Below are 115,343 nucleotides of genomic sequence, written 5' to 3'. Positions count from 1 at the left end.
CCATGCCGAGGCAGCTCAGAGTATTTCAAATCTACTTGCGAAATTCTAAAATGAAATGGTAAGCTCCCTAAATGAAAAATCCCCTCAAGTTAGACAATGCCTTAGACCTCTTATCGAGGTCTGAGGCGTTGTAAACCTTGAGGGGATTTATTCGTGTTATACCCTAAGATTTCAATTGGCTTCCGCAGGACTCGCGCACAACAAGTACTGGCTCCACAACAAAAGAACCGCCACCTGACTGATTGTTAATCAAGTCATAGAGCATATGGGCAGCGAGGATGCCAAGTCGTTGTTTGTTCTGACGGATGGTAGACAGTCTTGGTGTAGTATATTTGCAGGCTTCGATGTCATCGCAGCCGATGATGGCGATATCCTCAGGGACACGGAGGCCATGTTCTTTTAATGCACGGATGGCTCCTAAAGCCAGCAAATCAGAGGCAGCAAAAATGGCCTTTGGTAAACTGCCGCTTTGAATTAATTGTTGCATAGCCGTATATCCGCTGGACTCAAAGAAATCGTCGCCATGTACAAACCAACGCCGGTTCAAAGGGAGACCGAAACTTTCGATAGCTTTGGTATATCCTGCTTCCCGTAGATTGGATATTTCTGAATCCGCAGCACTTCCTATAAAACCAAGCTCCCTATAACCAAGGAGGTAAAAATGCTCCACGACCTTAGAGGATATTTGGAAGTTATCTGACATAACAAAGCCTGACTTCTTCCCTTTTAGTTCGAGATCTACCCCGATACAAGGGATACTGCTCATGTCCAGATCGTGGATCGTTGGCTCCATCTTCTGTCCAGATATAATGACACAGCCATCCACATTAAAATGAACAGCGCGCGCGAAGTAATCTCCGCTGCTAATAAATTTTTCGTTTGAAAAGAAGATGAGATCGTATCCCAGTACACCCATTTGTTTTTTGAAGGAATTTAATACCTCGACGAAAAAAGGGTGCGTAAATTCTACATTAAGCTCACCTGCAAAAATCACACCGATCAGATTTGATTTTTTGGTTGCAAGTGTCTTGGCGGAGTTGGATGGTGAATATCCAGTTTGCTCGATGATCTCCAGGACTCTTTTCTTGGTCTTTTCCGAAACATCGCTGTAATTATTCATAATTTTCGAAACGGTCGAGACAGAAACGCCTGCCATTTCGGCAATCATTTTGATATTCATATGTAATATAAGCCACCCTCCGCTTAATAGTTGGAATATGGGGGAAAGACTGTGGTAGAGCGGTTATTTATGAGTTTTTTTGAATGGAGTGAAGAGTAAAACAGTTATTTTAAGTCTATTCTTATTGCCGAAACAAGTCAAACGGATATTTTAATCCTGAGATATATTCCGAAAAAAATAATGTAAAAAAATTCAAAATTATATCTTTACAAATATGGAAATCTAAGCAACAATAACATTGTCGAAACCGATTTCGATTCTTCGCTTGAATTACGAATATTACGAAATTCGAGGAGTGATGTTTAGGATGAAGAGGAATTTCACGGCAGCAATAGCTGCTATGCTCCTTGTCACCGGGCTGCTATCACCGGTTGGGAGCATGAATGCTTCAGCGGCAGAGCCATTAAAGGGAAACTCACCTGATTCAGCGGTAACGAAAGTGGAAAATGAAACAATCGATGTATTGAAAGCGTTTACGGATGTATCTCCAAGCCATTGGGCTGCAGGTCCATTACAGCGTTGGAGCGCAAATGGGATTATAAGTGGATATGACGACGGATCGTTTCAACCGGGCAAGGAAGTCACAAAGGCAGAGTTCGCGGCAATTATGAATCGTATATTTAATTATCAGGAGCAATCGGATAAGCTTCCAGCGGATGTGCTGGCTACAGACTGGTATAAGAGTGATATTGCCAAAGGGATTGCAGCTGGATATTTGAGCAGTGATAAGAATAACAATATTTATCCTTCCCATGCACTCTCGCGTGCTGAGGCGGCGTTATCCTTGGAGAAAGTGTTTCGTTTCAATACGGACAAAAGTAGCACAGCAGGATTCACTGATTTGAACGGAATCAGTGATGAAACTGCGAAAGCGATAGCAGCCCTATCGAGTGCTGGCTTTATTAAAGGTTATCCTGGAGGTTTGTTTAAGCCTGAGGGCGGAATTACACGTGCAGAGCTTGCTCAGCTTGCTGATCGAATGGTTTCGGGACTCATCTTAAAATCTGGAGAGACTTCGCTTGGAACAGTAAAGGGCAATGTAATCATTAATCATGCCGATGTGGTTCTTAAAGATACTGTCATCCAAGGCAATCTTTATTTAACGGAGGGGATTGCCGAAGGGAATGCGAAGCTTGAAGGTGTTAAGGTAACAGGGACTACGTTTGTACGAGGTGGCGGTGAGCAAAGTATTGGCTTACACAATGCTTCTATTGGGCCGCTTCAAGTAGCCAAACCTAACGGTAAGGTTCGAATTTATGCCAGCGGTTCAACAACTGTGGATACTGTGCAGCTGCAATCCGGGGCTATCTTGGAAGAGAGCAGCGATCTTACGGGAGCAGGCTTTGGGGATATTGAGATGAACGTCGTTCCTCATAATATCTCACTTCGAGGGATATTTGGAGCGGTTCGCTCGGCAGACTCAGTAGTCAGCGGCTCTTTGCTAAGAATCTCAGGAACTATTGCCAGTCTTACGGTGGGCAGCCCAACTCAATTGACTCTGGAGAATAATGCATATGTGTCTGCGTTAATCCTGACTGCAAGTGCCGGAGGCACAGTGATTCAAGGCAGCGGAAGCGTAACCTCAATAGATAACAAAGCCGATGGAGTAACGATTGGCGGCTCACCAGTACAAAAAGGAAACACTGGGAAAACGACATTACCAGTAGCAACTTCTGCTCCAAGCAATTCTGGTAATGTAGGTCCAACAGTGACGCCAACCGAAACACCTGAAGCAACAGCTACAGCAACTACTACACCTACCGAAACGCCAACGGCGACATCGACACCAACGGCAACGCCTACAGCCACACCGACATCGACACCAACGGCAACGTCTACAGCCACACCGACATCGACACCAACGGCAACGCCTACAGCCACACCGACATCGACACCAACGGCAACGCCTACAGCCACACCGACGCCAACACCAACGGCAACGCCTACAACCACACCGACATCGACACCAACGGCAACGCCTACAGCCACACCGACATCGACACCAACTGCAACGCCTACAGCCACACCGACATCGACACCAACAGCAACGTCTACAGCCACACCGACATCGACACCAACCACCGATCCATGGACGCTGGTTTGGGGAGATGAATTTAATGAAGGGACCATTGATCCTACGAAATGGACCTATGACCTTGGAGATGGTTCGCAATTTAACAATCCAGGTTGGGGTAACAACGAGAAGCAATGGTATACAAGTGATGAGAAGAACGCAAAGGTACAAGATGGTAATTTAGTGATTACGGCGCATAAAGAAGCAGTAAGTGGCAAGGAGTACACTTCTGCGCGACTTAAGACAAAAGGTCTGTTCAGCAAGAAATATGGGAAATTCGAGATTCGAGCTAAAGCACCTACCGGAAAAGGGTACTGGCCGGCGATCTGGATGCTGCCCGAGAACTACGAGTACGGAAATTGGGCTTCCTCTGGTGAGCTTGATATTATGGAGGGCTGGGGCAGCCGTCCTAATACGGTAGCGGGTACTATTCATTACGGCGGCGAGTGGCCTAACAATGTGTACTCTGGTAAAGAGTATGTGTTCCCGGAAGGTTCCACGATAGAACAATTCCATACGTACTCCATTGAGTGGGAACCGGGAGAAATTCGCTGGTATGTAGATGGTGAGCTGTTCTTGACCAAAAATGACTGGTACAGCATCAGCAATGGCCAGCCTGCGAATAATGCTTATCCAGCACCATTCAATCAAGAGTTCCACCTGCTGTTAAATCTGGCTGTTGGCGGCAACTTCGATGGCGACCCAACACCTGAGACTGTGTTTCCAAAGTCAATGCAGGTTGATTATGTCAGAGTCTATGAACTGACAGGCCGTGAGTATCGTGAGCCGATACCCGTAACGCTGGAGAAGGAAGCTTACTTAGAAGGCTCAAAGCTTGCACTTCCTGATGGCAATCTTGTCTATAACAACAACTTCACGGAGCAGGTTCCGGGAGATAATGGAATGGGAATACCGAATACTTCACATTGGGTTTTGTTTAAAGAACCAGGAGCCGATGCTACAGTATCCACTGTGCCGATTGGGGGGCACAACTTCGTAAAGGTAAATATCAGTAATGCTGGAGGCAATGTGTATTCCGTTCAACCTCAAGCGATCGTATCCGTTGCTAAAGGCAGATTCTATAAGCTCAGCTTCGATGCGAAAACAGACGTATCACGTAATATTAGCGTTAAACTAACGGGGGGAGAATCACGGGGCTTTGCCGCTTATTCTCCAGCGCTTAAGGCAGAGCTGACTTCCGAGATGACCCATTACGAAACGATGTTTCAAATGAAAGAAAACTCTGATATTGCAACACGGATAGAGTTCAACATGGGTACTAATGCTTCACCAGTCTGGCTCGGAAATGTCCGTCTGGAAGAGGTAGATCGTATTCCTTTTGACCATGACGGAATAAAGACACCGCTCGGTAGCGGTAATCATCTGTACAATGGCACTTTCGATCTTGGTGAGCCGAATCGGATGAGCTATTGGCACGTAGAAACAGCCAAAGGTGCAACGGCCGCGGCTAAAGTAGATGACAAAGGCAAGCTGAATGTGAAAATTGGCGGCAGCGAAAGTGGCGAAGTCCGATTGCTTCAGAAGGGAATTCAGCTTATACAAGGCCAAGACTATGAACTTGCCTTTAATGCTGCAGTATCCTCTGCACGTACAACCACAGTTCAGCTTCTTGGAAAAGACGGCAGCGTACATGCGCAGCAATCGGTTAACTTAGCCCAAGGTGAACAAGAAATAAAAGCCAGCTTCACTAACCTTGCAGGTGCAACGGATCATGAGGGACAATTCATATTAATTCTGAATGGTGCTGCGGATACCGTCATCTTGGATAACTTCAAGTTGCTGCGCACGAGCTTTTATTATGATCCATCACTTGTTTACTATCCGCTGGTGAATGGTGAATTCAACGCTGAATTTCTTGCCTGGGATCGGCTGTTGACGGAGCAGGGCGGACAGAGCACTGCTACTGCTACAGATGGAACAGCGAAGTTTAACATTACGAATACGGGTAGTCAGCCCTATTCCGTGATGTTGTTTCAAAATAACTTGAAAGCTGCAAGCGGAATAGATTATGTGCTAGAGTTTGATGCCAGTTCAACCATAGCCCGGAAAACCGGAGTAAATGTTGAAAATGCATCTTATCAGGCTTCATTTACAAATATTGTAGAGCTCACACCAGCAACAACTCATTACAAATTCGAATTCCGTCAAGGCAGTAAAGATACACTGTCTCTTAAATTCCTGCTTGGAAAGGTTGAGGGAAATAGTATTCCTCAAAGCCATGATATTATTATCGATAATGTGAAATTTGAAATTAAAAATGCACCAGCAAAACCTCAGGAATTGATAAGCGATAGTTCAAACAACAGAGTTTCGCAGCCGATTGAGCTAACCTTCATAGACCATGAGGATTGGAGAAAGAAAATTGTTGCAGTGAAGGTTAATGGTACAACACTTGAAACTGAACAATACACCATTGAACCTGGGAAAATCACAATCGATGCAGCAGTATTTCCATCCGAGGGCAGCTATACCATCACAGTAGAAGCTGACCATTACGCAAACGGATATGTGCTTCAGACAATACTTGCTAATGATAACAATCTGGTCATCAATGGTTCGTTTGGTAGCGATAAGACGGGTTGGTCTACATGGTCTGGAGAAGGTGGTGTTTCAGCATTTGATGTGAAGAAGGGCGTGGCAGAAATCTTGATTACGTCGGCAGGATGGGAGGCATGGCATACACAATTTTACCAAGAAGGTATCCCACTGGAAGGCGGAAAAACGTATGAGGTGAGTTTTAAGGCGAAATCAACGGTTCCGCGGCAAATCATCCTGGAATACTCCAATACTTCTGCAGCTTCCGCTCAAGCTAAGTTTGATATTACTGCCGATTGGGCAACGTATGGCGCACAATTTACGGTGTCTAACAGCAATCCGCTGAAGCTGAATTATCTGATTGGCAAATCGCAGGGCACTGATCCTACGGCTAACAGTACGCCACATACGATTTCTTTTGACGATATTGTGGTCCGGGAAGTACAAGGTGGTCCGCCAGTGACACCCCCAAGCGGCACGCTGGATAATGGAACCTTTGATGTGGATTCAAAAGGGTGGAGCCAGTATTTTGATGGAACCGGATCTGCTGCTGTAAAAGATGGCGAATTTGCGATAGACTTGACGGGCACAGGGCAAGCTGCCTACAGCGCACAAGTGGATTACGAAAACCTGAAGCTTATTCAGGGAAAGACGTACACCTTGAAGTTTAAGGCCCGTTCTACGGTAAACCGTAATATTCAGGTAGCTGTGGAGCATAAAGGCGGGGACTACACCAAATATATGGAGGCTGAGCTTATAGCCTTGACCCAGAACATGAAAGAATTCAGCTACACATTTACCATGAACGGTGCGACAGACGCAGGGGTTCATCTGGTATTTTTACTAGGGCTTATTGATGGGAACAGTACGGAGACGAATAGTGAAATTGGTGCGGGCAGCACGATTTATTTGGATGATGTAAGCTTAATCGAAAGTTAAACGAAAAAAACGGCAGTGTTTTCCTTTTTACAGGAGCACTGTCGTTTTTTTTGGCTTGGAATTAAGATTCTTCTTTAGGGATAAATTCGAAGATCTTACCATTCTCAAAAGATTCTATTAGTTTTAGCAACCAGCGGTAGTAATTAATGGATTCGGTAATCTTCTCTTCATCTGTATTTAAGAGCTGCATAAGTTTACTATCGTCACTAAATTCTTTTTTCATATCGTTAATTTCTGCAAGTGATTTCGCTAGTGAAATCATATTTCCTTCGACGGCTTTTCTCCATTTAATAGAGAAGTAATCACTGAAGTTCTGATGCCAGTCAGGTACAGTGGTGAACAGGTCTTTGCGAGTCCCTCTCCCCCAAACTTTATCGATCATTTTCAGATCTAGGAGGGTACGGACTCCCGTACTCATGGACGTTTTGCTCATTCCCATTGTTTTGCTAAGTTCGTCCAATGTCACTGGACCTTGATTGAAATACATATAACCGTATAAATGCCCAATGGATAAAGTGATGCCGTATAGATCCATATTTTTACCGATAGAGTCTATCACGCGTTCACGGGCCTTACTAATCTTCTCTATTTGTTCGGGTGTTAACCCTTCTAAATCGTTCATGATGTCCCTCCTGAGGAATAGGTCGATAGACTGCTGCAACCTTATACAATGTATTGTAATCAAATCCCCCTCCATAAGTAAAGAAATCATGAAGAAAGGAATTTGGTGTAAAACAGAGTATTCTATACATAAAGTACGTAAAGTTAAAACTGTACATTAAATTTTATCCGTATATGGTGTTTGCATGAATTTTCAATAGTCCGGTACACTACTATAAGTGAACTAAACCCGGATATATTTTCGGGAGAAGGAGGACGGCATGGCTATTATAGAGGTGAAAAAGCTAACCAAAGTATTCGGTCATGATGCGGGAAAGGCGATTCCATTATTAGAGCAAGGGTGGTCGAAGGAAAAGATCGCTCAGGAATTAAAGTTGACGGTCGGAGTCAACAAAGCCGAATTCAGCATTGAAGAAGGAGAAATATTCGTCATTATGGGATTGTCCGGCAGCGGTAAGTCAACGTTGGTTCGTTTGTTGAACCGTTTGATTGAGCCTACAGGGGGACAAGTCCTTTTTAAAGGAAAAGACGTCGTTAAAATGAATCCGGAGGAGCTTCGGCAATTTCGGCGCAAGAACATCGGCATGGTGTTCCAGAAGTTCGCATTGTTTCCACACCGGACGGTATTGGAGAATGCGGAATACGGACTTGAGGTTCAGGGCGTAGATAAAAAGAAGAGAACTGAACGGGCCATGGAAGCATTGCATCTCGTTGGTTTAAAGGGCTGGGAGAATCATCGACCGGATCAACTCAGCGGAGGGATGCAGCAGCGTGTAGGATTAGCAAGAGGACTTGCTAATGACCCTGATATCCTGCTCATGGACGAAGCCTTTAGTGCACTGGATCCGCTGATCCGTAAAGACATGCAGCAGGAGCTGCTGGAATTGCAGTCCAGAGTGAAGAAGACGATTGTGTTCATCACTCATGATCTAGACGAAGCCCTGCGGATTGGTGATCGGATTGCACTGATGAAAGACGGTGTTATCGTGCAGATTGGTACACCGGAGGAGATTCTCATTCAACCTGCCAATAAATATGTAGAGCGTTTCGTGGAGGATGTGGACTTGTCCAAGGTGCTAACTGCAGCTCATGTGATGCGGCAACCGGAAACGGTTAGACCTGAGCGCGGACCACGTGTAGCACTTCAACTGATGCGCGACAGCGGTATATTCAGCCTGTATGTGGTAGACAAAGAAAACAAGCTCTTGGGTGTTATTACAGCTGAGGACGCAGCACAGGCACTAAAGGATAATAAATCCATCCTAGAGGTTACACGGCGGGAGATCCCTCGTGTATATCCAGAAACGCTGCTCAATGATTTCTTTGAACTAATATCTGAGACACATTTGCCTGTAGCCGTCGTAGATGAAGCGGATAAATTAAAGGGTATTGTGATTAAGGGAGCCGTTCTTTCCGCACTCGCGGGTAACGCGGTACCGGAAGGAGAAGGATCTTAATGGACATTCCAAAACTGCCTTTAGGAAAGGCCCTCGAGTGGTTGGAAAACTGGCTAACTACGTATTGTGGCCCCTTGTTTGACTTTATCGCTACGATAATCGGTGGGATGGTTTCTGCAATTGAAGGTGCGCTGACCTTCCTGCCTGCATTAGTGCTTATCGTACTAATTGCAGCTTTATCTTATTGGATTGGGAAATGGCGCATGGCTTTATTTGCGGTAATCGGACTGCTCTTAATCGATAATCTCGGATTATGGGGACCTTCGATGCAATCTTTAGCCCTTGTTCTAACTGCCTCGATACTGGCTGTGGTAATCGGCGTACCGATTGGCATTTTGTGTGCGCAGAGAAATGCGGTTAGAAATACAGTTACGCCTATTTTGGATTTTATGCAGACGATGCCGGCATTTGTGTATTTATTGCCAGCGGTATCTTTTTTCTCACTTGGTGTAGTTCCAGGTGTAATTGCATCGATCATCTTTGCGATTCCACCGACAATTCGTTTGACCAATCTCGGTATTCGTCAAGTTTCAGAGGAGTTAGTGGAAGCAGCCGATGCTTTTGGTTCAACACCAACTCAGAAGCTGGTTAAATTGCAGCTGCCGATCGCACTGCCAACGATTATGGCAGGCGTCAATCAGACGATTATGTTATCACTCTCGATGGTTGTCATCTCATCTATGATTGGTGCGCAAGGTGTAGGAGCCTATGTATACCGTGCGGTATCGCAGGCTAAGACAGGAGATGGGTTCGAGGCGGGGATCGCTATTGTTATTATAGCTATTCTACTCGACCGTTTAACGCAGAACGCACTAAAACCAAAACAGAGATAGGGGTTTAAAATAGAATGAAGAAAAAAAATATAGGGTTATTCCTGTTAGTGATTATGATGATTACTGTGATTGCTGGATGTTCATCCTCAAGCAACGAGAAAGTAAAACTGGCTTATGTAGCATGGGATTCGGAAATTGCGAGTACTTATGTAGTAAAGGAAGTACTTGAAACTAAGCTTGGAGCTACTGTTGAAATGCTGCAGGTAGATGCAGGTCCAATGTGGGCAGGAGTTGCTGACGGTAGTGCAGATGGAATGGTTGCAGCCTGGCTGCCAAGCACGCATGCTGCTTATTTAGAAAAGTATGGTGCGAAAATGGAAGATTTGGGTCCAAATCTGAACGGAACCAAGGTTGGTTTAGCGGTTCCTGCGTACATGGATATTAATTCTATTGAAGATTTGAAAAACAGTGACCTAGCTGGTAAATTGAACAATCGAATTATCGGGATTGAGCCGGGTGCTGGTATTATGACAACAACAGAAAAGGCTATAGCTGAATATGGCCTTACTGATTATACCCTTCTTGAAAGTTCATCAGCAGCGATGGCTCAAGAGCTGCAAAAAGCCTATGACAACAACGAGCCTATCGTTGTTACGGGTTGGACACCACACTGGATGTTCGCCAATATGGACCTGAAATATCTGGAAGATCCAAAAGGTGTATATGGTGCGGATGAGCAAATCCATACGATGGTTCGTCAAGGTCTGAAAGAAGACATGCCGAATGTCTATAAGTTCTTGGATCAATTTGAGTGGACAGCAGAAGATATGGCGAAAGTAATGGTTGAGGTTCAAGGTGGGAAATCACCAGAAGAAGCTGCTAAAACTTGGGTAGAAAACAACCCCGATAAAGTGAATGCGTGGATTCAAGGTGTAGAATTGTAAGTAGATAGAATTCTGTGGTATGATGTGAAGAATCAATGGATTACAAAAGTGTAACTTGTACGCTAACCACTGTTCTTTACAAATGCACTTCATAAGCAAACTCATTCAATAAAACACCCCGGAAGGGGTGTTTTTCTTGAGAATATAAGCAAAGTAATAAAAGGGATATCTATACTTTGCTTATATTTTAATGCTCACACTTATGCTTTAGCGAAGTAAATCAGGAGGCAGCTGCTGCAAGGAGTCAAGAGAGGAGACTGCTTCATGACAGAGACCATAAATACCTGGATAGATTGGCTGCTGCAAACGCTTGGCCTTAGTGGACCCTCTATTTTATTTGTGACGATTCCATTGGCGCTATTGCAGAGTATATTAGGATTTTTTCCGTTCGTAATTTTGATTGTACTCCATGTGTCTGTATTTAACGTTATTGGAGGTATGATAATCAGTTGGCTCGCTTGTAATCTGGGTGGAATACTGATGTACTTCCTCATTCGACGTTACCTTTACAATTGGTTTGATCGAAAATGGAGGTCCAAGCTGAAAAGGTATGACAAATGGCAGCGTTACTTGGATCGATATGGAATCTGGACGTTGGTACTTCTACGTACGATTCCTATTATTCCGAACAATGTAATCAACTTTATGTCCGCTGTTTCACCGATAAAAGCCTCATCCTTTGTTTGGGGGACCGTGCTTGGGAATCTGTCTTACATTTGGCTATTCGGTACGATCGGCTCAAGCTTAATCGTCCCTAGGGAAGAATGGAATGGATATATTACTTGGTATGCCGTGTTTATCGCTATTCTAATCGGGATCTTTATACGGCGGCACTGGGACCATTTGCAGGAAGATAAACGGAGTAGAATGCACTAATACTAATTGATCATCAAATGAATGAAGAACGTTTCTTTGGCATTATCTGCCGGAGGGAACGTTCTTCTTTTTTGTCTTCTTTGCGAATACCTTAAACTAAGTGGAGGTGGCTTGACCTCTACGTAAGGCGGGAGGGACTATCGCAATGGGGAGATTAAGAAAATGGGGGAACCGAGGGCTAAGATTACCTGATCTAGGTCAGTTTCGGCTGCCAAAAATAAATGGGGGCGGGACGCCGAGGTTCTCTGGAAGAAGCTCCGCGTTTAAGTCAAAACCTAGTAGGGCAGCGGCTAGACCACAGAGTGCACGCTTTGAAGCTAAGCGAAGTAGAAGTCATATGAGCTCATCGAGTAGGGCAGAAAGAAAGATGAACGTTACCGGTGGAAACACGCGTAAGCCAAGAAGCCGGCGTAAATTTTGGCTGATTGCATCCTTAGTATTGATTGTGCTTGTGCTACAGGCACTGCGATACGTGGAGCTGCACATGAAGCCACCTATTTTGCATTTAGCGCAAATTCGTGTGAAGCAAATCGCAACTGAGTCGATAAATAAAGCGATTACTTCACAAGTTGCGAACGGAGGAAATGCAGAGGAACTGATTGATTGGAAGACCGATAAGAACGGGAAAATATCAGGCTTTATGTTGAACTATGCGGAGCATATGCGTATTACTTCACAAGCGGCAGAGGTAATCCAGACCACGTTGCAGGATTTGCATAATCAGACAGAATATATTCCGCTCGGTCAGGCACTAGGTAGTCCTCTCATCGCCTCTTATGGGCCTGATATTCCGATCAAGATTGAACCGCAAGGTGCTGTTAAGGTTGAACTCAGCACTCGCCAGCAAAATGCCGGAATCAATATGATTTTAGTTGAGGTCTATATCCATATTGTTACGGAGGTAGCGGTGGTTATTCCTTTTGACATGGAACCCCAGGTAGTGGATACGGAAATTCCAGTGTCATATCTGATGGTCGTCGGAGACGTGCCAATGTATTACTACGATAATCAGGGTCAGCCTGTCGGTGCTAATGGCAGCAGTGCTCCAGGAATTGCTATTCCTGCACCGTCTGTAAGTGGAGATAAAAATGGAGTATCAGATCAGAGCAAGGATACTACTGGGAATAGCAAAGAGGATAGCAATTCATCGCCAGCTGCACCCAATTCTTCAAATACAGGCGCAGCTCATACAGAAGAAGGCGGCAAAGGCGTAAATGGAGGAAATTAAGGGATATCATGCTTAACCGCTCATAGACTATAGGTAGAGTTGCTTTAAATAAATGGAGCGTGAGTCCTAATGTCACATGAATCGATGAATATGGAACGCTTGGCAGGGAGATACGGTTTCCTTGAACGTGCCGGACTTCTACCCTTGCCTAGTGAAGATGGGATTTCTATTGTAGTTGAGCTTAGCCGTATGGAATGTGCTACGGTCTGTTTACCCCTGCTGCTGCTTCACTCGGGAGTGGCTGTGCGCATTATTGCTGTTTCAATGTCTCCCGACTTCCCCATGGAGGTATTAGCAGGACAGTTCTCGCCGGAGGAACCAGTGCTCTTCCTACCTTATGAGAAGGAGGAGTATATGCCCAACCTAGCTCTGGCCCATATCGAGACCACCTTTGCTGTTCTGCTTGAAGATTCGATTATGGTATCGCCTGGCTGGTTAAGCGAGTTAATGTGGGCATCCGTTGATGATGCATCCGTAAGAGTCATTGCTCCGCGTTCTTCTACCGAAAAGGGTGAAGGGAAGAAACGGCTTCACTTTGGTACTCATCATGAATTAACGGAGCATGTAAGCTACAGCCTTGGGCGGTATCAAGGCGAATGGCACGAGGTGGAAGTGCTAACCGGATCTTGTCTTTTATTCTCTAAGGAATTGGTTCAGCGAATTGGCGGCTTTGACACCTCGCTTCAAGCACGGCATCTCATGATAGCTGACTGGTGTCTTAGGGCGCGTCAGGTTGGAGTGAAACTGGCACTGAGTGAAGCTGTGTATGTTCATGCTATTCAGTCACTGGATAAATACCTTAGAACGAAGGACGAATCCAAACAAACGGACGGCTGGCAGACTTACTACAAGAAATGGGCACTTGAAAGCGGGATAGAGAACGAAGGACTTTTAGTACCCTATACTGAGTCCTTAAAATTTCCACAGCCGGTTATACCATTGGGCAGGATTCCCTTAGCATCTCCGTTGGTAACGGCCATAGTTTATTGTGATGAAGCTTGGGATTGTGATGAGCTGAAGGAGCGATGGGTAGCTGTACGGGAGCAGCAGAGCTACAAGTATATTCGCTGGATTTGGATTAGAGATACTTTGGTGGACGCTACGCTTGAGTTACCGGTTAGCGAACATGATGTAATGATAACAGTTCATGGTGAGGATGTATGGCAACGGGCGTTAAAGAACGCATCTGCATTATATGAGAGCGAGATCATTCTGTATTTGTCCACTTCTATCCAATATGAGAAACGTTATGTTGAGCGGGTAGTGAAGGCCATAACTCAAGGATCCGCAGATCTGATCGTAAATTTATCGGCTGAAATGGAAGAATCTGGGGTTCATTTGCTTGCAGGGGGAGATTCAGCGCTCGCTCTACCTCTTGAACGTGTTGCTTACAAAGGAGGGATCCTACCTGGGATGATTAGCAATGGGAAGTTTACTTCCCGTCAATTGCTGCTGCACCCTAATGCCTCTCTGGTAATAGGCTATATTGGGGATTTGTCCGATTCCAAGGAGGCACACCCATGAAATATTTAATTCTAAGCGGAGGTTCTTGGGAGGACTACGAATATAAAAGATTGCTAGAGCTTCTTCCCGACAGGGAAGGGGTCTGCTTTGCTGGACGAATGACTAGAGAGCAGCAGACTAACAATCAGATTAGGGCAGTTGCGGCTGCAGATATTTATTCTTTGAACATGAAGCAATACACGATTCTTGTCTCTTCTCCTTATTGGCTCTCAGAGGTTCTCTCTTTGCAGGCAGCTTATGTAGTGGCTCTGCTAGAACGCTGTCCGGAAGAAGAAAAGAAGTGGTTATGGGATAAATACAGCAGTTTGCTTGGCGCAAAGGCTGACCTTGTAGCCACCCGATCTGAACGGATATATCTAGAGCAGAGCTTGCGCAGGGAAGATGCGCTCTATCTCGCCGGGGATCAGCAAGAATCCTATGGAGTTACCTTTCAGGGAGATCGGCTGTATTTTCTTACGGATTATGAGGTGCTGTGGAGAAAGGCAATGGCGAACTTGCGTCAGGATTCAGCGAGATCACCTGCCGATTGGGTTACTATACAGCTTGAGTTGCGGGCGGACTATTACATTTCCATGTGTGCTAAGCTGCCCAGTCAACCTGTTGTGCATTACTTGGCAGCTTCCTATCTGTACTTGTTGGGGGATTCCGTAGCAAACCGCTATCTGGCGCAATCCTTTGAGCTCATGGTGCTGTATGAATATTTAGATTGCCTTCATTCACATTTTCGCTTTTTTTCGGCTATAGAGGGTAAGACTGGGGATTTGGAAACAGCTGTTCAACAATATACGATTACGGCAGTTACAGCTGAGGAGAAGCAGGATGCGGAAAGGCTGCAGGGCTGGCTTCACTCCGGGCAGTACGAACTTGTCCGGGCAGAGCTGTTTCGCTTAAATGAGGATGAAGCTGAGGCAATACGGATTCTGAGTTCGCTCACCACCTCAGAGGCGAAGAGGTTATTGATTCAGAATTATATTCGGACCTTCCAATGGGAGAAAGCGCTAGAGCTTCAGCAAGATTTGGAGGGGAATGTTGATGGGATTATAGAAGGCACAATACACTTGCTACATGGCAGACGACATGAGGCTATGCGCAGCTTCTTGAATGCGGCAGGGCAAGACAATCAGGCGTGGCCGCTTTTATCAGAGATGGCAGATCTAGAAGAGGCTGTAAAACGATTGAAAAGGAGAGTGGAGGGATGAGTAGTCATAAATGGCCTCTCCGCAAAACAGCAGGTAACCGCTTGACTGCTATGATGCAGGTTCGTAACGAAGCTGGAAGGTATCTGGAGCAGGTACTTGAAGAACTGAGTGAGTTCGTGGATGATATTGTAGTTGTTGATGATGGAAGTACAGATCATACGGCACAGTTATGTCGTTCTTTTGCCAAGGTTACGAAGCTTGTGACACTGGAGACCTCCTTGTTTAATCGTGAGTGGGAGTTAAGGCAGCTGTTATGGGATTTAGCGGTGTCTACGAATCCGGATTGGCTCCTGTCTATAGACGCTGATGAGTTCTATGAAGAGGCAGCTAAACGGGAGATGAGACGGCTGATTGATCAGGATGTGTATGACTGGGTATCCTTCCGGCTATTTGATTTTTGGGGTGGCACCACCCATTATCGTGAAGATGAACATTGGAATATCCATACGAAGCATACTCGTACACTTGTCCGATACTTGCCGAATTTTCATTATTTCTTCCCGAAAATGGATCATCATGTTCCTAGGCTGCCGCTTTCTTACTCGGTATTGCCGGGTTTTCTTGCCGAACTGCGAGTGAAGCATTATGGATGGGCAGTTTCCCCGGAAGAGCTTCGACTTAAATATTCGCGTTATATGGAGCTTGATCCAGAGGGGCGCTGGGGGAGTCTGGAGCAGTACCAGTCCATTCTAGATGAGCAGCCCCATTTGATTGAATGGAAAGTATAGCTCTGAAATCCGAATCTGCCAGTCGGTTAGATCTGACTGGCAGATCTGACGAGCAACCCCCATGGGATATGACCTGAGGGTATTCCATGGGGGGAAGCTTTTGCAGCGAGCATAAGCTTATAGTATGAGAGTCCCACTGCAGCGGTAGTTCCCCCATTTCTGCGCACAGCCATTTCATCTGATAAAGCGATCTTTGGAGTTTCCCCACAGGAGCAAGCCATTGCCACATATAATAGCCATTCGGCGCAGCCCGTCGAAGCATTATAATGAGGGGGTTGACTGAGATAGATGGAACACCACTGTTTCTTTACGGGGATAGGAGCCTCAAGCAATCCATAGAATAAGGGCTGCGGCAGTTTGCACCATTGGAAGGAAGATCCCTCTGAATGACGATAGAGCGTTAATACACTGTCCCAAGCACCGACCTGAAGCAGCAATTGTATAGCATAGCTCAGATCAGGAAGAGAAGGCTTAATGTCAGAACGACTTGTTAAAATATGATGAATCGTTAGGATCCCTGGTCTGTATGGTGATATGGAGACAACCCACTTCTTGGCTGATTCATTATCTCCAGCACGGCAAGACAAAGCCCAGAGATAACCGAGTATTGATGAATGTTCGGAAAGAAGAGATGGATTATGAAGGAGCTGCTCAAGGGGGGCGAGGGTGTGTTCCTCCTCTTGCTGCTGAGTACAAGCAAAGAAAGCCTGCACAATGGTTTGAACGGTTAGCGGTAGCTGCGAAGCAAAAGAGAGAGTGGTCAGCCATTCAAAATCACGAGCATTGAGCGCCGCGGGCACGAGATAGCCTAAAGTAATTGGTGAGAGAGTGTGGATATGATAGCGGGTCAATGCGATCATACTTAACCTCTCTCCAGATAGCAGGCTTAGTGGGACAAGCTGTTTCCACGCATCCGTATAATCTGGTTTAAACTGTATAGCAGCCTCGTAGTGTTTCCGCGCATTTGGATATAGAAATAACTTCTCGCATACTCTGCCCGCTAGTAGTTCTGTTCGATACGTTCCACTTCCCGAAGAAGATGGATATGAAAGTGCTGTATCCCCACTCTTCAGTGCTTGCTGCAAGAAGTGTCTAGCTTGGCTTAGCTGTCCTTGTTCGAGTAATAAAGCAGCATAGCCCTCTAATAAATCAGTGAAATCGGGAAACAATAAGCTCCCCGCATGAAAGACTTCCGCAGATTCCTGCTGCCTGTTACATCGTTGTAAAGCATAGGCAGTCTTTAGATAAATATCGGAGGCATACCCGGATTGGGTTGAAACATCAGCGAGTAATGGAAGAAGTACATCTGCAGCTGTATGATATTGTTCCTGTTGATAATGCTCTACCCCTAGCGCATAACGAAGAATTAGATGGTTCGGTTGAAGCTGCAGACCACTATTGATGAGAGCTAAATTGCGCTGATATTTATTTTTGCGCTGCAGTTCATCTTCTAAATAACCATAGTGATAAATACGCAATTCAGCGTAAGCAATCTCCCCTGCAGGAAGCTCCCAAATGCTGCTGGCCGTCTCCTCATGAATGATTCCACGAAAGATGATTCTTCTATCGTTTCTGAACAGGCGGCAGACATGATCGGTAACAAAATCCGCTTCAGGGGCGTCACCGGTATAGTGGATAATGGGTAGCCAATATCCATGGATATGCGCTGCGTCCAGCAGGTGCTGGAGCTGCTCCTTCCTCCAATGATCTACAGCCTCATCGGCATCAAGTACCAGAATCCAAGGGGAAGTTGCATGCTTCAGACTTAGGTTTCGTGCTTTCGAGAAATCATTCTCCCAAGTCATATCGATGATCTTTGCACCGAACTTAAGTGCTATGTCTCTGCTATTATCCTCAGACCCGGTATCTACAATGATGATTTCTGATACGATTCCTTGCACAGAGGACAGGCATTTCTCCAAGTGGTTCGCCTCATTCTTAACGATCATACAAAGTGTGATCTCGGGTATAGTCATAGGAAACGTCCCTCCTATTCTGAAACTTTGTGTAGCGGAAGCGATAGGCGTGCTCTTTTGACTGCTGGAGAATAGGTAGCAGAAGAGGACAAGGAAGCAAGCAGACGATCCGCTAACAAAATCTGTGAACGCCCCTGCTCAGATGCTTGATTAAATGCCGCTTCTATAGAAATGGGCTGCTCTGTGGCATTTATCAGCTGTGCAGCTGCTTCATTACATCCCTCACTCTGTAATAATTCTAGGAGAATCCTGTTCTTAGTCACTGTGTAGTCTGGCAGATGAGCGAGGAACCAACCGTAAATTTCACTCTCGCGGCCTGCACATTTCAGGGCTCGTAGTAGCCGGGTAATGACGGGAGTCGGTTCGGGATGAAGCTGTGCGGTTTTGGTGTAACAAGCAATAGCTTCGGTCTCATCACCTATCTCTTCACATAATTGACCCAGCATATAATAGGTTAAATATGAACCAAATCCAGCCTCAGTATGGTAGCCGGGAGGAGCAGCTCCGATGACCAGCGCTTGTAGCAATGCTACTTTGGCTTCTGCAAATATACCTAACTGTAAGAGTAGGGCTCCTTTGATATGAGCTAAGTCTGGGTAATCCGGATGTGAGCTAATCCCGCGGTCACAAGCTGCAAGCGCCCCAGGGTAATCTTTTAATTCTGCAAGCGAGCGAATTTCATATTTGTGCAGCAGGTGGATGTAACTTGTATCAGGCGGTGCCTCTTCTAGTGATTGTTGGATATGATTTAGAGCAGGGTGATACTCCCCAAGACGCATATACTCAACAGCCATATTAAAATGGTGAAAAGGATCTTTAGGATTTAACCTTAGCTGTTCTTTCAGCAGCTCGACATTTCGTTTGATTTTATCTTTCTTGATCACTACCCCTTCTGCGTAACCATAATGATGGATGACAACAGTGGTCAGATGCATCGGTGCCTGGGGTGTAGCTGTTATGATAGCCTCAGCAATCTGTTCGTGGATGATACCGCTAAACCGGTACTTAGGACGATTACGAAACATCCGAATAATCGGATTGACGGTGATCGTTTGTGAAGTGGGGGTTAGCCCTTTATGATTATGAATGCGTAGGAAAAATGCCTCGTACTCCATATGCTCAGCACATAGCAGTAATTCTCCCTTGCTCTCCTCACTTAATTCCTCATCTCCATCTAGAACGAGAATCCATTGTCCATGGGCCTGCTGGAGACCTGCGTTGCGGGCAGCAGCAAAGTCGCCGCTCCAAGGGTGCTGTATGATTTTAGCCCCGAAGTTTAGGGCAATTTGAACCGAAGCGTCGGTGGATCCAGTATCGACTACAATGATCTCATCGACGACTCCCCGTACGCTTTTTAAACATTGGCTCAAGCTATCTCCTTCGTTCTTAACGATCATGCATAAGGAAATTAGCGGCTTTCTTCTTGAATGGTTCATAGGGAAGATCTCCCTTCGCTCTGACGTAAGCTCCACTGAGTGTGCCAAGATGTACGATTCAGCAAGGTAATGGATTTAAGGATAGCTCTGTTATCCTCTTGCAATGGGCCATGAGCATGGGCATCATTTAAATTTTGTAGAGCATCTTCCATACTCAGCTTCGCTTGCTGAAGATAACAGAGGGATAAGCCGATCCTTGCGGATTCATGCTCAGGCTCTTGTTCCAGCGCTTGCTGAAACCATTCACTGGCCTCGGAATAATGCCCTTTGTCAAAGATCATCTCACCAATATAAAAAAGCACGTTTGCATCGGCGATCTTATCACGAACAAGTACAATAAATTCCTCTCCTGCGGCCTGCCAATCTCCTTCTTTATATAATGCTGTGGCAAATTCAGATCGATAAGCAGGGAACAGGTCTACTAAAGTATGACTAAGTGTGAGCTGATGTAGCTTTACGGATAACCCAATGAGGTCTGAAAGGAATGGTGCATATAAGTGATCTGCTTCTATTTCTGATGGACATGACTCCTCTTGTTGTCGTTGGCATCGCTCGATGTATTCCAGACCAGAACGAAGTTCGTTGGATGTAAACGTGAGCAGGTCGTTCTTGAATTCCCCGTATAACTCCCATTGGCAAATGGCATAGAGGGTATACCACTGCTTTTGATGCTCAGAACTTTGGTTATTTTGGGAAGCTAGTAAGGTCATCTTTTTTATAGCTATACATGCGTCTTCTTTCTTGCCGGTGATGATGAGTGAAGAAATGATCCAATTTGCAGTATCCAATTCCAATGGAAAAATGTCACGGGATAAGGTGGCAATCGCCTCATAAGCATTGATCTGGTATAAACTTTCAATGATCGCGGATCTACTGGTTGATGTCGTTGGCGGGACAAGTTGGATCAGTAAAGTGGTAATTTCCTCATCGGGTACAGCTAGACGTTGAAAAGCAGCAGCAATTCCCTGCAAGGCAGGCGTATATAAAGAATGGTGTTGAAGTGCACGATGAAAAAATCTTGCAGCATCCTCAAGAAGACCAAGCCGCTGTGAGATTAAACCCATCCGGTATAGGGGGCGAAAGGTGCTCATTCCTTGCTCACAGACATATTTTCCGCTAAGTATCTCATGTGCAGGAATGGACTCTGCATGTTGATAAGCTAATAGCGCTCGTTCCCAAAGTCCTTGGCTCTCTAAAGATTGGCCTAATAAAAAATGTAGATCAGGGTAGTCACCATAACGCTCCAGTTCAATCATCAGCAAGGGGTCAATCGCATTCATTTTTCCTTGCGCATGATAGATTTTGCAAAGATCCCTAATCATCGTAGGACGATAGGAGGCTTCAAGTGCTACATGGTGAAGGCCTTGGCGAAGCAACGTCTCAGCTTCCTGAAGACGACCTTCCTGACAGCAGTTTACTGCCAAATTATAGGAGTGGAAAGGATCGTCCGGATATTCGGTTAAAGCGAGGAGCAGCAGGTGCCTATTTCGATTGATTTTATCTTTTTGTGTCATGATTTCAGGTAAATATCCAAAGTGTATAATCTCAAGTGGACTGTGCTCAATTGCCGAGAGGTTATGTTTGCTAAGGATTGAATTGTCAATTCCCTCATGAATTCTTCCGCTATATTGATAACCCTGTCCATTTCGGAATAAGCGGACTGCACTGTGTTTTACCTTATCTTCAGGTCGTACACCTACCCAATTATCAATGTTTACTGTAAAAGCCTGAGCTTGTGTATTCTGTAGAAGGCTGCGGAGTTCTGTAAGTGGGGTTTGTAAGCACTCATCGGCATCGAGGATAAGAATCCAATTCGTTGAGGCATGAACGAGCCCTTCATTCCGAGCAGCTGCGAAATCGTCTGTCCATTCCCGTTGGAAGACTCTAGCCCCGTGTGCTTCGGCAATAGCTATGGATTCGTCAGTAGAACCCGTATCGATCATCACAATTTCATCAGCACCAGCTACGCTTGCGAGACAGTGAGGCAGGAGATCAGCTTCATCTTTTACGATGAGGTGGACGCCAAGCGTAATATTATTCACGATTGTTCCTCCTTGGAAGGCATTATGTGGTTGATGCACATATGTATAGCTGCTGACACAAGCATAAACGCCTTCGGTGTCCTTATAGTTAAAGAAAAAGCACATGGATATCCATGTACTCTTTCTTGTTACAACATATGATGGTCATCTGGATTACGTGCCCTGAGCATTGAAACTTACATTGATCGTGGATGCAGAGCCTGAATTAGCTGATTGGTAGGATAGGCGGGTATATTTCAGGAATCTGGCTGGCACTATGACATCGATAGAACCTGCTGCTAAAGGATTATCCCCCGTGGTATCGACAAAATAGTTCGCTCCATCAGCACTGATTTCCACACGTGTGTTGACTGGATTTGCCCCAGTATTGTTAATGAAGAAGGAATACGTTCCCAGCACGCTCGTAGTAACGGCCGGTAGAGGGGTATAGGTATTAGCGGTCGCAATGCCTGTAGTCGTCTGTTCAATAAAGCTGCGTTGGGATATAGAAGTCACACTACTTAGTGTACCGGCAGTAATTGTAGCGCCGAGTACGCTGGTGATAGTTCCGTTAAGGATGTTGGTGACCGTACCTGCGGAAGAGAGAGTACCGGCAGTAATTGTAGCGCCGAGTACGCTGGTAATGGTGCCGTTTAAGATGTTGGTGACCGTACCTGCGGAAGACAGAGTACCGGCAGTAATTGTAGCACCGAGTACGCTGGTAATGGTGCCGTTTAAGATGTTTGTAACTGTACCAGCGGATGATAATGTACCTGCGGTGATTGTAGCGCCAAGTACGCTGGTAATGGTGCCGTTTAAGATGTTTGTAACTGTACCGGCGGATGATAATGTACCCGCTGTGATTGTAGCGCCAAGTACGCTGGTAATGGTGCCGTTTAAGATGTTTGTAACTGTACCGGCGGATGATAATGTACCTGCGGTGATCGTAGCGCCAAGTACGCTGGTAATGGTGCCGTTTAAGATGTTGGTGACCGTACCTGCGGAAGACAGAGTACCGGCAGTAATTGTAGCACCGAGTACGCTGGTAATGGTGCCGTTTAAGATGTTTGTAACTGTACCGGCGGATGATAATGTACCTGCGGTGATCGTAGCGCCGAGCACGCTGGTAATGGTGCCCTCAAGGATGTTAGTAATGGTACCTGCGGAAGAGAGAGTACCCGCTGTGATTGTAGCGCCAAGCACGCTAGTAATGGTGCCGTTTAAGATGTTTGTAACTGTTCCTGCGGATGATAATGTACCTGCTGTTATGGTTGCCCCAAGCACACTAGTGATTGTACCGGCTGTGATTGTAGCGCCAAGCACGCTGGTGATGGTACCCTCAAGAATGTTGGTAATGGTACCTGCGGAAGAGAGAGTGCCCGCAGTGATCGTAGCGCCAAGCACGCTGGTAATAGTGCCGTTAAGAATGTTGGTGACTGTACCTGCTGAGGACAAAGTACCCGCAGTGATTGTAGCGCCAAGCACGCTGGTAATGGTGCCGTTAAGAATGTTGGTGACTGTACCTGCTGAGGACAAAGTACCCGCAGTTGTAGCGCCAAGCACGCTGTAGCGCCAAGCACGCTGGTGATGGTGCCGTTAAGAATGTTTGTGACTGTACCTGCTGAGGACAAAGTACCCGCAGTGATTGTAGCGCCAAGCACGCTAGTAATGGTGCCGTTAAGAATGTTTGTGACTGTACCTGCTGAGGACAAAGTACCCGCAGTGATTGTAGCGCCAAGCACGCTAGTAATGGTGCCGTTAAGAATGTTGGTGACTGTACCTGCTGAGGACAAAGTACCCGCAGTGATCGTAGCGCCAAGCACGCTGGTAATAGTGCCGTTAAGAATGTTGGTGACTGTACCTGCTGAGGACAAAGTACCCGCAGTGATCGTAGCGCCAAGCACGCTGGAAATCGTACCATCTAGGATAATCGTCGTTAGATTTCCGCTGGGATCTGTAGTGAGCGGATGATCAACCAGGGTAGCATCCCGGCCAAATATAAGTGTTCGTAGATTATCAGGATTCGCTTGAAAAGAGCTATAGTTAGGCAAAGTTCCTCGTCCCTTCCTTATAAAATGATCAAGTGATACTTAAATACTGGGCTTGGACGTATACACAATCTTGCCTACACCCGTTGAATGTAGCGTGGAGGCGGTGGTTCGAGTCCACTAGCATTCTCATTTCTTTTAAAGCAACAATCTCTTCTGAATCTATAAAACAATCAAATCGATTCTGGCTGATCTTCAAGCGGAGACTAACAGAGTGAGCTCCCTCATTCTTAACTGAATAAGAGAGAATCGTTTTAGTTCCGCTTTTTTATGTTTTCTCTTGCTGCGCTTTTTAAGCTCCAGGCCAATACGGATTTCATTCACTTCCTACGGAATTTCTGGTGCTCAATCCATGAAAAGGCCCAAACCGTCGTTTGAGCCCTGAGCCTAAATAAACCGCAGTCCAATAAGCCGCAAACCGATAGGGACAATCCTTAGCCATTCGAATGGTGTGATATTAATATATGGTGGGAAAAAGGGGGTGACTGGGCAGGAAAAGCAAAATTACGCACATTCCCACAACCTGTTACTGAGATCGGCATAAAATGAGAAGAAGCATAAGTACGGGGAGGATATCTCATGCCTAACGACTCAGTATTCAATCAGAGCAGCCAGCCACTTTTTACAGAGCAAGTTAACACGTATGTTGCACCTGGTATAGATTCAGCTCCTGAGGGGGGAGCAGCCAAGGCGGGGCTATTGTTTGGAATCCCCTTTACTTCTACGGTAACGACGACTGCCCCCTTAGTAATTCAGATTAGTAATCCGGCAGGAAGCGGACGTACCTTGTATGTATCCCGTGTGACTGCCAGCTCAGCGACGGCGGCTGTTACTTTATCATTACTTCGGAACGCTACGGTCGCCGGGACTACCGTCACACCGATTAATTATAATTTTGGAAGTGCGTTAACTAGTGTTATGACGGCTAGAACCTCAACTGCAGCCCCTACTGGAAGTCCAGCCACGCTAGTATCTCTATTGTTGGCGGTCGGTCCGATCATTGTTGATTTTACAGGGCAAATTGTAGTTCCCCCCGGAAATTCCATTACTACCTCCATTACGATTGCATCGGGGTCCTCGGCGGCAACAACGTCTATCAGCTGGTGGGAATATTAGAAGCAGGAGGGATAAATATGCCTAATCAATTTGTATTTAATGACAACGATCAGCCTCTTTATGTGGATATGGTGAATACCTTCCAAGCGCCAGATATTAGCGCACCGCCTGAAATAAGCGCTTCGCAGGCTGCAGTCTTATATTCAACTAACACATCTGCGTCTAGTTTGGTCGTACTTAGTCTAATCTCCGCAATCGCTTCTATTCGGATTAGTAATGCTTCAGGCAGTGGAAAAACTGTGTATATCTCACGTATAAGCGGCAGTATTGGCGGTTCTTCCCTACTATCAGCAATGTCGGGTAGCTTTACAATTGTAAAAGGAGGGACGGTAACTTCACCTACAACATTAACCCCAACGAATAATAATTTGGGCAGCTCGGCGACGAGTGCGATGACCGTTCAGTCTTCCACAGCAGCCATTAGCGGGGGAACGACGCTTTTCAATTATCAATTGGCACCGGGGGCATTCTCACAGAACTTTACGGGCAGCATCATTGTCCCGCCGGGGACTGCTATTTGTGCTAACGTAACCTCATCCAGCTCCGCCGTAGGTTTAACGATTACCTCAGCGTTGGGTCTTCTTTGGTGGGAGCAATAGCGTTCTTGCTGCGAACCATTCACAGAGCTGAACCTTAACATCACTTGGGTTGAGGTTTTACATAAAAGGATGGAATGTATAGAAAATAAAGGGGATTGGCATTATACAATAAAGTTGTATATCAGATTGGTATGTGAAAAGAGGGACAATTATGGAAAGTTGTTTATTTATTCATGGCTTTACCGGAGGTGAGCATGAGATCTCTCCCTTGTCCCAGTTTATGGAGCAGCATAATTACCGTTCCAGAACGTTTACCCTGAAAGGGCATGGGGGGAGCAGGAATGATTTATTGCATTCGGATCGACATGATTGGCAACAGAGTGCTGAAGATGAATTGACAGAGCTGTTAAAGACGGATGAAGGTGTTCATCTGATTGGCTTTTCTACCGGTGCCCTTATTGCTTCACATCTTTCTGTACGGTATAAACCCTGGATCAAATCCCTTACTTTATTGTCCACTCCCGTATTTCCGCTGAATCCTGTGGAGATTCTTAAGACTCTTGGGAGCTTTTCCATGCTAAAAACGTATATTAATAAAATCACTTCAACGCCCCCAAGGGCGACGAGAGAGTTTCAACGATTGGTCCGGGAGAGTTTTTCAATCTATCCTCATATTGAGACTCCAACCTTGATCGTGCAGGGGAAGCGAGATCATCTGGTGAAGACTCGAAGCGCTGACTTCCTGCAACATACGATTCCTACAGCCCAAAAACAAGTGATAATGGTGGATAACAGTGGTCATATGGTTTGTCATTGTGAAGATAAGGACCGGATAATGAATGAAGTATTGCATTTTATTCAGAGTGTAGGAAGCTAAGCATATAAGGTGAATAATGAACTCCAAAGAGCCCCTAATAAGGAGGCTCTTTTTCTTGGGGATTTTATTTTTTATAGCTTGACAACGTATTCATAATCATGGTAATTTTTAGTAGGGAAACCGGTTTCCCTAAAATTATTTGTTTTTTGTGTTAAAGATATTAAAAACATTAGAGACATCACTGGGCGGGCTTGGTTTTTAATCAAGGAAGTAGGTTTTAGAATGTTTTGAATACGCTTTAATAAGAGAGGGAGATGCACGCAATGAAACGTAGGTTATGGTATGTACCCGTTCTAATTACATCTATTCTTCTTTCTACCGTGATTAATTTGTTTGTCTTAACACCGCAAAAAGCTGAAGCGGCAAGCATCGGCACGATTAATGAGAGCGACACTATTTATCAGATTATGGTTGACCGATTTAATGATGGAGATACTTCCAACAATGCTACGGGTGCGGCAATTCGCTATGGAGAAAACTCTGAGGAAGATTTCCGTTATATGAAAGGCGGAGACTGGCAGGGGATTATCGATAAGCTATCATATATTAAAAATATGGGCTATACCGCGATTTGGATTTCCCCAGTGGCTGAGCCACAAATGACTAACCGGGAAAACAACGGTTCCGGTAAAAATACAGCCTATCACGGATACAACGTTAAGAACCCTAACGCTGCCAATCCATACTTCGGAACGAAGGAGAAGCTGAAGGAGCTTGTGGACTCCGCACATGCACTTGGCATCAAAGTAGTGATTGACGTTGTGCCAAACCACGTCGGTGATTATATGCTAGGTTCCCAAGCCTATTATGATATCCCATCATTGCAGCCAGTGGCTCCGTTCAATAATCCAGCATGGTACCACCATAATGGAGATATTAACTGGTCTCTGGCGGATGGAAGATATGATCAGTGGGCGCAGGATTACTTAGAGAATCATGATTTGGGCGGGCTAGATGACATTGATTTCGATGTTCCTGCGGCTAAGCAGGCGATATTCGATTCCATCAAAGGCTGGTTTGATTATACAGGCGCTGACGGTGCGCGTGTGGATGCTGCCAAGCTGATGAAGCCAACAGATATCGGTGAACTACAAAATTATCTGGGCGTTAATACATTTGGCGAGAATTTCGACGGAAATGTTGAATTTGTCTCACGTTGGGTCGGAAACAACAAGGAATGGGGCATGCTCGATTTCCCAATGTTCTTCTCCGTACTTAACAGTTTTGCTTATGGGCAGTCTTTTGAGTCCAATATCAAAAGCACCTTGGCACAGGATTCCTACTACAATGGGAATGCCAATCACATGGTTACCTTTATCGACAATCATGACCGCAACCGTTTTCTAACGGAAGCCGGGGGAAGCGTTGATAAGCTGCAGAATGCTTTAACCTTTATTTTTACAGTTCGTGGAACACCAGTGGTCTTCCAAGGAACAGAGCAGAACAAAGGCAACGGCAACAGTCAGATCATGGCAGGCGGTATTGCTGATACTTGGAACCGTTGGTCTATGGTGAAACGGGATGCAAGCGGAAACGTAATTGAGAACTATTTTAATGAAAATGCCAGCACCTACAAGCACGTAGCCAAACTTAATGAGATTCGTAAAAATAACCCAGCACTACGTACAGGTACTCAACGTGAAATGTGGGCTGCGCAGAACTTATATGCCTTCTCACGTCGTATCGACACTGGAACTAATCAAGGTCAAGAAGCTATTTCTGTATTTAGTAATCAATCTAGTGGTTCGCAAACGGTAACCATCCCGCTGCGCGCTGAGAGTAGTTTGACCGCAGGGACAGTTTTATATAATCAGCTGAATACTGCAGATACAGTGACTGTACAATCAGGCGGAGTAACTGGAAAGCAAATTACTGTAACTGTAGGTGCAAATTCAGCCAAAATCTATGCGAAACAACAGCAACCTTCAGAAACAGTTCCTCCAACTACTCCGACCAATGTAACGGCAACTGTTCAGAATGCATCTAGCGCTTTGATCAGCTGGACGGCATCTACCGACAACGTAGGTGTAACTGGTTATGAAGTTTATCGTAATGGTGTTAAGGTAGGCACAACGGCGACTACTTCCTATACGGACAATGGTTTATCCGCTAGTACTACCTATAACTACACGGTAAAAGCATTTGATGCCGCAGGCAATCTATCTCTTCTTAGTGCGATTGCGTCTATTACAACACCAGCAGGGAACAGTGTCACGATTTACTATAAGCAAGGTTATACCTCGCCTTATATTCATTATCGCCCAGTAGGAGGTACATGGACGACATCTCCGGGTGTGGCTATACCAGTATCTGATGTAGCCGGATACAACAAAATAACGATTAATATCGGCTCCGCCAGCCAGCTTGAAGCATGCTTTAACAACGGCAGTGGCACATGGGACAGTAATGGGGGGAGCAACTATCTATTCGGTACTGGAACCTGGACTTATACGCCAACAGGAAGTATTACATCGGGTGGGCCAGTGACACCAACACCAACACCAACACCAACACCAACACCAACAGTAACACCGACACCGACACCAACGCCAACAGTAACACCAATACCAACAGTAACACCAACACCAACACCAACGCCAACAGTAACACCGACACCGACACCAACAGTAACCCCAACACCGACGACTACACCGACTGGCAACACTGCAACGATCTATTATAAGAATACGGCTTACAGTAGCTCTTATATTCATTACAAGCTGGATGGGGCGACAGTCTGGACGACGGCTCCTGGTGAACAGCTTCAAGCTTCTTCTTTCCCAGGATATAAGTCGATTACAATTCAGCTGGGCACTGCTGCCGGACTGACCGCAGCCTTTAATAATGGCAGTGGTACATGGGATAACAACGGCAGCAGTAATTACCATTTTGATGCTGGAACCTGGAGTCTGGTGAACGGAAGTATTAGCGCAGGGGAACCTCAAGCAGACAGTGTGACGTTTCGTGTAAATGTTCCAGCGTCTACTCCGGCGAGCGGACCTCTGTATCTCACCGGTACCTTCAACAGCTGGAATGCAGCGGATCCAGTCTATCAACTGACTAAAGGTAGTGATGGGGTATATTCCATCACACTGAGCTTACCAGCAGGAACAGCGGTGCAATATAAAGTTACGCGGGGCGCTTGGACTAATGTGGAGGTAAACTCGAACGGATCGGATATTTCCAATCGAACGCTTACACCAGCAGGCGGCGCACAAACAGTGAATCTGACCGTTCAGCGTTGGAAAGATCTATGAGTTGCTACTCAAGTGGATCATAATACCTTTCACATGACAAGGAGCGGCCCCCGTGTGGGGCCGCTCCTTGGTAAGTAGTATGAAGCATTTTCATTGCAGAAGATACAGAGTAGTCCAATTACGAAGTTACTCCAGAGAATTTAGTTCTCATCGTAGATTCACGAGGAATTAGTTCTGGCTCTAGTAGCAAATGTTTGTGGGGCGCATCATTGCCACGAATGCGTTCCATCAGTAGCTGCCCTGAAGATACACCCAGCTTGAACGTATCGATATTAAGCGAAGTTAAAGGAGGTGTTGTGTAACGAGACAACGGATATTCATCAAAAGCGGCGATGCCGAGTTCTGATGGAACATCAATTCCGAGTGCTTTTGCGGCTTGAAGTACCCCAAAGGCTACATAACTGTTCATACACACTACAGAGTCTGGACGTTTTTCACGCTGCAGAAGCTCAAGTGCTGCATGATAGCTATCATGTTCATCAGCCTTGCAGTTAATGATCCATTGCTGAGGAACGATAAGGTCAGCCTGCTGTAATGCGCTTAAGTATCCACTTAGGCGATGTGAATAAATTTTTTCCTGCTGCTGCCCGCCTATGAAGGCTATCTTTGAATAACCTTGTTCGATGAGATGCTCGGTTAGCATGCTGCCGCCTGCTTCATTATCGAAATCAACCCAACTTCCGGGGGCCATAATCTCTCCAATGGAGATGTAAGGAAACTCCAGTTGATTTAGTTCTTCAGAAAGTTCTTCAGTCAGCACGGAGTTGTTGGCAATAATACCGTCGACACGTTTGCTAAACACAAGCCTATTTAGAAAATGGCCTTCTGGACTGCTATGTTGCACATTGGAAATGGTCAGCTCGTATTTTAAAGGTGCAATTACGCTCTCGATTCCACCAATAATGTTGTAAAAGAATTGGTTCAGAAACTCACTTTCTTTAGACATATCGACCAGTAAGCCAATATTGCAGCTGCTTTGTCTAGCTAACCCAGTAGCGATACTGCTTGGCGTGTAATTCATTTGCTTGATAATCTCTCGAACCTTTTGTTTCGTTTCCTGCGATATTTTTGGGGAATCATTTAGTACTTTAGATACAGTGGATTTGGCCACATTTGCTGCTTTAGCAATATCAGAAATCGTAACTTTCATCGTCGTCCCTCATAACTTGAAAACGGTATTTGTAACCATAATAACACAAATTTAGCAGTCTCTCTAATGATGAATGAACAGATAGATAGAACGATAAAAGTATAGAAGGAGTTCATAAGTTATGTCTCAATCCTGGTTTATATATCATACGAGCGAAGATCCATTTGCCTATCCTGTAGGTACAGGGACCCTGAAGCTCAGATTATTTACACAAGCTGGACAGCAATTATCCTGTACCGTAATCCACTCGGATCGTTATGATTCTCCGGGGCAAGAAGTTCCTTTGCAGATGGAGCGGATCGGGTCGGCCGGTATTTATGAGATTCACGAAGCAATTATTCAGACCAGCACTAGAAGGAGCAGGTATCTATTCCATGTAGCGAATGCTGCGGGGCAATATGTCTGGTATGGAGAGAGGGGCGCGTCGGAGAATCGGGAACGTGCAGGTTCTTTTCAATATGCATACATTCACCATTCTGAGGCTATGAAGTTACCTTTATGGAGCCAGGATGCGGTGACCTATCAAATTTATCCTAGCAGCTACAATGGTGGAACTCTAAAAGGCATTACGGACAAAATACCTTATCTACAGCAGCTTGGTGTGAACACTATTTACATGACGCCTGTATTTGCGTCTCCTTCTGAGCATAAATATAACACCTCCGATTATTATAAGATCGATCCTGCGTTTGGCGATGTAGAGGGGTTGAAGATGCTAGTCAGTGAGGCACATCGTCATGGAATTAAGGTCATTTTGGATGCCGTGTTTAATCATTCGGGAGATCAATTCTTTGCGTTTAAAGATGTAATGGAAAAGGGCGAGCAGTCTCCATATAAAGATTGGTTTTTTATTCGTTCTTTTCCCATTACACAGACGACTGCCCCGAATTATGAAACATTCGCTAAAGCTGAAGCGCATATGCCTAAGCTGAATATGGATCATCCTGACACGGCTAAATATATGATAGAGGTTGCGAAGTATTGGATTCGTGAAACTGCGATCGATGGCTGGCGTCTTGATGTAGCGAATGAGGTCAACCCGGATTTTTGGTCCCGGTTTCGGCAAGAGCTCAAGTCTGAATTTCCTGAAATTCTACTTATTGGAGAGATAATGCACGCTTCTGGGCCTTGGCTTAGAGGGGATCAATTCGATGGTGGCATGAATTATGTGCTTCGGGATGCTATGCTGGAATTCTTTGCAGAGCAGTCAACAGGGCCAGATCGCTTTATGGAGCAAGTACTCCATCAGGAGGCGTTGTATAATGACCAGGCCAATTCGGCGATGTTTCAATTGATTGGCAGTCATGATACGCTGCGTTTTCTTACAGCATGTAAGGAAGGGGGACGTGGCTGGGACCGTGAGAGTACGGCAATACAGCGCATGAGGTTGGCCGTTTTTTTTCAGATGACTTATATCGGTATTCCGATGATCTATTATGGGGATGAGGTTGGGATGGAAGGAGCTACGGACCCTCACTGTAGAAAAGCTATGGTATGGCAAGAGCAAGCTCAAAATACTGCGCTGCTGAAGTGGTATCAAGAGCTGATTTTCCTGAGAAAAAGCTGTGATATTCTACGAAAAGGTAAGTTTCGTCCTTGGTTCACGGATGAAGTCCGTAATGTCTTCGGTTATATACGGGGGACGGGTCAAGAGAAAATAGGTTTAATTATCAATAATTCTCCGAACGCGTACGAGCTTGAGCTTAATGCATATCGTTCAGATAAGAATTTGCTAACCGATTTAATGTCAGGAGCTACTTTTAAAAATAATAACAAGCTTATATTGAGCATTGAACCGTTTGGTTGCTTGATGTTGTACTAAAAGGGTATAAGGCCTCTCTCTGAAGAAAGGGGCCTTATTGTTGTTCTTAATTCGTAGCACTTTTTTTATTTTTGTTCTTTCTGTCTCTATACTCCTGATTCTCCCATTGTTTTAGTAGTGGGAAGGGGTCAAAAGCCCATTCCGTAATCCCTCGGTCACGATAGATGCCAAAATGTAGATGTGGCGGGAATTTCCCTTGTGTTCCTGGATTACCGTAACCGGAGCTGCCGACCCAGCCAATGATCTCACCTGGTGAGACGATATCTCCACGTGAAATGGATTTGTTATACCCGGATAAGTGGGCGTAATAATGGTAACGGTTCTCGATATCGCGAATTCCAATTCTCCAGCCCCCATAGCGGTTCCAGCCTTTAGTTTCCACTAAGCCAATGCAGGTACTGCGTACCGGCATACCTTGCGGTGCAAAGAGGTCAGTTCCTTCGTGGATACGTGCCCCACCCCAGCTTCTGCCGGTTCCCCAGGTGCTACGATAAGAATAAGAATTACTTAAGGGAAGTGGAAAAGCATTACCTGATAGGTCAAGCCGCCCAAAATGTTCATATAGCTTGGCGAACTGAGCTATGCGCTGAGAGGCACGACCATTGTGATAATACTCCCAAATGCCAATGCTAAAATCATTAGCTGAATCACCATATTTCTGCAAGTGTCTAGCCATACTATATAGAACATCAGCATCATTCTCTGGATCGGCGATTCCATCTCCTGAGCCATCACGGCCGAAGCCGTTAAAGAAGGTGATGGATTCAGGAGAAGTATCCTCTTGATCCGGGTTGAGTGGACCGGACCATACGGGTGCTGGAATCATGATTCCAGTAAGACGGTTAGTGGCTGGTTTGTCTGAGGCCCCTTTTTTGGCGATGGTGCGTTCATATTGATCAATGGCTGCGAATCTAAACCAAGGGATTCCAGTGGCTGCGCTCAGTTGATCATAAATTCCCCTACGGGCAGACCATATGGATTCTTTGCTAGCATTAACAGGATTGCCGCTGCTTTCCACCGGTTGGACTGTAGCCTGTACTGCAGCTGCTGGAACGGGAAGGCCTAAACCACCCCAAAGGATAGCGGCCGCGGACAGACATAACATAGTTCTCCGGTGATTAGTATTCTTAAATAGGGCCAGCAAGATAACAGCCTCCTTTTGTCCGGGCGTAGAATTGAATGTAGGCACTTCGGATGAAGCTTTTATTATAGATTGAAGCAAAAGGCTACTTTTTATCCGTTCTTGTCTAAAGGTACCAGTAAATTCTTCGCCGGAATCGAAGATGGCAGACCCTGCATATTTCACAAAAACAGGCAATTGTAAAGCGCACATGGTATAATATGAGGCAGCATCTTTCATCTGCAGCATCACATTCAGGAGGAAGCGGGGTTTATTATTTTGACGAATAAAACAGCAAAGCAGCCTAAGCCGGATTGGATTAGAATCAAGCTAACTACCGGTGATAACTATCAGGAAATCAAGAGCATGATGCGTTCTAAAACTTTACATACCGTATGTGAAGAAGCTAGGTGTCCGAATATTTATGAATGCTGGGCCAATCGAACGGCTACCTTTATGATTCTTGGAGATATATGTACTCGCGCATGCCGTTTCTGCGCTGTGAATACAGGGCTGCCGACAGAGTTGGACCTGCAGGAACCTGAACGTGTAGCAGAAGCTGCAGAGAGTATGAACCTTCGCCATTGCGTGGTAACCAGTGTGGCCCGCGATGATCTTGCGGATGGTGGCGCCCAGATTTTTGCTGAGACAGTAGCGGCAATTCGTAAACGCCTTCCGTTATGTAGTGTTGAAGTACTGATTCCAGACTTCTTGGGAGAGCGGAATAGTCTAGAGATTGTCATGAACAGTAATCCAGACATTCTTAACCATAATATCGAGACGGTGGAACGGATGTCAGACCGTGTACGGGCTAAAGCGAAGTATCGCCGTTCGATGGAACTGCTGCGCAGAGCCAAGGAAATGAAACCGGATATTCCTACCAAATCAAGCATTATGCTTGGGGTCGGTGAAGAGTGGGATGAGATTTTACAAGCAATGGATGATTTACGAGCCGTAAATTGTGATATATTGACTTTAGGACAATACTTGCAGCCTTCTCCAAAGCATTTAAATGTGGAGAAATATTATCCACCAGAGGAATTTGCGCTGCTTAAGGAAGAGGGATTGAAGCGCGGCTTTAGCCATGTGGAATCAGCCCCGCTTGTTCGCAGCTCTTATCGTGCGCATGAGCAGGTGAAATCCGCCGCTCAAGCTCGTGAGGAGCGCGTGGTTTCTTCTAGTTAATTTTTTTATTTTTCAAGGTAGCAGGGGGCTGAAGGAGCGAAGCGATCTGAGTCTCCCACCCCTAGGTTACACATAAAAAATCGTTGATTTGAGTCATTGGAGAGAAATGTTGGAGCTGTAGGAGCGTTAGCGTTCGCCTGAAAGCTTTCCGAAGGAAAGCTAGCATCGTAAGCATACACTGTTGATTGATTTCAACCGCTGATGCGGTTCAAATAAAAGAAATTAATCAACAACAGCGACCGAAAGCCCAATATTTCTCGGAAATGACGGTATAATCAACGCACCCTCCCCACAGAAAGGCAGGCGACAAAAGGTTTGATCGTTATAGGCGGAAAAGGCTACGAACTAATGTTAGATCATAAGGATGGTTGGAATCCGGAGGCGTTTCGCGGAAGATATAGCGAAGTGCTGGAAAGATACGACTACATTATTGGTGACTGGGGTTACAGTCAGCTGCGTTTGAAAGGCTTTTATCGGGACAACCACCCAAAGGTGAATCGGGATACAGCGATTTCTGGTATGGTCGATTATATTAATGAATATTGCAATTTTGGCTGCGCATATTTTGTGTTGCATAAGTTAAAAGAGGTACCACAAGAAGGTTTGTTCAAGGATATTCTGATCAAAGAAATACCAGAGCCGAGTGAGGAAGAAGATTCGGAGCTAGAAGCTGAAGATAATGATGGAGCGGCTATAGATAAGGAGCTTTCCTCTAAAGAACCATCATCTAAGCAAGGCTCGAATTCATCTGCTGCATTTAAAGAAATGACTTCTGCTAAGGAACGACCTTTGAGAGAACATCAAAGCCGAAATCACCGGGGGAAAGATTCGCAAGGGAAGAAATCCAAAAAGGAATTTCAAAGCAGACCACCCCAAGGTCAATCCCAAAAGCCCCAACATACACAAAAGCCTCAAAATAATCAGAACACACAGAACACAGAAAACACACAAAACACACAAAACACACAAAACATAGAAAATCCACAATCTTAATGATTAAAGCTGACCATAAGTAGAGTCCTTCTACGAATGAGACAGCTTTTTTCTTTTGAATAGACAGGTACAAAAAAGGCAGCAAACCTCCATCTCCGGAGAATTGTTACCTTTTCTTATGGATTATTTTATAGATAATTTCAATTGCTTCTGTGTAGCATTGTAACTCCATACGAGGGCCGGAAACTTCTTCTTAAAGGCATTTAATTCAATGTAGGTCTCACCATTCTGAGATAGCGCCTCTTTGGAGGAAAGCGTAAAGCCGGTGGACGCGCCTGTTCCGCTCTTTACGATGACCTTCTTGTTCTTGGCATCCCAGGTGATTTCGCCCTCGACAAGTGCAGCCAGCACAAGCGATGAAGCATAAGTTTTATCACCCTGTTTCACAAGACCAACATTACCAGCAAAAGGAACGCCATTGATATTTAAGATATGATGATCTCCGGTGACTTCTAAAGTCTTCATTCCAGCAATCTGCAGGGCGGTAATCAGCTGTGCAGTTTTTCCCTTTACCTCAATATCCGGTGCGAGACCGATGTGATTAAAGTCTTCTTTTTTAGGTGTTAGATATTTCTGCGTGGTCAATTTCAGCATGTCGCCATTAGACACTGGAAGTAGGCTTTGAATACGCGCTTTGCCGTAAGAACGAGTGCCTACAACAGTAGCCAGCTTGTTGTCGCGCAGGGCCCCCGTAAGAGCTTCCGACGCACTTGCAGTGTATTCGTTGGTTATAATTACGACGGGCACACCAATTTTGCTGCCACTAGTAATCGTAACAGGAGTTAACGCGCCACTTTGATCAGAGGTATACATCATGATGCCTTTATCCATAAAACTAGAGGCAATGTTGTATGCCGAATCCATGTAGCCACCCAAGTTATCACGTAAATCAAGCACCATGGATTTCATGCCCGCTGCACGCATCTTCTTCAGCATAGCGGCGAATTCTTCATCAGAATTCTGTGTGAAACCACTTAGTGAAATATAGGCAATCTTCGGACCAATGAGGGTTCCAAAAACGGAAGTCGAGTTCAATTCATTTCGGGTGACAATATAAGATTTTGTGACCCCATTTCTGAGGATCAGCAGGGTGACCTTAGTGCCCGCGGCTCCACTCAGTTCCGAATCATCCGTTTCGTCAACAGGTATTCCGTTGATTTTGAGAATCGTATCGCCGCGTTTCAAGCCTGCCTTTTCAGCAGGAGAACCTGGAGAGATTTCTTCGATGTAGAGCTCTATCGGCGTATATTGAAGTTTAACACCGATTCCAACGTATTCGAGATCAACCGCATGTTCAAATTGCGCCGCTTCCTCGGAATTGAAGTATTGGCTGTATGGATCATCCAATGTGTTCACCATGCCGTCAATTGCTCCGCGAATCAAAATATCTTTATCTACATCTGAAAGGTTATAGTTCTCCAATAGCTTCATTACTTCATTAATAAGATCACTGTTGTCTGTGGAAGCTTTAGCGGCATCTGCGGCGGAAGCCAGTGGAGCAAATGTAATAGATAAAGCTAGACAGCTGGTTAACAGTGCACTTATTATTTTTTTTGATTTCATGGAATCAAACACCCTTTTTATTAGGATTTCACAAGTTTATTGTAGACGTTATATGTGTCATCGATTGTCCATATACCGGCATCCGACTTGGATAGAATATAGATAAGGCCTTGCTCATAAGTCTCTTCTTCACTAGCTTCCTTGTCTTTGCTTTCTACATATATAGCAGCTTCTTTGGCACTGTAATAATAAATATTTGAAATGCCTGGAGTATAGGTAATATCATACGAAGCAAAGAAATCGTCCAAATCTGCCTTAAGAGAGGAATCATATTCTTCTCCATAGGAAGTCATCGTGGAAAGAACTGCTGTAGGATTCTGTTCGTTCATTGCTTGATAATACTTCTTAACAGTACCTTTGATGGCATCCGCATCGTTTTGAGGGATGTTGGCTGCTGGTTTTATACCTTGTTCATGCGTAAGGAGAATGGTCGAACTTTGGGATTCCACGGATGAGATCTTCCAGCTTCCGTTCTTGCGGACCAGGGTATATACGTATTCATTCTCTGTATCAGGAGTATAAGCCCCACCTATTCTGCGAGAACTTTCAAGTGTATACACAGTGGCTTCGTCAGCCTTTATGTCGAGGATTTCCAAGCTATCAATCGTATTCTTTATGTCGAAAGCTTTAAAAGATTCCTTGAGCTCGGCCACTGATGCTGCGTCAGAGGATTCCTCCATAAGGGAATAGAAGCTAGTCGCATTTTCTTCATTGAAATATTTATTAGCCAAACGAACTAATGCTGTAATGGCTGCTTCGTCCTTATCTTTGGAGACAGGAGTAGTAATCTGTACACTTCTATTGGTGGAATTCCAGACGGCCGTACCCCCGGTTGCCTCAGCAATAAAACGCAAAGGGATGTATGTAGTGCCAGCAGAGGAAACTGGTGCAGTGGTTAGTTTTTTAACGGTTCCATTAACAGTAGCACGATTACTGCCAATTTTGAGGGTAATCGCAAGATTTGAGCCTTTACCTGTTACTGTTCCAGTCTTAGCATCCCAGAGCACTTGAAGTCCAAGCTTCTCAAAGACAACCCGGAAAGGTACAAGTACAGAATTGTTCGCTAAGTATGGGGATCCAGCGGTGAAGGAAACCTTACTTCCGTTAATATAAACATCAATGGGTTTCGAAGCTGCAAAAGCCGGGACTGCAAGTATAAGGGCCAGTAGACTTATGCTAATGAGGGATAAAAATTTTTTCAACAGTACTCTCTCCTTTTATGTAACTCTTTGTAAAATAGCCTCATTATACCATTTGGCTTCTCTCTCAGTCTATCAGTTGGTGTTAGTTTTGTCACACAAAAAAGCCGGAGAAATGGATATCTCCAGCCACTGAAAATCGTTGGATCGAAGGTTAATCTTAAACCAAAAAAGCTTCACGTACACGGTTCCAGAACGGAAAAGGACGGTACCGGGCGAAACTGACCTTCTTGTCCGATACTTGGCAGCGTACTGAAATCAGATCATCTACCGGGATATTATTATGATCTATCGTGAGTAGTAAGCGCTGATCCTTACATGAAAGAATATCGCAATGGTGATGCTTCGGCAGTAGTAATGGCGACCCCATTGTTCGAAATACACGGTTGTTAATGGAGGCGATTTCGGCAATCTGCAGCGCTTCTATAGATGGGTGAACCATGGCTCCCCCAAGGCTTTTGTTATAGGCCGTGCTACCAGAAGGAGTAGAAATACAAAGTCCATCACCCCGGAACATTTCGAAGGTAACATCATTGATGTCAACTTGAATCATTATAGTTCCATCTACCCCTTTAAGGGTGAATTCATTTAGGGCAATGTGGGACGAAGAACCGGATTTCTTGTGAATTTCCAGCTCAAGTAACGGATATTTCACGATACGAGGTTTCTGAGGCTCAGAATCTTCGGTTCCGCACATGTAGTCGATTAACGTGGGAAGCTCTTCGGCTTGCCAGTCCGCATAGAAGCCTAAGTGTCCTGTGTGCACACCTACGAAGGCTAGATTGGGAATTTGATCGATAAAGGTATGAAAAGCGTGCAGCATTGTGCCGTCTCCGCCAATAGAGATGACGATTTCGGGAGACTCGGCATCCAGTTGCAGGTCCCGCTCCGCCGCCAGCTTGTGAAACTGCTCGGCAAGTTTGATTGATAGTTCATCACCGCGGTCCAGAACATAATATCTCAAGATGTACAGGCTCCTTTTGTATAATTCAGTCATACACCGATCATAATCAATCTTGACCCGGAACACAATATGTTAATCAACTTCGCCGTACCCATCGAATCATTGTAATGAATACAGGGATAAGCAGTGAGACTAGAATTGCAGCTGTTAATAATAGGCTCAGCAGGGCGAGGCTTGCCGTGATCCCTGAGGCAGAAGGAGTAAAGGCAGTAGAGGCTGGTAATGATATCCATGCGGTAGACAGTCCTGTGTTCATCACAGGCTTCCAGAGCAGCAAGACCAATCCTGATGCGAGTATGGCGTGAATTAGCCGTGCAGTCAAAAATGGCAGATACCGAAGTCCCGTACCGTTCAGAATACTTGCCACCTGGGCATGTACAGATAATCCGCCCCAGGAGAGGATGAAGGCAGCAGCTGCTACCTTGAACTGAAGCGGGATGGAAGCTGCGGCTTCACCTGCTGAACGGGCACCGATCGTCACCTCAAAGAATCCGCTAATGAGAGCCTGAGCTAGTTCTGGAGGACCACCTACAAGGGACACAAGATGTCCTGTCATGTTAAAGAGGGAGGATAGGATACCGGCACGGGCCAGCAATTCCATTAGCACATTGAAGAATACAACCAAACCGCCTACGACAATAATAAGCTTTAGCGAGGACTGGATTGCTCCCTTTAAGAGCTCCCCAAAGCTCCGTCCATCTTTACGCCGAGCCTCCTCCATGGCAAGAAGTGCTGCATGGATTCTTCCAAAACCTTTTTTGGCTGGAACAGAGGGGGCAGTAGAACTAGTTATGGATGGGTCTTGGGAGGGGGATCTCTGTTCTTTGCGTCCATGGAACGACATTAGCAAGCCAACAATCAAACCGCTTCCATAGTGAGCGAGGGCTAGGATGAGCCCCAACGATGCGTCTCGAAAAAAGCCTACAGACACTGCGCCTAACAGAAAGATTGGATCAGAGGAGGTTGTGAAAGCGACTAATCGTTCTCCCTCTACTCTGCTAATCAGATTCTGTTCCCGCAGCTTAGCGGTTAATTTAGCGCCAACAGGATATCCTGATACATATCCCATCGCAGCGACAAAACCGCCGCTTCCCGGTATACCAAAAAGAGGGCGCATCAATGGATCTAGCAGTGCACCGAAGAGATGAACGATCCCTAGGCCTAGCATGATTTCGGATATGACGAAGAATGGAAATAGGGAGGGGAATAACACATCCCACCAGATGGCCAGGCCTCGTAAGGCTGCGCCAAGGGATGCCTCCGGATGAAGCAACATCAGCAGCATACAGCCCGCCAATATTAATCCCAGCAGTGGGCCGCCAATCTTTTTAAAAGTCATAATTAACGCCTCCTGATCTATGGTTAGATGTATGCGAAAAGAAGGACAAACAGCACAAAAAAAATAAAGGAAGCGGTTACATAAATCGGTGCTTTTTCGCTCGGAATATGATATTATGTAAATAAGAAATGCACCCTCTGTTACAAGAATAAATGGGATGGAGTGATGGCGATGAGCGTTGTAGCCGGAGTTCTCGTTTGTGCTTTTGTATATGTGATCCGGGTCTCTCTCGTCCCTGCAGGTGATGAAGAATTTCGGACCTACTGACAATAACCTCCAGGCGCTAAACTATAGTTTAGCGTCTTTTTTCTGCCGTTTAGGGGCACTTTCGACGGATATCCGAGCCGTGCTTTTTTTTGGTATAATAAAATAAGAAACGTTTCATTAATATGGAAGAGAGCTGGTTACCTCAATGAATCCAAATGAGAGTATATATGAGAACTTAGGAGGAGCTGAAGCGCTACATCGATTGGTGGAAGTGTTCTATGCCAAAGTGCAGCTTCATCCGCAGCTGGGTCCGTTATTTCCTGAAGACATTTCTCCTGTTCTGGAGAAGCAGTATCAATTCCTGACACAGTTTTTTGGCGGTGGCCCATTGTATTCAGAACTGCATGGACATCCCATGATGAGAGCAAGGCATATGCATATTCCCATTACTCCAGAACGTGCTGAAGAATGGTTGCAGTGTATGAAAGAGGCGCTTGTGGAGACCGGCGTAGAAGAGCCGCTGCGTTCCTTCGTGCTTAGCCGCCTTGCAGGCCCCGCACATCATTTTGTTAACATGCCCCAGGAATAATAAGGGACAGGTTGATCCTGAAAGGAATGAGAGTACTTGCCAGACTTAATACCCCTATATTCTATTAAGGTCAAATGTTGCAATTGTGAACATGGATTTTCAACCTCTCGCGTACGCCCTAGTCTAAAAAAGGCTATTCGCCGCGATGCTGATTTTTGTGCATATTACAAAAACGAGAATCCGGATTATTATGTTGTACGTGTCTGCCCAAGTTGTGGGTTTGCCTCTACAGAAAATTCAGCGGACAAGCTGACGGATCTGCAGCGAAAAGCATTTAATGAACAGGTAGGAAAACGATGGAAGAGCCGTGACTTTGGGGATAAACGAAGCTGGGAAACTGCACTCGAGACCTATAAACTGGCGCTTTTATGTGCTCAAAGTATTAACGATAAGGATCGAATTATTGCAAGTCTGCTTCATCACATTGCCTGGTTGTACCGGTATCAAGGGAATACGGAACAGGAACAACGCTTTTTGCGCTATTCATTAGCTGAATATGTGAAGGTATACGAAAAAGACGGAATAGCTGGCAATGATGCCCGGCTCATGTATCTTATCGGCGAACTTAACCGGCGCATCGGAGAGTTCTCTGTGGCTGTAATGTGGTTCTCCCGCCTGATTAATGATCAGAAGATTATGGATGCTGCGATGATTCGAGCTGCCAGGGAGCAGTGGGTTGTGCTAAGAGAGCAAATGCGCGGCGAAGCTGTAGATATGGATGCCGATGGATTGCCTTCAGGTTCTTAAAGCTTTACAAACAACAAAAAGCGCAGAAGAGAGTAATGCTCTCGTCTGCGCTTTATAAAAATGGTAAGATTGGGATTTAGATGAACTTCTCTTTATCGAACTGCCCGATCGAATAGGAGGTAATCTCCGTCGTTATCTACAACTGTAGGGCTAGCGCTGCAACATGGGAAGACAAGTAGTTTTTTCTTGCCGTCACGAACGATTTGCAATTCTTTTGGCTTCATAGGGAGAAGAACATTCTCCGAGTTGCAGAAAGGGCAATACTGCACATACATATCGCCTAAAATAATGTCATAAGGCCAGGTATGACTAAAAGGAATCATTGTGAATCCTTTCCAGAAGGAGACTCTTCATTTCCATCCTCAGCTTGCGGTGAATTCTGCTTTTTGGATAGCTCAGCTATTTTTTGCAGTAAAATATGTTGGGGCATATGCATCAAGTGTTCCAGTGGAACGCCTAGTTGCTTGGATAACGTTATGGCTGTTTCCGGTGAAATTTGTAGTGGCTTCATATGGATGCCCTCCTAAAGTTTATCGGCTATGAATGTTCCGGTATCGTTATTCACTTTACCATGGTGTTAAGTCAATTACAAAGAAAACCAAATGAGAGCAAAGGAATGGTGAGAAGACATGAAACAACCATTATCACTGACTTGGGAACTTGATTCCATATTTCATGGAGGATCGTCCTCTACTGAGTTAGAAAGCTTTTTAAAGAATCTTGAACAAGATATTGCAGCCTTACAGGGTCTGGTGAAGAATGCCGTAGCTCCAACGGATGTTGAGTCTACAAAGGCGCTGGACAAGGTTATAGAACTGCTTCAGAGCTGTTCAGGAAGACTTGTGGAGGTCTCTTCCTTCGCAGACTGTCTGGGCGCTCAGAATCAAATGGACAAAGGTGCGGTAAGACTGGCGGCTCGAGTGACAAGTATGCGTGCCGGATTCGAAGGCATTAACTCACAATTCAGTAACGTGCTTCGTCAGACTACGGACAAGGTATGGGCAGAGTGGATGTCACGTCCTGAGATTGCTCCATTAACGTTCGTGCTGAGCGAGAGCCGTGACTTGGCCCGTGAGAAGATGAGTCCAGAGTTAGAAAGCTTAGCGCTTGAACTAGCCGTTGACGGATATCATGGATGGAGCGGGCACTATGATACGATTGTAAGCTCGATTAAGATCCCATTTGAGGATGAAGAAGGAACAAAGCTGCTCTCCGCAGGTCAAGCTTTTAACAAGCTGGATGATCCAGATCCGAAAGTACGTCAATCCATGTTCCATAAATGGGAAGAAGCATGGACCGAAGCAGCAGATAACTGTGCGGATACCTTGAATCACTTAGCCGGCTTCCGTCTGAAGCTCTATAAAGGAAGAGGTTGGGAAGATATTCTGAAAGATCCACTGAGCATCAATCGCATGTCACAAGATACTTTGAATGCGATGTGGGACGTGATTACGAATAGCAAGCCTGCACTCGTGACCTATCTTCAACGTAAAGCCAAGCTGCTTGGACTGGATGCTCTTTCCTGGGTAGATGTCGAAGCGCCAGTGGGTAAATCTTCAGGTAAAATCCCATATGATCAGGCTGCTAAAGATATCGTTACCCAGTTCCGCAAATTTAGTCCGAAGATGGCAGAGTTTGCAGAGCGTGCTTTTGATCATAACTGGATTGAGGTGGAGGATCGTCCGGGGAAACGTCCTGGAGGATTCTGTACTTCCTTCCCTGAGAGTAAGGAATCGCGGATTTTCATGACTTATAGCGGTACAACTTCCAATGTTTCAACCTTGGCGCATGAGCTGGGACATGCTTATCATTCTTATTTACTGGATGATCAACCTGTATTTAATCAGAACTACGCTATGAATGTTGCAGAGACTGCTTCAACCTTCGCAGAGGTCATTGTGTCTGACGCTCAGGTTAAAGCCGCTAGCAACGCTGAAGAGAAACTGGCGCTGCTTGAAACGAAAATTCAAAACAGCGTAGCCTTCTTTATGAACATTCACGCCCGATTCTTATTCGAGACTCGTTTTTATGAAAAACGTAAGGAAGGCCTTGTAAATGCTGAGGAGCTGTCTGAATTGATGGTGGAAGCACAGAAGGAAGCCTTCTGTGGGGTGCTTTCGGAATACCATCCCCATTTCTGGGCTTCTAAACTGCATTTTTATATCACCGATGTGCCGTTCTATAACTTCCCTTACACCGTTGGCTACATGTTCAGCACAGGCTTGTATCGACTGGCTCTGCAAGAAGGAGCGTCCTTTGCAGACAAATACGATAGCTTGTTGCAAGATACTGGTGTGATGACTTTAGAGGATTTGGTACTTAAGCATCTGGGTGTGGATCTTACGAAGCCGGACTTCTGGCAAGGTGCTACAGATCTGATTGTAGCTGACATTAATGAGTTCTTGGAGATGACGGAGCAATTAGTTTGAAAAAGTCTAAACTAAGACAAATTTAACGGTAGAAAAAACAATAATTTTTCAGCGTGAACACGCAAAAGCCCCTGAAACAGGGGCTTTTTTTAATGATAAAATGTCGAAAAATCACGATTTATAAAAAGAAATATGCGATTAATCTATGGATTTTGCGCATACATAGGGATAATAACCCAATTTTGCCGAATAATGTTGTTTGCCATTTGTCAGTAACCTATAATGAGTCTTAAGACTTATATAAGGCGCGCTAGAATACCACTTGGCTAAGCTCACAAAACTAAGCAAGCGCTTACGAAGTCAGTTCTGCGAAGTGAATTTGAATGAAGCTATGCTCACAAAACGAAGTAAATGCTTTCGAAGCAAGTTTTGTACGAAGTGAATTCGAATGAAGCTATGCTCACAAAACTTTTAGGAGGAAAAGTAATGCTTAAGACGGAACAACTATCATTAGCGAGACAGATGGACATGGTGTTTAAGGAGCTACAGGAAGAATTATCGGGATTAACTTCTGGTACGGTTTTTGTGCAAATACGAAATAACATGATCGGAAAATTCGGGATACGACATAATCCTCTTTCTGGGCGAAGTGGGGGATTCACTGATGCAAAAGAAGGGATGACAGATGGACAGCAGTCTTCTTTTCGACTAATGGCGCTGGAAAGCCTGAAATACAAGCGGCGTTGGACGCATGGCGAAATTTCTTATGAATTCGCCATTAGACAGGGAATGGTGATTGTAGATGCTACATTGGAGTCCAATTATAATATGGCAAATCTAATGATTCGATCGCCTCGTAATGCCTATGCTGAAAGCTCTGAACAATTTTTCGGTTAAGCGTTGTTTACATAAAATTTCAATATATTGTGAAAATCAAAAACCCTCCCACAGCTTCAGAAAGAAGTGTGAGAGGGCTCAAAAGCTACTCGGCTTTAGGCTTTATACCTAGCCGGATAAAACACTTAAGATAACGTTGTTACTGACGACCAGACAGTTGTTGTTCTGCCAGTTGTACTAGACGTTTAGTGATGTAACCGCCCAGAGAACCAGTTTCGCGAGAAGTGTAGTTCCCGTAATAACCGTCAGCTGGGATCGTTACTCCAAGCTCCTGTGCTGCTTCATATTTCAACTGTTGCAATGCTGCAGTTGCTTGAGGAACGACCAGGTTATTGGAACGGCTGCTACGACCTTGACCTGCTTGACCCATGTGTGTCACCTCCTTCGCCCGTTGTGAAGATAGTATGAGCGCTAAGAGGTTAATTCATGCATCACTTCGAAAGGTTTTAAGGATGGTAATTATTAGTGAAATAAAAGTGAGGATAGGAATCCTTTATTGCTAGGGATTATACAAAAAAATCGGTCTTCCCTTACGTAATCGCAAGGCAAGACCGATATAGTGTATATGTGCTTTAAATCTCAGGATAGATCATTTCCAGCACGGTGGATAGATTCTGACTCTGACCAGGTTCTATCGTTAAAAGACCTGTGAAGGAAGCATCCTCGGATACATTCGGTGCATTCGCGAGCCAAGTATAGGGCTCAATGCACAGAAATTGTTCGGCGGGTCCTTTGGTATATAGCACCCAGTGACGGAATAGATTCTCGTCAGCAGTATAACGAAGGCCATAACCATCATCGCGTAATAATAAGGCTTCTACAGGTTGTTTTTCTCCAATACGTAGAGCAGTATCAAAATTAGTTCCCTGCATGTTCATTCCGGTGTTCAAGGCTTCCAGATCACCAAGTGGAATTAGATTGCCGCTAGGGAGCAATTCATCATTCAGTTCATAAATACTATTTACCGGGAGCTTAAGATTCCAGCGCTCAGGTTCTCCATCAATCATAAACCAGGTGTGATAACCGATTCCAAAAGGAATTCGGTGATCTCCAAGATTTGTAACCTTTAAAGTTTGGGTAAATCGGGCTTCCTGAAGCCTAAACGTCATTTCGAATTTAAGCGGGATAGGGAATTGCTCCATCCAGTGGGGATCATCTTCTGTTAGAAATTCAGTAGTGACCGCGCAACCATCCTCATCTTCTTCAATATCGCTGACACACCAGGCCTGAGTTCGGTGTAGACCATGAATATGATTGTCATTAGCGGTGTTCTGGTCAAATTGATAACTTGTACCCTCGAACTGAAATTGGCCCTTACGAATTCTTCCGGGTGGAATTAATAGCGGCATGCCAAAATGGTAAGGTTTTTGCATAAAGAAAGCTTGATCGCTTTCATCAGGACGCCGTAGAATTTCCCGTTGTTTCTTTACATCAAACAATGAAATCACGTTATTTCCTAGTCGCGGCAAAAGCGTGACTTCCAGTTCACGGCTGTGCAAAATATAAGTATCATAACCGCCCCACTGCCCTTTGGTCACCTGTTTCATGAGATATGCTCCTTTATCGTAACTGTAATCGAATAGAACATGGATAACCTTATCATAACAGATTTATACGGTAGTGGTTAAGTGATTTGACAACTTCTCTTTATGGTTCTATGATGAAGGCATTAATTCATGATGATAATGTGATGACGGGGACAAGTAGGCAGGCATTGCACCTTCAGAAAGCCGGTGGTTGATGCGAACCGGTAGGACAAACCTGATGAATGGACCCCTGAGCGCCGAGCTTGAACGGGAGCTAGATGCCCTAGTAGACCGGCCGGATCTTCCCCGTTAACGGAAGACTAAGGCTGTTTTTTTCTTGTCCAAACAAGATTAAGCAGCGAATAAGGGTGGCACCACGGTCTCACGTCCCTTGCGGATGAGGCTTTTTTTGCGTTCTCGGAAACTTAGAAACGAAATCAAACGGAGGTCTATATTATGAAAAAAGTAATGTCAGGTATTCAGCCGAGCGGTTCACTTACACTGGGAAACTACATTGGAGCACTGAAAAATTTTGTGAAGCTGCAAGAGGATCATCAATGTTTCTTTATGGTAGTCGATATGCATGCAATCACTGTAGCACAAGATCCTGCGGCACTGCGTGAACAGTCAGAGTCCGTAGCGGCCCTCTTTATTGCAGCAGGAATTGATCCTGCACGTTCTAATGTCTATATGCAGTCTCATGTGCCACAACACGCTGAACTGGGCTGGATCATGACGACACTTACAGCAATGGGCGAGCTGGAGCGTATGACCCAGTTTAAAGATAAATCATCAGGTAAAGATTCTGTTGGCGCTGGTTTATTCGTCTATCCTTCCTTGATGGCAGCAGATATTCTTGTTTATAATGCGGATCTTGTACCAGTTGGAGAAGATCAGAAACAACATTTGGAACTGACTCGTGATTTAGCTGGCCGCTTTAATAATCGTTTTGGCGAATTCTTTACCATTCCGGAGCCGTACATTCCAGAGGTGGGTGCACGTATAATGTCTCTGGATGATGGCACCAAAAAAATGAGCAAGAGCAGTCCTAACGCAGGCAGCTACATTGCTCTGTTAGATTCACCGGACATAATCCGTAAAAAAATCAGCCGTGCAACGACTGATTCAGGACGTGAAGTGATTTTTGATCCGGCTAATAAACCAGAGATCAGTAATTTGATGAGTATTTATTCCGAATGTTCTGGAATGACACTGGGGCAAATCGCTGATCGTTATGAAGGGCAAATGTATGGCGGCTTTAAGAAGGATCTTGCTGAAGTGGTTGTAGCTACGCTTGAGCCTATACAACAACGATATAATGAAATTCGTAGCTCGGGTGCGATCACAGATATTCTTGCAGAAGGTGCTGGTCGTGCGCGCATTGTTGCCACAGAGACGCTGAATGGAGTTAAAGAGCGGATGGGATTTCTGCCAGCCCGTTAATCTAATCAGCGCTTAGGCTTTCCTGCTTGCGTCTGATCTTGGCCTTAAGAATAAATCCCCAGCCGATATTCATGACACAGAGAAATCCGAGCAGAAGTGCCAACCAAAAGCTATAACTGATCGCGATTGAAGCGGCAGTAAGAATAAGAATAGAAGAACAAGCGAACCAAAGTGAAAGTCCTTTACCCATTAAGAGAGCCTTCCTTTCTATGTCTGCTAAAATGAATCCCGGAGTATGATAATAATACTCCGGGATTTTTTGTGATTATAGAATAGATCTCTGCGTAAGTCTACAGTTTCATCGTAAAGATCCAGGGTCAATGGAAAATCGTTTGTCGAGCTTCTCGCTGCTAAGCCAACCTACATAAGTATTTAAAGGTCGATATTGATTGTCCATCACTAATACAGCCACAAATGGGTATTGTTTACGATGTAAATAACGTACGTCCCCCCAGCGCACCATATATCCTGAAGGAAGTTCTTCGACTTCGGCTACTGCATAAGAGGTGAAGTATAGAAAGGACTGAATATCAGGGTGCGACTTGGATATTTCCACAGCGGGATGATTCGAGCATACAGCATGTTTGAACCATTCCAATCGATGATTGACTAACTGCCCAACATCATAGCTACCATCTTTTTTCACTTTTACTACGTTCCAGCGCTTTAGAGAAATTGTAGGGATTACAATATAACGTTCGCCGGCATTATGATGTAAATCCTTGAGTTTGATATTACGCGTAAGGCGTGCGTGAACGACGGTTCTCCAAATATAATAAAGAATTGTACAGGCATACAGCGTAATAAATAAAGGTTGCGGCGGAACGATACCGGTGATCCAGAGAAGGATGGCTGCGATATGGCTACCAAATATAAACGGGTCAAAAATGTGGATGATGTTCCAGGCAATCCATTTCTCTGTGAATGGACGTGCAGCCTGAGTGCCATAGGTATTAAATAGATCAGAAAATACGTGAACACCTACGCCAATGAAGCTCCAGAGTGCGATGTGGCTTAGGGCTTGTAAATCAGTAAAGCCAAATAAAGGCCCCAACACGAAGGAAATCAGGGCGGGCCACAGAATTAGAAAGGGTAGGGAATGTGTGATTCCTCGGTGATTACGAATATACAACGCATTATCCTTCAGTCGTAGCGCAGTATCGGCATCAGGAGCCTGAGAGGCGAGCACTGTTGCCAGCATAACAGCCCCGGCCAGTTTCGGATCAGAAGCAACGATGGGATCAACGAAGGAAAGCCCGGCTAAGCCTAGGCCCATAACTAAATGTGTAGCAGTATCCATTGGTCAGTTCTCCTTTGTTGTTCGGAAGTTCTCTATTAATAATTACCCAAATACAGCTCTGGTTATTAGGGGGATTGAAAGAAAAATTAAATAAATATTGTCACGTAATTGTCGAATTCATGAACTTACTGCCCCATGACTGTCAAAGTCTTCACGGGTTTGTTATGATAAAGTTAACAGCGAAGTAGTGAATACTTCGGTTAGAACGTTAGATTTTCGTTTAGAAGGAGGATCATTAGGTGTGGACAATCATATAACATTTCAAGCTTCTTCCGATTCTGCAGCCATGTCTGCAAAATCTCCACCGGAAGGTGCTAGCTGGCGTGATTTCATTGCTGTAACAAAACCCGGTATTATCCGATCTAACCTTATTGCGGCGTTTGCGGGATATTGGTTGGCCTCGGGTTGGGATGTTCATTACGGCAGATTAGTTCTGACTCTGCTCGGTACAATGCTGGTTATGGCTTCGGCCTGTGTTTTTAATAACTATTTCGACCGGGATCTGGACATGAAGATGGAAAGAACCCGTGAACGGGGGCTTCCTACAGGACGACTGAAACCAAACACTGTATTATTATACGCCATTGGGCTTGGTATTGCAGGTTTGATCGTGCTGTTTGCTTTTTCAGGTATGCTTGCTGGTTTGTTTGGAATTGTTGGCATGTTCGTTTACGTAGTAGTATACACGCTTTGGTTGAAGCGGACATCCACATGGAGCACCTCTGTAGGTGCGATTTCTGGAGCAATGCCCCCGGTAATTGGTTATGTTGCGGTTTCAGGAACGGTTGATCTAGGCGCTTGGCTGATCTTTGCCATGTTGTTTCTATGGCAACCCCCTCACTTTTGGGCGTTGGGCATTAGACGTAAAGAAGAATATAGAGCGGCAGGATTTCCATTACTACCTGTAGTTAAAGGAACACGACGTACGAAATTTCAGATGATTCCTTATGTAGCCCTTTTGCTGCCTATTCCAGTGTTAATGTACGCCTACGATTACGCAGGCATATTTTTTCTAATCATTTCATCAGCGTTGTCCTTGGCTTGGTTAATATTGACCTTGATGGGTTTTAAGGCAAAGGATGATGAAGTTTGGGCGAAGAAGAACTTCCTCTTCTCCATTAACTACCTGACGGTTAGTTTGATCGTACTTGTATTAAATACGATTCACGGTTAAGAAGAGGGAGGGTATACGTGTCCGTGCAGACCTTTAAGCGTTATAAATGGACTTGGCTTCTGCTAATACTTGCTTTGATTATGGCTGGTTATCTGGCAATTAACGCTTTAAATTTAGGAAAAGAAAAATTGCCAGTAATCGGAGAAGTACAGGACTTTTCTCTTGAAAATGTGAATGGAGACCAGGTTACTCTGGCTGATACACAAGGTAAAGCACGGCTGGTATACTTCTTTTTTACACAGTGTCCGGATGTATGTCCCATAACTACGTTTTTGTTATCTCAGACACAGAAGATTCTGGTCGAGGATGGCAGTTTTGGTAAAGATACGGAGTTTGTTTCTATCTCTTTTGATCCGAAGAATGATACTCGGGAAGCTATTAAGATTTTTGCAGACCGTTTTCAGGCGAATTATGATGGATGGTATTTCTTGCGGGGGGATCAGGAAGAAGTTCGTAAGTTAGCAACGGATTCTTTTAAAGTATTAATCGCAGGGAATTCCAAAGAAAATTTCGTACATGCCAACCGTATAGCGCTAGTTGACCGAGATAATCGACTTCGTGCATTGTATGACGCAGGAGATACGGAGAATGTAACGCCTGAATTTCTTGCCGACCAGCTGAAGGAATTGGCTCGGGAATAGAACATCAAATCTTAAAAACGCCTTTTTCGAATCCCTTTTTATTGGGGGATAACGAAAAAGGCGTTTTTTTATATACGATAGTATAAGTTTCCTGCAATACATTATCCTTATACTTGCTTCAGCTAAAATGGAAGTGGTTCAGGGTAGATGATAAAATCTTCCAAACCGGCTTTTTCGAGCTGAGTGATGTTGTATTCATCAGGCGTACCTTCCACACCTGCATATCCGCGGCGAGTATAAATATGATCGGCATCTGGGAAGGCATCCCGGAGCACACTGCGTATTTTTTTGCCAGAGCTGTCGTTATCCAAATAAAGGTATACCTCTCCATCTCCTACTTGTTGCCGGAGGGATTCTAATCTTAGTGTATTTAATGTACCAAAGGTACATAGGATTTCTACTTCCGGTACCAGCACGCGTCGTAATCTGCTGCGGTCGTTCTTACCTTCGACAATAATCGTTATGGACATTAGCTGACAATCACCTCCGGGAATGGGTCCAAGCTTCAGGCTCATTATAGTTTACCGAAGGATCGTCATTTTTAACAACTGTTTCGGCAGGAAAGTCTTCATTCCCCGGGAAATGTCGTAAAAGCCAAGAATCATGCGGCTCGCCCATTCCATTTGGAAGTAAGGTTCGATAGTTTCCCTGTGTTTTTAGGTGGAAGAAGAAGCAATGCTACCATTAGAACTAGAAAGGCTATGAAGTAAGGAGAAACAAAGGACCTTAGCTGTCCGGCAGCCACGGGACCAGCGAATGCACCAAGTGACATGGCTATCGATTGCATGGAGAAAGTCCGACCCATTCGCCCAGGACCACCTAGACTAATGAAGAGTGAGGCCATTGCAGGAAATAGCACTCCTTTGGCTGCACCGAGCACAAAAAGAATCGCAGCAGTCGGGATACTGTGGAATGAGGCGAGTCCAAAGAAGCAGATAGCCATTCCCAGTAATGCCGCTGCTATTCTTCCTCCTGGTGATGTACGGTTCAGGAAGAGCATGCTGAGCGTTACCAAAGCACCTAAACTGAGGAGTGACAGGAGTATACCTGTGGAAAGGATACTATTACTCCCTGTTTGAGATAGTGGGAGCTCGAAAAAGAGAACGCCTTGTGAACAGGAAACGAAAAAAGGTAAAAGGTAATACCGTTTGGATACCTGATCGTCATCTTTCGCTGGAATAGAAGGTTTATCTGGAACTTTTAATGAGGATTGCGCTGAGCTTAGCGGCTTTAAGATATGTCTCGAAGGTGCAGGTACACTAAAAAAAGCCATGATTCCTGTTGCGATAAGGAGCCATCCAAGTGTGGTGAAGGTACCAGAGTAGCCGGCTTTTGCTACGATAAAAGCTCCCGCAGCAGGCGATACAACGGAAGCTAACGTATGAACGATACCATGTCCTGACATATATTTACCCTGCTCTGTGGCATCCGATGATAAAGAAGCTAGTAACGTCATACAGGCTGGAGAGAGAAAAGCGAGCACGAATCCACTTGCTGCTCTTAGCATTAGCAGATGCCATGGAAGCTGTACATGAGCTTGCAGCAGTAGGATAGCTCCCGCTGCGACAAGGCTGAAGACGATGTAGCGGCGGGAGCCATTACGATCGACGAGTACGCCTGCAAGCAGATTGCCGGGAAGGTGGGTCAACGAGTACATGCCCATCATCCAGCCAATAAAGGTGGGTCCCGCGCCAAGAGAGATGGCAAAGGGCGTAAGGACGGGATACTGAGCATGTAAATCGAAGAACGCCAAAAAGAGAAATAAGTATAGCCACAGCGCAGTTTTCACAGGGGAACACCTCCGAGAGCCACCTACAGCACAAGTGAATGCAGGACGGCGTAATAATGAAGAACCAATTCTTAAGCACTACTTGTACTTTACGTGGGACAGAGAGGGCTTATACCGCTTTTTTAATTCCACTCGTAGGTATACCTTTTACGGAGGGTGGAACCATGAATTATGATGGGTATTCATGTATAATAATTAATATTGGCGTTATGTCTATGGGAAGAGAGAATCCTTGGGACGAAACTAGGCGATAGGGGTGTTGTGAGATTGATGGATCCAGAGGTATGGTCACAGTTTATAAGGGAAAATTGGCTAGTTATTGTAATTGCGCTTGTCCTGCTGTTTGCGGTTGTTAATTTGGTTAAAACCGTTCTGAAATGGGCGATTGTCATTGTGATCGTTGTAGGTTTGTTCATCTATAGTGGTGTTACAATGGACCAAATTGGTAACGCTGTGAATAAGGTGGCAGATGGAACGGTAAGCACGCTAAAGAAGGAAGCGCAAGAGGTTATGCTTAAAGAAGCGCAGGATGCGAAGTACACTTCAAATGGAGACGGGACCTTTACGATTACAACGCCGAATATTGAAGTGAAGGGCGCAGCGGGTGAAGATAAAGTAGAGGTTACTTTCCGTGGTGTTAGTCTTGGGAAGTGGAGTGTTACTGATACGACAAAAACATTTATCGAGGAAGCCCGCAAACATCAATAACAGGCTTGGGCTCAAAAATATAACAAGCGAGCAAGCGCGCGACTGAAAGGAGAGAGCGAATATGATAAACGGATGGATGACTAGTGTGAGTGATGCTAATATCATCTCGATCGCCCTCCTGCTGGTTGTAGTCTTCTCTCTATTGCAAGGCTGGAGCAGAGGTTTCTCAAGTGCTACCGGAAGATTATTTGGGCTGCTGGGAACAGGATTATTTACTATAGCATCTTTGGTATTAGCTATCCCAGCTGCAGCCTACCTCAATCCCTATGTAGAGACTTGGGCGTCGGGGATTAGTCTTCCTGACACGAAGCTTACACAGTGGCAGCAAATTTATTATACGGCGGTGTCTGTGTTATCAGAATCACCGCTAGTTAGATTTCTGTTATTACTCCTGATTTCTTATCTGTTAATCCGTATGCTCTTAGGGTTGTTATCCATGTTGCTTCCTTTTCCACAATTGCGGCGTACTAAGAAGTTTAAAGACAGAAAGATTACGCAGGTTAGCCGTATGGGAGGAGCAATCGTTGGATTAATTATCGGTTTAATGCGTAGTCTGGTAATTGTTCTCGCTCTTTTCATCTGTGTTGGATTAAATCCGGAGAGTGGATTTAGCCGTTATGTGGAGTCCTCTCCAATCTATAGTCAGAGCGCTGCAGCTGTATTTGAACCTATTGTTGGTGAGACTGTGCAGAAGAAACTCCCTATTCTGACGAAGACCGTTGCAGCAGAGATGAATGATATCCTTCGCAGGAAATATGAGGTTATCGATCATGAAATTCCTCAGGATATTATAGGAGCAGCAGAAGACATTGTTGGACAAGCGCAAGATGAAGAGAAAAAAGCGAGACTTCTCTATGATTGGGTAGGTACACGCGTGACTTATGATTATGCTAAAGCTGATAATTATTTGCAAAACAGGGTCTGGCATGAACAAACACCACAGGATACATTCGACACTCGGCAAGGGGTATGTATAGACTATGCCCGACTGTACGCTGTGATGGCTCGTTCACAGGGCTTGCAGGTTCGGGTTGTAACAGGTCAGGGTTATGATGGGCGTGGCGGGTATGGTGCACATGCTTGGAATGAAGTATATATAAGTGATCGGCAAGCTTGGATCCCGCTGGATCCGACTTGGGCTAGCAGCGGAGATTGGTTCAATCCGAAGGATTTTGATGAAACGCATATTAGGGAGAACGCCCTCTGAGTGAGGGCGCTGAACTCCTGGGGTGTGGTACAATAAACTCAAGTAACGTCAGTTCTAACTTAAATGCGAGGGCATGCTCACAATAAGCAGCTAAGAACTCACCTTCATCATAAGAGTAATGTCACAGGCAAAGGGATGTCAGACATTTTCAAATATAAGAAAGTATAAGCACTATACTTTATGTCTTATATTTCTCGCATAAACACTTACCGTCCTTATAAGGACAGTCAAGGCGTTTATGCTTGTAGAAGGGGAGAAAGCTGGTGAGTTTGTTTGGTAAGCAGCCCCCGCCTAAGGACGGGATATCTTCAAGAAATTCTGTAGGTCTGAGACTGAATGTTTTTTTCTTTGGCACTTTTTTTATTTTTTGTATTATTATCGTACGTCTTGCAGGTTTACAGTTTACTGAGGGAGCTCTGTTGAGTGAAGAAGAAACGAGCCGGGAAACGAAAATTGTTCCGCTCGCAGCGATGCGTGGGATTATTTTTGCTGCCGAAGGAGAGCAGATTGCCTATTCAACACCTACGGAGTCGCTTTACCTTACATTAACTAAAGATTACACAGCTAGAACGACAGATAAAGTAACAGGTGAGACCACACTTACGGAGAAGGCGAAGTACAACTCCGATATGCTTGCAGTAAGGCTTGCAGCTGATTTTGCTAAATATGGAGATCCGAATGCACCGAAGCTGACGCAGCAAGATATCTTGGATTCATTAGATTTAGATTTCAAAAAGTATTTAGGTTATGTGCCGCGACGGATCAAGACTGGATTAATTCCAAAGGAAATAGCCTATTTCATGGAGCATAAAGACAATTATCCGGGGCTAACGATCGTGGAGGAGAGCGTTCGTCACTACGATAAAGATACGGTAGCGGTGCAGACAGTCGGCTTTGGAAAGCCATTTAAATCGACTGAAGATATAGCGATGTATAAGAATGTCCGTAGTGAAATGAAAAAAGATTCTCCCCCTGGACTTATGTATAAAGCAGAAGAATATGTGGGGTTTGATGGTCTGGAAATGCAGTATCAACGAGAGCTACGAGGAGAAAATGGTTATCAGGTCATTTCGGTGACTCCTCAGAATATGGCTGAGAAGGTTGAACAGAACGTTGCTCCTGTAAAGGGTAATAATATTTGGATGACCCTTAATAAGAAGATTCAGATGAAGACAGAACAGGCCATATTGGATCAGATTAAATGGCTGCATACCAATGCTGTTCAAGGTGAGACGCATCCAGATGCTTTAACCGGATATGCCGTAGCCATGGAAGTGGAGACTGGAAATATTGTCGCCATGGCAAGCATGCCGGATTACGATTCAAATGTATGGACCAAAGACTCCTTACCGACACCTGTCTGGAATAAAATTATGAATAATCATCTAAATGGTACGATTACTTCGAATTCATCTGGTAGATCAGGTCATGATTTTAGTTCACTTGTGTTTATGGGATCTACGATCAAACCATTAAGTGTGTTAATTGGTTTAAATGAAGGTTTTTTTAATACCTCAACAACCTATTCAGATGTGGGCATTACTTATTTCGGTAAGGATAATAAATCATCCGTACGAAATTCATCGGGTCACGTATATGGTCCACTAGATCCAGCTAAAGCTATTAGAGACTCTTCTAACGTATTTATGATTGATATGGTGGGTAAGCAGCTTTACAAGAAATATCCGGGGGATAAAGGCATAGAGGTCTGGGACAGATATATGAAAGAATTCGGGCTGGGAGTATCAACGAAAAGTGGTCTCCCAGGCGAATCACCGGGCCAGATTAACTATACTGATCTTAAGGCCGCAGGCAGCTCGCAGGCCGCACTTATCTATGCTTCTTTTGGCCAACAGGGCAGTTATACTACATTGCAGCTTGCCCAGTATGCTTCTACGCTTGCTAATGAAGGGGTGCGTATTAAGCCTCAACTTGTTAGTAAGATCACGGATGCACAAGGGAAGTTGGTTAAGGAATTTAAACGAGAAGTGCTTAATACAGTAACATTTGACAAATCCTACTGGAAAGAGATCAAACAGGGGATGAGCAGTAAAGTTAGTGCTTTTGATGATTTTCCTTATGATTTTGCACGTAAGACAGGTACCTCTGAAAAAACAGATAGAAAAAATATTAACCGCGATAATGGGGTATTTATTGCTTTTGCTCCGCGAGATAATCCGAAGCTGGCCGTAGCGGTTGTTATACCAGAAGGGGGCTTTGGCTCCAACAGCGCTGCTCCGGTGGCTCGTAAAATTTTTGACGCCTATGATTGGGAGTACGGGCTCGATGGTGTGCCGAAAAAGAATGTTGCTCCTGCGTCAGGCCCCGTTCAAGAATAATTAGAGAAAAAGGAGAGAAATAAACTGTGAGTTTTTTCCGTAAGCAGGCCTCGCCTCCAGATGAGACCAACAGTAAAAGTTCCATAGGCCTGCGACTCAACGTGTTTTTCTTTAGCACGTTTGTTATATTTTGCGTAATTATTATACGCCTGGCTGTGTTGCAATTCGTGGAAGGACCCACTTTAACTGAAGTGGAGACAAGCAGAGATACCAAAAATGTACCGCTAGCTTCCATGAGAGGTGTAATTTATGCTGCTGAAGGTGAGAAGTTAGCGTACTCTACGCCGGTTCAATCGCTGTATATTACGCTTAATAAGGAGTTTACCGCCAAGCAAACAGATAAAATTTCCGGTAAAACTACTCTGACCCCTGAAGCGAAAGCTAAGTCAGATGCATTGGCGGCTAAGCTGGTAGCTGATTTCAATAAATACGGTGATCCAAAAGCTGAGAAAATGACAGAAAAAGATGTTATTGAGGCACTGGATTTATATTTCCGGAAATCACTAGGCTTTATGGCACGGCGAATTAAGGCTGATCTAACGACTCAGGAAGTAGCCTATTTCATGGAACATAAGGATGAATACCCAGGCCTTGAGATTGTCGAGGAAAGCATTCGTCATTACGACAAAGATACGGTTGCCGTACAGACGGTAGGTTATATCAAGCCTTTTAAATCAGCAAACAGCCTTAATATTTATAAGAATATCTTAAATGCAATGAAGAACAATCCGGAGCCAGGACTAACTTATAAAGACGACGAATTTGTCGGATTTGACGGCCTGGAGCTGCAGTATCAGAGAGAGCTTCGGGGACAAAACGGCTATCAGGAAATCTCCGTCAATCCACAGAACATGGCAGAAAAAGTCGAACGTGTAGTTCCTCCTGTAAAAGGCAATGACGTCTGGACAACCATTAATAAGAGCATTCAGATGAAGACAGAGCAGGCGATTATGGATCAGATTAAGTGGCTGCATTCCAATCCTGTACAGGGAAAAACGCATCCTAATGCTTTAACTGGTTATGCTGTAGCGATGGAAGTTGATACGGGGAATATCGTCAGTATGGCAAGTATGCCGGACTACGATACGAATATTTGGACATCAGGCTCCTTATCAACAGATGTCTGGAACAGTATTATGAATAACTACCAGAACGGAACCATTAATCCGATTTCTTCAGGAACTTCAGGGAATGGGCTTAGGTCTGTATTGCTATTAGGTTCAACGATTAAACCTTTAAGCGTTCTCGTCGGTCTGAATGAAGGCCTCTTTACACCTTCAACTTACTATTCAGATAGAGGTTTCGCGACTTTTGGTAAAGCTGGTCATGAAACCAAGGTAAGAAACTCTGGAGGACATGTGTACGGTTCTATGGACCCTGCAAGAGCGATTGAGAAATCGTCGAATGCGTTCATGGTTGATATGATCGGTAAACGATTGTATGACAAATACAAAAGCAAAGGCGTAGATATCTGGGATAGGTATATGAAAGAGTTTGGTCTTGGTGTATCCACGGGAAGTGGTCTGCCCAATGAATTCTTAGGACAGATTAACTATACCAATATAGAGGCGGCAGGTAGTGCCCAAGCGGCACTTGTATATGCTTCTTTCGGGCAACAAGGTAGTTATACAGTGTTGCAGCTTGCGCAATACGTAGCTACACTTGCTAATGAAGGACAGCGGATCAAACCTCAGCTAGTTAGCAAGATTACAGATGCTGACGGAAAAGTAATTAAGGAGTTCGGTCGTGAAGTGCTAGATGAGGTAACCGCCTTCGATAAATCCTATTGGAAAGAAATCCAACAGGGTATGCGAAGTGAAGTGAGTGCTTTTTCTAATTTCCCTTATGATTTTGCTCGTAAGACGGGAACATCCCAACAAGTGGCAAAGGGTCAAATTCGCGATAACGGTGTATTTATTGCCTATGCCCCACGAAATAATCCTAAGCTGGCCGTAGCCGTAGTTATTCCAGAAGGGGGCTTTGGTTCCCAGAGTGCTGCGCCGGTCGCACGCAAAATTTTTGATGCTTATGATTGGGAATATGGACTTGATGGCGTTCCGAAGAAGAGTCTACAGTCAGGTAATAATACGAATGATCCCGCGAATGAAGGAACGACTACAGGTACTCAGTAACTTCGACTCTAAGGTGAATAATGATTAAAAAATAAACAGCTGCTCTATTGAGAGCATAAAAGAATGGAGGGGTGGCAATGACTGCCAAATACCGCCTGCTTGCTTTGGATATGGATGGAACCCTACTGAATGATGAACAGATTATTACACCTACAACGGTGAAATGGCTTCAAAAGGCGGTCGACGCAGGCGTTCATGTCTGTCTATCGACAGGCCGGGCTTTTACAAGTGCATTTCCATATGCTGAGCAGCTTGGACTAGAAACACCTATGATTACTGTGAACGGTAGTGAGGTATGGCGAGCACCGCACGAAATTTATCGGCGATCCTTGATGGACCCTATGCTGGTACAACAAATGTATGAACTTGCTAAAGAAGATGACATCTGGTTCTGGGCCTATTCTACGGAAAAGGTCCACAAACAGGATAACTGGGATGGGGATGTAACGGGCAGAGAATGGCTTAAATTCGGTTATCACACCGAAGATGATGAGCTTCGTCATAAGCTGCTGCTTCGTCTTCAAGATATGGGTGGGCTGGAGATTACGAACTCCTCTCCGCATAACCTGGAGATTAACCCTCTTGGAGTGAATAAAGCAGCCGGAATCATGGAAGTCTGTAAGCTCCTAGGACTAGACATGTCCCAAGTTATAGCGGTTGGTGATAGTCTCAACGACCTTGCAGCGATTCAGCAGTCAGGGCTTGGGGTTGCCATGGGCAACGCTCAGGAGACGGTTAAAGAAGAGGCTGACGCTGTGGTGGCTTCTAATAATAATGATGGAATTGCAGAGGTCATTCAAAAATATATTTTTAATGAAGCTATTGCGAAGTGAATCCATAGAGCATATTTGCTATTAGGAGGTTAAGTATTGACGATCCTGGGTTGGATTCTTATTATTGCTTTATTTGCCGTAGGGCTAGCCGGGGCAGTGTATCCTATACTGCCGGGTGCACTTGCGATTTATCTTGCTTTTTTCGTATATGGCTGGTTCTTTTCTTTCGAGCCTTTTGGTGTTTGGTTCTGGATCATTCAAACGCTGATCGTTGTAGTTCTATTTATTGCTGATTACGTTGTAGGGGCGTGGGGCGTTAAGAAATTTGGCGGCTCACGTTCATCGATTATCGGGAGTACGATTGGGCTAATCATTGGTCCTTTTGTAATCCCAGCCTTTGGACTTATTATTGGTCCGTTTCTGGGTGCCTTTATAGGAGAATTGATCGTGGGTTCTTCACCAGCTAAAGCTGCCAAAGTAAGTGTAGGATCCATACTTGGGTTGTTTAGTAGTACTGTTGTCAAAATTGTGCTACAAATTATTATGGTCGTCCTCTTTTTTATATGGGTCGTCCGGTTTTAATTTTAACAGTGAAGAAGGGGAAATGGTTTGTCCAAGAAAGAGTCTTTCGTAAAAGGCACGCTTATCCTTGCTGCTGCAGCTTTGGTGGCAAGGGTACTCGGGCTTGTTCAGCGGGTGCCGCTGGATCATATTTTTGATGATGTGGGGAGAGCATCATTTGGGGTATCGAACAATATCTATTTAATGCTGCTCACCGTGGCTACAGCAGGTATTCCAAGTACGCTCAGTAAAATGGTCTCCGAGCGGTACGCTCTGAATCGTCCTGAAGAAGCGAGACAAGTATATCATGCAGCATTGATATTTTCAGTAGCAGCAGGGGTAATCATGACTGCCTTGCTGTACTTCGGCGCTCCGTTCTATGCGACACATATTGCTGACGTACCTGAGTCAGCGATGGCAGTTAGGGCTATTGCACCTGCACTTTTACTTTTTCCGGCAATTGCCATGATGCGCGGTTATTTTCAAGGGCGCAACAATATGATGGCCGGTGGTATTTCACAGATTGTAGAGCAGTTTGCTCGCGTACTAGTCGCTATTTTATTAGCTTATATTCTATTACAGCAGGGATATAACAATACAACTATAGCAGCAGGAGCATCCTTCGGTAGCGTAATTGGTAGTATAGCAGCATTTGGTGTCATGATTTATTTTGCAATCAAGCTGCGCCGAGAGGATAAACAGCAAGGATTAAATTACAATACCACTCAAAAATTGCCGATTTGGGGAATTTACAAGGATATTTTCACACTATCAATTCCGATCGTGCTCTCTTCACTTACGATTCCCGTAGTGAATGTGATTGATACTTCTTTGGCTGTTCCACTGCTTATCGATCAGATGGGGAGAGAGAGTGCAACAGCAGCTTTGGGTATACTAACCACGCGTGCACAAAGTGTGGCCGGAATTCCACCGGTACTAGCCATTGCGCTAGGTACCTCGCTGATTCCGATCATATCAGCTGCCTATGCCCGTCGTGATGAGGGACACTTGAAGAAGCAAATTACACTTGCTTTGCGGATTTCTATCCTGACAGGGATGCCAATTGTATTGGCGCTTGTGGCAGCGGCCTATTCTGTGAATGGGTTACTGTTCAGCAGCTTGGACGGAAGCGGAATTGTGGCGATGCTTACGATTGGAACGATCTTTCAGATCACCATGATGACAACGAACTCCATCTTGCTCGGTATGGGCAAATCACGCATTTCAATGTATTATGTGCTAGTGGGTATTATTGTTAAATTAGCCGCGAGCTTCTTACTAAGTAAGGTATTTGGGATCTACGGGATTATCGGCGCAACAGCACTTTGTTTCGTAGTCATTACTATTCTTAACTTACGAATGCTGAAATCCATTGTACCTTTCGAAATTATGGGTAAACGGTGGGGCGGCTTCGCAATTGCAGTTCTGGTGTCCGGTGGTATTGGTTTTGGTTTGAACCAAGCTGGAATTCTGTTAACAGATCTAATGCCTGCACGTCTGGCGTTTCTGATCACTTGTCTTGTTGTAGGGGCAGCAGTTGTTATTATTTATCTGGTCATGCTAATTGTACTGGGTGTGCTTACTAAACAGGAAATCTCCAGTTATCCGCGTGCATTGCAAAAATTGTTGAATCCGCTGATGAAATTACAGCCTGCGCGTGTTCGTATGCGAGAATAAGTTTGACTTCTGCATGACATTTTGCTTCACTTAAAGAATAGAAATTTGACAGATATGGAAGAAAGGACTGAATTAACAATGGACAAAATTAGTTCTCCTGGTGAATTTCAAGTAGCCATTCAATCTCCTCGATTAACTGTAGCCATCTTCAAGGCGGACTGGTGCTCGGATTGTAAATTTATCGATCCCTTTATTCCTGAGGTAGAGCAAGCCTATGCAGATCGTCTAACGCTGGTTGAGGTTGACGTTGATGCTGTAGGTGACGTTAGTCAGGAACAAAATATTATGGGTATTCCAAGCTTTGTAGCGTATTCCGATGGACGTGAATTGGTTAGATTCGTTAATAAATTACGTAAATCCCGCGAGGAAATTGAGAATTTCCTGGATAAAGCGGTTCTAGTGCATCAAAGCCTTCAACAGTAATTCCGGAAAACCACCGCTTTCGCCTGTTTGAGCAAAAGCGGTGGTTTTTTAAGATGCTTCTTCATTCCTAAAAACTGCGGGTGATATTTTTTGACGACAAATCAGTTGAAATGGCTTAGTTATCTTACTTGCCTTATCATGTTCCTCGCTGTACTAGGGGGAGCGGTAGTAACGAAGACTGGATCGGGATTGGAATGCGGAAATGAATGGCCGCTCTGTCATGGGAAATTAATTCCGGCTTATACTGTAGGTTCGATGATTGAATACACCCATCGCTTGTTTAGCGGCTTGGCTGGGTTATTGTCACTTGCCTCGATGTTTGCTTTTTGGCGTTATGCCCGAAATCGGAAGGACTTGTTAGCATATGCATTCATGACTTTACTGTTTGTAATTGTTCAAGGTGGTATGGGAGCGCTTGCAGTAATTAAATCCCAATCAGCTGCTGTGATGGCACTGCATATGGGCTTCTCCTTAATCGCTTTTTCAAGTTCTCTGATGCTGGCTCTCGGAGCTAAAAGGAGACATGAAGCAGGTGAGTACGATCCTAAGGTGGAGCTACAGAAGAAACCCGTCAGCAAGGCTTTCCGCAATTTAACCTGCTTAACGGCCTTATATTCCTATGTTGTTGTTTATATTGGAGCCTTTGTTAGTCATACGGATTCGCGCGGTGGATGTTCTGGCTGGCCGCTCTGTAACGGTGAATGGGTTCCCGAGCTTTCCGGGGGAGTAGGTATTGTTTTTACACACCGGATTGCGGCTTTGATCTTATTTATACTTACTGCGGTGCTTGGTCATTTAGCCTTTTGGAAGCATAAGGATTACCCAGAGCTAAGAGCTCTTGGCGTAGCTGCTGTTCTGCTATGCTTGATGCAGGTGTTTAGTGGAGCTGCTGTTGTTTACACGCTTGATAATGAAAGATTGTACATATTTGCCGCCTTGGCTCATATTTTGTTGATTGCCTGTTTGTTTGGTGTTCTATGTTATATGAGTGTAAGAGTCTGGCAGCTGAATCGCGCGAGAAATGTTGTTGTTGAAAAAAATAGAGCAAATCCAATGACACCGTTGTAACGCCCTTAGTAGAAAGTTCCCACCGTGGATAGAGTCGCTTTACCTGCGGAATAATAAAGTGGAAATCGGTATATCGTGGTGCTGGATAAAACTTTAGGAGGACTGGGTTATGCTGCGGGTTATACTTGGAGAGCCGCCTCGAAAGAACAGCGGTGTATTGGCTGACGCGATGGAGAACATGGCCACATTTGCAGCCTTACTGCGCAAGGAAATGAACGCTCATGAGGATAATGACCATGAATACCGCAAGCTGGAGATTTGGACACGTGGACTGATCTCGTCACTGGATGAATTGGAGCAAAGCTGGTTCGCGGCCGCTTTTTACCGGAAATCGGTAATCGCTGGTTATATGGACGATATGTCACCAGTGGAACAAGGCGATTATGCGCGTTATGTTTATTTTTATAAAGATGGATTTATTCGTGTATTCTCTCTTCTGGACAAGCTTGGAACGGTGCTGAATCATTTTTATGACCTCAAAACCTCCAAATTAAAAACGCATTTTTCTTATTTTACAGTGCTGCGTCAACTTCAGTTATTGAATGTGCATCCTGCGTTAGCGGATCAACTCGAACAGATCAAGAACTCTTATCGTGATCCACTGGAGAATCTACGCAAGCGCAGAAATGCTGAAATTCATTATATGAATTCCGAAATGCAGGATGATTTATGGCAGCGACATCAAGGCTTGCATGACAAAATTCAGCTTGAGGATTTAGATAGCCATCTTGAGGATTTAAAGCAGTCCCTTGAAATGAACTGTAAAACATTAATCGCGGCATTCAGCTACAGCAATGAACAGCTGCGTAAGGAAATCAGCAAGGCAAAGAGCATACAATCCTAAGCGTTCAAGATATTTCCTTTTGACAAAAAACAAGAAACTTACTATACTTATGCTTGCATTAAAGTCTGTACGAATTCAAACATAAAAATTTCATACTCTATATCTTATCGAGAGTGGCGGAGGGATAGGCCCGATGAAGCCCGGCAACCGATTTGTATACAACGCGATTAGCGTTATATACAAATGTCATGGTGCTAATTCCTACAATGACGCAAGGTTTGTGGTCGTTGGCAGATGAGAAGGCATTGTCTAAATAAACACACAGAGCCTCTTGCGATCTGCATCGATCGTCGGAGGTTTTTTTGTATGGAATAAGTGAAATATAAAGGGGGCGACGAGCGTTGATTAATCTAAAAGGAATAACAAAGGTATTTGGAAAAGGCAGCCATGCGGCTACAGCACTTTCCGGATTGAATCTGTCTATCGAAAAAGGTGAAATATTCGGAGTCATTGGCCATTCTGGCGCGGGGAAAAGTACATTGATCCGTTGCATTAATCTGTTGGAACGTCCGACAGAAGGAGAGGTTTGGGTTGATGGTGTAGAGCTAACCAGTCTTAGCCAAGCTCAGCTGCAGGAACAGCGGCGCAAAATTGGGATGATTTTTCAACATTTCAATCTGCTATCTTCAGCGACGGTGTACGATAATATTGCTTTTCCTCTGCGACTCACAGGCGTTTCGAGAACAGGTATTGATGCAAAAGTAAAAGACTTGCTTGCCCTAGTGGGGCTTGAAGATCACAAGGATAAGTATCCCTCTCAATTATCAGGAGGGCAAAAGCAACGGGTCGGCATCGCACGGGCACTTGCCAGCGACCCTGATGTGCTGCTGTGTGACGAGGCAACCTCTGCGCTTGACCCACAAACGACAGACTCTATTCTTAAGCTATTGCTCGATATTAATAAACGATTCCATCTGACCATTGTGCTGATCACTCACGAAATGCACGTGATTCAGAGCATCTGCGACCGTGTTGCGGTCATTCATGGTGGTGGTATCGTTGAGCAGGGTAAAGTGACGGAGGTATTCCTGAAGCCGCAGCATGAGGTCACCCGCGATTTCATTCGCAGTGAATCACAGAATGAGGGCCCCCTTCGTACGGCGCTTGACGCTGCTGCTGGGGACAACTCTCAGGCCGTCAAAATTACTTTTTTCGGAGAGAAGACCTACGGCTCTGCCCTTTCCAATGTAGTACGTGAGACAGGTGTTAGCTTTGCCATTCTGCATGGTACCATCTCAACGATTAAAGACGTACCTTATGGGCAAATGATTGTTCGGTTCGAAGGACCCGCTGAAGCGATTGCTGTGACGATAGCTGAACTAACCGCTCAAGGGCTTGAAGTGGAGGTGATTTCGTAATGAATTTCGCAGATTTAAACTGGCAAGAAATGATGGATGCTACCGTTGCTACTTTGGAAATGTTACTATTTTCCGGAATATTCACAATTATTCTTGGTTTACCACTCGGAATTCTATTGTATTTATGGGGAAGATCGAATAGTATAGTAATCAGAGTAACTTACTCGGTCTTATCATTCATTGTAAACATTCTACGATCCGTACCATTTATCATTTTGATGGTGGCATTGATTCCTTTTAGTAAAGCCGTTGTTGGTACCGCCATTGGTGTACTGGGCACGATTCCACCGCTTGTGATTGGTGCTGCTCCGTTTTTTGCCCGTCTGGTAGAGACGGCACTAAGAGAGGTAGACCGCGGAGTGATCGAAGCCGCACAAGGTATGGGGGCATCGACGAATCAAATCGTTATGCGTGTTCTTTTGCCAGAGGCTCGTCCAGGTCTGCTCGCCGGGGTTACGATCACACTGGTTACACTGGTCTCTTATACGGCCATGTCCGGGATGATAGGCGGCGGCGGTCTAGGTGATCTAGCGATCCGTTATGGATATTACCGTTATGAGAAGGAAGTTATGATTATCGCTGTAGTCTTAATGGTCATACTGGTGCAACTGCTACAGATGGCCGGTGATCGACTAGTAAGACATTTTACACGGAAATAAGGTACGTCTATATATAGCCTTATTCATACAAATACCAAGGATAAGAGGGGGATTTAAAATGAAAAAATTACTACTTACTTTTTTTAGTCTGACATTGGTTGTGGTGCTAGCTGCTTGCGGCAATAACAATAATGCTTCTAACTCGGCTGCCACTAATGCACCTGAAAACGGTGCTGCAACTACAGAACCAGTGAAATTGGTGGTTGGTGCTTCACCTGTTCCACACGCTGAGATCTTAAAAGCTATTAAGCCATTGCTTGAAGCGCAAGGAATTACATTGGAAATCAAAGAATTCACTGACTATGTTCAACCAAACGTTCAGCTTTCAGAGAAGAATCTGGATGCTAACTTCTTCCAACATCAGCCTTACCTGGATGACCAGAATCAAAAGAACGGTTCGGATCTAGTTTCGGTTACAGCTGTTCATGTTGAACCTTTTGGTGCTTATTCCAAGAAAATCAAATCCATCGACGAGCTGGCTGATGGTGCGAAAGTAGCTATCCCTAATGATGCTACAAACGGTGGTCGTGCACTGATCCTGCTTGCCAAAAATGGACTGATTAAATTAAAAGATGATACCAACATCACAGCTACTCAAGCGGATATTACTGAAAATAAGAAAAACCTTAAAATTATCGAGCTAGATGCAGCAATGTTAGGCCGTCAATTAGATGAAGTGGATCTTGCCTTGATTAACACTAACTATGCGCTGGAAGCTGACCTAGTGCCAACTAAAGATGCTTTGTTCATCGAAGGTACGGATTCCCCCTATGCTAACATCCTGGTAGCTCGTCCTGACAATAAAGATTCTGATGCAATCAAAAAGCTGGTCGCTGCTCTGAATTCTCCGGAAGCGAAGGCATTCATTGAAGAGCAGTATAAAGGCTCGATCATTCCAGCATTTTAAGACAGAAAGATAACTTATTCTCTAAACAGCATAAAACCCGCTGCCTAATGGCATGCGGGTTTTATGCTGTATGTTGTAGGGAAAGTGTAAATCCTCTATAATAAGAAAATCCCGATCTCCTGAAGAGGAGGATCGGGAATGATATTGAATGGGATTAGAATACTTGCATAACTTCTTGTACGCCTTCTACTTCTTCAAGTAGGGCGCGTTCAATCCCGGCTTTCAAGGTGATCGTGGAGCTTGGGCAGCTGCCGCAGGCACCCATAAGTTTCAACTTCACAATGCCGTCTTCTACATCGACTAGTTCAACGTCACCGCCATCGCGCTGTAGGAACGGACGAAGTTTATCAAGCACTTCCAATACTTCATCATACATTTCGGTGCTTTGTGCATTCTCACTCATTTCTCAATCACTCCTTTCGTAAGTTCATTATAGTACAAAAAGTTAAAAAATAAAATGGTTAGGCGGAATAGGGAGATCATCATGAGACCAATTATTGAATTTTGTGCCAGTAACATGGGTCACGGAACAGACAAGCTAATGCAAAAGCTGGAAGGAAATCCAGATTACGATGTGATCGAATACGGATGCCTGAACAATTGTGGGGAATGTTATTTAACTCCATTTGCAATGGTTGAAGGAGACATCGTTGCAGCAGATACGGTTGCTGAGCTCGAAGAGAAAATTGATGCTAAAATCAAAGAGCTAGAGGCTTGGTTCAATATGGACCTTGATTAAATGCTTTTTGTGGAAAATAAAGGGCTGCTCTTTTTCGTATTTATAACGGAAAAGAGCAGCCCTTAGGTTTATCCTAAAGTGCGTTTTGACATCCAGAGCACCCCGCTCTTAAGGATACGGGGAACCCGTCCTTTGACGGAGCGTTGGCCCATCAGACCAAATCCAGCTTTCTTGCCTAGTGAACCTAAAGTACCCTTTAGACGAATAGGATGAAGCTTAGGGGTCTCGCCGCGCCACATGGCTTGAATAACCTGAGCAACCTGCTCACCCTGCGCTCCTGCTGCTTGTGCGCTTGGAGCGAATGGCAGGCTGGCACAGTCGCCAATTACATACACTTCTGGATAATCAGGTACACGATAATATTCATCCAAAATGATCCGTCCTCCGCGATCCTTCGGGACTGTTAATTCCTGAACAACCTTCACCGGTTGAATCCCTGCGGTCCATACCGTAACATCTGAAAGAATTTCCTCTGTACCGTTAAAAAGCGCATCTTTCTCTACATGGGATACTGAGACACGTCCAAGTGTCTGTACTTGGTGGTGGTGAAACCATTCCTCCACGTACTGTGACAGCTTCGCAGGGAAGGCAGATAAGACACGTTCACCACGATCCAGAATAGCAATATTAAGATCTGGCCGGCTCTCCCGAAGCTCTGCCGCCAATTCCACTCCACTTAGTCCACCGCCTACAATGTTAATTGTTCCATAAGGCTTCACATCGTTTAAACGTTGGTAAGTTTCGCGTGTTCCTGCAAAGGTCTGGATACTGCAAGTATATTGATCAGCTCCAGGGATGTTATGGTAATTGTCGGTACAACCTAGTGCAATGGCAAGTATGTCATAAGACACAGTCTCATCAGGCTCCATTGTAATGATTCTACTCTCCAAATCAATGGAACTCACCTCACCGTAACGGATAGTGAGACGGGGATGAACCGGAAACTGGATCCGCAAGTGATAGTCAGTTACTGTACCCGCGGCAAGCGCATAATATTCCGTTTTGATTCCTTGATAAGGCATTCGGTCAATTAAGATAATTTCAATATCCTGAGGAAGGTGATTATTGAGCAATTCTTGAATTAGGGCCAAGCCGCCATAGCCGCCGCCCAGAACGAGTAGTGTTCTCATGCTGACCGAACTTCCTTTCCAATATAGGGTAACGGATCTAGGTAGTCTTTTATTCGTATACCTTTATCGCATTGTAGAACGTGTCACGTTCTACTGGAATTCGTCCAGCACCTTTTACTAACCAGATCAATTCATCGCGAGTGAGGCCTTCAGGTGTTAAGGCACCAGCCGCATGGCTAATGCGTTCTTTAAGAATAGTACCATGTACGTCAGAAGCACCGAAGTTCAGTGCAACTTGAGTAAGCTGAGGACCGATATTAATAAAGTACGCTTTGATGTGATCGAAATTATCCAGCATCAATCTGCTGATCGCAATCGTCTTCAGATCCTCATAAGCTGAGTTGCGGCGCATAATCCCTGCATTCTTGTTCTTAGGCTGCATAGATAATGGAATGAATACCATAAAACCATTGGTTTCATCCTGTAGATCGCGGATCTGCATCATGTGCCGGATACGATCTTCATGAGATTCAATCGAGCCGTAGAGCATAGTTGTATGTGTCTTCATGCCAAGCTGATGTGCTGTCCGGTGAACTTCCAGATATTCTTCCACATTAGCCTTATCTACACGCATTTTTTTACGGTATTGATCAGATAATATTTCTGCGCCACCACCAGTAAGCGTCTTAAGTCCTGCTGCACGTAGCTGCTCCAGTACTTCACGAATACTCAATCCGCTAATTCGGGTGAAAAAATCGATTTCGGCTGCAGTGTATGCTTTTAAGGTTACCTCAGGGAAACGTTCATTCAGGGCTTTTAAAGAATCCACGTAATACTGGAAAGGAACCTTGTCATTATGACCGCCTACGATATGGAATTCGCGCACACCTGGATGAATATGCTGTTCGACATATTGCACCATTTCCTGACCAGAAAGGGTATATGCACCCTCTTCTCCATCATCTTTGCGGAAATTGCAGAATGCACAGTGAGATTCGCAAACATTGGTGAAATATAGACTCATGTTCTCGATAAAATATACCCTGTTGTTGTTCTTTGCGACATTGACTTCATTTGCTAACTGGCCAATCGTTAGCAGGTCGTTACTTTGATATAAATAAACGCCATCTTCTAAATTCAATCTTTCGCCGCCGCGAACTTTTTCAATAATGTTCATCATTCGGGCGTCTGTTTGGGGGGTGAAGAGAGTAGACATATAATAAATTCCTCCTGAAAGTTTTACGGGGTCCATTGCCCGCAGATAATTCCCAGACTTACCCAGACGGTAGCTGTTCATTCATGAAAATAAATCAGAGGTTTAGCCTCCGTGACAAATTTCCGAATTTTTACTTATGTTTGCCTTCCTTATTATAAACCTCTCTTATAAGGGGATCAACAGCTGGATATGGATGGCTTAATTTGGTGTGATAGGTCAAGCATAAGGCAGTTGTGACTTGAGGGGAATGGAATAGTCGGTTATACTGAGTTTATTAAGTATATATTTTTAAGAAAGTAACTTTTGGCCGGATGGCCTCTTAAACATAAGTTTTTTTCTTGTGAAGTCAGTCTAATCTATAGGAGGATATGATCATGATTAATATTAGCGAAAAGGCAGCAGAACAATTAAAGGCGATGCTTGCTGAACAAGAAGTGCCGAACATGTTCCTCCGTATTGGAGTAACGCCCGGCGGTTGCAGTGGATTCTCTTACGCTATGGGCTTTGATGATAATGAAACCGATCAGGACGTATATATGGACATCCAAGAGATGAAGGTTGTCGTGGAGAAAGAGAATCTTCGTTACCTGGATGGTCTCGAAATCGATTTTGAAGAATCCGGCATGACGGGCGGCTTTACCATCAATAACCCGAACGCTACGGCAACCTGCGGCTGCGGCTCAAGCTTCCGTACAGCTACGGATGCGGGGAAACCGAACGAAGAGCCTTGCTAATCGCGACGTTACGCCTTCAAGCCCCATGTTGATTTCTACAACAAGGGCTTGGAGGCTTTTTTTATTCTCAATGACAAAAGTCATCACAAGGAGCTCAAAGCATGCTAATTAGGAAATTAAACGCAGAAGAACAACCTCCCTTACATTTGTTGTTATTAGCCGATCCTTCCCTAAGTCTTGTTGAAGCGTATTTAAAAAGAGGGCAATGTTTTGTAGCTGAAGTGGAGAATTGCATTATAGGTGTCTATGTTTTGCTACAAACGAGGCCTGAGACAGTGGAGCTAGTGAATATAGCCGTTGATGAGAATCAGCAAAGTAAAGGGATAGGTAAGCAGTTGGTCTATCATGCGATTCAGAATGCGAGATTACTTGGTGCGAAGACAATAGAAGTGGGTACGGGGAATTCTAGTGTAGGACAACTGGCTCTTTATCAGAAATGTGGATTTAGAATTACCGGAATCGATAGAGACTTTTTTATCAGACACTACAGTGAAGAGATTGTTGAAAATGGGATCAAGGTAGTGGATATGATTCGTCTTTCGTTAGATATATGAGTGACATACAAGCAAAAGCCCTCCGATGGAATTCCTCGAGAGGGCTTTTGCTTGTTCCTGCGTACAATTAGGCTGGAATAATAAACTTGTAATTAATCATAAACACGATGAGCGCTGCGGCTCCAAGGGAAAAGGCAATACAGCCAGCACCCAGTGCTCTGCGTCTGTCTTTAATGAATTTTAAGCCGATAGCGCAGATCAGTATAGTCGTTCCAGCCAATACGATGGACATCCCAAGCATGGCCACCCAATATAATACCTCAAAAAACTGAGCCATTCCGAGCCCTCCCCGCGCTGTTTTTTAGCAAGCCTTTAATTCATTATTATAATAGTAGGAATTGAAAATGTAACCGCTATTAATAATACAACGATTTTGAAGATTATTCTAGTTATAGTGAACTCATCCATTGTGATTTAGATGTCGAATGTTCAGAGATAAGGTTCTACAAAATCTGCAATGATACCCTGCAGGGTTGAGAATGTTGTCGATACAAGCTCTATGCCCTTTTTGCTAAGAGCTTCTTCCTACACGGACAATCATACAAGAGGGCGGGGCCTTTTCTGAGTAATGTATAGGGTAGGCTGGAATGTGAAAGGAGGGAAAGGACGATGTCGGGAAGACAACTGGCTAGCAAATGGTTGAAGACAGAAGCATTGCTCAGTGACGCGAGGGTTTCTCATTATATACCAATGACGAGGGTGTATTCGGCTGACTCACTGTTAGCCATGCTCCGGAGATACGGAAATGTTGTTATTAAACCAATAGTTGGCGGTGGAGGCTACGGTGTAATTAAAGTGTTTCGGGATAGCCGGGGTTATGGATTTACTTATATGGACAGAACTCGAATTTACAAGGACTTTAGATCCATGAGACGAGCGCTTCATTTCGTCAAGGTTAGACGTAAATATTTGATTCAACAGGGGATTTCTCTCGCCAGAATTGGTGGGCGTCCTATTGATTATCGGGTCAAAGTAGTGAGAAATGGTGGTGTTTGGGAGTTTCGCTCTATGGTGGGAAGATTGGCCCGGCCTGGCCTGTTCGTAACTAATTTATGTAAAGGAGGCACGATGCTTTCTTGTCGAGAAGGGCTTCGCAGATCGTTGCCTCGAATTAAAGCCTCAGCGAAGAAAGCAGAAATGCGCAGGCTTACGCTAGTATGTATCGAACTGATGGAGCGGCATTTCCCGGGAATAGGCGAACTGGGTTTTGATTACGCCGTGGATTATTCAGGTAAAATATGGATTCTGGAGGTTAATACAAGACCTCAGTAAATTAACAAAAATTTTAGAATTGACGATAATAGAGTAGTAAGATAAAATTGCGTTTAGTTGCGTTCTTTTGGGGTAAATTATATTGTAATTTATTTACAATAAAAATATATTTTTAGCTGTATGCAAGTGGTTCAGTCCTGTGTATAACTATTATCCCCATATTCCACTGTGCAGTTATCACCTTTATAACGCTTACGCACATATTATACACAGGATTTCCACATGTACTTGTGGATAACGCGAACGCTTGTTCGAAAAATGATAGTTTGATATGATAGATTCAGATCCAAATACAGGAAAGGTAGATGAACGTTATGGTTGAATTGTCCGATGAGATGCTTCTAGACTCTTACCATAGAGCGATAGAACTGCAACTAGAGCATGATTTCATCGCTCTTCTACTCGTTGAGATTCGCAAACGAAACTTACACTCTCCAGTTCATGCGGTTCTTCATTAAAACAGCGCAAAGTATACCTTTGTAGCAGGCTACATATAAATAAACCGCGAGTCACAAACATAAAAGGGTATCCTGATAGGCTGGTATTGATAGGCCTGTCAGAATACCCTTTTTTATTGTAGTAGATAGAATTAGAGTTTCATATTACTACTGTGTCCTGGTGAAAGCTTGGCTTCCGGATCGATGTAGACTTTTGCGTTATTCACAGCCGTTGGGGCTTCGCCGAATCCAACAGCAATTAGCTTCAGCTTACCTGGATATGTGGTGATATCGCCGGCTGCAAAGATTCCCGGAATACTCGTTTCCATACGTGAGTCAACGACAATGGAGTTTCCTTCAATATCGATACCCCACTCTGCAATGGGTCCCAGAGAGGAAACAAATCCGAAATTGACGATTACACTGTCGACTTCGATTTCTTGTGTTTCCTTGGTCTTGATATGGGATAAGGTAACCTTAGTAATAAACTCGTCACCATGCAGTTCTGTAATTTCAGTAGGTGTAATTACGTTAACTTTGGAAGCCATCAGATTCTCTACACTGTGCTCATGCGCACGGAATTTATCCCGGCGGTGAATTAGGGTTACTTGCTCCGCGATCGGTTCCAGCATTAGTGCCCAGTCTACTGCGGAATCCCCGCCACCGCTAATCAGAACTTTTTTATCTTTAAAGGCATTTAAATCATTTACAAAATAATGAAGGTTGGCTTTTTCAAACCGTCCTGCGTCTGGCAGTTCTAAACGACGAGGTTCAAAAGCGCCTACGCCAGCTGTAATGATAATAGCTTTACTGTGATATTCTGCGACATCGGTTGTAACTACAAAATGGCGTTCGTCCCGTTTCTGAACAGAAATTACTTTCTCCTCCAGCCGGATATTCGATTGAAACATATCCATTTGCCGTGTCAGGTTGTCAACCAGTTCTTGTGCAGTTACTTTTGGGAAACCTGCTACATCATAAATGTATTTTTCAGGATAAAGTGCAGCAAGTTGTCCTCCCAATTGGGGCATACTTTCAATAAGTGTTACGGATGCCTGACGCATCCCGCCGTAAAATGCGGCAAACATGCCAGCTGGACCGCCACCTATGATTAAAAGGTCGCTCATAGGAACGCCGGATTGCTCTTGTGTCACGGGATATTACACCTCCGAGTTGATATATTCATTTTGCCATACTTGTATTCTTTCTTATTATAAACATTGTGACACATACCTGCAAAGAAAGACTTTAGAACACAATAAGAATGTGACGTTTTTTAGTATTTTAATGTTTGATTAATAGTACACTAAGGTTTACAATGGATATGGTCAATTTAGAAATCCTTTAAGTTTGATTGGAATTTCTTCTAAATATAAGTGTATAAATTCACAAAAAGGACCGTACATTGTTTCAATAAAAAATACAAAGACAGATTTACCTCTTGGAAGGAGCCGGAACATGAGTAGTATTCCCAAAATCGTAATCTTAGGCGCGGGCTATGGGGGTATTTTGACCGCACAGCGCTTACAGAAGGCTTTGAACTATAATGAAGCGGATGTCACGCTCGTAAACCGTCACGAGTACCACTATTTTACTACCCATCTACATATGCCTGCCGCGGGTACAGATAGTATTGAACACACTCGGGTGTCTATTTCTAAACTAATCGATGAATTTAAGATCGATCTGGTTAAGTCATCTGTTCAGGAAATTCGTACCCAGCAGAAAAAGATTATTTTGGAGGATGGTACTCTTTCGTATGACTATCTCGTCATTGCTTTGGGCGGAGAGCCTGAAACCTTCGGTATTCCAGGACTTGATAAATACGCACTGACGATCCGGAGCATCAACTCCGTTCGTTTGATTCGTGAACATATTGAGTATCAATTTGCTAAATATAAGAACGAGAACAATGCACAGGAGCATATCAATTTCGTAGTCGGTGGTGCCGGCTTTAGCGGAATTGAATTTGTGGCCGAATTAGCTGACCGCATCCCTGGGTTGTGCAAAGAATTTGACGTTGATCCAAGCATGGTAAATATATATAACATAGAAGCTGCTCCAACAGCTCTGCCTGGATTTGCTCCTGAACTTGTTGAGTATGCGATGAACTTGCTCACTAAGAAGGGTGTTACCTTCAAGATGGGCGTTGCGATCAAGGAATGTCTACCAAACGGTGTAATTCTGGCATCAGGCGAAGAGATTAAGGCTTCTACAATTGTCTGGACCGGCGGAATTCGAGGAAACCGTCTGATTGAAGCTGCAGGATTTGAAGCTATGCGCGGACGTGTGAAAGTAGATGAATATTTACGTGCACCAGGCCAAGACAATATCTTTATTATTGGAGACGGCTCCTTAATGATTAACCCGGAAGGCCGTCCTTACCCGCCAACGGCACAAATTGCTATGCAACAGGGAGAATGCTGTGCTCATAATTTGGTGGCTGCGATCCGTAATCAACAACCAAAGAAATTCGCATTCAGCAATAAAGGAACAGTCGCCTCACTAGGTAAAGGGCAAGGGATTGCTGTAGTTGGCAGCAAAACTTACAAGGGCTGGACCGCAGCTCAATTGAAAAAAGTTGTGGATATGCGCTATTTGTTCATTATTGGTGGGATTCCGCTGGTTCTGAAAAAAGGAAGATTCTTATAAGATGCGTCACTGCAGCGTGCAGGTGCGTGGACTGCTGACCCGAGAAGAATTGGACCGTTATAACGGACTGATTGAGGTTGGATCTTATCTGGAGGATCAGAATCAGTACGATCTAGCGTATGTTGTTCAAAAAGAAATTGATCTGCTCATTCTCCCTGGCATTGAACGCTTAAAGGAAAAAGGGCGAGCACGTGACCGGGCTACGGCTGAATATTTGGAAAGTCTGCGTGATGATGAAGATGGCAGCGAAGAGGATGAGGAAGCAGGAACTTCGTTATAGCATTTTAAAAAGGTGAGTCTCCATAAAGATCTGGAGACTCACCTTTTTTTGTTACAATTTAAGCATTTCCTCAAAAGAATCCTCAGTCAGCAGGTTGCCGACATAGAAAGGTCCGAATTCGCCGTAGCGGGCACTGACTTCGTCAAAGCGCATTTCGTAGACTAATTTCTTGAATTGCAGCGGATCTTCAGCGAATAGGGTTACGCCCCATTCCCAATCATCCAAACCTACGGAGCCGCTGATAATCTGTTTCACTTTACCAGCATAACCTCGTCCGATTAATCCGTGAGAAGCCATCAGCTCCCGACGTTTATCCATATCAAGCATATACCAGTTATCGGCGAGCTCGCGTTTCTTGTTCATTGGATAGAAGCAAATATGCTTCGCTTGCGGCAAAACAGGTTTTAGACGTGCGATAACATGCGGATTCTGCATAGGATCACTACCATCGCTGCCCCCCGCAAGGTAATTGCTTAATTCAACAATACTTACGTAGGAATAGGCTTTAGTTGTATATTGAGCAAAAGCGATTTTGTTAAAGGCCGTCTCAAGCTTGTTCAGATCTTCCAAGCTTTCGCGCAAGAACATCATTACGAAATCGGCCTTCTGGCCAACGATGGAATATACCGCGGAGCTGCCTTGTTTAGCTTCTTCGACAGGACTCCATTCTTGCATAAAAGCATGTAATTCTTCCAGAGCAACAGCACGTTCTTCGTCATCTGCTGCCGTCCATGCGGTCCAGTTCAGTGAGCGGAAGTCATGCAATGCATACCAGCCTTCCAGTGTCATAGCGGCTTCGTTCATGATCTCACTCCTTAAAAGTTTTACGAAGCATAAGCTTCGCTTGATACAACGTCGCGTAAAACTAGCTACGAAGCTCCTGCATCATAGACTATGTATGATTTATTAATCTATATGCATTGTATCGCAATCAAGTTGCTTAGAGCAAATGATGACATTCCGTTGTAAGAGTATTAGACCTAATTTTGAATAAAGTTCATTGCTTCGTGACATTTTTTCTAGTAAACTTACTACTAGCTCGTATAAGATGTGCGCTTCTTTATAGAAAGGGGTAGTGACGGTAAGATGGGGTTTATTCCAGTGTTTATCCTAACCGTTTTATTCTTTGTGATGATGTTTGGTATTGGATTTATTCTTAACATGTTAATGAAGACAACCTGGTTTCCCGCTTATCTATTCGTACTTATTATTCTACCCGTCGTAGTCTATTCCATTTGGGATAGAAGCGCGATGTCGCTCTGGGAGCATCTTTCCAGTTTCCACTTTGTTGATTACTTAACTGGTGTCGCTGGTCTTGCAGGTGCTATATTGAGTGGATGGACCATTCAAAAACTGCGCTTTGGCGGTTACAAGATGTTTTAAAGATTTAATTGGAAGACCTGCGGCTCTGATGTGAGAGTCGTTTTTTTGAACATATAAGCTTTTAGTTCTACGCTAAGAATCAATTTTGAAATTCAGCGAGAAACGGAACCTTCCTCTTGCAGAGGACAGCGAAGCCGTTTCTTCTTGTTTAATAGAGGCAGATATTCGTAAGAAAAAGCTGATTATATAGCGAAAAGAGTCGGAATTGGTAGTTTATTTACATTTCCGGCGACGTTTTTTATGATAGAATAGAATCCTGTATGAATTCGTGAAAACAAGGGGGTATCCGTAGATGCGCATGAGTAACTTACATCATTTCACCGAACATCATCGGTACTGCGTTTCCCGCGAATTTGGTCTTAGTGTTATAGATGGACGTATGCTTAGCTCTGTGTATCAGCCTATGGTAGGAGCTTTTGCAATCAGTTTCTATCGCTTGCTGGTTGAACATGTGCCAGCAGATAGCATTGGCTATTCTGGAGTGGAGCAGCAGCGCAGATTATTTATGACGCTAGGCGTTGAACCGAATGAGAAAGGCCGCAAATATTTAATAGATCAGGCTTCCCGGTTAGAAGCGGTAGGTCTGCTACAGACCTGTCGAATCTATGTACCGGAAACTGATGATTACTTATATGAATATGAGCTTATGCCGCCGCTATCGCCAGCTGACTTTTTTGCCACTCAGCATTTGACGTTGCTGTTACGCGATAAAATCGGCAAATTTGCTGTGCTGTCCTTACGGGAACAATTCTGGAACCGAGAGCCAGAAGAGTGGAGTCGCAGATCCATAGGCAAAGAGAATATCTCCGTGCCTTTTTATGATATTTTTCAACTTAATACACATGTCATTGATTATGAGCTGGAGCAGGCACTTGCAGAAGTAGCCACTGTGCGTCAGCCTGGCATGCGTGAATCTGGAGAACAAGCGATTGGATATAGTGATATTATTTTGCGTTTTCCGCGGGAGTCTGTAAACCGGGCTCATGTAGAAAAATTGCGTTTTGACCATACTCAAATGGGTGTTATTAACTATGTAGCTCATAAGTATGAACTCAGTCCGCAGGATTTATGTCGTCTGCTGGATGAAGATGGCGTGTTCGCACCGGAAGGTGAGGTTATACTGGATGCACTGCAATATAAAGCGAGCCAGCATTTCAGGCAGGATATGAAACGACAAGAAAAGCGTGAAATTGCTGCTGCTAAGGTTGTTTCCATCCGTTCCAGTGCCTCCGAAGAGAATGATGATTCTATAGCGCCTCCGGAGCAGTCTGTAGAGATGGAGTATTATGTAGAAGTACCACCACAATTTTTGTCCAAATGTGACATTCACCAATATAATATGATGCTGCGGAACGAACCATATACGCGGCTGCTTCAAACTTTTTTCCCAGGTGCAGTGCCCAGTCATTTGATGGATATGTTCGAGAAAATAGATTTGAATTATAAGCTAAGCGGTGAAGTAATTAATGTACTTATTCATTATTTAATGACTATGGTAGCCTCAGGTGGAGAACAGCGAATGAATCGCAATTTTGTGGAGGCTATCGCTTCCAATATGCTGGTTAAACAGGTGAACACCTACGAAAAGGCTGTAAAATATATCAGGGATCAGTCCAAAGTGAAAGGCAAGGGAGCTACAACTAACACGGCGGCAGGATCTCGATCACGTTCATATGCCAAAAATACAGACCGATCTGCTAAACCGGAAATTCCGATTGGGCTTGACGATGGAAGTGCAGGAACGGTATCGGAAGAGGAATTCGCGGCGATGATGAAGAAAGCGGCAGAAATTAAAGCCAGCAAGAAAAAAGGCGTCTCCCAAGCGCCGTAATGAAAGAGAGGTGGAACTATGGAGTCTATGGGCGATGTGCTTCGTTCGATCAACAATCCAACTCTACGGCAGCGTCAACGCGATCTTGAACAGGAGTTATTCAATCATCCACTTGTGAAGGCATTACAGTCTGAACATCCTGAGTTAGATGATTCGCGACTGCGGCTTCATATGAGCCGCCTGTATCAATATGTAGAGGAAAGCCGTCACTGTGCGAACTGTCCGGGTCTAGAGAAATGTCCGAATGATTTCCCTGGTCACTTTAGCAAACTTACGGTAGAGAGCGTGAATGGTTCGGCGGACTTATATGAACGCAAGACGGCATGCCGGCTTAAAGTGGCACAAGATAATCAGGATAGCATCCGCAAACGTATCCGTAGCTTTTATGTGGACGAGCGTGTGCTCAATGGCGGTTATGATGAAATAGATATTATGGGCAAGGATCCACGCCGTGTCTCGGCGGTTAATAAAATATTTGATTATATTACGAGCGTGAAAGAGGAAGGTCTGACTTCACGCGGGATTTATGTACATGGAACCTTCGGAACGGGTAAAACGTTTCTGATGTGTTACTTGCTTCATGAGCTTGCTGTTGCCGGCTATACTGGAGTTATCGTATATATGCCGGATTTTATCGAGGATTTAAAATCGATTATGATGGACGGCCAGAAGATGAAGGAAACCGTTGATACGCTGAAAAACTGCGATTTACTTATTTTTGATGACATCGGTGCGGAGAATTTGAATCCATGGGCGCGCGATCATGTGCTTGGTGCGATTCTGAATTATCGGATGAACCGTAAACCAACGTTCTATACCTCGAATTATCCGCTCGACGGTTTGGAGAAACATCTTAGCTTCACAAGTAAGGATGGCGAGGAAATTTATAAAGGTCAACGTCTGATGGATCGTATTGCTCCTTTTGTGGATGTTATTCCACTGCATGGAGAAAATCAGCGGGGGACGATTAGATAAAACTTTAAATATTCATAACCGTAACATTCAAAAGAAAAGCGATTCTCCTTTTATTGGAGGATCGCTTTTCTGCTTGCAGCCTCTGGCTGCCATGGCATACTGACTCTGATGAATAATAAGGGAATATCTCCCTAAAATTCAACTGATTCATCAACGAAAACGGATATTCTCCCGATTATTAGGGACAAATTCCCTGATTCCATTCAATTATAGTAATTATCGGCTATTATCAGGGGGATTTCCCCTAATCACCCTTAAAAACAGAAGCCGCCCGATAAGTAGCATTTACTACTTTTGAGACGGCCTCTGTTTATATTGTGATGATTCCCTTACTCCGAAATGAACTTAATGATAACCATGCCGAAAAAGACAACGGTCATAAATGCAGTCATTCCGAAAAATCCGTTCATTAAATCGCCTAGATCATTGCGGGGTTCTTCGTTGATATGTTCTCGTGGGTCCCGTACTTGCGCGTTGACATCCATAGCTTCTGCCTCCTTACAGGGACAATGCCTGTATTGTTAAGATGCAAATTGAGTTGACCATTATGAAATAAGTCATTGACATTTAATGCGCTTTCTTAGAGTATACCGAAAGGCTGGGGAGATTGTAAAGAAAAGAGTAACGTAAATAAAATTAGTTTGAGGGCAATATAATTGTATGTGATATATAACATATCCCTTAAAGATATGTTATACTGGAATTGTGTCGGTAAGTGGTAATTTGGTTATCATATTACATGAACAACTTATTAACTTATATTTTCGGAGTAACTTCCATAAACTAAGCTTTGGTTTAGAATGGAGTAAAGCTTCGTAAAACTTAGAGGAGGAACAATATCATGGCTATCGTGAATGTGTCTGACCAAACCTTCAGTAACGAAGTGGAAGGTCAAGGTACTGTAGTAGTAGACTTCTGGGCTCCTTGGTGTGGTCCTTGTAAGATGATTGCTCCAATCTTGGACGAATTGTCCGCAGAACTGGGAGACAGCGTGAAGATTGCTAAATTGAATGTGGATGAGAATCCGGAAACGGCTTCCCGTTTTGGCGTGATGAGTATCCCAACCCTGATCTTCTTCAAAGACGGTCAACCGGTAGATAAAGTTGTGGGATTGAACTCCAAAGAATCCCTGAAAAATATCGTAGCTAAACATCAATAATTGTTAAATGCTACAGTTCGGGCCTCGGCCCTGCCGCTCAGCGCCTTCGGTTCATTCCGGAGGCGTTTTGTGTGCTGAATGCCAACTAATCATGGGTCCAATTTAGCTGGAGGGGATCATTTTGGACAACATCCGCAATAAACTGGCTCTATTACCCGATCTGCCCGGGTGCTATCTGATGAAGAATGAAGAAGGCACCATTATTTATGTGGGGAAGGCGAAGGTACTTAAGAACCGGGTTCGTTCTTATTTTACAGGCAGTCATAATGGTAAAACGCAGCGGCTTGTCGCTAACATTGCTGATTTCGAATATATTGTTACGTCCAGCAACATGGAAGCGCTCATTCTCGAGTGCAATCTGATTAAGAAGCATATGCCGCGTTATAACGTGCTTCTGAAGGACGATAAGACATTTCCTTATATTAAAATAACGAATGAAACTCACCCTCGGCTTGAAGTCACACGCCGGGTGATTAAAGATAAAGCAAAATATTTCGGCCCTTATCCTAACGGTTATGCTGCACAGCAAACGAAAAAGCTCCTCGATCGTATGTATCCGCTCCGTAAATGTGGCGTAATGCCAAAGGAAGTCTGTCTTTACTATCACATGGGCCAATGCTTGGCGCCGTGCGAGAAGGAAGTGCAGAAATCCGAGTATGAGCAGATTACGCAAGATATCGCTGCTTTTCTGAGCGGAGGTCATGATGCAGTTAAGAAGGATCTACAGCAGAAGATGCAGGAAGCTGCTGAGGAATTATATTTTGAACGGGCAAAGGAACTGCGGGATCAAATTATCCATATTGATGCATTGATGGAGAAACAGAAGATTAACACCACAGATACTAAGGATCGGGACGTATTTGGTTATGCGGTAGACAAGGGATGGATGTGTGTACAGATTCTGTACATGAGACAAGGGAAGATGATTCAGCGCCACTCCTCTGTCTTTCCATTCTATGGGGAAGCCTATAGTGACTTTATGTCTTATGTGACGCAGTATTACAGTGATAATCCTGCTCTGCCGCAGGAGATTCTTCTGCCGGATGTGCTTGATGAGGAAGCAGTGGTTGATAAAGAAGCTAAACCGGCGATTGTCATTGCCGCTCCAGCCGAAGAAGATCTGCAAAAGGGGGAAGATACCCCTGAATCGCCTGAAGAAGTTGAGGCCCGTGAAATGGCCGCTGCTGAAGCATCAGCAGCAGGTGTTGTTGATGCTGCAGGTGGCGCCTCTATTCTCCAGGAGTGGCTCGGCACCAAAGTACTAGTGCCGCAGCGTGGCCTCAAGAAGCAGATGGTCGGTATGGCCTGCCAAAATGCAACAGTCGCAATCGACGAGAAGTTCCGGCTTATTGAACGAGATGAAGTACGTACCTCTGGTGCTGCAATGAGCTTAGGTGAGAGCTTGGGGCTCGAACGCTTAAGCCGGATCGAGGCGTTCGATAACTCGAATATTCAAGGGACTAATCCGGTCTCTGCGATGGTTGTCTTCATTGATGGCAAGCCCGCACGAAAAGAGTATCGTAAATATAAGGTTCGTACGGTAGTGGGTGCGGATGATTATGGAACGATGCGCGAGGTCATCAGGCGTCGGTACGAACGGGTGCTGAAAGAGAACCTGCCGATACCGGATCTTATTGTAGTCGATGGTGGTAAAGGGCAGATATCTTCAGCGATTGATATTCTGGAGAACGAGCTGGGGTTATTCATTCCGGTCTGTGGTCTCGTTAAGGATGATAAGCATAAGACGGCTCAGCTTTTGGTTGGAGATCCGCCGGAACCCGTCGCTTTGGCTCGTGATAGTCAGGAATTTTATCTGTTGCAACGGATTCAGGATGAGGTCCATAGATTCGCCATCACCTTCCACCGTGAACAACGTGGGAAGTCCATGGTTACTTCTAAACTGGATTCCATACCAGGTATAGGCGAGAAGCGGCGCAAGGCGCTGCTTAAGCATTTCGGATCGCTAAAGAAAATTAAAGAAGCCTCCATAGAGGATTTCAAATCACTTTCTATTGGCGAAAAGCTGGCTAGTCAAATTCTTGAGGCACTCAAGGATGAAGAGCCATCATCATAGGCATCAGAAACGCAGGAAAGATGTATACGTAAATATAAAAAGATGTCATAGCAGATTTTCTGCTATGACATCTTTTTTCATGATCGGGTGTCTCACCGTTACTTCTTTAACCTACAGATGTAGGTTCAACCGGCTTAGGTTCTGATTTTTGCGGCGGGTTAAACCGATAGACGATGTAGGCCACTATGAACGGCATGATAATCGCGAAGATACCAGCCCCTACATTCACGCTTTCCTTCATAAAGATCAGCGTAGCGCCCATCAGAATGCTGTCAAACACGACGTGACTGAACATGACGGCAATAAAGCCGTAACGAAGGAAAATATAGCTAAAGAGCAAACCGATCACGGTCAGCTCAATGGGACGGGAACTGATGGGATAGATCGGATACAACGTATGGCCAAACGCCCAAACCAGCGTGGTGATCAGGCTAGCAATGAACGTGCTACGGAATACTTTTTTCAACATAGGGATTCCAAAAAAACGATAAATAGCTTCCTCGGATAAACCTGCGAGCCATGCAACGATGGGCAGCAGCCAAGCATATCTCATGTTGTAAGGAGATTGAGTGGCGTCAGTAGTGGACCAGTTCTGCAAGGTAAATGATAATACGATGAACATAAGGGTCTGCACCCCTAGCAGCACGAATGCCCAGACGTATCCAGCCCGGATACTATCCAGCACATATTTTCCATAGCCAGGCTCTTTAGCGCGAGGCCATGGGTTCATCCCCTCTTCTTTTTTCCATAGGCCGTCCCCTCCAACTAAAGAAAAATATAGCAAGGAGGACATTAGGAGGCTATATAAGGCATAAATGATGAACATAATGACGGAAGTTATCTGAGCCTCGAGTCCTTCGCCGGAGGATTCAGGAAGCATATTATAGGTGCTGATCATCATGATTACAAAATAAGCTGAGCTTAGGAATATTCCGCGCTTAAAGGAAGTATGTTCTCTTCTAAGTATGCTGTAGATGAGTGCCAGAATTCCTAAAGCTAAAGTAGGCAGACCGTAGCCGAATAAAGTAAGCTTTTCTGCGAGAGAGGTCTGATCCTTTACATAGGAGGTATGCCAGGCTGGAGCGGCGAATCCTGCTTTAAAGCTGGATACCTGTTCGCCAGTGAAATCGAAATAATAGTGTAGTAAGGATTCGCCAACCTGAACGGAACGATCTGTATACACAAGCCCATAGTTTCCCGTATTTGATTCAATTTGCAATTTGGCGGGATTCACCCCCCATTCCTGAAGCCAAGGTCGGGCAAGATTTTCTTTTTGGGCTAGAGACAAGTCAGTTCCCTTGTCCTCTTCTTTTGCACTAGTGGATACATTGCTTGGTGACCCTGCAGATGATCCTTCTACTCCTTGTTTGAAGGCGACAATCACGCCAGTATACATATTGAGGTCAACGGTGATTAGCGGCTCTTGTTCCGCTGAAGGACTAAGTGTTACACGGAAAATGTCAAAAGGATATCGTTGATCCAGCTTCTTCTTTGTATAGTCCTCCAAAAGCTTCTCGCGGGACATATAACCATAAAAGGAAGAATCCGTATCATAGAGTACATTCCACTGATCATTTGGTGTTTTGGTGTAGTTTAGCTTTTGTTCTGCAAATGATATCGCTTTGTCGCGGGCTTCAGCCTTGCTGATGACAGTAGTATCTTCCCCCACGGGGCTATTTAGCACTGAGGGAGCAATCTGAAACATAATAAATAGAATAAGACCGATAATGCCCGAGATGATGAGCCTCTTGGAGAGGGCACGTTGCTGTAAGGGCTGGCCGACGGGATTCATGTAACGCCTCCTTGTAAATTGACAATGTTATGTTCCATTATAGTATTAGTGCCATGATAGTTACAAAAATCATCGTACATTCTTTTTATGGGTAATAGAGATATTATAGAATAGGTATCTGAATATATACCATGAATTTAAAGTGATCATTTCTTCATTTTTCATGAAAATCGATGCAATTGCAGGGAAAACACGGAAAAGTGATGAGAAAAGGTACTCCTACTGGTACATCCTCTCCAAACCGCATTTTTCATATGAATCACCATTAATAGTGTCTTTGTGATTTATCGAAATAACATATATAATTTGTATGCAATTGTATATAGCCGAATTTCAGGTGAAAACGGGGGAACCACAGGAAGTAATGAAAAGATGAGTATACACCATAGGCGGTGTCTTTATTCATCAGGGGTGAATTTCGTTCTAGGAACGAATAGGGCAGCCTGCACAGTCCGAATCCGTCAGCTAACCTCGTAGGCTAATTTACTGCAGGAACCAAGGGTAGCATTGGTTTTCCAGTGCTTTTTTTGTTGGAATTCTTTAAATTTAGATAAGAGGGTGACGTAGTGGCTTCACAGTTTCGCAGGGTTTCTGAATCAAAGTTTCTGAAGCTTTCTCCGCCTCAGATTATGGTGCTTGGTTTTGCATCGATCATTCTGATTGGAGCCTTGCTGCTTATGCTTCCCATATCGAGTACCAGTGGGAATGCTGTGAGTTTTATTGATGCGTTGTTTACTGCAACATCGGCCACCTGTGTGACAGGACTTGTGGTGCTGGACACCGGGACGACATTCACCATTTTTGGGAAAACCGTAATTATGGTGCTTATCCAGGTTGGTGGCTTAGGGTTTATGACAATGGCGACCTTATTTGCCATGATGATGAAACGCAAAATTTCCTTGCGGGACAGACTGATCCTTCAGGAAGCCATGAACCAAGGCTCTATGGAGGGGATTGTTCGACTGATCCGTAGAGTACTTATTTATTCTTTGGTCATCGAAGGCTGTGCAGCGGTGCTTCTGTCCTTACGCTGGGCGTTTGATATGCCACTGGGAAAGGCCATTTATTTTGGAATATTTCATGCGGTGTCTATGTTTAATAATGCTGGATTTGATATTTTCGGGGATTTCCGGAGTTTAACCGATTATGTATATGACCCGCTTGTGAACATCGTGGTGATGTTTCTGATTGTCTCTGGCGGGATTGGTTTTATTGTCATGTCGGATCTGGTGGAGTTTCGTGTCAAACGTAAATTATCTTTGCATAGCAAAGTTGTACTCTCCACCACGGCAGGGCTTATTCTTATCGGCGCTTTGGTTATTTTTATATTCGAATTTACAAATCAGCGCACTCTGGGTAATCTGAATTTTGGCGGCAAAATATTATCGGCATTCTTTCAGTCTGTATCGCCCCGAACCGCTGGCGCCAACACGGTGGATATTGCCGGACTGCGGCAAGCCTCACAGTTCTTTATGGTTATCCTTATGTTTATTGGTGCATCACCGGGCTCAACGGGTGGCGGGGTCAAGACTACGACCTTTACCATTATGATTGGTGCAGTAATCGCGATGCTGCGCGGGCGTGAAGATGTTGTGCTGTTCCGTTACCGATTGGCGCAGGAGCGTATCTATAAAGCGTTGACGTTAACTTTACTGGCTTTACTATTGGTCCTTTCTGTATCAATGTTACTGTCCACAACAGAGGATAGTAATTTCTTAGCAATATTATTTGAGACGACCTCAGCCTTTGCTACGGTGGGACTAAGTATGGGGCTTACACCTGAACTGTCTGTTATCGGCAAGATTCTGATTTGTCTGACGATGTTTGCGGGTCGCCTAGGTCCATTAACATTAGTGTATGCGCTAGGACCAAAACAGGGTAAACCATTGTATAAGCACCCAGAAGGTAAAATAATTATTGGATAGGAGTTAATCCGAAATGAAAGCACAGCAATTTGTAGTAATCGGCTTAGGCCGCTTCGGTTCAAGTCTTGCACTTGAGCTGATGGAAATGGGCTACGAGGTGCTCGGCATCGATCACCAAGAGGAGCGCGTGGAGGATATGAGCGATCATCTGACGCATGCGGTAGTGGCTGATGCTACAGATGAAGGAATTATGCGCTCGCTTGGCGTACGGAACTTTGACTGTGGGATTGTTGCGATTGGTGACAATATGGAACGAAGCATTCTGGCGGCGATATTGTTAAAAGAGATCGGAGTCAAGCAAGTAGTAGCCAAGGCGATCTCGATCCTTCATGGTCGTGCGTTGTCTAGGCTGGGTGTGGACAGGGTTATTTTTCCAGAGCGGGATATGGGCATTCGTGTAGCCCATCAGCTCGTGACACCCAATTTGCTGGATTATATTGAACTTTCCAAGGATTATAAAATCGTCGAGCTAACCGTTCCGTCTTGCATGAACGGGAAAAGCTTATCAGATTTAAATACAAGAGCAAAATATGGCTGCAGTATTGTTGCCCTGAACCGGGAAAGTGGAATAATAGTGGCTCCAACGGCACATGATCATCTGAGTGAGGGAGACGTTATGGTACTCATTGGTTCTAATGAAAGTATTGATCGATTTGAGGATGAAGTTGTAAACCAGGATTAAATAGATAATTCCTCCGTCCTTTACATAGGACGGAGGGATTTTTTTAATTAAGATTGCACGCAGAGTATGTACTATACCTCTCGTTCCGTCAGAAACATCTCTTCTGTGACCTGCACGAGGCTGCGGGCCGCTGTGCTCAGGCTTCCATCGTCACGGTAAATCAGACAGGTAGTTCGCTGAGTCTGCTCCAGCTCCTTAATATGCAGAGATACCAGCCCACCGCCGTTTAACAGCTGCGGACGCAGATAAGACTTGGGCAGTAAGGCTGCCACATTGACTGTCGGCAGCAGCCGCACGATGGCTTCGAAGGAGTCAATCTCCATACGTACGTCCGGATCAATCCCGCAGCGCTGGAACAGATCGTCTGTTAGACGGCGGTACCAGGTGCCTTTGGAGAAGAGGATCATCGGCAGTCGGGACAGATCATTCATGGTTAGCTTAGAAGCATGATTCAGAGGATGATGCTCAGAGACAACCAGTCGAAGCTGATCCTCAAACAAAGAAATACAGCGCAGTCCAGGCTCTTGAATAGAGGATGCGATCAGACCTATATCTGACTTTCCTTCACTGACAGAGGAGACAATCTCATGCGTTCGGCCGGTGATTAGCTTTAACTCCGAAGTCGGGTATTTCTCCATATATGCGTTAACTAGTGGAGGCAGAGTGGTCTGCAGTGAGGTAAGTGAAGCCCCTAAGGTGACCAGCTTAGGCTCGCCTTCTTTGTATTTAGACAAAGCCTCCAGAAATTTAGAGCGCTGCTGCCGTTGTTCAAGTGCGTAGGAATAAGTAAGACGCCCAACCTCGGTTAACTCCAGGCGCTTGCCATAACGATTAAATAGCGCGACACCCAGCCGTTCTTCCAGCTTGGAGATTTTACGAGATAAGGCAGGTTGGGACAGATTGAGCTGGCGGGAGGCCCGATTCAAGCTGGAGTGCTCCACAACCGCTGCAAAAACATCTAAATCGTCAAACATATTTAGGTTCCTCTCGTAGTGCAATCTATAAACAGTAGTGACGAAATTCATAGCCATGAAGACAATACTTCTTGCTCCATAAGGAAATAAAAGATTTGTCGGAAAATGTTGTCTTTCTAAATGAGAATTATTATCATATAAAATCTATTCTTATGCGTTTATTGTATAACGTTTAATAATTAGATTGCAATTCCCTTATAAGGGAAAAAGGAGTAACATGAAAAGTGACACAAGATATTCACATTTTGTGAAAAAGAAAACAAAGTCCGGGAACCCAAGGATAGCGGTAAAATATAGACGTTCTGTCATTACATAGTCTACGTTATCCTGTGTCAAATGTAGTTCCGGCGGTGAATACACAATAATGAAAACGCTGTTTTAATCGGAAAGGGGTTACTTTGTATGAAAGGATTTTATTCCAGAAAGATTCATTCCTTGCTAGGCGTTATCCCGCTTGGAGCTTTCTTCATTGAGCACATGATGACGAATTTTGCGGCTGTAGAGGGTGGCGCTTCCGGTTTCACTGACAGCGTGATATGGCTGAATAGCCTGCCGCTTGTCTTCTTCCTGGAATTGTTCGGTATATGGCTTCCTCTGCTGTACCATGGCGTATACGGACTGTATATTGCGTATCAATCCAAGCCGAACTTGAACCGTTTCAACATTGAAAGAAACTGGCGTTATACGCTGCAACGCATTACAGGAATTATTACCTTTATCTTTATAGTCTGGCATTTGTTCCAAACCCGGGTTCAGGTGGCAGTCGGTAGTGTGGAGCATGAAGAATTAGGGGGTCTGATGCATGATATCGTGACTCAACCACTGATGTTGACACTGTACATTATCGGTATCGTTGCAGCATGCTTTCACTTCTCCAATGGTATATGGTCTTTCTTGATCAGCTGGGGAATCACGGTAGGACCTCGTTCACAGCGGGTATCCTCTTACCTTTGTCTCGGTATATTTGTTCTTGTAACGTTTATGTTCCTCATTTCGCTAGTCACTTTCCGTGATGCTGAATTTCAAAGTGCAGCTTCCATAGCTCAGTCCATAAAGACTTTCATCTAAGTAATTGCCCTCTCAGGACTACATTCCAGAATCCTTTCTGATATTTTCGATAAAGGGAGTGAACTATCATGGCAACAGCAAATATCATTATTGTGGGCGGCGGTCTGGCCGGCCTGATGGCTACCATCAAGGCAGCGGAGTCCGGTGCACATGTTCATTTATTCTCATTAGTTCCTGTAAAAAGATCACACTCCGTTTGTGCGCAAGGCGGCATCAACGGTGCAGTAAATACGAAAGGGGAGGGCGACTCCCCTTGGGAGCATTTCGACGATACCGTTTATGGCGGTGACTTCCTGGCGAATCAGCCACCAGTCAAGGCGATGTGTGAAGCAGCACCGGGTATCATTCACCTTATGGACCGGATGGGTGTAATGTTTAACCGTACACCTGAAGGGTTACTCGACTTCCGTCGTTTCGGCGGAACGAAACGTCACCGCACTGCATTTGCTGGCGCAACGACAGGCCAACAGCTTTTGTATGCACTGGATGAGCAAGTGCGCCGCTGGGAGTCTGAAGGTCTTGTAACGAAACGTGAGAACTGGGAATTTCTCTCGGCCATCATCGACGACGAAGGTGTATGCCGCGGCATAAGTGCCCAGAATCTCAAGACGATGGAGATTGAGACTTTTCCCGCAGACGCAGTTATTTTAGCTAGCGGCGGTCCGGGTATTATTTTTGGTAAAACAACGAACTCCGTAATTAATACGGGCACAGCCGCAAGTGCGGTGTACCAACAGGGCGTACATTATGCCAACGGAGAATTTATACAGATTCACCCAACGGCTATTCCAGGAGATGACAAGCTCCGCTTAATGTCGGAATCAGCACGTGGTGAAGGCGGCCGTATCTGGACTTATAAGGATGGAAAGCCGTGGTATTTCCTTGAAGAGAAATATCCGGCCTATGGTAACTTGGTGCCGCGCGATATTGCTACACGTGAGATTTTTAATGTGTGTGTGGATCAAGGGCTGGGTATTAATGGTGAGAACATGGTGTATTTGGACCTCTCTCACAAGGACCCGAAAGAACTGGACGTAAAGCTTGGCGGGATTATTGAAATTTACGAAAAATTCATGGGAGATGATCCCCGTAAAATACCGATGAAAATCTTCCCGGCCGTGCACTATTCTATGGGCGGTATGTGGGTTGATTACAACCAAATGACAAACATTCCTGGTCTGTTTGCGGCAGGCGAATGTGAATATCAATATCATGGAGCGAATCGCTTAGGCGCTAACTCTCTGGTATCTGCTATTTACGGTGGTATGGTTGCTGGACCAAAGGCTGTTGAATACATTAAAGGTTTGAAGAAATCATCACAAGATATCTCTTCTTCCGTATATGACAGCTTCCACAAAAAGCAGACGGACAAATATGAATCTCTGTTAGCGATGTCAGGTACAGAGAACGCTTATGTGATTCATAAGGAACTGGGCGAATGGATGACCGCCAATATGACGGTTGTACGGCACAATCCGAAGCTGGAAGCGACCATTGGCAAAATCAAAGAGCTTAAAGCACGCTATCGCAATATCAATATGAACGATACGTCACGCTGGAATAACCAAGGAGTGGCATTCACCCGTCAGCTGTGGAACATGCTGGAGCTGTCCGAAGCGATGACACTGGGAGCGCTTATGCGCAATGAGAGCCGCGGCGCTCATTACAAGCCGGAATTCCCGGATCGTAATGATGAGGAATTCTTGAAGACCACGAAAGCTGCCTGGACTGCAGACGGTCCGCAAATCTCTTACGACGAAGTCGATGTCTCACTGATCCCTCCGCGGGTCCGTGATTATTCGAAGGATTAATTTTTCCCAGCAGTGAAACAGCTTGCGAGGCAAGCTTAATGAAATAAAATTAGGCAATTTGAGGAGGGAACCATTATGGCGGAAACTGCTACAGCTCCCAAAAACGTAAAGTTTATCATCACCCGCCAGGACGATCCACAAAGCTCATCTTATGTTGAGGAATTTGAGCTTCCATATCGTCCGGGTATGAATGTAATCAGTGCTTTGATGGAAATTCAGCGTAATCCTGTGAATGCCAAAGGTGACAGCACCGTTCCGGTATGCTGGGATTCCAACTGTCTAGAAGAGGTATGCGGAGCTTGCTCGATGGTGATCAACGGCAAACCCCGCCAAGCCTGCGCAGCGCTTATAGACAATCTGGAGCAACCTGTACGCATTGAGCCAATGAAGACATTTCCGGTGGTGCGTGACTTAGTGATTGACCGGACTCGGATGTTCAATGCACTGAAACGAGTAAAGGCCTGGATTCCGATCGATGGTACGTATGACCTTGGGCCGGGACCACGGATGCCGGAGAAGAAACGGCAGTGGGCTTATGAATTATCTAAGTGTATGACTTGCGGCGTATGCTTAGAGGCTTGTCCGAATGTCAACGAGAAGACGGATTTCATCGGACCCGCAGCCATCTCTCAAGTACGCCTGTTCAATGCTCATCCTACGGGCGAAATGAATGCTGATGAAAGATTGGACGCATTGATGGAAGATGGCGGTATTGACGGCTGTGGTAACTCACAGAACTGTGTACGCGCTTGTCCAAAAGGGATTCCTCTGACTACCTCCATTGCAGAAATTAATAAGCAGACGACAAAACATATGTTCAAACGCTGGTTAGGTGTGTAATAAGTAGTACCGCCAGATCTTTAATATCGAGCTATCCTCAATGGTGGATTTTTATTCGCTGAGGATAGCTTTTTTGTTTATAATTGGTAGGGAATAGGAAATTGTCTAGATCAGAAGAATGAATAGCATATGCTATAATATCCATTGTTAACGTACGTTAGGTGTGGAACAACAGGGAGGAATAATCGTGATTTGTCGGGAGCATGATGGAGCAATTGTAATGGTTAAACAGCATGATCACGGGAAGTTAGCTGGAGAGCTTGCCATTTGGTTCAAGGAAGAGCATGTGCCAGAAGAAGGACGCCGGGATGAGGTGCTTTGGGCGGTAGCTGAACATGACCGGGGCTGGATTGATCTGGATGAGACGCCCTTTTGGAACGATGCGGAGAGCGCGCCTTACACCTTTATTGATTTTCCTGTGGTACCGAAGCTGACCTTTTATAAGCGAGGACTTGATGAGATCGAAGAGCGAACACCCTATGGAGCGCTTCTGTGCAGCTTGCATTTTGAACGACTCATTAAGATTTCGGGACTGGATAATCCAGAACTGAAATTGTATCAAGCGCATGAAGAGGAACGTAGATCCCGTATTCACCGAGCGCTGGAAGTATCCAAACCGATTGGTGAGGATGAACTGTATTATGATGCTCGTCTTTTAGAATTCTGCGATGATTTATCTTTATATTTGGCTTTAAATGAGCCGGGTAGCCCGAAATCTGAGGAGCATCCATGGTGGCGTGAAGGGTTTTCTGGCAGTGAAGATTTCAGTTTTACGTCAGGTCGTACGATAACCGTGGAGTGGAAAGATAAGTCAACGTTAATTCTGGATCCTTTTCCCTTTAAGAAGACGGTGGAAGTAGCCTTTATGATGAAACGAGTCCCAAAAACAGAAATTGCTAAGAGAGGCATCGCATCCGCATACAGTGATACGCCAGAGGAAGAATGTAGAATTGTACTAACGGCTCTAAACGAAAGCTAAAGGGAAGGAGAAACTCCGTATGAAGATACAATCGTCTGGGGCTTCTCCCAATAAGAAAAATAAAGACACTCACTCTAGCACCTCTGAACGTCGATCTAAGGGCAAGACAACGATGACCCGCCGGCAATTCCTTGTTCGAGGTGCGGCTACTGTAATCGGCGCAGGCTTGCTCACAAGTGGTTACGCTTGGCAAGGGGAGCCCAACTGGATTCAGGTTACTAAGCTGAAATTGTCCTTCAAAGATATTCCCTCTGCTTTTTCAGGCATGAAGGTTGTCCATTTCAGTGATACTCACCTTGGGTTTAATAAGGATGCCCGTGATCTGGCTCGACTTGCAGAGCGTATAGCTAAGGAGGAACCCGATCTTATATGTTTTACAGGTGACATCGTGGACAGCAACCCTGAGGATCTTGTAGATGCCATACCTGTATTGGCAGAGCTGAGTGCTTCTCTAGGAAAATATGCGGTGCTAGGCAACCATGATTTCAAGAATACGAAGCGGATTATCGAGTTGTTTACATCAGCTGGATTCCGGGTGCTAAGGAATGATTCTTATCTTCTAAAAAGAGGTGGAGCAGTTATGGCTGTGACCGGGCTGGATGATCTGCTGCATGGTGAGCCTGACCCTGTGAAGGCACTCAGGGGTGTGCCTGCAGGAACCTTTACCGTTCTGATGATGCATGAACCGGATTATGCTGATATAGCACAGGCTCATTCATTTCACCTGCAGCTATCCGGGCACAGCCATGGGGGACAGATTCGCCTGCCGTTTGTAGGTGCTCCATTCACCCCTTATGGGTCTCAAAAGTACATAAATGGATTGTATTATACAGATACCAAGCGCATGCCAGTGTATGTGAATAGAGGTTTCGGTGAAACAGTCATGCCTTTTCGGTTTCTATGTAGGCCTGAATTAACGGTGCTGACATTGCATCATTCAACGGATGAATAGGCTGATATTTTAGCTGCATGGAGGAGGAGAGAGTATGAGTACTTATGAGGCAGTATCTTTCCAGACGCAACAAGGTATGGCGGTTGATCTTAGGAGGATTCCGCCCGAGGATGCTTGTCATTTACAGCAACTGCTCTCCCGTCCAGAAGTGCAGGCTCATATTCAAATACGCACCGGAGCTGGATCAGAACTTGCTCAGGTGGAGAAGCTGGTGAATCGGATGTTATTCGCATTCGATCCTTGCGCGTTACATGCGGGTATCTATTTGAAGGAGCAGCAGAAGTTGATCGGTATTGTTGCTTTGCAGCATTGGAACCGCCGTGAGGGAAAGGCCACTTTAGGATATATGCTAGACCCGGTGTACTGGGGAGGGGGATTGGCAACAGAGGCGGTTGGCTTATTTTTAAATTACAGTGTTCATACGCTTGGGATAACACGGATCGAAGGGCGCTGCCGAGGAGATAATATTAGATCCGAACGTGTGATGCTTAAGAACGGCATGATGCTGGAACGGGTGATGCCCAGAGTAGGCTCCTTGGACGATGTAATGAAAGTATTCACATTGTTACACAAATGAAATAATGCCGTTATGAAACTCTAACAGTGTCCGGTTAAACTAAGTACATGACCCCCTTTTAAAAATATACTGCTTTGGGACCCGATGATTCGGGTCCATTTTTTTTTGTCAGGACCTAATCCGATCGTTTATGATTAACAAACAGTCGAATGAATTTAGAAGGAGGCGTAACATCTTGAATGATGTAATACAGACGTTAATGAGTCACCGTTCTTTCCGGCAGTATTCTGATCTACAAGTGGAGCCGGATAAGCTAAAGATAATGATCGAATCCGCCCAAGCAGCGCCCTCATGGGTTCATGGACAGCAGGTCTCCATTATAGCTATCAAAGATCCTGCGCGTAAGCAGCAGCTTTCGGTCTTGTGCGGCAATCAGAAGCATGTAGCAGCAGCCCCTGTCTTTCTGGTGTTCTGCATGGACTTCTATAGAGCGAAATTAGCAAGTAAAGTGGAAGGCAAGTCTTTTGAAGCCGTAAAAGATGTAGATGCTCTGCTCGTTGGAGCTACAGATGTCGGTATCTCAGTGGCTAACGCGATTGCAGCGGCAGAATCCATGGGACTCGGGATCATCCCTATTGGGGGTGTCCGGCGCAATACAGCAGGTGTTATTGATCTGTTGAAGCTGCCGGAGTACGTATTCCCTATCGTCGGGCTCTGTGTCGGATATCCGGCCGAAGAGGTCGCACAGAAGCCGCGGCTGCCGCTGGATGCGGTGTTTCATGAGGAACAATACAATCCGGATGTGGAAGGTCTCCTGGAGGCGTATAATCAAACCCACCGTGAATATATGCAGCAGCAGGGATTAACGGTGAGGGATTGGACGAGCACAATTGCTCATTTTTACGATATCAACCCGGAATATGGGGATGCGAAACGTACTCTAAAGCAGCAAGGGTTTACCTGCGATAACCTATAAATAAACGACAATGCACCAAGCGGAGATTGGTTTAACGGAGGGTAACCCCACCCCTAAACCAATAACGCTTGGTGCATTTGTTCAAATACAAGAAATCTTTACAGTGAAACTTTAATTTTCTCGCGCTGCTTGTAATAAACCCAATGCGTAAAACCTATCGCTTTAAGCTGCTCGGCTACCGCATCTCGGTCTTCTGCGACACGGGATGGCTTATGCGCATCCGATCCGAAAGTAACCTCAACGCCAAAATGATGTGCGCGCTCCAGTATATCTTCTGATGGATACCAACCGCCAACCAGCTTGGTTCCGCCTGAGGTATTAATTTCGATCGCCACGCCACATTCACTAATGACTTGCAGACAGTCATCAATTGGCTTTGGAGCAGGAATTTCTGAAAAAGCAGGATAATTTCCCTTCATCGCATCAATGTGTCCGAGAATTTGGAACATGCCACTGCGGGCGGAATCAGCAATCAATCGGTAATAATCAGACTTCACACGAATCTGTTCATTCTTGCTAAGCCCTTTCCAGCGACCCTTGTTAAAGATACTGACGCCACCAACACTATGTACCGATCCAATCACATAATCAAAAGGGTAGGCGGATAATGTTTTGCGGTAAAGCTCGGCATGCTCAGGGAAGTAGTCTGATTCAATACCCAGCAGAACGTCGATTACACCTTCGTATTCTTTTTTGAGAGAGAGCACTTCCTGAACATAATTTGAGAATTCGGACTTACCCATAGCAATTAGAGGAAAAGCTTGCTCGGAAGGGCTTCCAAAATAAGGGGTGTGGTCAGAAATGCCTATTACCCCTAACCCTGCTGAAATTCCGGCTTCGATATAATCTCTAATCGTTCCATCGGCATGGCCACAGCGAAAATGATGTGTATGCAGGTCAAATTTCATCAAGATCAACTCCTTTAAACAAGGTTATACAATTAGCTCAGAAGTATCGATTCCACTTTTGGGTGTTTTTTATTCAGACCCAATAAATTGTGTCTCCGGCATACCTTTGAGATCACTAAGAAACTGTCTCATAGCTGAGTTCACGTATTTTCCAGACTTCGTTATGACACCTACAGGATGCGTGACCTCCAATTCAATAATAGGCACAATTTTGAGGGAACCGGCTCGCACCTCAGCGGTTACTGACTGCTTGGAAATAATGGCTGCACCTAAATCGAGCTCTACCATCCGTTTCACTTCCTCGCTGCTGGTCAGTTCCATTATTACCTGTGGCTCTATGCCATGCTTGGAGAATACTTCATCGGCAAATTTACGGCCCACTGTATCCGGTGAGAGCAGAATTAGCGGGGTTTTGCTTAGGGCTTCAATACCTGCAGTCTTAACTTGAGCCAGGGGGTGTCTGGGTGAGACCACCAACTCGAATGTATCATAATAAAGAATGGAAGTAGTCATACTCGGACTACGTCCGATCAAATAGCCAATGCCGACATCGACAATGCCATTCTCGACATGTTGATAAATTTGAGACGAGGACATAGAGGAAATAGATGTTTTGATATGAGGGAACTGGTCTTTAAAATAGGATAAAATACGCGGTAAAATTTGAATGGCGATAGAGGTAGTAGTGCCGAGAATAATATGTCCTTGGGGATTATCTTCAAGATCCGCAAGTCTCTGTTTAAGCTCCTCGACAATCGACACAATTTGTTCCGCATGCTCCAGAAATACAGTCCCTCGATCGGTTAACGTAACAGGCTGGTTCCGGTCAACCAGCTGTGTTTTGAACTCTTCTTCAAGGCTCTTGATTTGTGCTGAAACCGCCGGTTGGGTCAAGTTAAGCAGTTCTCCGGCCTTGCGAAAGCTCATCGTTTTGGAGATCGTTATTAATGTCTCCAGCTGGCTGATGTTCATGGAATACCTCCTTTGGACAAGCGAATATGAAAGTGATAGGGTGAAATATTACGTTCCATGTTGGCATTTGATTTAAATTATAGGAGATAATACCCGACAGAGCAATGTTGCAACATAAACAAACTTGGGTTCGAATTCGACATGTACATTAATTTTTGCTGAATTGTGCCGATATATAAAGTATAATAAATCCATATTACTTGGGACTTTTGGTATATGACTAAAGCACGATAGAGGAGGAGACTGGACTTTCATGAAAGCAGAAGTAATTAATCCTTTTTTAGAATCTGCACGGACTGTTATAGAACAAGTGATTCAGGTCTCGCCTTCCACTGGGAATTTAGGCATCAAAGAAATTGAACTGATCGATAATCATATATGGATTCAAGTGGGAATGACAGGCCAGCTGAGCGGAAATATTATATTTGGTATCGCAGAGCAGGTAGCCTTGCGAATGGTATCGATTATGATGGGCGGCTATGTGATTACGGAGATGGATGAGATGGGTCAGAGTGCAATTTCAGAGCTAGGCAATATGATCAGTGGAAATGCCAGTACGATTTTATATAATCAGGGGGTTTCAGTGGATATAAGTCCTCCCCAAATTATGAAGCTTGAGAGTATGTCTTTTTTGCCTCGCAGAGCACTTAGTATTCCATTGTTGATGGATGGGGTTGGAGAGATGGATATTCAGGTGATGATCTCTTAGGCAAGAGTTAGGAGCTGAAATACCTTTTATGGTACTTAAAGATAAGGTTGTTGTGATTACAGGAGCATCCAGCGGTATTGGTGCATTAACCGCACAAATGCTTAGTAAGCAAGGTGCGATTCCGATCCTTTTGGCACGTTCTGAAGCGAAGTTGAAAGAAACGGCGGCCGGTATTCCGGACGTTTTTGGACTGTATACATGCGATGTAACAGATGCCGATGGTGTACAAGAGACCTTTGCTCAAATTTTGGCGACTTACGGCAGAATTGATATTTTGCTAAATAATGCAGGGTACGGTAAATTCGCCGCTTTTACAGAGATGGAGCCTCATGAGTTTGATGATATGATGGATGTTAACTATATGGGGATTGTTCGTTGTACAAAGGCTGTTGTTCCACATATGTTAGAGCGGGGAAGTGGCCAGATCGTAAATGTGGCTTCTATGGCAGGGAAGATCGGTACAGCCAAATCGGTAGCCTATACAGCCACCAAGCATGCTGTTCTCGGATTCACGAATGCACTCCGTCAGGAGCTGCGGAAGAGCGGCATTATCGTTTCGGCTGTCAACCCGGGCCCCATTGCCACTGATTTCTTCAAAACGGCTGACCCTTCCGGCAATTATGAAAAGAGTGTAGCTCGGATGATGATGACACCAGAACATGTCTCTTCCAAGATCGTAAAGGTCATGGAAACTGGCAAAGAAGAGATTGATCTACCGGGTTTAGCAGGGTTTGGTATTCGGCTTTACGGTCTGTTTCCTCGTCTGGCGGACAAGCTTACTTATAATGCGATGAACAGAAAATAGAGCCTGCCGTCAGCATTATTGGCCTTCCATTTGGTGGAGAGGCCTTTTTGGCATATAATGAAGATATTATCTCAAGCGAAAAGGATGAATTACACTTATGAATAAAGCTTCTTTTGCGGCTATCGGCATTCAGGAAGACCTAGTTGCCCGATTGTCGGAATTCGGTATTAACGCCCCATCCCCGGTACAAGAGCAGACGATTCCACTTCTGCTGGAGGGAAGAGATGTTATTGCTGCTTCCCAGACTGGAACGGGTAAGACCTTGGCCTATCTGTTGCCTCTGCTTCAAACGATCAACCCGGAGCAGAAGGTGGTCCAAAAGCTGGTGCTCGCCCCTACACAGGAGCTGGCGATGCAAATCTTACGTGAGGCGGAACGTTATGGCGAACACCGTGGGATTCGAGTAATGGGTCTTATTGGCGGAGCAGCCATCAAACGGCAGATTGACAAACTGCGTGAGCATCCACAGCTTGTTGTGGGAACCCCTGGCCGGATTCGCGAATTGATTGGTCTTCGCAAGTTAAAGATGCATGAAGTCAGCACGATTGTTCTAGATGAAGCGGACCAAATGTTCCAGCTAAGCGGGGCCGGAGAGGTAACGAAAATTGTTAGCAGCGCACTGCGTTCACGCCAGCTCGTTATGCTGTCTGCAACCATTGGGCCGGAGACGAAAGCCTTGGCAAATCGTGAAATGAAGAACCCGGCAGAGGTTGGAATTGCTCCAGGTGTAATGACGGCAGAGAGTTTAGAGCATCATTATGTTGTCACTGAAGAACGCAATAAAATAGACATGCTACGCCGGGTCATCCGTCATTACAATCCAGATAAAGCGATTGTGTTCGTGAATGCTACAGATGATATTGCAGAGGTAGAGGCTAAGCTGAACCATCTTGGACTAACAGCGGCGGCACTTTACGGTGATGCTGATAAAGTAACGCGCAGTAATGTATTGTCACGTTTCCGTGAGGGGAAATTCCGTGTGCTTGTTGCCAGTGATGTAGCTGCCAGAGGACTGGATATTGAGAATTTGTCACTGGTAGTTAGCTTCGATCCTGCCTTTGATTCCGAGCATTATGTACACCGTGCTGGTCGTACGGGCCGGATGGGAAAACGCGGATTATCCGTAACGATTGTGACAGAGCAGCAGACCTTTATTATGCGTAAATTTGCGCGTGAACTGGATATTTCCCTTGAAGAGCGGGAAATGGTCGGTGGCAAGGTGCTAGCAGCAGATGAAGCGCGCAATGCTAGTGGACGGGGACGAAATGAGAACAGCGGACAACGCCGCGATGCTTCTTCTCCGCATATCAGTAAGCCACAGGCGCGAACATCTGGGAATGCAGGAACCCAGCCGTCTACAACCAGCACAGAGCGGCAACCTGTTAAAAGACTGGCTACGATCCAGACAAGTGAGGCAAGCGTAGAACCACAGCGCGATTCTCAGCGCAGTGTGAATCCTTCTACAGGCGCGCGTGGAGGTGCGACTCCTGCACGAAGCAAACGCAGCAGCAATGCGGAACGTGAGAAGAACCGTAAGAATAAAGGAGCACCAAAGTGGTTGAAAGACAAAACTCCGAGAGGTGACGGTCAATGAATAATTCTCCCGTATTGCAAATTACGGGCCTCAGTGGTGGATACAGCCTGAATAAGCCGGTGCTGCATGATATTGCACTTCAGGTGCAGCCTGGCGAGATGGTTGGTTTAATTGGTTTAAATGGAGCAGGAAAAAGTACGACCATGAAGCATATTCTAGGATTGATGTCGCCCCATAAGGGCGATATCACAGTAAAGGGTAAGACCCGTGCAGAAGATCCCATCGGATATCACAATGCTTTAACTTTTGTGCCTGAATCGCCTCTTTTATATGATGAATTGACGGTACGTGAGCATGTTGAATTTACAGCAAGAGCGTACGGGATTGAACAAAGTGATTACGAAACCCGCACCTCACATCTAGCGAAGCTGTTCCATATGGAAGATAAGATGGACACGTTGTCGACCCATCTATCTAAAGGCATGAAGCAGAAGGTCATGATCATGTGTGCTTTCGTTGCGCGGCCGGCGTTATATGTAATCGATGAGCCTTTTTTAGGGCTAGATCCTTTAGGTATTCGCTCGTTGCTTGATTTCATGATGGACCTGAAAAAATCAGGATCCTCTATTCTGCTCAGCTCTCATATTCTTTCTACCATTGAGAATTATTGCGACCGCTTTATTGTGCTGCATAAAGGTAAGGTGATTGCTCAGGGAACGCTGGAAGAAATTGCGGCAACCACTGGACTACAGGGGCTGACTTTGGAGCAGCTGTTCTATGAGCTGGTTCAGGGAGGGAAATAATATGGATTTGAAAGAGCTGCGGCGCACGCGGCGAGGTCGATTCATGGGAAGCATGCTTCCTTATGTAGGATATATCATTCAAAGCGGCGTAGCTATGGTCTTCCTCTTTGTGTTAATTGTCTTCTCGGCTTGGTATACATCGCTGTTACAGAATGTGCCTGAAGGCATTCCCATTCGTTGGATTATGCTTGCAATACTGCTGCCTGCGGCAGTGCATAGCAGCTTCCGTACTTATTTGCAGACCCCAGATACGATCTTTCTACTGCCTCAAGGTCATCGGATGAAGGAATATTTTGCACCTTCGTGGGTTAGTGGGAACGTATGGAAGATTGTTCGATTGTTATTTGTGCTCATTACTCTTTGGCCGTTGTACATACGTACAGATGACAATCCTAAGCGACTTTTATTTACCATATTGATTTTGATAGCTGTGAAGTTAATTGCGAGTTACGGTTTATGGAAAGAGATAGCTATGCTGTCGCGTCCGATGGCAGGTCTATTTACTTTCTTACGCTGGGCAGTCGGCGGATTAATCATTGCCGCTTGGTTGTGGCAGCCAGTCGGCTCAAGTCTAATCTTTATCGTGTTATTAGCAGCAGCCTATCTTGTCGCACTGTCTGTCCCTGCACGTCACGCTGTACCATGGGAAAGACTAATCGCCATGGAAAAGAATCAAGGTGGACGCGCGCTGATGGTTCTGGGCTGGTTCGTGGATGTACCGGGTCGTGAGCAACGGGTATATGCTCGTCGTTATCTTTCCAAATGGGGCGCAAAGCTCCCTTGGCGTAAGGATACGGCTTACCGCTATCTGCTGACCAAGAGCTTCGCCCGGGGAGACATCTTCGGAATCATTATGCGGATTTCGGTACTGGCTTTGCTGCTGAATTGGTTGAACCATGACAGTTACTTCGGCACCGCCATCTATTTGTTCTTCCTGTTCATTATTGGTGTACAGTTGTCGGCACTCCGCAAATTGCATAGTGAGTCTTTTTGGCTGACAGTGTATCCCTTTCCTGAAGGCAGTAAGGCGGATAACACAACACAATTTGTATTCCGCGCACATCTGGTAGTGGCACTGATTCTTGGTTTACCTTTCTTAGCCTCTATAGGCGACCGTCTACTACCAGTGATTGGTACATTTGTAGCAGGGATTCTGGTATCCTTTCTGTTTAAGGGATACTTGTCCCGCAAAGCGGCACGGATGGTTGACGAGGATTTGTAAGAGATGATTTCAAAATAAAAAAGGCTTTCTCAAAAGTAGAGGATTCTACGGATGAGGAAGCCTTTTTTTGTGTGGGGAATGAGGTGTAGCATTGGAAAAGGGAAAGAGCTCAAGGCTCTCTCCCGTAACTGTCATCTCTAGTTAGACAAAGAGTGAACGGCTGATGATAACCAGCAGGATAAAGAGAACCAGAATGGCGCCAGTACTTGTGAATCCGCCGCCTCCACAACAACCGTTAAATCCGCCTCTTACTTCTTCGCTCATGTTCATTCCCCTTTCGGTGTGTGTTGTACTTGAGTACATCGTATTGTATGTGCGGAGAGAGAAGCATGTATAGGCCAATGCCGGAGGAGTCCAGAAAAAAAATCAGCCCCGTAGAAACGGAGCTGATTGTAAGGAGTATGAAAGATTTGTTACGCTTTTTCCAGATCACGAACGCCTGCGTATACAAGATCAAACAGATCTTCGAGCTGAGCCTCTTCGATACAAGAGAAAGCAATCCGCAGATCTGTTTCACCGAGAGCGATAGTGCCCAGTCCATAATTATGAATCAGGTGAAGCCGCAGAGCTTCAGCCGAAACAGTATGCAGCTTCAGACACATGAAGTAGCCGGAGTTAAAAGGATAATACGTCCATACATCATCGCCGTATTTGCCGCTATCGAGCAGCGCTTTTACTTTATTCGCACGGCCCTTCATGATTTGGAACTTCTCTTCCTTCTGTTCTTCGAATTGTGGAGATTTCAGTGCATCCAGTACGAAGGTCTGTGATGGGTGTGCACCACTGGAAATAGTGGCGCGAATGATGCCTAATGTTTTTTGCTCCAATGCGGCCAGCAAATCCTTGTCTTCCGAGGCATAAGTGATGAAGCCAACACGGAAGCCCCAGACGAATTCTTCTTTAGTAGCACCGTCAATTTTGATTGGAAGCACACGTGGGTGCAGATGAGCAAGCTTACCGAATAATGATTCCTTTAGTGAGTCTTCAAAGAACAGTCCGAAGTAGGCATCATCACTTACGACAACCACGTTAATGCCTTCCTCAGCCGCACGAAGGATAGCTGCGACGATTTCATCGCCTTCCTTAATCCCCGGAGTATAACCTGTAGGATTGTTTGGGAAGTTCAAAAGCACAATGGCTTTGCCGCGTTCTTTTTGAGCCAGCAAGGCTTCTTCCAGACCCGCACTATTGAAAGTCATTTCTTCTGTGAACAGCGGATAGTTAACGGTTTCCCCATGGCGGCGGATTCCGAAGGTTAATTCATAGTTCTCCCAGTTCTTGTCTGGGTAGATAATAGCGTCACCTGGCTCAGCGAAGAGGTCAGCGACAATGCTAAGCCCATGAGTCAGGGCGTTGGTTACAACAGGATTGCTGATGGTTTTACCTTCTAGCGATGGATTTTCGCGCAGCATCTTTTCACGCCATACAGTACGCAGCTCTGGTTTACCTGCTGGAGGAGCGTAACTATACAGATCCTTAGGGCTGTAAGCGGATAGTTTATCCTGGATGACGCCGAGGTGCATAGGCACGCCACCTTCAGTAGCAATACCGATGGTTGCGTTATATTTCTTGGCGTGAGCTCCTGCTTCAGCGGATTGGCTCAGGATACCCTCTTTAGGAAAATAAATTTCTTTGCCAAGCGTAGAGAGCATATCGTACACATGTTCATTTCCTGCTTTGATACTTTCGTTTAATTGTCCAGCTAGTGGATTCATCAGTTTCATCCTTCCAGGGTTCTTTGGGGATAACATACTGTTAACATTGCCTAACATTATATCACCGCCACTTGCAACCGTCACTTGGAAAGATACGTTTTTTTAAAATTTAAGGAAGTTTAAGTTTTACACTATACGTAGTGCTTATTTTGTACGAGAAACTGGTTTATCCGTAACTATTATTCGGAGTGGTAGGGGCAGTATTTTTTCATCATTTCTATGGTTTCTTCATCCCGTGGATGATTTCTTTCAGATAGGCCGGAAATGACCCCGGAACGTCCTTCTTCTTTTAGATTCTGCCCAAACTTAAACTTTGCCGTGATCTCATCCGGGGTAATGCGCACTACCGCGACTCCCTTTAGACGGGGACGGTACCTAGGGTCTTCAGCATCAATAGGCTCATAACCACCCTCGGGCTGGAGTTTTTTCATAAACAAGGAGAGTACGATGGCTTTTTCGCTAATGTCATCTACAGGTTCGGCTATGCCGTAGGCGGTGACACTTTTAAAATATGCGGTGGCTGGGCAGGCCATCTCAGGATCACTAAAATAAGACGGAATCAGCGCATACTCATCTGCTACGGTAAAGCAGACCTTCTGCTGATTGCGGATCGCCTCCATTTTGCCGCCAGCATGACTGCCGTGGAAATAGAAACACCCATCTGTATATACAAAATTCAGCGGCGTCACCCGCGGTAGCCCTTGTTCATCGCTTGTCCCGAGAAAACCATAGCTCATTCCGTCTAGAAAAGAGGCCAAGTCTTCCTCCTGATCTACTTGAAATTCTTTTCTGCGAATAGGGATCACTTCCTTTTTCTTATTAGTGTAGAGCGTTTGCTCCGATGTAGATGTTCTTTCAAGAATAGAAGAGTCATTGACAATTAAAAAGGACCAATTAAGATAGTTTTTAATGGACCACTTGCTGGCCAAGGAGGGAAACAATGAATATCACGCTGGCATACGATCAATATCTGGCAATACACCGCTACAAATATCTAGCGCTATATCATGCGCTCCGCGCTGCAATATTGGAGGGGATTCTCCAAGGTGGCACGCAGCTGCCGTCTACACGAAGTTTGGCTATGCACTATGACATGTCGCGCGGTTCAGTCTCGCAGGTGTACGAAATGCTGCTTGCTGATGGTTATGTAAGGACGGTGACAGGGCGGGGGACATTCGTATCAGAAGATAGCTTCTCTTCAGCTTCTGGAGATATTAAGCGTGAAAATGCAGTTTGGGGTGAAGTGGCAGATGTTGCTGGGGGAGGCCTTGCATCAGAGAGAATGATCCCACTCTCGGCATGGGGAAGGCGACTACTTGCGCGTCCGACACCTTTGTATGAGCAGCGTAGCAACAATGTTATAAGCTTTCTTAGCAGTGGTATGAGGATGGAGCATTTTCCTTACTCCGAATGGCGTAGTGCGCTGTCCTATGCCGGAGGGAAGGAAGGCGGATTGCTTCAAAGTACTTGTCCACCTCAAGGAGATGAAGGACTTCGGAAAGCTATTGCTGCACATCTGCGGATTACCCGCGGAATTCGTGCGGATGCAGAGCATATCGTATTGTTTAGCGGTTCGATGCAAGGCATCGTTATTTTGACACAGTTACTGCTGGATGCAGGAGGCGCAGCGGTTGTCGAGGACCCAGGCTTTCATGGGATTCGCCGAGCGGTAGAGATTAACGGGGGACGATTGCTGTCAGGAAAGCTGGATGACAGCGGTCTTATCCCGGAGGATTGGGATGCGCGTCTGTTGTTTGTTACAACGAGTCGTCAATTTCCTACAGGTGTGGTGCTGCCTTTGGAACGGAGGCGAATCTTGCTGGAATGGGCGCAGCGGCATGATGCGGTGATCATTGAAGATGATTATGACAGTGAGTTTCGGTGGTCAGGACGTCCAATTGAGCCTTTAAAAGCGCTAGATCGCGGAGAACAGGTCGTGTATATTGGCTCCTTCTCAAACACGATGTTCTCTGGCCTTCGGCTTGGCTTCGCAGTGCTCCCACCCTCGCTGGTGAAGCCGACGATCGCCGCCAAGGCGTTATATGAGCCCTTGCCAGTAGGACTGCTGGAACAGCGTGCGTTGACGCGGTTCATGAATACCGGCGGCTATAGTCGTCATCTGCGCCGGATGACCCGCATTTACGGCGAACGTGGCCGTATTCTTAGGACTCTGCTGTCGGAACAGTTGAATGAGCTGTTTGAACTGTTGCCTGGCGATGCGGGGCTACAAGTATATGCGCGGTGGCTGCGCAGTAGAGAAGAGTTCGTGGCATTCCGGGCGGCGGCGCACAGGCGCGGCACAGATTTCAGAGATGCGGCGTTATATCAAGTTTCGGCTGGGGAGCCAGCCGCATGTTTTGCTTTTGCCCATCTGAATGCTGTGGAGCTGGAGGAAGGAATAAAGCGCCTCCTTTTGTCGTGGCAAGATGTACAAAATGCAACATGACAAGGTATGATGGTGGGGATGGACAGCAAAACGAAGTGAATGCTTATGATGCAAGTTTTGCGAAGTAACTCAGAGTAGATTATGCTAACGATGTAAGTTTTGACAATTAACTCAAGCAGTTTATGCTAACAAAACGAAACGAATGCTTACGAAGCGAGTTTTGCGAAGAAACTCAAAGTAGTTTATGCTAACAAAACTTTTGGGAGGGAACGTTATGCTGCACGCATCGCCGTCCTCTTTTGTTATATTACCTGCCTTGGCGAAGATTGTGTGCGAACCAAGCTGGAAATGGCAAAAAAGAGAGAAGTCGCTGCAAAATTATGATTTATTCTATGTATGGAGCGGGGAAGGGACGGTTATACGTAACGGGGAACCCTTCCAAGTGGGCAAGGGAAGCTGCTTCCTGTTCCGTCCGGGTGACCATACTAGCGCTACTCATAATCCGCAAAGACCGCTTGTCCTTACATATATTCATTTTGATGTCACCGGAGAGGTGACGGAAATTCCTCTGCCCTATCGCGTACTCGCAGAAACCGTTGAATTTGAGCATCTGCTTGCTCGTTACGTCAGGCTGTTCCTAGTGGATACGTACGCAGCTGAGGAAGAAGGGCAGCTTGTTCTAAAGCAACTAATGATTCATCTGCTTAGGGAGGACCGAGTGAAGCCTGTAGAACGTTATGCTAGCAACCATTTAACTGAGATTATTCATGAAATAGCGAACTATGTGAGCCAACATCCCGGGATTTCGCATCGCGTAGAGGATCTTGCTGCACGTGCAGGGCTGTCGCCGCGGTATTTCTCAATTAAGTTCAAGGAGCTTACTGGCTCTTCCGTTCAATCTTATGTCATTCGAGCCCGGATTGAGCGTGCTCAGCATTTGTTGCTTTACGCAGGAATGAATGTTACTGAAGTAGCAGATGCGCTTGGATACCGTGACATATTCTTTTTCAGCCGCCAGTTCAAGCAGTATACCGGAAAAAGTCCATCTGAGATCCGCTGATTTGCATTCGTTGTTTCAGTTATTTCATCCAAGGGTAAATACTTTGCAGTTTAGTTTACAGAGAATTTACATACTTCTTGGAAGGGGAGACGCATGGGATGATGATCAGACGCCGAATCTGCAACACCGATTGTAAAAGTGGAGGCGCAGGGCTTTTTAGAAACCGTTTAAGAAGATTAAAACAATCGAGTGCTTTTGCCATAGACAGCTGGTTCTAAACTGAGTAAACAGGTATATCATCGCTGGACATGACCAAAGACTTTAAATAACCGGGGCCAACAGGCTTCCGGTTTTTTTGAAATATAAGAGATCAACGCTTACCGTCCTTATAAGGATGCCGCTAGGCATTTATGCTTGGCAAACTGAAGGATTTATCGTTCCTCTTGTTGTATTTGATACAATAGAATAAATCTCCTGTGAGGGTAATTTTGCATTCTGTTGCATATCTTACATTCAATTGGCGAAAAAACGCCCATACTAGAGATTATCAGGCTGATCTATTGCATGAAGTAACAGAGTTCCAGAGCATACAGGTGGGAGGAGAGATAAAATGTACGAAATCGTACTAATACGTCATGGTGAAAGCCAGTACAATGTGCAAAATTTGTTTACGGGTTGGAGTGATCCGGATTTAACCGAAAAGGGTATTCTAGAGGCTAAGGCTGCTGGCAAGCTTTTGAAGGATGAAGGGTATACGTTTGATCTAGCTTTTGCATCGGTACTTAAACGATCGATCAAAACACTCAACTATGTTCTCGATGAAATGGATCTGCTGTGGATTCCTGTGCAAAAGTCCTGGAAGCTGAATGAACGGCATTATGGTGCACTTCAGGGACTTAGTAAAAGTGAAACGGCGATAAAATACGGTGAAGAACAATTGCATCTCTGGCGACGGAGTTTATCGGTTCGGCCTCCACTGCTGGAGCTTAATGATCCTCGGTATGCCAGAAACGACATTCGTTATAGCAGTATTCGTCCGGAGGATATTCCGCGAGGCGAGAGTCTGGAAGATACTGTTCATCGTGTGGGTGATTTCTGGAGAAATCGCATCGTCCCCCTTGTGCGTAAAAAGGAACGGGTGCTCATTTCAGCCCATGGTAATACACTGAGAGCGTTGATCAAATTTATGGAGGATATTGATGAGGCAGCACTGCTGGAGCTCAATATTCCTACAGGGGTACCACTCGTGTACAAACTGGATGAGGACATTAATCCAATCAGCCGCTTTTATTTAGGAGATCCAGAACAGGTTGCCGCCAAGGCGCTTGATGTTGCTAAGCAAGGACATGTGTAATAGCGTAACAGGTGTAAAGAGCAGATAATGGCTTGAAAAGAGGAAGGACAGCCGTGGGGCTGTCCTTTTGTTTGTAGTGTGTAGTAGGTATCCAAAAGGTAAATGCAGTAGATGTTAACGTATTCTCCATTGCCAAGGATAGAATAATACTATATAGTTGTATTGATAATGATTATCAGTATCATTATATAATATGTCGATTGGAGTGAATTTATTTTGTTTAAATCTCCAAAAACTTACCTATTGCTTGTGTTTACTTTGGTTATAACGTTACTGCTATCAGCTTGCGGACAAGCAGTTGAGCACACCACCTCAGTAGAAGGGACAGAAAGTGCTGCATCTTCATCAAACAGCAATGACTCATCCAGCGAAGTGGACATGGTTACATATCAGGCAAATAACGGAGATATTCAAGTACCCAGGAATCCGAAGCGGATTGTCGATTTAACCTCCTTCGACACTGGATACTTCTTGGCGTTAGGTATCAAACCTGTTGGTGTTATGAATGGTGTCTTAAACAGTCCCTACTTTGAAGGAATGCTGGAAGGCGTTCAAGGCCTTGGGGATGAACCGTCTCTTGAACACATTTTAGAGCTGAATCCTGATCTTATTGTTGTATTCTCCGGAATGGAAGGACTCGAAAAGCTGGCCGAAATAGCGCCAGTAGTAGCCATTCAATACGGAGCAAAAACTATCAGAGATCAAATGCTTGATTTCGGTACATTAACGGGGAAAGAAGTCGAAGCTAAAGCTTGGGTGGAACAATGGAACAAAAAAATCAGTGAATTGAAGCCTAAGGTGGTGGCAGCTGTAGGTGATAGAACCGTTTCTATCCTAAATCCTTATTCCGGTGGACTATTCGTATTCGGTCACAGCTACGGGCGCGGTGGAGAAATTATTTATAATGAATTTGGCCTGAAAGCACCTCCTGAAGCGCAGAAAGAAGCTATAGACAGCGGCACTGGTTGGGCAACAATCTCCCTTGAGAAGCTGCCTCAATTTGCTGGAGATATTGTATTCACATGCCCATGGGCTGGCGATACGAGCGATCCGAAAATCGTCTATGACAACCCCTTATGGAAGCATCTCCCTGCCGTAAAAGCAGGCAACGTATTCCAACTGGACCCAACCGCTGATACATATAGTGATCCCGTTACGCTTGAAGCGCAGTTAAATTACATTACTGAGAGTCTTTTATCTGCAAAATAATTCTAATTCAACGAAAGTCCACGAACTTGCTTTTGGTTTTTATAGCAGGAAGAATCGGCATTGAGCGATGCTGATTCTCCCTGCTATTTTTAATTTAGTTCTGTGATATATGAGTATATTCAATAAATCTATGAGGATTTTCTATGTTAGGATGATATTTCTGATGATAGTATTCAATGTAAGTTTAAAAAGTAAAGGAGGAATTAATGAACATTTTCGCACGTTTTAATTTGTAAGTATGAGTTAGGAGAATTATGCAAAAAATCTAAACCGGTTTAGATTTAATCAGTAACACACTTGATGCTTGAATAAGCCTTACTCCACAGCGGCTAGCGCTCTAGAGAATAACTCCTTCCTGAAAGTAAATTCATCCTATCGGTTTATGAAGTGAACGTTTATGTATTAGAAATTTAATTGAAATCTCGCTCTTTACGATGACCCATAATCCTAAGCTATACCTTAATCGAAAGGAATGGTGATAAGTATGAGGAAAAATTGTAATCGCTTACTTAAAATATTATTCTGCTGCATTCTGATAACCTCAATCATAACGCCTAGTACCAGTTCTCCCGTTATGGCCAAGGTTCTCCCGGGTTTAGCGGATGTGTCCAGAGAAGTGGCCGCTGAAGGAATTGTGCTGCTGCAAAATCCGGCGTATAAACTAGCAGGATCACAAGTAAATGAGAATGAACAAGTGCTCCCTATCAAGAAGAGTGAAAATGTATCGGTATTTGGCCGCATACAAGCGCATTATTACAAGTCTGGCACAGGATCTGGCGGTGCGGTAAGGGTAGATTATGTGAATGGGATTCTGGAAGGTCTCCGGAACAATCCCAGTCTCAAGTTAAATGAAGATCTGGCGAAGGTATATGCTGACTGGATCAAAAAGAATCCTTTCAACAATGGCGGTGGTGGCTGGGCAGCAGAGCCGTGGTCCCAGGCGGAAATGCCCTTGACCGACGAAATAGTGGATGCAGCAAAAGCAAAAACGGATACAGCTGTAGTCATCATCGGTAGAACAGCCGGTGAAGATAAGGATAATACGGACGTCAAGGGTGCCTATAAACTGACAGACCTTGAAGTAGACATGCTTAACCGGGTCTATGCCAAATTCGACCGAGTGGCCATCGTATTGAACGTAGCTAACGTTATCGATATGTCATGGGCTAAAAACTATCCCAAAGCTGCTATTTTGTACACATGGCAAGGGGGGATGGAAGGCGGTAGCGCAGTAGCCGACGTGCTGACCGGAGACGTTACGCCAAGCGGTAAATTGAGCGATACGATTGCAGCTACACTTGCTGACTACCCTTCTACTGCACATTTTGGCAGCAAAACTGAGAATTCTTATAGTGAGGATATTTATGTAGGCTACCGCTATTTTGAGACCTTTGCTCCGGATAAGGTGCTCTATCCATTTGGGTACGGACTGTCCTATACCAATTTCAAGATCACGACTGATAATGTCAACGCTGGTGAGAATGAGGTTGCAGTGACTGTAACTGTTCAGAATACAGGTAAGGTGGAAGGCAAAGAAGTTGTACAGATTTATTACGGTGCACCACAGGGTAAACTTGGCAAGCCGGCCAAGGAGCTTGCTGCTTTTGCTAAGACCCGGCTGTTACAGCCAGGGGAATCACAGTCGATCACCATCACGTATGACACCAAAGATATGGCCTCCTATGATGATAGTGGAATTACAGGTCATGATTCATCTTATGTTCTAGAAGCTGGTGACTATAATATTTACGTAGGTAACAGTGTAAGTGACAGCGAAAAGCAAGGAGTATACAGCCTTAATGCTTTGAAGGTTGTAGAAACCTTGCAGGAAGCGCTCGCGCCAACTAAGGAATTTGATCGTATCAAACCAGGTCAACCGAATGAAAATGGTACTTTTACCACTGTCACTGAAAAGGTACCGACACGGACTACCGACTTGGATGAGAGAATCAAGCAAAATCTCCCTGCGTCCATTCCACAAACGGGAGACAAGGGTTATACCTTATTGGATGTATACAATCAGAAAGTGACTATGGATCAGTTCATTGCACAATTGTCCAACAACGATCTGGGGGCCATTATTTTAGGGGAAGGGATGTCCAGCCCCAAAGTTACTGCCGGTACCGCTGCGGCTTTTGGTGGTGTTACTAAAAATCTGCTGAAATTAGGGCTCCCTATCGATAGTGCTGCGGACGGCCCTTCAGGAATCCGGATGGAGACCAATGCAGAGAAGGCAACCAGTATCCCGAACGGGACGATGCTTGCCTGTACGTGGAACACCGAGCTGAATGAAAGATTATTTGATCTTCTTGGCAAAGAAATGCTGATTAACAATATCGATACGCTGCTAGGACCGGGAATCAATATCCACAGAAGTCCTCTGAACGGGAGAAACTTCGAGTATTTTTCGGAGGATCCGTTACTGACAGGCATCATGGCTGCTGCACAGACAAGAGGTCTTCAGAAGAACGGTACGGCGCCTACTATTAAGCATTTCGCTGCGAACAATCAGGAAACGGATAGACATCTTGTGAATGCACTTGTCTCTGAAAGAGCGCTTCGCGAGATTTATTTGAAAGGTTATGAAATGGCAGTGAAGAGTGGAAAGGCGCGTTCAGTGATGACGTCCTATGGTCCGGTAAACGGAACATGGGCTTCCAGTAACTATGATCTGAATACCACGATCCTCCGCGGAGAGTGGGGCTTTGACGGAATTGTCATGACAGACTGGTGGGCGAAGATGAGTGAGGATCAGGGCTTCTATGCCACTACCAATCGTTATGATGAAACCAACGGCAAAGCCATGGTCCGTGCCCAAAATGACCTTTACATGGTCATTCCGAACGATTATGCAGAAACGCATAAGAATCGGAATAACAGTACCTTTAATACAATGACATCGCTTGCTAACGGCAGTCTGACCCTGGGAGAATTGCAGCGTTCTGCCAAGAATATCACGAGCTTTTTGATGCAATCTCCAGCCTTTGCAAGAACGGCAAAGATTGATTACGTGGTCAATTATACGCCGGGAAGAGATTGGTTCCGGGTGAATACGGACAAATCAGGAGATCCACAGCTCTCTGATATTACGGTTGGCGGCAAAAAGATCAAAATATTTAATCCATTGAAACTCGACTATAAAGCCTTTGGTGAGCCGACTGAAACTAGCAGCTACCCGGAAGTCAAAGCTACGGCGATAGCTGGTGTAGACGTAAGTATACGACAAGCCGATAAAGATAGACCGGCTGCTGTAATTACTGCTTCGGCCGGAGGAGAGAAACGGATCTACAAGGTTATCTTCACGTCGGAGGAAGGCCTGGAACCGATTTTTGAGAATCCGACCTATGCTTATTTAAAGAATATCTCTATTGATGGTAAGCCGCTTGAGGGCTTTTCACAGACTAGGTTCAGTTATGATGTAGGTCTCAGTAATGGGGCTACTTTACCTGAAGTTACATTCGAAATGAATGATGGTGTAAAAGCAACGGCCAACGTAGACCTCATCAATAAAAGAGTGACGATCAAATGTATCAGCTCCGATCAGGCCAACTCCTATGTGATACAGTTTGGTACGACCCCACAAAGCGATGAGTTCGACACTGAGAATTTAAGCAACTTCTGGATGATTAATAAAGAGACGGCTACCAATACAGAAAATAACAAAAATTGGTCTTTGAGCACTGTTCCCGGATATTTGAGAATCATCGCTGAAAGAGGCGACTTCTGGAGTGATCATGCAGATTTGAAGAACTATTTCCAGCAGGAGGCCTTTGGAAACTGGGAAGCAACAGT

At 44.9% G+C, this 115,343-nt stretch carries 103 protein-coding genes, 2 riboswitches and 1 other annotated feature (2 of these 106 only partly in view); of the genes, 69 read left to right on the top strand and 34 right to left on the bottom strand.

Annotation, left to right across the window (positions count from 1 at the left end; all coding sequences use genetic code 11):
• Nucleotides 1-49, top strand: partial view of an S-layer homology domain-containing protein gene (locus tag MHB64_RS26185; RefSeq protein ID WP_341135703.1) — the end only. The gene continues 7,199 nt to the left of window position 1, outside the view; 49 of the gene's 7,248 nt are visible here — the last part of the coding sequence; its start codon lies beyond the left edge, outside the window; its stop codon occupies nucleotides 47-49.
• A gap of 114 nt (nucleotides 50-163) precedes the next feature.
• Here the strand turns inward: MHB64_RS26185 and MHB64_RS26180 are convergent, their stop codons facing one another.
• Entirely contained in the window at nucleotides 164-1,180 is a 1,017-nt protein-coding gene (locus MHB64_RS26180) for a LacI family DNA-binding transcriptional regulator (RefSeq protein ID WP_341135702.1), read from the bottom strand.
• 307 nt (nucleotides 1,181-1,487) lie between these two features.
• Between MHB64_RS26180 and MHB64_RS26175 the strand changes: the two genes are divergently transcribed.
• Nucleotides 1,488-6,749, top strand: coding sequence for a carbohydrate binding domain-containing protein (locus MHB64_RS26175; RefSeq protein WP_341135701.1), 5,262 nt, complete (start codon nucleotides 1,488-1,490; stop codon nucleotides 6,747-6,749).
• Between the two features lie 61 nt (nucleotides 6,750-6,810).
• Here MHB64_RS26175 and MHB64_RS26170 read toward each other — a convergent pair whose 3' ends face one another.
• A complete protein-coding gene (locus MHB64_RS26170; RefSeq protein WP_094878565.1) occupies nucleotides 6,811-7,371 on the bottom strand; it encodes a GbsR/MarR family transcriptional regulator in 561 nt (186 codons plus the stop codon).
• 259 nt (nucleotides 7,372-7,630) lie between these two features.
• Here MHB64_RS26170 and MHB64_RS26165 point away from each other — a divergent pair, with 259 nt between their 5' ends.
• From MHB64_RS26165 to MHB64_RS26130, 8 genes are all read left to right on the top strand, one after another.
• Nucleotides 7,631-8,827, top strand: coding sequence for a quaternary amine ABC transporter ATP-binding protein (locus MHB64_RS26165; protein WP_042191675.1), 1,197 nt, complete (start codon nucleotides 7,631-7,633; stop codon nucleotides 8,825-8,827).
• Complete coding sequence (locus MHB64_RS26160) at nucleotides 8,827-9,660, top strand: ABC transporter permease (RefSeq protein WP_042191673.1); 834 nt, start codon at nucleotides 8,827-8,829, stop codon at nucleotides 9,658-9,660. Before MHB64_RS26165 ends, MHB64_RS26160 begins: the two co-directional genes overlap by 1 nt.
• A gap of 14 nt (nucleotides 9,661-9,674) precedes the next feature.
• Nucleotides 9,675-10,544, top strand: coding sequence for a glycine betaine ABC transporter substrate-binding protein (locus tag MHB64_RS26155; protein WP_094873938.1), 870 nt, complete (start codon nucleotides 9,675-9,677; stop codon nucleotides 10,542-10,544).
• 264 nt (nucleotides 10,545-10,808) lie between these two features.
• Nucleotides 10,809-11,420, top strand: coding sequence for a TVP38/TMEM64 family protein (locus tag MHB64_RS26150; protein ID WP_094873936.1), 612 nt, complete (start codon nucleotides 10,809-10,811; stop codon nucleotides 11,418-11,420).
• Between the two features lie 145 nt (nucleotides 11,421-11,565).
• Nucleotides 11,566-12,648 carry a sporulation protein YunB gene (gene yunB, locus MHB64_RS26145; RefSeq protein WP_373455851.1) on the top strand — a complete coding sequence of 361 codons (1,083 nt, stop codon included), beginning with the start codon at nucleotides 11,566-11,568 and terminating at the stop codon, nucleotides 12,646-12,648.
• 69 nt (nucleotides 12,649-12,717) lie between these two features.
• Nucleotides 12,718-14,172 carry a hypothetical protein gene (locus MHB64_RS26140; protein WP_341135700.1) on the top strand — a complete coding sequence of 485 codons (1,455 nt, stop codon included), beginning with the start codon at nucleotides 12,718-12,720 and terminating at the stop codon, nucleotides 14,170-14,172.
• Nucleotides 14,169-15,371 carry a hypothetical protein gene (locus MHB64_RS26135; RefSeq protein WP_341135699.1) on the top strand — a complete coding sequence of 401 codons (1,203 nt, stop codon included), beginning with the start codon at nucleotides 14,169-14,171 and terminating at the stop codon, nucleotides 15,369-15,371. The genes MHB64_RS26140 and MHB64_RS26135 overlap by 4 nt, the downstream gene beginning before the upstream one ends.
• On the top strand, nucleotides 15,368-16,099 hold the full coding sequence (locus tag MHB64_RS26130) for a glycosyltransferase (protein ID WP_094873928.1): 732 nt from the start codon (nucleotides 15,368-15,370) through the stop codon (nucleotides 16,097-16,099). Before MHB64_RS26135 ends, MHB64_RS26130 begins: the two co-directional genes overlap by 4 nt.
• 26 nt (nucleotides 16,100-16,125) lie before the next feature.
• Here MHB64_RS26130 and MHB64_RS26125 read toward each other — a convergent pair whose 3' ends face one another.
• From MHB64_RS26125 to MHB64_RS26110, 4 genes are all read right to left on the bottom strand, one after another.
• Nucleotides 16,126-18,075, bottom strand: a complete 1,950-nt coding sequence (locus MHB64_RS26125) for a glycosyltransferase (protein ID WP_341135698.1) — start codon at nucleotides 18,073-18,075, stop codon at nucleotides 16,126-16,128.
• A gap of 14 nt (nucleotides 18,076-18,089) precedes the next feature.
• Nucleotides 18,090-19,511 carry a tetratricopeptide repeat-containing glycosyltransferase family 2 protein gene (locus MHB64_RS26120; RefSeq protein WP_341135697.1) on the bottom strand — a complete coding sequence of 474 codons (1,422 nt, stop codon included), beginning with the start codon at nucleotides 19,509-19,511 and terminating at the stop codon, nucleotides 18,090-18,092.
• Complete coding sequence (locus MHB64_RS26115) at nucleotides 19,508-21,553, bottom strand: glycosyltransferase (protein WP_341135696.1); 2,046 nt, start codon at nucleotides 21,551-21,553, stop codon at nucleotides 19,508-19,510. The genes MHB64_RS26120 and MHB64_RS26115 overlap by 4 nt, the downstream gene beginning before the upstream one ends.
• A gap of 153 nt (nucleotides 21,554-21,706) precedes the next feature.
• Entirely contained in the window at nucleotides 21,707-23,095 is a 1,389-nt protein-coding gene (locus MHB64_RS26110; protein ID WP_341135695.1) for a DUF6385 domain-containing protein, read from the bottom strand.
• Nucleotides 23,096-23,119: 24 nt separating this feature from the next.
• On the opposite strand from MHB64_RS26110, the gene MHB64_RS26105 reads away from it, so the two are divergent.
• The 5 genes from MHB64_RS26105 (at nucleotide 23,120) to MHB64_RS26085 (ending at nucleotide 29,369) form a co-directional block, all read left to right on the top strand.
• Nucleotides 23,120-23,503 carry a hypothetical protein gene (locus MHB64_RS26105; protein ID WP_341135694.1) on the top strand — a complete coding sequence of 128 codons (384 nt, stop codon included), beginning with the start codon at nucleotides 23,120-23,122 and terminating at the stop codon, nucleotides 23,501-23,503.
• A 656-nt stretch (nucleotides 23,504-24,159) separates the two neighbouring features.
• Nucleotides 24,160-24,696 carry a hypothetical protein gene (locus MHB64_RS26100; RefSeq protein WP_280787907.1) on the top strand — a complete coding sequence of 179 codons (537 nt, stop codon included), beginning with the start codon at nucleotides 24,160-24,162 and terminating at the stop codon, nucleotides 24,694-24,696.
• Between the two features lie 17 nt (nucleotides 24,697-24,713).
• The gene (locus MHB64_RS26095) at nucleotides 24,714-25,295 is read left to right on the top strand and encodes a hypothetical protein (protein ID WP_094874793.1); all 582 of its coding nucleotides are present in this window, start codon (nucleotides 24,714-24,716) and stop codon (nucleotides 25,293-25,295) included.
• Between the two features lie 151 nt (nucleotides 25,296-25,446).
• Entirely contained in the window at nucleotides 25,447-26,112 is a 666-nt protein-coding gene (locus tag MHB64_RS26090; protein ID WP_341135693.1) for an alpha/beta hydrolase, read from the top strand.
• Nucleotides 26,113-26,375: 263 nt separating this feature from the next.
• Nucleotides 26,376-29,369 carry a carbohydrate binding domain-containing protein gene (locus MHB64_RS26085; protein ID WP_341135692.1) on the top strand — a complete coding sequence of 998 codons (2,994 nt, stop codon included), beginning with the start codon at nucleotides 26,376-26,378 and terminating at the stop codon, nucleotides 29,367-29,369.
• Between the two features lie 118 nt (nucleotides 29,370-29,487).
• Here MHB64_RS26085 and MHB64_RS26080 read toward each other — a convergent pair whose 3' ends face one another.
• A complete protein-coding gene (locus MHB64_RS26080) occupies nucleotides 29,488-30,519 on the bottom strand; it encodes a LacI family DNA-binding transcriptional regulator (RefSeq protein WP_341135691.1) in 1,032 nt (343 codons plus the stop codon).
• 121 nt (nucleotides 30,520-30,640) lie between these two features.
• On the opposite strand from MHB64_RS26080, the gene MHB64_RS26075 reads away from it, so the two are divergent.
• On the top strand, nucleotides 30,641-32,341 hold the full coding sequence (locus tag MHB64_RS26075) for a glycoside hydrolase family 13 protein (RefSeq protein ID WP_341135690.1): 1,701 nt from the start codon (nucleotides 30,641-30,643) through the stop codon (nucleotides 32,339-32,341).
• A 46-nt stretch (nucleotides 32,342-32,387) separates the two neighbouring features.
• Here MHB64_RS26075 and MHB64_RS26070 read toward each other — a convergent pair whose 3' ends face one another.
• Entirely contained in the window at nucleotides 32,388-33,446 is a 1,059-nt protein-coding gene (locus tag MHB64_RS26070; RefSeq protein WP_440962445.1) for a M23 family metallopeptidase, read from the bottom strand.
• Nucleotides 33,447-33,740: 294 nt separating this feature from the next.
• On the opposite strand from MHB64_RS26070, the gene lipA reads away from it, so the two are divergent.
• Both lipA and MHB64_RS26060 read left to right on the top strand, forming a co-directional pair.
• Entirely contained in the window at nucleotides 33,741-34,646 is a 906-nt protein-coding gene (gene lipA / locus MHB64_RS26065; protein ID WP_341135688.1) for a lipoyl synthase, read from the top strand.
• 348 nt (nucleotides 34,647-34,994) lie between these two features.
• The gene (locus tag MHB64_RS26060; protein ID WP_445671622.1) at nucleotides 34,995-35,639 is read left to right on the top strand and encodes a YutD family protein; all 645 of its coding nucleotides are present in this window, start codon (nucleotides 34,995-34,997) and stop codon (nucleotides 35,637-35,639) included.
• Between the two features lie 123 nt (nucleotides 35,640-35,762).
• On the opposite strand, the gene MHB64_RS26055 is transcribed toward MHB64_RS26060, so the two are convergent.
• The 4 genes from MHB64_RS26055 to ylbJ form a co-directional block, all read right to left on the bottom strand.
• Entirely contained in the window at nucleotides 35,763-37,202 is a 1,440-nt protein-coding gene (locus tag MHB64_RS26055) for a S41 family peptidase (RefSeq protein WP_094873290.1), read from the bottom strand.
• Between the two features lie 20 nt (nucleotides 37,203-37,222).
• Nucleotides 37,223-38,404: a copper amine oxidase N-terminal domain-containing protein gene (locus MHB64_RS26050; RefSeq protein ID WP_341135687.1), complete on the bottom strand. Its 1,182-nt coding sequence runs from the start codon at nucleotides 38,402-38,404 to the stop codon at nucleotides 37,223-37,225.
• A 157-nt stretch (nucleotides 38,405-38,561) separates the two neighbouring features.
• Nucleotides 38,562-39,365, bottom strand: coding sequence for an NAD kinase (locus tag MHB64_RS26045; RefSeq protein ID WP_042191633.1), 804 nt, complete (start codon nucleotides 39,363-39,365; stop codon nucleotides 38,562-38,564).
• Between the two features lie 76 nt (nucleotides 39,366-39,441).
• Nucleotides 39,442-40,704: a sporulation integral membrane protein YlbJ gene (ylbJ, locus tag MHB64_RS26040; protein WP_341135686.1), complete on the bottom strand. Its 1,263-nt coding sequence runs from the start codon at nucleotides 40,702-40,704 to the stop codon at nucleotides 39,442-39,444.
• A gap of 412 nt (nucleotides 40,705-41,116) precedes the next feature.
• On the opposite strand from ylbJ, the gene MHB64_RS26035 reads away from it, so the two are divergent.
• Both MHB64_RS26035 and MHB64_RS26030 read left to right on the top strand, forming a co-directional pair.
• Nucleotides 41,117-41,500 (top strand): globin domain-containing protein, encoded by a 384-nt coding sequence (locus MHB64_RS26035; RefSeq protein WP_042130923.1) that lies wholly within the window; start codon nucleotides 41,117-41,119, stop codon nucleotides 41,498-41,500.
• A gap of 36 nt (nucleotides 41,501-41,536) precedes the next feature.
• Nucleotides 41,537-42,247: a DUF2225 domain-containing protein gene (locus MHB64_RS26030; protein WP_341135685.1), complete on the top strand. Its 711-nt coding sequence runs from the start codon at nucleotides 41,537-41,539 to the stop codon at nucleotides 42,245-42,247.
• Between the two features lie 92 nt (nucleotides 42,248-42,339).
• Here the strand turns inward: MHB64_RS26030 and MHB64_RS26025 are convergent, their stop codons facing one another.
• A complete protein-coding gene (locus tag MHB64_RS26025) occupies nucleotides 42,340-42,570 on the bottom strand; it encodes a hypothetical protein (RefSeq protein WP_042130921.1) in 231 nt (76 codons plus the stop codon).
• Nucleotides 42,567-42,758: a YycC family protein gene (locus MHB64_RS26020; protein ID WP_042130920.1), complete on the bottom strand. Its 192-nt coding sequence runs from the start codon at nucleotides 42,756-42,758 to the stop codon at nucleotides 42,567-42,569. The genes MHB64_RS26025 and MHB64_RS26020 overlap by 4 nt, the downstream gene beginning before the upstream one ends.
• A gap of 118 nt (nucleotides 42,759-42,876) precedes the next feature.
• On the opposite strand from MHB64_RS26020, the gene MHB64_RS26015 reads away from it, so the two are divergent.
• Nucleotides 42,877-44,676, top strand: coding sequence for a M3 family oligoendopeptidase (locus tag MHB64_RS26015; protein WP_341135684.1), 1,800 nt, complete (start codon nucleotides 42,877-42,879; stop codon nucleotides 44,674-44,676).
• A 426-nt stretch (nucleotides 44,677-45,102) separates the two neighbouring features.
• Nucleotides 45,103-45,513 (top strand): O-methyltransferase, encoded by a 411-nt coding sequence (locus MHB64_RS26010; RefSeq protein ID WP_094873297.1) that lies wholly within the window; start codon nucleotides 45,103-45,105, stop codon nucleotides 45,511-45,513.
• A 139-nt stretch (nucleotides 45,514-45,652) separates the two neighbouring features.
• On the opposite strand, the gene MHB64_RS26005 is transcribed toward MHB64_RS26010, so the two are convergent.
• Both MHB64_RS26005 and MHB64_RS26000 read right to left on the bottom strand, forming a co-directional pair.
• The gene (locus MHB64_RS26005) at nucleotides 45,653-45,883 is read right to left on the bottom strand and encodes an alpha/beta-type small acid-soluble spore protein (RefSeq protein WP_042130917.1); all 231 of its coding nucleotides are present in this window, start codon (nucleotides 45,881-45,883) and stop codon (nucleotides 45,653-45,655) included.
• Between the two features lie 202 nt (nucleotides 45,884-46,085).
• A complete protein-coding gene (locus tag MHB64_RS26000; RefSeq protein ID WP_094873299.1) occupies nucleotides 46,086-47,060 on the bottom strand; it encodes an aldose 1-epimerase in 975 nt (324 codons plus the stop codon).
• A gap of 134 nt (nucleotides 47,061-47,194) precedes the next feature.
• Nucleotides 47,195-47,434 (top strand) — a binding site (T-box leader).
• A gap of 61 nt (nucleotides 47,435-47,495) precedes the next feature.
• Between MHB64_RS26000 and trpS the strand changes: the two genes are divergently transcribed.
• Entirely contained in the window at nucleotides 47,496-48,482 is a 987-nt protein-coding gene (trpS, locus tag MHB64_RS25995) for a tryptophan--tRNA ligase (RefSeq protein ID WP_094873300.1), read from the top strand.
• Nucleotide 48,483: 1 nt separating this feature from the next.
• On the opposite strand, the gene MHB64_RS25990 is transcribed toward trpS, so the two are convergent.
• Together MHB64_RS25990 and MHB64_RS25985 are read right to left on the bottom strand one after the other, a co-directional pair.
• A complete protein-coding gene (locus MHB64_RS25990) occupies nucleotides 48,484-48,672 on the bottom strand; it encodes a hypothetical protein (RefSeq protein WP_042130914.1) in 189 nt (62 codons plus the stop codon).
• Nucleotides 48,673-48,780: 108 nt separating this feature from the next.
• Nucleotides 48,781-49,782 (bottom strand): metal-dependent hydrolase, encoded by a 1,002-nt coding sequence (locus MHB64_RS25985; protein ID WP_094873301.1) that lies wholly within the window; start codon nucleotides 49,780-49,782, stop codon nucleotides 48,781-48,783.
• A 241-nt stretch (nucleotides 49,783-50,023) separates the two neighbouring features.
• On the opposite strand from MHB64_RS25985, the gene cyoE reads away from it, so the two are divergent.
• Together cyoE and MHB64_RS25975 are read left to right on the top strand one after the other, a co-directional pair.
• The gene (gene cyoE / locus MHB64_RS25980) at nucleotides 50,024-50,956 is read left to right on the top strand and encodes a heme o synthase (protein WP_094873303.1); all 933 of its coding nucleotides are present in this window, start codon (nucleotides 50,024-50,026) and stop codon (nucleotides 50,954-50,956) included.
• 17 nt (nucleotides 50,957-50,973) lie between these two features.
• Entirely contained in the window at nucleotides 50,974-51,597 is a 624-nt protein-coding gene (locus tag MHB64_RS25975) for an SCO family protein (RefSeq protein ID WP_341135683.1), read from the top strand.
• A 122-nt stretch (nucleotides 51,598-51,719) separates the two neighbouring features.
• Here MHB64_RS25975 and MHB64_RS25970 read toward each other — a convergent pair whose 3' ends face one another.
• A complete protein-coding gene (locus tag MHB64_RS25970) occupies nucleotides 51,720-52,067 on the bottom strand; it encodes a DNA primase (protein ID WP_341135682.1) in 348 nt (115 codons plus the stop codon).
• A 131-nt stretch (nucleotides 52,068-52,198) separates the two neighbouring features.
• Nucleotides 52,199-53,386: an MFS transporter gene (locus MHB64_RS25965; RefSeq protein ID WP_341135681.1), complete on the bottom strand. Its 1,188-nt coding sequence runs from the start codon at nucleotides 53,384-53,386 to the stop codon at nucleotides 52,199-52,201.
• A 270-nt stretch (nucleotides 53,387-53,656) separates the two neighbouring features.
• Here MHB64_RS25965 and MHB64_RS25960 point away from each other — a divergent pair, with 270 nt between their 5' ends.
• The 13 genes from MHB64_RS25960 (at nucleotide 53,657) to MHB64_RS25900 (ending at nucleotide 68,042) form a co-directional block, all read left to right on the top strand.
• Entirely contained in the window at nucleotides 53,657-54,094 is a 438-nt protein-coding gene (locus MHB64_RS25960; RefSeq protein WP_042191604.1) for a hypothetical protein, read from the top strand.
• Nucleotides 54,095-54,155: 61 nt separating this feature from the next.
• Nucleotides 54,156-55,301 (top strand): transglutaminase domain-containing protein, encoded by a 1,146-nt coding sequence (locus MHB64_RS25955; protein ID WP_280787898.1) that lies wholly within the window; start codon nucleotides 54,156-54,158, stop codon nucleotides 55,299-55,301.
• A gap of 263 nt (nucleotides 55,302-55,564) precedes the next feature.
• Nucleotides 55,565-57,640, top strand: coding sequence for a peptidoglycan D,D-transpeptidase FtsI family protein (locus tag MHB64_RS25950; protein ID WP_341135680.1), 2,076 nt, complete (start codon nucleotides 55,565-55,567; stop codon nucleotides 57,638-57,640).
• A gap of 26 nt (nucleotides 57,641-57,666) precedes the next feature.
• The gene (locus tag MHB64_RS25945) at nucleotides 57,667-59,772 is read left to right on the top strand and encodes a peptidoglycan D,D-transpeptidase FtsI family protein (RefSeq protein ID WP_094873312.1); all 2,106 of its coding nucleotides are present in this window, start codon (nucleotides 57,667-57,669) and stop codon (nucleotides 59,770-59,772) included.
• 77 nt (nucleotides 59,773-59,849) lie between these two features.
• Entirely contained in the window at nucleotides 59,850-60,605 is a 756-nt protein-coding gene (locus MHB64_RS25940; protein ID WP_094873314.1) for a Cof-type HAD-IIB family hydrolase, read from the top strand.
• Between the two features lie 36 nt (nucleotides 60,606-60,641).
• The gene (locus MHB64_RS25935; RefSeq protein ID WP_076285251.1) at nucleotides 60,642-61,127 is read left to right on the top strand and encodes a DUF456 domain-containing protein; all 486 of its coding nucleotides are present in this window, start codon (nucleotides 60,642-60,644) and stop codon (nucleotides 61,125-61,127) included.
• Between the two features lie 27 nt (nucleotides 61,128-61,154).
• Nucleotides 61,155-62,783: a putative polysaccharide biosynthesis protein gene (locus tag MHB64_RS25930; RefSeq protein WP_094873316.1), complete on the top strand. Its 1,629-nt coding sequence runs from the start codon at nucleotides 61,155-61,157 to the stop codon at nucleotides 62,781-62,783.
• 78 nt (nucleotides 62,784-62,861) lie between these two features.
• On the top strand, nucleotides 62,862-63,206 hold the full coding sequence (locus MHB64_RS25925) for a thioredoxin family protein (RefSeq protein WP_280787896.1): 345 nt from the start codon (nucleotides 62,862-62,864) through the stop codon (nucleotides 63,204-63,206).
• Nucleotides 63,207-63,296: 90 nt separating this feature from the next.
• On the top strand, nucleotides 63,297-64,274 hold the full coding sequence (locus tag MHB64_RS25920) for a COX15/CtaA family protein (protein WP_280787895.1): 978 nt from the start codon (nucleotides 63,297-63,299) through the stop codon (nucleotides 64,272-64,274).
• Nucleotides 64,275-64,383: 109 nt separating this feature from the next.
• Complete coding sequence (locus tag MHB64_RS25915; RefSeq protein WP_094873320.1) at nucleotides 64,384-65,118, top strand: Cthe_2314 family HEPN domain-containing protein; 735 nt, start codon at nucleotides 64,384-64,386, stop codon at nucleotides 65,116-65,118.
• 101 nt (nucleotides 65,119-65,219) lie between these two features.
• A riboswitch (SAM riboswitch) is annotated at nucleotides 65,220-65,359 on the top strand.
• A 100-nt stretch (nucleotides 65,360-65,459) separates the two neighbouring features.
• Complete coding sequence (locus tag MHB64_RS25910; RefSeq protein WP_094877838.1) at nucleotides 65,460-66,476, top strand: methionine ABC transporter ATP-binding protein; 1,017 nt, start codon at nucleotides 65,460-65,462, stop codon at nucleotides 66,474-66,476.
• Nucleotides 66,476-67,135: a methionine ABC transporter permease gene (locus MHB64_RS25905; protein ID WP_341135679.1), complete on the top strand. Its 660-nt coding sequence runs from the start codon at nucleotides 66,476-66,478 to the stop codon at nucleotides 67,133-67,135. The genes MHB64_RS25910 and MHB64_RS25905 overlap by 1 nt, the downstream gene beginning before the upstream one ends.
• Before the next feature lie 58 nt (nucleotides 67,136-67,193).
• Complete coding sequence (locus tag MHB64_RS25900) at nucleotides 67,194-68,042, top strand: MetQ/NlpA family ABC transporter substrate-binding protein (RefSeq protein WP_094873326.1); 849 nt, start codon at nucleotides 67,194-67,196, stop codon at nucleotides 68,040-68,042.
• Between the two features lie 154 nt (nucleotides 68,043-68,196).
• Here the strand turns inward: MHB64_RS25900 and MHB64_RS25895 are convergent, their stop codons facing one another.
• Nucleotides 68,197-68,445, bottom strand: a complete 249-nt coding sequence (locus MHB64_RS25895) for a NifU family protein (RefSeq protein WP_042130899.1) — start codon at nucleotides 68,443-68,445, stop codon at nucleotides 68,197-68,199.
• Nucleotides 68,446-68,526: 81 nt separating this feature from the next.
• On the opposite strand from MHB64_RS25895, the gene MHB64_RS25890 reads away from it, so the two are divergent.
• Nucleotides 68,527-68,781: a YuzB family protein gene (locus MHB64_RS25890; RefSeq protein WP_094873330.1), complete on the top strand. Its 255-nt coding sequence runs from the start codon at nucleotides 68,527-68,529 to the stop codon at nucleotides 68,779-68,781.
• Between the two features lie 68 nt (nucleotides 68,782-68,849).
• Here the strand turns inward: MHB64_RS25890 and MHB64_RS25885 are convergent, their stop codons facing one another.
• Together MHB64_RS25885 and mqnE are read right to left on the bottom strand one after the other, a co-directional pair.
• Nucleotides 68,850-69,911, bottom strand: coding sequence for an NAD(P)/FAD-dependent oxidoreductase (locus MHB64_RS25885; protein WP_094873332.1), 1,062 nt, complete (start codon nucleotides 69,909-69,911; stop codon nucleotides 68,850-68,852).
• A gap of 49 nt (nucleotides 69,912-69,960) precedes the next feature.
• On the bottom strand, nucleotides 69,961-71,067 hold the full coding sequence (gene mqnE, locus MHB64_RS25880; protein ID WP_094873334.1) for an aminofutalosine synthase MqnE: 1,107 nt from the start codon (nucleotides 71,065-71,067) through the stop codon (nucleotides 69,961-69,963).
• Between the two features lie 374 nt (nucleotides 71,068-71,441).
• Here mqnE and MHB64_RS25875 point away from each other — a divergent pair, with 374 nt between their 5' ends.
• Nucleotides 71,442-71,801, top strand: a complete 360-nt coding sequence (locus MHB64_RS25875) for a HesB/IscA family protein (protein ID WP_042191575.1) — start codon at nucleotides 71,442-71,444, stop codon at nucleotides 71,799-71,801.
• Nucleotides 71,802-71,902: 101 nt separating this feature from the next.
• Nucleotides 71,903-72,355 (top strand): GNAT family N-acetyltransferase, encoded by a 453-nt coding sequence (locus tag MHB64_RS25870; RefSeq protein ID WP_234539744.1) that lies wholly within the window; start codon nucleotides 71,903-71,905, stop codon nucleotides 72,353-72,355.
• 67 nt (nucleotides 72,356-72,422) lie between these two features.
• Here MHB64_RS25870 and MHB64_RS25865 read toward each other — a convergent pair whose 3' ends face one another.
• Entirely contained in the window at nucleotides 72,423-72,632 is a 210-nt protein-coding gene (locus tag MHB64_RS25865) for a hypothetical protein (protein ID WP_094873338.1), read from the bottom strand.
• A 332-nt stretch (nucleotides 72,633-72,964) separates the two neighbouring features.
• Here MHB64_RS25865 and MHB64_RS25860 point away from each other — a divergent pair, with 332 nt between their 5' ends.
• Together MHB64_RS25860 and MHB64_RS25855 are read left to right on the top strand one after the other, a co-directional pair.
• Nucleotides 72,965-73,627, top strand: a complete 663-nt coding sequence (locus MHB64_RS25860) for a YheC/YheD family protein (protein ID WP_042191569.1) — start codon at nucleotides 72,965-72,967, stop codon at nucleotides 73,625-73,627.
• Nucleotides 73,628-73,941: 314 nt separating this feature from the next.
• On the top strand, nucleotides 73,942-74,085 hold the full coding sequence (locus MHB64_RS25855) for a sporulation histidine kinase inhibitor Sda (RefSeq protein ID WP_036685584.1): 144 nt from the start codon (nucleotides 73,942-73,944) through the stop codon (nucleotides 74,083-74,085).
• Nucleotides 74,086-74,216: 131 nt separating this feature from the next.
• Here the strand turns inward: MHB64_RS25855 and MHB64_RS25850 are convergent, their stop codons facing one another.
• On the bottom strand, nucleotides 74,217-75,191 hold the full coding sequence (locus MHB64_RS25850; protein WP_094877850.1) for an NAD(P)/FAD-dependent oxidoreductase: 975 nt from the start codon (nucleotides 75,189-75,191) through the stop codon (nucleotides 74,217-74,219).
• A 331-nt stretch (nucleotides 75,192-75,522) separates the two neighbouring features.
• Between MHB64_RS25850 and MHB64_RS25845 the strand changes: the two genes are divergently transcribed.
• Entirely contained in the window at nucleotides 75,523-76,716 is a 1,194-nt protein-coding gene (locus tag MHB64_RS25845) for an NAD(P)/FAD-dependent oxidoreductase (protein ID WP_042130890.1), read from the top strand.
• A 1-nt stretch (nucleotide 76,717) separates the two neighbouring features.
• Nucleotides 76,718-76,996: a hypothetical protein gene (locus MHB64_RS25840; RefSeq protein WP_094873340.1), complete on the top strand. Its 279-nt coding sequence runs from the start codon at nucleotides 76,718-76,720 to the stop codon at nucleotides 76,994-76,996.
• A 51-nt stretch (nucleotides 76,997-77,047) separates the two neighbouring features.
• Here MHB64_RS25840 and hemQ read toward each other — a convergent pair whose 3' ends face one another.
• Nucleotides 77,048-77,800 carry a hydrogen peroxide-dependent heme synthase gene (gene hemQ / locus MHB64_RS25835; RefSeq protein ID WP_094873342.1) on the bottom strand — a complete coding sequence of 251 codons (753 nt, stop codon included), beginning with the start codon at nucleotides 77,798-77,800 and terminating at the stop codon, nucleotides 77,048-77,050.
• Nucleotides 77,801-78,082: 282 nt separating this feature from the next.
• On the opposite strand from hemQ, the gene MHB64_RS25830 reads away from it, so the two are divergent.
• From MHB64_RS25830 to dnaI, 3 genes are all read left to right on the top strand, one after another.
• Nucleotides 78,083-78,379: a YuiB family protein gene (locus tag MHB64_RS25830; RefSeq protein WP_042130887.1), complete on the top strand. Its 297-nt coding sequence runs from the start codon at nucleotides 78,083-78,085 to the stop codon at nucleotides 78,377-78,379.
• A 292-nt stretch (nucleotides 78,380-78,671) separates the two neighbouring features.
• Complete coding sequence (locus MHB64_RS25825) at nucleotides 78,672-80,210, top strand: DnaD domain protein (protein ID WP_341135678.1); 1,539 nt, start codon at nucleotides 78,672-78,674, stop codon at nucleotides 80,208-80,210.
• 18 nt (nucleotides 80,211-80,228) lie between these two features.
• Nucleotides 80,229-81,185, top strand: a complete 957-nt coding sequence (gene dnaI / locus MHB64_RS25820) for a primosomal protein DnaI (RefSeq protein ID WP_094871647.1) — start codon at nucleotides 80,229-80,231, stop codon at nucleotides 81,183-81,185.
• A 329-nt stretch (nucleotides 81,186-81,514) separates the two neighbouring features.
• Here the strand turns inward: dnaI and MHB64_RS25815 are convergent, their stop codons facing one another.
• Nucleotides 81,515-81,670, bottom strand: coding sequence for a YqzM family protein (locus MHB64_RS25815; RefSeq protein WP_094871648.1), 156 nt, complete (start codon nucleotides 81,668-81,670; stop codon nucleotides 81,515-81,517).
• Nucleotides 81,671-82,026: 356 nt separating this feature from the next.
• Between MHB64_RS25815 and trxA the strand changes: the two genes are divergently transcribed.
• Together trxA and uvrC are read left to right on the top strand one after the other, a co-directional pair.
• The gene (gene trxA / locus MHB64_RS25810; protein ID WP_042130884.1) at nucleotides 82,027-82,344 is read left to right on the top strand and encodes a thioredoxin; all 318 of its coding nucleotides are present in this window, start codon (nucleotides 82,027-82,029) and stop codon (nucleotides 82,342-82,344) included.
• Between the two features lie 121 nt (nucleotides 82,345-82,465).
• A complete protein-coding gene (uvrC, locus tag MHB64_RS25805; RefSeq protein ID WP_280787889.1) occupies nucleotides 82,466-84,418 on the top strand; it encodes an excinuclease ABC subunit UvrC in 1,953 nt (650 codons plus the stop codon).
• Nucleotides 84,419-84,524: 106 nt separating this feature from the next.
• Here the strand turns inward: uvrC and MHB64_RS25800 are convergent, their stop codons facing one another.
• A complete protein-coding gene (locus MHB64_RS25800; protein ID WP_341135677.1) occupies nucleotides 84,525-86,210 on the bottom strand; it encodes a CPBP family intramembrane glutamic endopeptidase in 1,686 nt (561 codons plus the stop codon).
• A gap of 314 nt (nucleotides 86,211-86,524) precedes the next feature.
• Nucleotides 86,525-86,706, top strand: a riboswitch (cyclic di-AMP (ydaO/yuaA leader).
• Between the two features lie 133 nt (nucleotides 86,707-86,839).
• On the opposite strand from MHB64_RS25800, the gene MHB64_RS25795 reads away from it, so the two are divergent.
• Together MHB64_RS25795 and MHB64_RS25790 are read left to right on the top strand one after the other, a co-directional pair.
• A complete protein-coding gene (locus MHB64_RS25795; RefSeq protein WP_094871711.1) occupies nucleotides 86,840-88,135 on the top strand; it encodes a TrkH family potassium uptake protein in 1,296 nt (431 codons plus the stop codon).
• 13 nt (nucleotides 88,136-88,148) lie between these two features.
• Complete coding sequence (locus MHB64_RS25790; protein WP_094871653.1) at nucleotides 88,149-88,817, top strand: potassium channel family protein; 669 nt, start codon at nucleotides 88,149-88,151, stop codon at nucleotides 88,815-88,817.
• A 71-nt stretch (nucleotides 88,818-88,888) separates the two neighbouring features.
• Here the strand turns inward: MHB64_RS25790 and MHB64_RS25785 are convergent, their stop codons facing one another.
• Entirely contained in the window at nucleotides 88,889-89,791 is a 903-nt protein-coding gene (locus MHB64_RS25785; protein ID WP_341135676.1) for a LysR family transcriptional regulator, read from the bottom strand.
• 402 nt (nucleotides 89,792-90,193) lie between these two features.
• Between MHB64_RS25785 and MHB64_RS25780 the strand changes: the two genes are divergently transcribed.
• The 7 genes from MHB64_RS25780 to MHB64_RS25750 all read left to right on the top strand — a co-directional run bounded on the left by MHB64_RS25780 (nucleotide 90,194) and on the right by MHB64_RS25750 (nucleotide 96,934).
• The gene (locus tag MHB64_RS25780) at nucleotides 90,194-90,859 is read left to right on the top strand and encodes a succinate dehydrogenase cytochrome b558 subunit (protein ID WP_094871656.1); all 666 of its coding nucleotides are present in this window, start codon (nucleotides 90,194-90,196) and stop codon (nucleotides 90,857-90,859) included.
• 68 nt (nucleotides 90,860-90,927) lie between these two features.
• Complete coding sequence (gene sdhA, locus MHB64_RS25775; RefSeq protein ID WP_094871658.1) at nucleotides 90,928-92,670, top strand: succinate dehydrogenase flavoprotein subunit; 1,743 nt, start codon at nucleotides 90,928-90,930, stop codon at nucleotides 92,668-92,670.
• 75 nt (nucleotides 92,671-92,745) lie between these two features.
• The gene (sdhB, locus tag MHB64_RS25770) at nucleotides 92,746-93,510 is read left to right on the top strand and encodes a succinate dehydrogenase iron-sulfur subunit (RefSeq protein ID WP_042130877.1); all 765 of its coding nucleotides are present in this window, start codon (nucleotides 92,746-92,748) and stop codon (nucleotides 93,508-93,510) included.
• Between the two features lie 187 nt (nucleotides 93,511-93,697).
• Entirely contained in the window at nucleotides 93,698-94,489 is a 792-nt protein-coding gene (locus MHB64_RS25765; RefSeq protein WP_094871660.1) for a DUF3891 family protein, read from the top strand.
• A 19-nt stretch (nucleotides 94,490-94,508) separates the two neighbouring features.
• Entirely contained in the window at nucleotides 94,509-95,441 is a 933-nt protein-coding gene (locus MHB64_RS25760; RefSeq protein WP_094876873.1) for a metallophosphoesterase, read from the top strand.
• A gap of 34 nt (nucleotides 95,442-95,475) precedes the next feature.
• A complete protein-coding gene (locus MHB64_RS25755) occupies nucleotides 95,476-96,018 on the top strand; it encodes a GNAT family N-acetyltransferase (protein ID WP_094876874.1) in 543 nt (180 codons plus the stop codon).
• 175 nt (nucleotides 96,019-96,193) lie between these two features.
• Nucleotides 96,194-96,934 (top strand): NADPH-dependent oxidoreductase, encoded by a 741-nt coding sequence (locus MHB64_RS25750; protein WP_094871664.1) that lies wholly within the window; start codon nucleotides 96,194-96,196, stop codon nucleotides 96,932-96,934.
• Between the two features lie 98 nt (nucleotides 96,935-97,032).
• Here the strand turns inward: MHB64_RS25750 and MHB64_RS25745 are convergent, their stop codons facing one another.
• Both MHB64_RS25745 and MHB64_RS25740 read right to left on the bottom strand, forming a co-directional pair.
• Nucleotides 97,033-97,842 (bottom strand): histidinol-phosphatase, encoded by an 810-nt coding sequence (locus MHB64_RS25745; protein ID WP_094871666.1) that lies wholly within the window; start codon nucleotides 97,840-97,842, stop codon nucleotides 97,033-97,035.
• A 69-nt stretch (nucleotides 97,843-97,911) separates the two neighbouring features.
• A complete protein-coding gene (locus MHB64_RS25740) occupies nucleotides 97,912-98,814 on the bottom strand; it encodes a LysR family transcriptional regulator (protein WP_094871667.1) in 903 nt (300 codons plus the stop codon).
• 253 nt (nucleotides 98,815-99,067) lie between these two features.
• Between MHB64_RS25740 and MHB64_RS25735 the strand changes: the two genes are divergently transcribed.
• From MHB64_RS25735 to MHB64_RS25715, 5 genes are all read left to right on the top strand, one after another.
• Entirely contained in the window at nucleotides 99,068-99,523 is a 456-nt protein-coding gene (locus MHB64_RS25735; RefSeq protein ID WP_042130872.1) for a chemotaxis protein CheX, read from the top strand.
• A 28-nt stretch (nucleotides 99,524-99,551) separates the two neighbouring features.
• Nucleotides 99,552-100,328, top strand: a complete 777-nt coding sequence (locus MHB64_RS25730) for an SDR family NAD(P)-dependent oxidoreductase (RefSeq protein WP_341135675.1) — start codon at nucleotides 99,552-99,554, stop codon at nucleotides 100,326-100,328.
• Nucleotides 100,329-100,425: 97 nt separating this feature from the next.
• A complete protein-coding gene (locus tag MHB64_RS25725; protein ID WP_341135674.1) occupies nucleotides 100,426-101,922 on the top strand; it encodes a DEAD/DEAH box helicase in 1,497 nt (498 codons plus the stop codon).
• Nucleotides 101,919-102,665, top strand: a complete 747-nt coding sequence (locus MHB64_RS25720) for an ABC transporter ATP-binding protein (RefSeq protein ID WP_094871670.1) — start codon at nucleotides 101,919-101,921, stop codon at nucleotides 102,663-102,665. The genes MHB64_RS25725 and MHB64_RS25720 overlap by 4 nt, the downstream gene beginning before the upstream one ends.
• A gap of 1 nt (nucleotide 102,666) precedes the next feature.
• The gene (locus MHB64_RS25715) at nucleotides 102,667-103,887 is read left to right on the top strand and encodes an ABC transporter permease (protein WP_094871672.1); all 1,221 of its coding nucleotides are present in this window, start codon (nucleotides 102,667-102,669) and stop codon (nucleotides 103,885-103,887) included.
• A 141-nt stretch (nucleotides 103,888-104,028) separates the two neighbouring features.
• Here the strand turns inward: MHB64_RS25715 and MHB64_RS25710 are convergent, their stop codons facing one another.
• The 3 genes from MHB64_RS25710 to MHB64_RS25700 all read right to left on the bottom strand — a co-directional run bounded on the left by MHB64_RS25710 (nucleotide 104,029) and on the right by MHB64_RS25700 (nucleotide 106,399).
• Nucleotides 104,029-104,151 (bottom strand): YjcZ family sporulation protein, encoded by a 123-nt coding sequence (locus MHB64_RS25710; protein WP_218641867.1) that lies wholly within the window; start codon nucleotides 104,149-104,151, stop codon nucleotides 104,029-104,031.
• A gap of 149 nt (nucleotides 104,152-104,300) precedes the next feature.
• Nucleotides 104,301-105,602: an aminotransferase class I/II-fold pyridoxal phosphate-dependent enzyme gene (locus MHB64_RS25705; protein ID WP_094871713.1), complete on the bottom strand. Its 1,302-nt coding sequence runs from the start codon at nucleotides 105,600-105,602 to the stop codon at nucleotides 104,301-104,303.
• Nucleotides 105,603-105,781: 179 nt separating this feature from the next.
• Nucleotides 105,782-106,399: a pyridoxamine 5'-phosphate oxidase family protein gene (locus tag MHB64_RS25700; protein WP_341136125.1), complete on the bottom strand. Its 618-nt coding sequence runs from the start codon at nucleotides 106,397-106,399 to the stop codon at nucleotides 105,782-105,784.
• Nucleotides 106,400-106,542: 143 nt separating this feature from the next.
• Here MHB64_RS25700 and pdxR point away from each other — a divergent pair, with 143 nt between their 5' ends.
• The 5 genes from pdxR to MHB64_RS25675 all read left to right on the top strand — a co-directional run.
• Nucleotides 106,543-108,048 carry a MocR-like pyridoxine biosynthesis transcription factor PdxR gene (pdxR, locus tag MHB64_RS25695; protein WP_341135673.1) on the top strand — a complete coding sequence of 502 codons (1,506 nt, stop codon included), beginning with the start codon at nucleotides 106,543-106,545 and terminating at the stop codon, nucleotides 108,046-108,048.
• A gap of 214 nt (nucleotides 108,049-108,262) precedes the next feature.
• Nucleotides 108,263-109,048 carry a helix-turn-helix domain-containing protein gene (locus MHB64_RS25690; RefSeq protein ID WP_094871677.1) on the top strand — a complete coding sequence of 262 codons (786 nt, stop codon included), beginning with the start codon at nucleotides 108,263-108,265 and terminating at the stop codon, nucleotides 109,046-109,048.
• A 550-nt stretch (nucleotides 109,049-109,598) separates the two neighbouring features.
• Nucleotides 109,599-110,342: a 2,3-diphosphoglycerate-dependent phosphoglycerate mutase gene (gene gpmA / locus MHB64_RS25685; RefSeq protein WP_094876879.1), complete on the top strand. Its 744-nt coding sequence runs from the start codon at nucleotides 109,599-109,601 to the stop codon at nucleotides 110,340-110,342.
• 216 nt (nucleotides 110,343-110,558) lie between these two features.
• The gene (locus MHB64_RS25680) at nucleotides 110,559-111,551 is read left to right on the top strand and encodes an ABC transporter substrate-binding protein (protein ID WP_341135672.1); all 993 of its coding nucleotides are present in this window, start codon (nucleotides 110,559-110,561) and stop codon (nucleotides 111,549-111,551) included.
• A 574-nt stretch (nucleotides 111,552-112,125) separates the two neighbouring features.
• Nucleotides 112,126-115,343, top strand: partial view of a glycoside hydrolase family 3 N-terminal domain-containing protein gene (locus MHB64_RS25675; protein ID WP_341135671.1) — the beginning only. 3,634 nt of this gene lie beyond the right edge of the window; the window shows 3,218 of its 6,852 coding nt (coding positions 1-3,218); it begins with the start codon at nucleotides 112,126-112,128; the stop codon falls past the right edge of the window.

Source organism: Paenibacillus sp. FSL K6-2859 (assembly GCF_038008265.1).
Classification (GTDB): Bacteria; Bacillota; Bacilli; order Paenibacillales; family Paenibacillaceae; genus Paenibacillus_AQ; species Paenibacillus_AQ nitricinens.
This window is presented reverse-complemented; position numbering and strand designations above follow the sequence as displayed.

Coding starts and splice junctions, on each gene's coding strand:
- MHB64_RS26180 (WP_341135702.1), bottom strand. CDS start 1,180: ATGAATATCAAAATGATTGCCGAAATGGCAGGCGTTTCTGTCTCGACC.
- MHB64_RS26175 (WP_341135701.1), top strand. CDS start 1,488: ATGAAGAGGAATTTCACGGCAGCAATAGCTGCTATGCTCCTTGTCACC.
- MHB64_RS26170 (WP_094878565.1), bottom strand. CDS start 7,371: ATGAACGATTTAGAAGGGTTAACACCCGAACAAATAGAGAAGATTAGT.
- MHB64_RS26165 (WP_042191675.1), top strand. CDS start 7,631: ATGGCTATTATAGAGGTGAAAAAGCTAACCAAAGTATTCGGTCATGAT.
- MHB64_RS26160 (WP_042191673.1), top strand. CDS start 8,827: ATGGACATTCCAAAACTGCCTTTAGGAAAGGCCCTCGAGTGGTTGGAA.
- MHB64_RS26155 (WP_094873938.1), top strand. CDS start 9,675: ATGAAGAAAAAAAATATAGGGTTATTCCTGTTAGTGATTATGATGATT.
- MHB64_RS26150 (WP_094873936.1), top strand. CDS start 10,809: ATGACAGAGACCATAAATACCTGGATAGATTGGCTGCTGCAAACGCTT.
- yunB (WP_373455851.1), top strand. CDS start 11,566: ATGGGGAGATTAAGAAAATGGGGGAACCGAGGGCTAAGATTACCTGAT.
- MHB64_RS26140 (WP_341135700.1), top strand. CDS start 12,718: ATGTCACATGAATCGATGAATATGGAACGCTTGGCAGGGAGATACGGT.
- MHB64_RS26135 (WP_341135699.1), top strand. CDS start 14,169: ATGAAATATTTAATTCTAAGCGGAGGTTCTTGGGAGGACTACGAATAT.
- MHB64_RS26130 (WP_094873928.1), top strand. CDS start 15,368: ATGAGTAGTCATAAATGGCCTCTCCGCAAAACAGCAGGTAACCGCTTG.
- MHB64_RS26125 (WP_341135698.1), bottom strand. CDS start 18,075: ATGACTATACCCGAGATCACACTTTGTATGATCGTTAAGAATGAGGCG.
- MHB64_RS26120 (WP_341135697.1), bottom strand. CDS start 19,511: ATGAACCATTCAAGAAGAAAGCCGCTAATTTCCTTATGCATGATCGTT.
- MHB64_RS26105 (WP_341135694.1), top strand. CDS start 23,120: ATGGTGCCGTTAAGAATGTTTGTGACTGTACCTGCTGAGGACAAAGTA.
- MHB64_RS26100 (WP_280787907.1), top strand. CDS start 24,160: ATGCCTAACGACTCAGTATTCAATCAGAGCAGCCAGCCACTTTTTACA.
- MHB64_RS26095 (WP_094874793.1), top strand. CDS start 24,714: ATGCCTAATCAATTTGTATTTAATGACAACGATCAGCCTCTTTATGTG.
- MHB64_RS26090 (WP_341135693.1), top strand. CDS start 25,447: ATGGAAAGTTGTTTATTTATTCATGGCTTTACCGGAGGTGAGCATGAG.
- MHB64_RS26085 (WP_341135692.1), top strand. CDS start 26,376: ATGAAACGTAGGTTATGGTATGTACCCGTTCTAATTACATCTATTCTT.
- MHB64_RS26080 (WP_341135691.1), bottom strand. CDS start 30,519: ATGAAAGTTACGATTTCTGATATTGCTAAAGCAGCAAATGTGGCCAAA.
- MHB64_RS26075 (WP_341135690.1), top strand. CDS start 30,641: ATGTCTCAATCCTGGTTTATATATCATACGAGCGAAGATCCATTTGCC.
- MHB64_RS26070 (WP_440962445.1), bottom strand. CDS start 33,446: ATGTTATGTCTGTCCGCGGCCGCTATCCTTTGGGGTGGTTTAGGCCTT.
- MHB64_RS26060 (WP_445671622.1), top strand. CDS start 34,995: ATGTTAGATCATAAGGATGGTTGGAATCCGGAGGCGTTTCGCGGAAGA.
- MHB64_RS26055 (WP_094873290.1), bottom strand. CDS start 37,202: ATGAAATCAAAAAAAATAATAAGTGCACTGTTAACCAGCTGTCTAGCT.
- ylbJ (WP_341135686.1), bottom strand. CDS start 40,704: ATGACTTTTAAAAAGATTGGCGGCCCACTGCTGGGATTAATATTGGCG.
- MHB64_RS26035 (WP_042130923.1), top strand. CDS start 41,117: ATGAATCCAAATGAGAGTATATATGAGAACTTAGGAGGAGCTGAAGCG.
- MHB64_RS26025 (WP_042130921.1), bottom strand. CDS start 42,570: ATGATTCCTTTTAGTCATACCTGGCCTTATGACATTATTTTAGGCGAT.
- MHB64_RS26020 (WP_042130920.1), bottom strand. CDS start 42,758: ATGAAGCCACTACAAATTTCACCGGAAACAGCCATAACGTTATCCAAG.
- MHB64_RS26015 (WP_341135684.1), top strand. CDS start 42,877: ATGAAACAACCATTATCACTGACTTGGGAACTTGATTCCATATTTCAT.
- MHB64_RS26010 (WP_094873297.1), top strand. CDS start 45,103: ATGCTTAAGACGGAACAACTATCATTAGCGAGACAGATGGACATGGTG.
- MHB64_RS26005 (WP_042130917.1), bottom strand. CDS start 45,883: ATGGGTCAAGCAGGTCAAGGTCGTAGCAGCCGTTCCAATAACCTGGTC.
- MHB64_RS26000 (WP_094873299.1), bottom strand. CDS start 47,060: ATGAAACAGGTGACCAAAGGGCAGTGGGGCGGTTATGATACTTATATT.
- trpS (WP_094873300.1), top strand. CDS start 47,496: ATGAAAAAAGTAATGTCAGGTATTCAGCCGAGCGGTTCACTTACACTG.
- MHB64_RS25990 (WP_042130914.1), bottom strand. CDS start 48,672: ATGGGTAAAGGACTTTCACTTTGGTTCGCTTGTTCTTCTATTCTTATT.
- MHB64_RS25985 (WP_094873301.1), bottom strand. CDS start 49,782: ATGGATACTGCTACACATTTAGTTATGGGCCTAGGCTTAGCCGGGCTT.
- MHB64_RS25970 (WP_341135682.1), bottom strand. CDS start 52,067: ATGTCCATAACGATTATTGTCGAAGGTAAGAACGACCGCAGCAGATTA.
- MHB64_RS25960 (WP_042191604.1), top strand. CDS start 53,657: ATGGATCCAGAGGTATGGTCACAGTTTATAAGGGAAAATTGGCTAGTT.
- MHB64_RS25955 (WP_280787898.1), top strand. CDS start 54,156: ATGATAAACGGATGGATGACTAGTGTGAGTGATGCTAATATCATCTCG.
- MHB64_RS25940 (WP_094873314.1), top strand. CDS start 59,850: ATGACTGCCAAATACCGCCTGCTTGCTTTGGATATGGATGGAACCCTA.
- MHB64_RS25925 (WP_280787896.1), top strand. CDS start 62,862: ATGGACAAAATTAGTTCTCCTGGTGAATTTCAAGTAGCCATTCAATCT.
- MHB64_RS25915 (WP_094873320.1), top strand. CDS start 64,384: ATGCTGCGGGTTATACTTGGAGAGCCGCCTCGAAAGAACAGCGGTGTA.
- MHB64_RS25905 (WP_341135679.1), top strand. CDS start 66,476: ATGAATTTCGCAGATTTAAACTGGCAAGAAATGATGGATGCTACCGTT.
- MHB64_RS25900 (WP_094873326.1), top strand. CDS start 67,194: ATGAAAAAATTACTACTTACTTTTTTTAGTCTGACATTGGTTGTGGTG.
- MHB64_RS25895 (WP_042130899.1), bottom strand. CDS start 68,445: ATGAGTGAGAATGCACAAAGCACCGAAATGTATGATGAAGTATTGGAA.
- MHB64_RS25890 (WP_094873330.1), top strand. CDS start 68,527: ATGAGACCAATTATTGAATTTTGTGCCAGTAACATGGGTCACGGAACA.
- MHB64_RS25885 (WP_094873332.1), bottom strand. CDS start 69,911: ATGAGAACACTACTCGTTCTGGGCGGCGGCTATGGCGGCTTGGCCCTA.
- mqnE (WP_094873334.1), bottom strand. CDS start 71,067: ATGTCTACTCTCTTCACCCCCCAAACAGACGCCCGAATGATGAACATT.
- MHB64_RS25875 (WP_042191575.1), top strand. CDS start 71,442: ATGATTAATATTAGCGAAAAGGCAGCAGAACAATTAAAGGCGATGCTT.
- MHB64_RS25870 (WP_234539744.1), top strand. CDS start 71,903: ATGCTAATTAGGAAATTAAACGCAGAAGAACAACCTCCCTTACATTTG.
- MHB64_RS25865 (WP_094873338.1), bottom strand. CDS start 72,632: ATGGCTCAGTTTTTTGAGGTATTATATTGGGTGGCCATGCTTGGGATG.
- MHB64_RS25860 (WP_042191569.1), top strand. CDS start 72,965: ATGTCGGGAAGACAACTGGCTAGCAAATGGTTGAAGACAGAAGCATTG.
- MHB64_RS25855 (WP_036685584.1), top strand. CDS start 73,942: ATGGTTGAATTGTCCGATGAGATGCTTCTAGACTCTTACCATAGAGCG.
- MHB64_RS25850 (WP_094877850.1), bottom strand. CDS start 75,191: ATGAGCGACCTTTTAATCATAGGTGGCGGTCCAGCTGGCATGTTTGCC.
- MHB64_RS25845 (WP_042130890.1), top strand. CDS start 75,523: ATGAGTAGTATTCCCAAAATCGTAATCTTAGGCGCGGGCTATGGGGGT.
- MHB64_RS25840 (WP_094873340.1), top strand. CDS start 76,718: ATGCGTCACTGCAGCGTGCAGGTGCGTGGACTGCTGACCCGAGAAGAA.
- hemQ (WP_094873342.1), bottom strand. CDS start 77,800: ATGAACGAAGCCGCTATGACACTGGAAGGCTGGTATGCATTGCATGAC.
- MHB64_RS25830 (WP_042130887.1), top strand. CDS start 78,083: ATGGGGTTTATTCCAGTGTTTATCCTAACCGTTTTATTCTTTGTGATG.
- MHB64_RS25825 (WP_341135678.1), top strand. CDS start 78,672: ATGCGCATGAGTAACTTACATCATTTCACCGAACATCATCGGTACTGC.
- dnaI (WP_094871647.1), top strand. CDS start 80,229: ATGGAGTCTATGGGCGATGTGCTTCGTTCGATCAACAATCCAACTCTA.
- MHB64_RS25815 (WP_094871648.1), bottom strand. CDS start 81,670: ATGGATGTCAACGCGCAAGTACGGGACCCACGAGAACATATCAACGAA.
- trxA (WP_042130884.1), top strand. CDS start 82,027: ATGGCTATCGTGAATGTGTCTGACCAAACCTTCAGTAACGAAGTGGAA.
- MHB64_RS25800 (WP_341135677.1), bottom strand. CDS start 86,210: ATGAATCCCGTCGGCCAGCCCTTACAGCAACGTGCCCTCTCCAAGAGG.
- MHB64_RS25795 (WP_094871711.1), top strand. CDS start 86,840: ATGGTGCTTGGTTTTGCATCGATCATTCTGATTGGAGCCTTGCTGCTT.
- MHB64_RS25790 (WP_094871653.1), top strand. CDS start 88,149: ATGAAAGCACAGCAATTTGTAGTAATCGGCTTAGGCCGCTTCGGTTCA.
- MHB64_RS25785 (WP_341135676.1), bottom strand. CDS start 89,791: ATGTTTGACGATTTAGATGTTTTTGCAGCGGTTGTGGAGCACTCCAGC.
- MHB64_RS25780 (WP_094871656.1), top strand. CDS start 90,194: ATGAAAGGATTTTATTCCAGAAAGATTCATTCCTTGCTAGGCGTTATC.
- sdhA (WP_094871658.1), top strand. CDS start 90,928: ATGGCAACAGCAAATATCATTATTGTGGGCGGCGGTCTGGCCGGCCTG.
- sdhB (WP_042130877.1), top strand. CDS start 92,746: ATGGCGGAAACTGCTACAGCTCCCAAAAACGTAAAGTTTATCATCACC.
- MHB64_RS25760 (WP_094876873.1), top strand. CDS start 94,509: ATGAAGATACAATCGTCTGGGGCTTCTCCCAATAAGAAAAATAAAGAC.
- MHB64_RS25755 (WP_094876874.1), top strand. CDS start 95,476: ATGAGTACTTATGAGGCAGTATCTTTCCAGACGCAACAAGGTATGGCG.
- MHB64_RS25745 (WP_094871666.1), bottom strand. CDS start 97,842: ATGAAATTTGACCTGCATACACATCATTTTCGCTGTGGCCATGCCGAT.
- MHB64_RS25740 (WP_094871667.1), bottom strand. CDS start 98,814: ATGAACATCAGCCAGCTGGAGACATTAATAACGATCTCCAAAACGATG.
- MHB64_RS25735 (WP_042130872.1), top strand. CDS start 99,068: ATGAAAGCAGAAGTAATTAATCCTTTTTTAGAATCTGCACGGACTGTT.
- MHB64_RS25730 (WP_341135675.1), top strand. CDS start 99,552: ATGGTACTTAAAGATAAGGTTGTTGTGATTACAGGAGCATCCAGCGGT.
- MHB64_RS25725 (WP_341135674.1), top strand. CDS start 100,426: ATGAATAAAGCTTCTTTTGCGGCTATCGGCATTCAGGAAGACCTAGTT.
- MHB64_RS25720 (WP_094871670.1), top strand. CDS start 101,919: ATGAATAATTCTCCCGTATTGCAAATTACGGGCCTCAGTGGTGGATAC.
- MHB64_RS25715 (WP_094871672.1), top strand. CDS start 102,667: ATGGATTTGAAAGAGCTGCGGCGCACGCGGCGAGGTCGATTCATGGGA.
- MHB64_RS25710 (WP_218641867.1), bottom strand. CDS start 104,151: ATGAGCGAAGAAGTAAGAGGCGGATTTAACGGTTGTTGTGGAGGCGGC.
- MHB64_RS25705 (WP_094871713.1), bottom strand. CDS start 105,602: ATGAATCCACTAGCTGGACAATTAAACGAAAGTATCAAAGCAGGAAAT.
- pdxR (WP_341135673.1), top strand. CDS start 106,543: ATGAATATCACGCTGGCATACGATCAATATCTGGCAATACACCGCTAC.
- MHB64_RS25690 (WP_094871677.1), top strand. CDS start 108,263: ATGCTGCACGCATCGCCGTCCTCTTTTGTTATATTACCTGCCTTGGCG.
- gpmA (WP_094876879.1), top strand. CDS start 109,599: ATGTACGAAATCGTACTAATACGTCATGGTGAAAGCCAGTACAATGTG.